This is a genomic window from Pseudoxanthomonas suwonensis J47 (genome assembly GCF_000513955.1).
Taxonomy (GTDB): Bacteria; Pseudomonadota; Gammaproteobacteria; order Xanthomonadales; family Xanthomonadaceae; genus Pseudoxanthomonas; species Pseudoxanthomonas suwonensis_C.
This window is the reverse complement of record NZ_KI911328.1, coordinates 1-112833: the sequence shown is the minus strand read 5'-3', so window position 1 is coordinate 112833 and position 112833 is coordinate 1. Positions and strand designations below refer to the sequence as shown.

The 112833-nt window shown below is 70.9% G+C and carries 97 protein-coding genes, 1 tRNA gene, 1 other RNA gene and 2 pseudogenes (1 of these 101 only partly in view); 53 read left to right on the top strand and 48 right to left on the bottom strand.

Features of this window, described 5'->3' with window-relative positions; translation table 11 throughout:
- Both mtnA and gyrA read left to right on the top strand, forming a co-directional pair.
- Nucleotides 1-56 carry the end of an S-methyl-5-thioribose-1-phosphate isomerase gene (gene mtnA / locus M503_RS0111895; RefSeq protein ID WP_028918857.1) on the top strand. Its footprint begins 1003 nt before the window's first position, so only the last 56 of its 1059 coding nucleotides appear in the window; the start codon falls outside the window, past its left edge; it ends in the stop codon at nt 54-56.
- A gap of 188 nt (nt 57-244) precedes the next feature.
- A complete protein-coding gene (gene gyrA, locus M503_RS0111890; RefSeq protein ID WP_028918856.1) occupies nt 245-2848 on the top strand; it encodes a DNA gyrase subunit A in 2604 nt (867 codons plus the stop codon).
- A gap of 105 nt (nt 2849-2953) precedes the next feature.
- Here the strand turns inward: gyrA and M503_RS0111885 are convergent, their stop codons facing one another.
- From M503_RS0111885 to M503_RS0111875, 3 genes are all read right to left on the bottom strand, one after another.
- The gene (locus M503_RS0111885) at nt 2954-3934 is read right to left on the bottom strand and encodes a restriction endonuclease (protein ID WP_028918855.1); all 981 of its coding nucleotides are present in this window, start codon (nt 3932-3934) and stop codon (nt 2954-2956) included.
- Nucleotides 3935-4135: 201 nt separating this feature from the next.
- Entirely contained in the window at nt 4136-4627 is a 492-nt protein-coding gene (locus M503_RS0111880; RefSeq protein WP_028918854.1) for a phasin family protein, read from the bottom strand.
- 79 nt (nt 4628-4706) lie between these two features.
- Nucleotides 4707-4982, bottom strand: coding sequence for a polyhydroxyalkanoic acid system family protein (locus M503_RS0111875; RefSeq protein WP_028918853.1), 276 nt, complete (start codon nt 4980-4982; stop codon nt 4707-4709).
- Nucleotides 4983-5074: 92 nt separating this feature from the next.
- Between M503_RS0111875 and M503_RS0111870 the strand changes: the two genes are divergently transcribed.
- The gene (locus tag M503_RS0111870; protein ID WP_028918852.1) at nt 5075-5860 is read left to right on the top strand and encodes an FHA domain-containing protein; all 786 of its coding nucleotides are present in this window, start codon (nt 5075-5077) and stop codon (nt 5858-5860) included.
- Here the strand turns inward: M503_RS0111870 and msrQ are convergent.
- Both msrQ and msrP read right to left on the bottom strand, forming a co-directional pair.
- Entirely contained in the window at nt 5829-6479 is a 651-nt protein-coding gene (gene msrQ, locus M503_RS0111865) for a protein-methionine-sulfoxide reductase heme-binding subunit MsrQ (protein WP_051414578.1), read from the bottom strand. The two genes, M503_RS0111870 and msrQ, sit on opposite strands and share 32 nt — an antisense overlap.
- Before the next feature lie 34 nt (nt 6480-6513).
- Entirely contained in the window at nt 6514-7485 is a 972-nt protein-coding gene (gene msrP, locus M503_RS0111860) for a protein-methionine-sulfoxide reductase catalytic subunit MsrP (RefSeq protein WP_028918850.1), read from the bottom strand.
- A gap of 151 nt (nt 7486-7636) precedes the next feature.
- On the opposite strand from msrP, the gene serC reads away from it, so the two are divergent.
- The 3 genes from serC (at nt 7637) to aroA (ending at nt 11383) form a co-directional block, all read left to right on the top strand.
- Nucleotides 7637-8722 (top strand): 3-phosphoserine/phosphohydroxythreonine transaminase, encoded by a 1086-nt coding sequence (serC, locus tag M503_RS0111855; protein ID WP_028918849.1) that lies wholly within the window; start codon nt 7637-7639, stop codon nt 8720-8722.
- A gap of 66 nt (nt 8723-8788) precedes the next feature.
- Nucleotides 8789-9976 carry a prephenate dehydratase gene (pheA, locus tag M503_RS0111850; RefSeq protein ID WP_028918848.1) on the top strand — a complete coding sequence of 396 codons (1188 nt, stop codon included), beginning with the start codon at nt 8789-8791 and terminating at the stop codon, nt 9974-9976.
- Nucleotides 9977-10069: 93 nt separating this feature from the next.
- Nucleotides 10070-11383, top strand: a complete 1314-nt coding sequence (gene aroA / locus M503_RS0111845) for a 3-phosphoshikimate 1-carboxyvinyltransferase (RefSeq protein WP_037061324.1) — start codon at nt 10070-10072, stop codon at nt 11381-11383.
- 18 nt (nt 11384-11401) lie between these two features.
- Here the strand turns inward: aroA and M503_RS0111840 are convergent, their stop codons facing one another.
- On the bottom strand, nt 11402-11977 hold the full coding sequence (locus M503_RS0111840; protein WP_051414576.1) for an energy transducer TonB: 576 nt from the start codon (nt 11975-11977) through the stop codon (nt 11402-11404).
- 147 nt (nt 11978-12124) lie between these two features.
- Nucleotides 12125-12775 carry an energy transducer TonB gene (locus tag M503_RS0111835; RefSeq protein WP_028918845.1) on the bottom strand — a complete coding sequence of 217 codons (651 nt, stop codon included), beginning with the start codon at nt 12773-12775 and terminating at the stop codon, nt 12125-12127.
- Between the two features lie 110 nt (nt 12776-12885).
- Between M503_RS0111835 and serS the strand changes: the two genes are divergently transcribed.
- Nucleotides 12886-14211: a serine--tRNA ligase gene (gene serS / locus M503_RS0111830; RefSeq protein ID WP_028918844.1), complete on the top strand. Its 1326-nt coding sequence runs from the start codon at nt 12886-12888 to the stop codon at nt 14209-14211.
- 81 nt (nt 14212-14292) lie between these two features.
- Here the strand turns inward: serS and M503_RS0111825 are convergent, their stop codons facing one another.
- Complete coding sequence (locus M503_RS0111825) at nt 14293-14880, bottom strand: FMN-dependent NADH-azoreductase (RefSeq protein WP_028918843.1); 588 nt, start codon at nt 14878-14880, stop codon at nt 14293-14295.
- Between the two features lie 128 nt (nt 14881-15008).
- Here M503_RS0111825 and M503_RS0111820 point away from each other — a divergent pair, with 128 nt between their 5' ends.
- The 3 genes from M503_RS0111820 (at nt 15009) to M503_RS0111810 (ending at nt 16932) form a co-directional block, all read left to right on the top strand.
- Complete coding sequence (locus tag M503_RS0111820; protein WP_028918842.1) at nt 15009-15992, top strand: LysR family transcriptional regulator; 984 nt, start codon at nt 15009-15011, stop codon at nt 15990-15992.
- 99 nt (nt 15993-16091) lie between these two features.
- Nucleotides 16092-16181, top strand: a tRNA-Ser gene (locus M503_RS0111815).
- Nucleotides 16182-16284: 103 nt separating this feature from the next.
- Nucleotides 16285-16932, top strand: a complete 648-nt coding sequence (locus tag M503_RS0111810) for a response regulator (protein WP_028918841.1) — start codon at nt 16285-16287, stop codon at nt 16930-16932.
- Nucleotides 16933-17034: 102 nt separating this feature from the next.
- On the opposite strand, the gene M503_RS16430 is transcribed toward M503_RS0111810, so the two are convergent.
- Nucleotides 17035-20184: an Rne/Rng family ribonuclease gene (locus tag M503_RS16430; RefSeq protein WP_051414573.1), complete on the bottom strand. Its 3150-nt coding sequence runs from the start codon at nt 20182-20184 to the stop codon at nt 17035-17037.
- A 420-nt stretch (nt 20185-20604) separates the two neighbouring features.
- Here M503_RS16430 and M503_RS0111800 point away from each other — a divergent pair, with 420 nt between their 5' ends.
- Entirely contained in the window at nt 20605-21570 is a 966-nt protein-coding gene (locus tag M503_RS0111800; protein ID WP_028918840.1) for an RluA family pseudouridine synthase, read from the top strand.
- Between the two features lie 20 nt (nt 21571-21590).
- Here the strand turns inward: M503_RS0111800 and zupT are convergent, their stop codons facing one another.
- The 3 genes from zupT to M503_RS0111785 are packed head-to-tail and all read right to left on the bottom strand — an operon-like array spanning nt 21591 to nt 23192.
- Nucleotides 21591-22397 carry a zinc transporter ZupT gene (zupT, locus tag M503_RS0111795; RefSeq protein WP_028918839.1) on the bottom strand — a complete coding sequence of 269 codons (807 nt, stop codon included), beginning with the start codon at nt 22395-22397 and terminating at the stop codon, nt 21591-21593.
- A 28-nt stretch (nt 22398-22425) separates the two neighbouring features.
- The gene (locus M503_RS0111790) at nt 22426-22845 is read right to left on the bottom strand and encodes an energy transducer TonB (RefSeq protein WP_028918838.1); all 420 of its coding nucleotides are present in this window, start codon (nt 22843-22845) and stop codon (nt 22426-22428) included.
- Nucleotides 22846-22847: 2 nt separating this feature from the next.
- Nucleotides 22848-23192, bottom strand: coding sequence for a 4a-hydroxytetrahydrobiopterin dehydratase (locus M503_RS0111785; RefSeq protein WP_024868823.1), 345 nt, complete (start codon nt 23190-23192; stop codon nt 22848-22850).
- Nucleotides 23193-23270: 78 nt separating this feature from the next.
- Between M503_RS0111785 and M503_RS0111780 the strand changes: the two genes are divergently transcribed.
- From M503_RS0111780 to M503_RS0111755, 6 genes are all read left to right on the top strand, one after another.
- Entirely contained in the window at nt 23271-23867 is a 597-nt protein-coding gene (locus tag M503_RS0111780; RefSeq protein ID WP_024868824.1) for an NfuA family Fe-S biogenesis protein, read from the top strand.
- A 13-nt stretch (nt 23868-23880) separates the two neighbouring features.
- Nucleotides 23881-25674: a hypothetical protein gene (locus M503_RS0111775; RefSeq protein ID WP_051414571.1), complete on the top strand. Its 1794-nt coding sequence runs from the start codon at nt 23881-23883 to the stop codon at nt 25672-25674.
- Between the two features lie 235 nt (nt 25675-25909).
- Nucleotides 25910-27038 (top strand): peptide chain release factor 2 gene (prfB, locus tag M503_RS0111770; RefSeq protein ID WP_155952058.1). Its coding sequence is split into 2 segments (ribosomal slippage): nt 25910-25984 and nt 25986-27038, totalling 1128 coding nucleotides; the frame shifts between segments, so codons are not numbered across the junction.
- Between the two features lie 119 nt (nt 27039-27157).
- Nucleotides 27158-28684: a lysine--tRNA ligase gene (gene lysS, locus M503_RS0111765; protein ID WP_028918835.1), complete on the top strand. Its 1527-nt coding sequence runs from the start codon at nt 27158-27160 to the stop codon at nt 28682-28684.
- Nucleotides 28685-28868: 184 nt separating this feature from the next.
- Nucleotides 28869-30008: an HD-GYP domain-containing protein gene (locus tag M503_RS0111760; protein ID WP_081721035.1), complete on the top strand. Its 1140-nt coding sequence runs from the start codon at nt 28869-28871 to the stop codon at nt 30006-30008.
- Complete coding sequence (locus tag M503_RS0111755; RefSeq protein WP_028918833.1) at nt 30001-32193, top strand: ATP-binding protein; 2193 nt, start codon at nt 30001-30003, stop codon at nt 32191-32193. Before M503_RS0111760 ends, M503_RS0111755 begins: the two co-directional genes overlap by 8 nt.
- Nucleotides 32194-32309: 116 nt before the next feature.
- On the opposite strand, the gene M503_RS0111750 is transcribed toward M503_RS0111755, so the two are convergent.
- Both M503_RS0111750 and M503_RS0111745 read right to left on the bottom strand, forming a co-directional pair.
- Nucleotides 32310-33179, bottom strand: coding sequence for a crotonase/enoyl-CoA hydratase family protein (locus tag M503_RS0111750; RefSeq protein WP_024868830.1), 870 nt, complete (start codon nt 33177-33179; stop codon nt 32310-32312).
- A gap of 242 nt (nt 33180-33421) precedes the next feature.
- Nucleotides 33422-35119 carry a long-chain fatty acid--CoA ligase gene (locus tag M503_RS0111745; protein WP_028918832.1) on the bottom strand — a complete coding sequence of 566 codons (1698 nt, stop codon included), beginning with the start codon at nt 35117-35119 and terminating at the stop codon, nt 33422-33424.
- 88 nt (nt 35120-35207) lie between these two features.
- Between M503_RS0111745 and M503_RS0111740 the strand changes: the two genes are divergently transcribed.
- Nucleotides 35208-35681 carry a nuclear transport factor 2 family protein gene (locus M503_RS0111740; protein ID WP_231472368.1) on the top strand — a complete coding sequence of 158 codons (474 nt, stop codon included), beginning with the start codon at nt 35208-35210 and terminating at the stop codon, nt 35679-35681.
- A 77-nt stretch (nt 35682-35758) separates the two neighbouring features.
- On the opposite strand, the gene acnA is transcribed toward M503_RS0111740, so the two are convergent.
- Nucleotides 35759-38527, bottom strand: coding sequence for an aconitate hydratase AcnA (gene acnA, locus M503_RS0111735; RefSeq protein WP_028918830.1), 2769 nt, complete (start codon nt 38525-38527; stop codon nt 35759-35761).
- 212 nt (nt 38528-38739) lie between these two features.
- Between acnA and M503_RS0111730 the strand changes: the two genes are divergently transcribed.
- The 3 genes from M503_RS0111730 to acnB are packed head-to-tail and all read left to right on the top strand — an operon-like array spanning nt 38740 to nt 41999.
- Nucleotides 38740-38970, top strand: a complete 231-nt coding sequence (locus M503_RS0111730; protein ID WP_024868834.1) for an AbrB/MazE/SpoVT family DNA-binding domain-containing protein — start codon at nt 38740-38742, stop codon at nt 38968-38970.
- Nucleotides 38967-39365 carry a type II toxin-antitoxin system VapC family toxin gene (locus M503_RS0111725; protein ID WP_028918829.1) on the top strand — a complete coding sequence of 133 codons (399 nt, stop codon included), beginning with the start codon at nt 38967-38969 and terminating at the stop codon, nt 39363-39365. The genes M503_RS0111730 and M503_RS0111725 overlap by 4 nt, the downstream gene beginning before the upstream one ends.
- A gap of 42 nt (nt 39366-39407) precedes the next feature.
- Complete coding sequence (acnB, locus tag M503_RS0111720; RefSeq protein ID WP_028918828.1) at nt 39408-41999, top strand: bifunctional aconitate hydratase 2/2-methylisocitrate dehydratase; 2592 nt, start codon at nt 39408-39410, stop codon at nt 41997-41999.
- 60 nt (nt 42000-42059) lie between these two features.
- On the opposite strand, the gene M503_RS0111715 is transcribed toward acnB, so the two are convergent.
- The 13 genes from M503_RS0111715 to asnS all read right to left on the bottom strand — a co-directional run bounded on the left by M503_RS0111715 (nt 42060) and on the right by asnS (nt 57481).
- Nucleotides 42060-44201 (bottom strand): hypothetical protein, encoded by a 2142-nt coding sequence (locus M503_RS0111715; protein WP_155952057.1) that lies wholly within the window; start codon nt 44199-44201, stop codon nt 42060-42062.
- 1088 nt (nt 44202-45289) lie between these two features.
- Nucleotides 45290-47944, bottom strand: coding sequence for an N-acetylmuramidase domain-containing protein (locus M503_RS16425; RefSeq protein ID WP_155952056.1), 2655 nt, complete (start codon nt 47942-47944; stop codon nt 45290-45292).
- 77 nt (nt 47945-48021) lie between these two features.
- Nucleotides 48022-48618: a DUF2939 domain-containing protein gene (locus tag M503_RS0111695; protein WP_051414563.1), complete on the bottom strand. Its 597-nt coding sequence runs from the start codon at nt 48616-48618 to the stop codon at nt 48022-48024.
- Nucleotides 48619-48620: 2 nt separating this feature from the next.
- The gene (locus tag M503_RS0111690; RefSeq protein ID WP_028918824.1) at nt 48621-49307 is read right to left on the bottom strand and encodes a DUF2461 domain-containing protein; all 687 of its coding nucleotides are present in this window, start codon (nt 49305-49307) and stop codon (nt 48621-48623) included.
- Nucleotides 49304-50743: an exodeoxyribonuclease I gene (sbcB, locus tag M503_RS0111685; RefSeq protein ID WP_028918823.1), complete on the bottom strand. Its 1440-nt coding sequence runs from the start codon at nt 50741-50743 to the stop codon at nt 49304-49306. Before sbcB ends, M503_RS0111690 begins: the two co-directional genes overlap by 4 nt.
- 10 nt (nt 50744-50753) lie before the next feature.
- Entirely contained in the window at nt 50754-52151 is a 1398-nt protein-coding gene (locus tag M503_RS0111680; protein ID WP_037061319.1) for an FAD-dependent oxidoreductase, read from the bottom strand.
- Nucleotides 52141-53409: a kynureninase gene (gene kynU, locus M503_RS0111675; RefSeq protein WP_028928269.1), complete on the bottom strand. Its 1269-nt coding sequence runs from the start codon at nt 53407-53409 to the stop codon at nt 52141-52143. Before kynU ends, M503_RS0111680 begins: the two co-directional genes overlap by 11 nt.
- A 19-nt stretch (nt 53410-53428) precedes the next feature.
- Nucleotides 53429-53992, bottom strand: coding sequence for a 3-hydroxyanthranilate 3,4-dioxygenase (locus M503_RS0111670; protein ID WP_028918820.1), 564 nt, complete (start codon nt 53990-53992; stop codon nt 53429-53431).
- Nucleotides 53993-54028: 36 nt separating this feature from the next.
- Nucleotides 54029-54694: a carbonate dehydratase gene (can, locus tag M503_RS0111665; protein WP_028918819.1), complete on the bottom strand. Its 666-nt coding sequence runs from the start codon at nt 54692-54694 to the stop codon at nt 54029-54031.
- A 55-nt stretch (nt 54695-54749) separates the two neighbouring features.
- Entirely contained in the window at nt 54750-55385 is a 636-nt protein-coding gene (locus M503_RS0111660; protein WP_028918818.1) for an FMN-binding negative transcriptional regulator, read from the bottom strand.
- 12 nt (nt 55386-55397) lie between these two features.
- Complete coding sequence (locus tag M503_RS0111655; protein ID WP_024868845.1) at nt 55398-55694, bottom strand: hypothetical protein; 297 nt, start codon at nt 55692-55694, stop codon at nt 55398-55400.
- The gene (locus tag M503_RS0111650; protein WP_028918817.1) at nt 55691-55993 is read right to left on the bottom strand and encodes a membrane protein; all 303 of its coding nucleotides are present in this window, start codon (nt 55991-55993) and stop codon (nt 55691-55693) included. The genes M503_RS0111655 and M503_RS0111650 overlap by 4 nt, the downstream gene beginning before the upstream one ends.
- 87 nt (nt 55994-56080) lie before the next feature.
- On the bottom strand, nt 56081-57481 hold the full coding sequence (asnS, locus tag M503_RS0111645; protein ID WP_028918816.1) for an asparagine--tRNA ligase: 1401 nt from the start codon (nt 57479-57481) through the stop codon (nt 56081-56083).
- A 171-nt stretch (nt 57482-57652) separates the two neighbouring features.
- Here asnS and M503_RS0111640 point away from each other — a divergent pair, with 171 nt between their 5' ends.
- The 7 genes from M503_RS0111640 to M503_RS0111610 all read left to right on the top strand — a co-directional run bounded on the left by M503_RS0111640 (nt 57653) and on the right by M503_RS0111610 (nt 63830).
- Complete coding sequence (locus tag M503_RS0111640; RefSeq protein ID WP_028918815.1) at nt 57653-57985, top strand: HesB/IscA family protein; 333 nt, start codon at nt 57653-57655, stop codon at nt 57983-57985.
- 97 nt (nt 57986-58082) lie between these two features.
- Nucleotides 58083-59876, top strand: coding sequence for a DUF885 domain-containing protein (locus M503_RS16415; RefSeq protein ID WP_081721034.1), 1794 nt, complete (start codon nt 58083-58085; stop codon nt 59874-59876).
- 254 nt (nt 59877-60130) lie between these two features.
- The gene (gene rpsF, locus M503_RS0111630) at nt 60131-60568 is read left to right on the top strand and encodes a 30S ribosomal protein S6 (protein ID WP_024868850.1); all 438 of its coding nucleotides are present in this window, start codon (nt 60131-60133) and stop codon (nt 60566-60568) included.
- A gap of 11 nt (nt 60569-60579) precedes the next feature.
- A complete protein-coding gene (gene rpsR, locus M503_RS0111625) occupies nt 60580-60810 on the top strand; it encodes a 30S ribosomal protein S18 (RefSeq protein ID WP_024868851.1) in 231 nt (76 codons plus the stop codon).
- A gap of 151 nt (nt 60811-60961) precedes the next feature.
- On the top strand, nt 60962-61411 hold the full coding sequence (gene rplI / locus M503_RS0111620) for a 50S ribosomal protein L9 (RefSeq protein WP_028920233.1): 450 nt from the start codon (nt 60962-60964) through the stop codon (nt 61409-61411).
- 206 nt (nt 61412-61617) lie between these two features.
- Complete coding sequence (locus M503_RS0111615) at nt 61618-63030, top strand: replicative DNA helicase (protein WP_028920234.1); 1413 nt, start codon at nt 61618-61620, stop codon at nt 63028-63030.
- 128 nt (nt 63031-63158) lie between these two features.
- A complete protein-coding gene (locus M503_RS0111610; protein WP_028920235.1) occupies nt 63159-63830 on the top strand; it encodes an OmpA family protein in 672 nt (223 codons plus the stop codon).
- Nucleotides 63831-63840: 10 nt separating this feature from the next.
- Here M503_RS0111610 and M503_RS0111605 read toward each other — a convergent pair whose 3' ends face one another.
- Nucleotides 63841-64884, bottom strand: a complete 1044-nt coding sequence (locus M503_RS0111605) for a LysR family transcriptional regulator (protein WP_028920236.1) — start codon at nt 64882-64884, stop codon at nt 63841-63843.
- 132 nt (nt 64885-65016) lie between these two features.
- Here M503_RS0111605 and M503_RS16410 point away from each other — a divergent pair, with 132 nt between their 5' ends.
- The 8 genes and pseudogenes from M503_RS16410 to M503_RS0111560 all read left to right on the top strand — a co-directional run bounded on the left by M503_RS16410 (nt 65017) and on the right by M503_RS0111560 (nt 73520).
- The gene (locus tag M503_RS16410; protein ID WP_037061315.1) at nt 65017-65244 is read left to right on the top strand and encodes a hypothetical protein; all 228 of its coding nucleotides are present in this window, start codon (nt 65017-65019) and stop codon (nt 65242-65244) included.
- On the top strand, nt 65241-66029 hold the full coding sequence (locus M503_RS0111590) for an SDR family NAD(P)-dependent oxidoreductase (protein ID WP_028928268.1): 789 nt from the start codon (nt 65241-65243) through the stop codon (nt 66027-66029). The genes M503_RS16410 and M503_RS0111590 overlap by 4 nt, the downstream gene beginning before the upstream one ends.
- A gap of 131 nt (nt 66030-66160) precedes the next feature.
- Nucleotides 66161-67312: an efflux RND transporter periplasmic adaptor subunit gene (locus tag M503_RS0111585; RefSeq protein WP_428992228.1), complete on the top strand. Its 1152-nt coding sequence runs from the start codon at nt 66161-66163 to the stop codon at nt 67310-67312.
- A 129-nt stretch (nt 67313-67441) separates the two neighbouring features.
- Nucleotides 67442-70612: an efflux RND transporter permease subunit gene (locus M503_RS0111580; protein ID WP_028920238.1), complete on the top strand. Its 3171-nt coding sequence runs from the start codon at nt 67442-67444 to the stop codon at nt 70610-70612.
- 91 nt (nt 70613-70703) lie between these two features.
- Entirely contained in the window at nt 70704-71435 is a 732-nt protein-coding gene (locus M503_RS0111575; protein WP_028920239.1) for an SDR family oxidoreductase, read from the top strand.
- On the top strand, nt 71429-71584 hold the full coding sequence (locus tag M503_RS17500; protein WP_155952055.1) for a hypothetical protein: 156 nt from the start codon (nt 71429-71431) through the stop codon (nt 71582-71584). The genes M503_RS0111575 and M503_RS17500 overlap by 7 nt, the downstream gene beginning before the upstream one ends.
- Nucleotides 71578-73006: pseudogene (locus M503_RS16405) on the top strand (efflux transporter outer membrane subunit). The gene M503_RS17500 and the pseudogene M503_RS16405 overlap by 7 nt, the downstream one beginning before the upstream one ends.
- Nucleotides 73007-73049: 43 nt before the next feature.
- Nucleotides 73050-73520 (top strand): MgtC/SapB family protein, encoded by a 471-nt coding sequence (locus M503_RS0111560; RefSeq protein WP_028920240.1) that lies wholly within the window; start codon nt 73050-73052, stop codon nt 73518-73520.
- Between the two features lie 22 nt (nt 73521-73542).
- Here the strand turns inward: M503_RS0111560 and M503_RS0111555 are convergent, their stop codons facing one another.
- A complete protein-coding gene (locus M503_RS0111555; protein ID WP_028920241.1) occupies nt 73543-73779 on the bottom strand; it encodes a hypothetical protein in 237 nt (78 codons plus the stop codon).
- 52 nt (nt 73780-73831) lie between these two features.
- Nucleotides 73832-74506 carry a UdgX family uracil-DNA binding protein gene (locus M503_RS16400; protein ID WP_051414561.1) on the bottom strand — a complete coding sequence of 225 codons (675 nt, stop codon included), beginning with the start codon at nt 74504-74506 and terminating at the stop codon, nt 73832-73834.
- A 140-nt stretch (nt 74507-74646) separates the two neighbouring features.
- Here M503_RS16400 and ssrA point away from each other — a divergent pair.
- Nucleotides 74647-75001: a transfer-messenger RNA gene (ssrA, locus tag M503_RS17185) on the top strand.
- Nucleotides 75002-75273: 272 nt separating this feature from the next.
- Here ssrA and M503_RS0111545 read toward each other — a convergent pair.
- Both M503_RS0111545 and smpB read right to left on the bottom strand, forming a co-directional pair.
- On the bottom strand, nt 75274-75489 hold the full coding sequence (locus tag M503_RS0111545) for a hypothetical protein (protein ID WP_028920242.1): 216 nt from the start codon (nt 75487-75489) through the stop codon (nt 75274-75276).
- 287 nt (nt 75490-75776) lie between these two features.
- A complete protein-coding gene (gene smpB / locus M503_RS0111540; protein WP_028920243.1) occupies nt 75777-76286 on the bottom strand; it encodes an SsrA-binding protein SmpB in 510 nt (169 codons plus the stop codon).
- Nucleotides 76287-76333: 47 nt separating this feature from the next.
- On the opposite strand from smpB, the gene M503_RS0111535 reads away from it, so the two are divergent.
- Together M503_RS0111535 and M503_RS0111530 are read left to right on the top strand one after the other, a co-directional pair.
- Complete coding sequence (locus M503_RS0111535; protein ID WP_028920244.1) at nt 76334-76762, top strand: type II toxin-antitoxin system RatA family toxin; 429 nt, start codon at nt 76334-76336, stop codon at nt 76760-76762.
- A 5-nt stretch (nt 76763-76767) separates the two neighbouring features.
- Complete coding sequence (locus tag M503_RS0111530; RefSeq protein WP_028920245.1) at nt 76768-77031, top strand: RnfH family protein; 264 nt, start codon at nt 76768-76770, stop codon at nt 77029-77031.
- A gap of 3 nt (nt 77032-77034) precedes the next feature.
- Here M503_RS0111530 and M503_RS0111525 read toward each other — a convergent pair whose 3' ends face one another.
- A complete protein-coding gene (locus tag M503_RS0111525; protein ID WP_028920246.1) occupies nt 77035-77436 on the bottom strand; it encodes an outer membrane protein assembly factor BamE in 402 nt (133 codons plus the stop codon).
- Between the two features lie 105 nt (nt 77437-77541).
- Between M503_RS0111525 and fur the strand changes: the two genes are divergently transcribed.
- Complete coding sequence (gene fur, locus M503_RS0111520) at nt 77542-77949, top strand: ferric iron uptake transcriptional regulator (protein WP_024869911.1); 408 nt, start codon at nt 77542-77544, stop codon at nt 77947-77949.
- Nucleotides 77950-78000: 51 nt separating this feature from the next.
- On the opposite strand, the gene recN is transcribed toward fur, so the two are convergent.
- On the bottom strand, nt 78001-79728 hold the full coding sequence (recN, locus tag M503_RS0111515; protein ID WP_028920247.1) for a DNA repair protein RecN: 1728 nt from the start codon (nt 79726-79728) through the stop codon (nt 78001-78003).
- A 132-nt stretch (nt 79729-79860) separates the two neighbouring features.
- Here recN and hrcA point away from each other — a divergent pair, with 132 nt between their 5' ends.
- The 6 genes and pseudogenes from hrcA (at nt 79861) to M503_RS0111485 (ending at nt 86971) form a co-directional block, all read left to right on the top strand.
- Nucleotides 79861-80937, top strand: coding sequence for a heat-inducible transcriptional repressor HrcA (hrcA, locus tag M503_RS0111510; protein ID WP_037061312.1), 1077 nt, complete (start codon nt 79861-79863; stop codon nt 80935-80937).
- A gap of 68 nt (nt 80938-81005) precedes the next feature.
- The gene (grpE, locus tag M503_RS0111505) at nt 81006-81518 is read left to right on the top strand and encodes a nucleotide exchange factor GrpE (protein WP_024869914.1); all 513 of its coding nucleotides are present in this window, start codon (nt 81006-81008) and stop codon (nt 81516-81518) included.
- A gap of 100 nt (nt 81519-81618) precedes the next feature.
- Nucleotides 81619-83550: pseudogene (dnaK, locus tag M503_RS0111500) on the top strand (molecular chaperone DnaK); the annotation flags it as partial.
- Between the two features lie 120 nt (nt 83551-83670).
- On the top strand, nt 83671-84792 hold the full coding sequence (gene dnaJ / locus M503_RS0111495; RefSeq protein ID WP_028920250.1) for a molecular chaperone DnaJ: 1122 nt from the start codon (nt 83671-83673) through the stop codon (nt 84790-84792).
- 137 nt (nt 84793-84929) lie between these two features.
- Nucleotides 84930-85838 carry a pyridoxal kinase gene (gene pdxY, locus M503_RS0111490; RefSeq protein WP_028920251.1) on the top strand — a complete coding sequence of 303 codons (909 nt, stop codon included), beginning with the start codon at nt 84930-84932 and terminating at the stop codon, nt 85836-85838.
- Nucleotides 85835-86971 carry a prephenate dehydrogenase gene (locus M503_RS0111485; protein WP_231472367.1) on the top strand — a complete coding sequence of 379 codons (1137 nt, stop codon included), beginning with the start codon at nt 85835-85837 and terminating at the stop codon, nt 86969-86971. Before pdxY ends, M503_RS0111485 begins: the two co-directional genes overlap by 4 nt.
- A gap of 4 nt (nt 86972-86975) precedes the next feature.
- Here the strand turns inward: M503_RS0111485 and M503_RS0111480 are convergent, their stop codons facing one another.
- Nucleotides 86976-87167, bottom strand: coding sequence for a hypothetical protein (locus M503_RS0111480; RefSeq protein ID WP_028920253.1), 192 nt, complete (start codon nt 87165-87167; stop codon nt 86976-86978).
- 126 nt (nt 87168-87293) lie between these two features.
- On the opposite strand from M503_RS0111480, the gene M503_RS0111475 reads away from it, so the two are divergent.
- Nucleotides 87294-88493: a PLP-dependent aminotransferase family protein gene (locus tag M503_RS0111475; RefSeq protein ID WP_028920254.1), complete on the top strand. Its 1200-nt coding sequence runs from the start codon at nt 87294-87296 to the stop codon at nt 88491-88493.
- A 63-nt stretch (nt 88494-88556) separates the two neighbouring features.
- A complete protein-coding gene (locus M503_RS0111470) occupies nt 88557-89255 on the top strand; it encodes an MOSC domain-containing protein (RefSeq protein WP_028920255.1) in 699 nt (232 codons plus the stop codon).
- Between the two features lie 250 nt (nt 89256-89505).
- Here the strand turns inward: M503_RS0111470 and M503_RS16895 are convergent, their stop codons facing one another.
- The 4 genes from M503_RS16895 to M503_RS0111450 are packed head-to-tail and all read right to left on the bottom strand — an operon-like array spanning nt 89506 to nt 95754.
- Complete coding sequence (locus tag M503_RS16895) at nt 89506-92061, bottom strand: sensor domain-containing protein (protein ID WP_051414560.1); 2556 nt, start codon at nt 92059-92061, stop codon at nt 89506-89508.
- Nucleotides 92058-92951 (bottom strand): hydroxymethylglutaryl-CoA lyase, encoded by an 894-nt coding sequence (locus M503_RS0111460; RefSeq protein ID WP_028928267.1) that lies wholly within the window; start codon nt 92949-92951, stop codon nt 92058-92060. Before M503_RS0111460 ends, M503_RS16895 begins: the two co-directional genes overlap by 4 nt.
- Nucleotides 92951-94957 carry an acetyl/propionyl/methylcrotonyl-CoA carboxylase subunit alpha gene (locus M503_RS0111455; protein WP_028928266.1) on the bottom strand — a complete coding sequence of 669 codons (2007 nt, stop codon included), beginning with the start codon at nt 94955-94957 and terminating at the stop codon, nt 92951-92953. The genes M503_RS0111460 and M503_RS0111455 overlap by 1 nt, the downstream gene beginning before the upstream one ends.
- 8 nt (nt 94958-94965) lie before the next feature.
- Nucleotides 94966-95754: an enoyl-CoA hydratase-related protein gene (locus M503_RS0111450; RefSeq protein ID WP_028920258.1), complete on the bottom strand. Its 789-nt coding sequence runs from the start codon at nt 95752-95754 to the stop codon at nt 94966-94968.
- Between the two features lie 137 nt (nt 95755-95891).
- Here M503_RS0111450 and M503_RS0111445 point away from each other — a divergent pair, with 137 nt between their 5' ends.
- The 3 genes from M503_RS0111445 to M503_RS0111435 are packed head-to-tail and all read left to right on the top strand — an operon-like array spanning nt 95892 to nt 98279.
- Nucleotides 95892-96143, top strand: coding sequence for a FeoA family protein (locus M503_RS0111445; RefSeq protein WP_028920259.1), 252 nt, complete (start codon nt 95892-95894; stop codon nt 96141-96143).
- The gene (gene feoB, locus M503_RS0111440) at nt 96140-97999 is read left to right on the top strand and encodes a ferrous iron transporter B (protein ID WP_028920260.1); all 1860 of its coding nucleotides are present in this window, start codon (nt 96140-96142) and stop codon (nt 97997-97999) included. The genes M503_RS0111445 and feoB overlap by 4 nt, the downstream gene beginning before the upstream one ends.
- A gap of 7 nt (nt 98000-98006) precedes the next feature.
- Nucleotides 98007-98279 (top strand): DUF6587 family protein, encoded by a 273-nt coding sequence (locus M503_RS0111435; RefSeq protein WP_428992226.1) that lies wholly within the window; start codon nt 98007-98009, stop codon nt 98277-98279.
- Nucleotides 98280-98331: 52 nt separating this feature from the next.
- On the opposite strand, the gene M503_RS0111430 is transcribed toward M503_RS0111435, so the two are convergent.
- The 7 genes from M503_RS0111430 to M503_RS0111400 form a co-directional block, all read right to left on the bottom strand.
- Complete coding sequence (locus M503_RS0111430; protein ID WP_051414559.1) at nt 98332-99660, bottom strand: glycosyl hydrolase family 8; 1329 nt, start codon at nt 99658-99660, stop codon at nt 98332-98334.
- Between the two features lie 73 nt (nt 99661-99733).
- Nucleotides 99734-100183 carry an SRPBCC family protein gene (locus tag M503_RS0111425; protein WP_028920263.1) on the bottom strand — a complete coding sequence of 150 codons (450 nt, stop codon included), beginning with the start codon at nt 100181-100183 and terminating at the stop codon, nt 99734-99736.
- A gap of 79 nt (nt 100184-100262) precedes the next feature.
- Entirely contained in the window at nt 100263-101039 is a 777-nt protein-coding gene (locus M503_RS0111420) for an SDR family NAD(P)-dependent oxidoreductase (RefSeq protein WP_028920264.1), read from the bottom strand.
- 57 nt (nt 101040-101096) lie between these two features.
- A complete protein-coding gene (locus M503_RS0111415; RefSeq protein WP_028917767.1) occupies nt 101097-102704 on the bottom strand; it encodes a carboxyl transferase domain-containing protein in 1608 nt (535 codons plus the stop codon).
- Nucleotides 102705-102812: 108 nt separating this feature from the next.
- Nucleotides 102813-103181 carry a hypothetical protein gene (locus M503_RS0111410; RefSeq protein ID WP_037061308.1) on the bottom strand — a complete coding sequence of 123 codons (369 nt, stop codon included), beginning with the start codon at nt 103179-103181 and terminating at the stop codon, nt 102813-102815.
- A 163-nt stretch (nt 103182-103344) separates the two neighbouring features.
- A complete protein-coding gene (locus M503_RS0111405) occupies nt 103345-103692 on the bottom strand; it encodes a hypothetical protein (RefSeq protein ID WP_028920266.1) in 348 nt (115 codons plus the stop codon).
- Between the two features lie 125 nt (nt 103693-103817).
- The gene (locus M503_RS0111400; RefSeq protein ID WP_028920267.1) at nt 103818-104993 is read right to left on the bottom strand and encodes a thiolase family protein; all 1176 of its coding nucleotides are present in this window, start codon (nt 104991-104993) and stop codon (nt 103818-103820) included.
- Between the two features lie 161 nt (nt 104994-105154).
- Between M503_RS0111400 and M503_RS0111395 the strand changes: the two genes are divergently transcribed.
- Nucleotides 105155-108025 carry a S8 family serine peptidase gene (locus M503_RS0111395; protein WP_428992227.1) on the top strand — a complete coding sequence of 957 codons (2871 nt, stop codon included), beginning with the start codon at nt 105155-105157 and terminating at the stop codon, nt 108023-108025.
- Between the two features lie 260 nt (nt 108026-108285).
- The gene (locus M503_RS0111390; RefSeq protein WP_155952053.1) at nt 108286-111246 is read left to right on the top strand and encodes a S8 family serine peptidase; all 2961 of its coding nucleotides are present in this window, start codon (nt 108286-108288) and stop codon (nt 111244-111246) included.
- 246 nt (nt 111247-111492) lie between these two features.
- Here the strand turns inward: M503_RS0111390 and M503_RS0111385 are convergent, their stop codons facing one another.
- Entirely contained in the window at nt 111493-112650 is a 1158-nt protein-coding gene (locus tag M503_RS0111385; protein ID WP_028920270.1) for an isovaleryl-CoA dehydrogenase, read from the bottom strand.
- Between the last annotated feature and the right edge of the window lie 183 nt (nt 112651-112833).

The following is a 112833-nucleotide window of genomic DNA, read 5'->3' as shown; positions in this document are numbered from 1 at the left end:
AGGGCGTGGTCACCGCTCCCGACGCGGTACGGATGCGGGCCCTGTTCGCGGCCTGAGCGCCGCTGTCCCGGAAAACCGCCGCCCAGGTCGCCTCTTTCGCGACGCAAGTACTTGTTTCTGCGTGGAAATGCGGCTCCGTGCGGGCCCGGTTTGTGGTAGAATCGACAGGTTGCGCGGAGACCTCCGCGCAGCGCCCCGGCGCCTGTCGCCGGCGGCGCCACGAAGAACCTGAAGAAGAGCCCTGATGACCGATCTCGCCAAAGAAATCATTCCGGTCAACCTCGAAGACGAAATGCGGCGCAGCTACCTCGATTACGCCATGAGCGTGATCGTCGGCCGCGCGCTGCCGGACGTGCGCGACGGCCTCAAGCCTGTGCATCGCCGCGTGCTCTTCGCGATGAACGAGCTGGGCGCGCACAGCAACAAGCCGTACTACAAGTCCGCGCGCATCGTCGGCGACGTCATCGGCAAGTACCACCCGCACGGCGACCAGTCGGTGTACGACACCCTGGTGCGCATGGCCCAGCCCTTCTCGCTGCGCTACCTGCTGGTGGACGGCCAGGGCAACTTCGGCTCGGTCGACGGCGACTCCGCCGCGGCGATGCGTTACACCGAGGCGCGCATGTCGCGCATCACGCATGAGCTGATGGCGGACATCGACAAGGAAACCGTCGACTTCCAGCCCAACTACGACGAGAAGGAGCTGGAACCGACGGTCATGCCGACCCGGTTTCCGAACCTGCTGGTCAATGGCTCGGCCGGCATTGCGGTCGGCATGGCCACCAACATCCCGCCGCACAACCTCACCGAGGTGGTGAACGGCCTGCTGGCCCTTATCGACGACCCGGAACTCGACGTCGACGGCCTGATGCAGTACATCCCGGGCCCGGATTTCCCCACCGCCGGCATCATCAACGGCGTCGGCGGCATCCAGCTGGCCTACCGCACCGGCCGCGGCCGCGTGCGCATGCGCGCCAAGGCCGAGATCGAGGTGGCCGACAACGGCCGCGAGTCGATCATCGTCACCGAGATCCCGTACCAGGTGAACAAGGCGCGGCTGATCGAGAAGATCGCCGAGCTGGTCAAGGAAAAGAAGATCGAGGGCATCTCGGAGCTGCGCGACGAGTCCGACAAGGACGGCATGCGCATCTACATCGAGGTCAAGCGCGGCGACTCGGCCGAGGTGGTGCTCAACAACCTGTACCAGCAGACCCAGCTGGAATCGGTGTTCGGCATCAACATGGTCGCGCTGGTCGACGGCCGCCCGCAGCTGGTCAACCTCAAGCAGATCCTCGAGGCCTTCCTGCGCCACCGCCGCGAGGTGGTGACCCGCCGCACCATCTTCGAACTGCGCAAGGCGCGCGCCCGCGCCCACGTGCTGGAAGGCCTGACCGTCGCGCTGGCCAACATCGACGAGATGATCGAGCTGATCAAGACCTCGGAGAACCCGCAGGTGGCCAAGGAGCGCATGCTCGGCCGCACCTGGGAACCGGGCCTGGTCGGCGCGCTGCTGGCCGCCACCGGCGCCGAGGCCTCGCGTCCGGACGACCTGCCGGCCGGCGTCGGCCTGGTCGATGGCCGCTACCAGCTGACCGAGGTCCAGGCGCAGCAGATCCTGGAGATGCGCCTGCACCGCCTGACCGGCCTGGAGCAGGACAAGCTGACCGAGGAATACCGCCAGCTGCTGGAAACCATCCGCGGCCTGATCGAGATCCTCGAGGATCCGGACGTGCTGCGCGAGGTGATCCGCACCGAGCTGGGCGCGCTGAAGGCCGAGTACGGCGACGAGCGTCGCAGCGAGATCCGCGCCAGCGAGGAAGACCTCGACATCCTCGACCTGATCGAGCCGGAAGACGTGGTCGTGACCCTGTCGCACGCCGGCTACGCCAAGCGCCAGCCGGTGTCGGCCTACCGCGCGCAGAAGCGCGGCGGCCGCGGCCGCGCCGCGGCGGCGACCAAGGACGAGGACTTCATCGACCGGCTGTGGCTGGTCAACACGCATGACACGCTGCTGACCTTCACCAGCAGCGGCAAGGTGTTCTGGCTGCCGGTGCACCAGCTGCCGGAGGCCGGCTCCAATGCCCGTGGCCGCCCGATCATCAACTGGATCCCGCTGGAGGAAGGCGAGAAGGTGCAGGCGGTGCTGCCGGTGCGCGAGTACGCCGAAGGCTTCTACGTGTTCTTCGCCACCCGCAACGGCACGGTGAAGAAGACCCCGCTGACCGAGTTCGCGTTCCGCCTGGCGCGCGGCAAGATCGCGATCAACCTCGACGAGGGCGACGCGCTGGTCGACGTCGCGCTCACCGACGGCGGCCGCGACATCATGCTGTTCGCCTCCAACGGCAAGGCCGTGCGCTTCGACGAATCCGAGGTGCGCTCGATGGGCCGCACCGCCACCGGCGTGCGCGGCATCCGCCTGGCCGAGGGCGAGCGCGTGGTCAGCCTGGTCGTGCCGGAGGGCGAGGGCGACATCCTCACCGCGTCCGAGCGCGGCTACGGCAAGCGCACCCCGCTGGCCGAATACCCGAAGAAGGGCCGTGGCACCCAGGGCGTGATCGCGATCCAGACCACCGCCCGCAACGGCCAGCTGGTCGGCGCGATCCAGCTGTCGGAACAGCACGAAGTGCTGCTGATCTCCGACGGCGGCACCCTGGTCCGCACCCGCGCCTCGGAGATCTCGCAGGTCGGTCGCAACACCCAGGGCGTGACCCTGATCCGCCTGGGCGAGGGCGAGTCGCTTCAGGCGGTCGAGCGCGTCGACGCCTCGCTGGACGACGAGGAAGAGGCCGGCACCGCGCGCACCGACGGCGACGAAGCCGTTGCCGGGGACGCCGCGCCGCAGGCCTGATCGCGGCGCAGCGCTGTAAAACGCAGAAGCCGGCCCCAGGGCCGGCTTCTGCTTTATGCGGCCGTGGCGGCCGCGCTCAGGTCGCGCGCGCCGCGCGGGGCACGGTCACATCGTGCGGCACTGCCGCCAGCGCACCGGCTCGTCGGTGCCCGGGCGCGGGTTGAGCTGCACGCGCACGGTGCGCAGCGAGGGATAGCGCTCCAGTTCGCCACAGATGAACGGCCAGATGATCTTGTCGGTGGCCGTGCGCTCCACCACCAGGGTGGCGCGGGTGAGCCAGTAGGCGCGGGTGATGCCCGGCACGTTGTTGAGCGCGCGCGCGATCTCGGCCTGGTAGCGCGCCTCGGTGGCCGCGTCGGGGTTGTCCTCGATGGCCTTGCCGGTCACCGGATCCTGCGCGGGCTGCTCCGGCAGCGCCGGCTGCGTGGGTGTGGCCGTGGCCGCCGGTGGCGGTGCGGCCTGGGTGGCGGTGGCAGGTGCTGGTTCTTCCTGGGCCAACCGCGGCAGCAGCACCGCCACAGCCAGCCCCAGGGCGATCGAGCCGGCCACGGCCACGGTCATCTGCCGCTTGGCTTCGGCGATGGTCCGGGCGGCGATGCCGGCGGTGGTTTCCTGCGGCAGGAACGGCTTGAGCAGTGGCCACAACCGGCGGCCGTCGATGATCTCGATGCCGCGTTCGGCGGCCGCCGACAACGCTTCCCGGCCGGCGCGGCCCTCGGTGAGCAGGATGCCGGCGCGCGCGCCGGTCAGTTCCATGCCCGCGGCCAGCTCGTCGACCGCGGCGACGCCGAGGCGATAGGCCATGCCGTGCTTGCACGACAGCAGCCAGCGGCTGTCGCCGTCGGTCATCAGCAGCTGGCTGCTGGTGGGATCGCTGCCGCTGTCGGCATGCATGGCGACGTCGCGCAGGCCGCGCTGCTGCATGGCCTGGCCGATGATGGTGGCGATCTCGCGCCAGCGCAGGTTGGCCAGTGCGCGCAATCCTGCGTCGAGTTCCTTCTCGGGGCGGCGTACCAGCCACAGGTACGCAGCGGACGCCGTCGCCACGAGCGCGGCGAGCGCAAGTCCTACAGTCCACGACGACATGTCTACCCCTGTTCCGGCCCCTGTGCAGGGCGGATTGTTACACGGCGGCGGGCCGCTATTGCTAAGACGAAAGTGGCCCGCCAGTCCGGGAGCCGAGAGGGGAGGGGAGCAAACGGCAGGTGGACTGGCGGGCCGGTTCCGATTCTGCCGCAGCGCGTTGTGCCCTGCAACAATCCACCGGTCTGGGCGCGGGGAATTCCTTTACAGGCCGGTATTTACCGACGACGGCGGCGGAGGCGGGACGGCGGCCTCGGCCGGGCGCGAGCGCTGCAGCTCGCGGGTCAGCGCATCGATGCGGGCGCCGAGCGCGTCGATGTCCTCGCGGGTCGGCACGTCCAGGTCGCGCAGGGCCTGCTGGACGCGGTGCTCGAACGCGCGGCCGACGCTCTCCCAAGCCTCGCCGGCGCGGGCCTGGGCCTTGCCCACGGCCGCGTCCAGGCTCTGCCGCAGGCTCTCCAGGCGGCTGGCGGCGCTGGCGCCCTGCTGGGACTCGCCGCCTTCGCCGACCTGGCGGCCTTCCTCGGCGAGCTGTTCGAACAGGCGGCTGCCCTCGGACTCCGCGCGGGCCAGCGCGCCGATGCCGGCCAGCCAGACCTGGTGGGCGTTGTCGCCGAGCTCGCGGGCGATGCGCGCGGCCTGCGCCTGCAGCTCGGATACATTGGCGAAAGTGGCGTTGCGGGGTTCAGCGCTCATGTCCGCTCCTCTGCTGTGACGGGGTGCCATGCCAGTGTGGGCACGCCGCCGATAAGAGGGCGTGAGGCGCGCCCGGAGCTCAGTCCAGGCGCTCGGCTAGCACGCGGCGGATCTCCGCCTCGACCTGGCCGCGCAACGCCGACAGCAGGAAGCCGAGCTCGGCGCTCACCTGCACCTGTCCGGGCAGCAGCTTCACCAGGCCCTTGAAGCCGGGGCCGCTCAGGTCGACCGCGTCGCCGCGCCAGTCGGCGGCCACGCCGAAGCGTTCGCGCAGCTGCGCGGCGATGCCGTCGACGATGCGCCGGGCTTCTTCGCTGCTGCGCCGGTGCGGATGCTGGATGTCGATGCGGGCCATGCTCGTTCCGGATGCGAGGGGGCGCCAGCGTAGCCGCGCAGCGCGCATCGGGCCAGCCTGCAGTGCCCGGGATTTGCTAGGCTTTGCCGCCAATGTCCGACCTGCGACTCCATTTCAGCAATCGCCAGCAGGCGGACCATCCGCTGATTCCCGGCGTCCACCGCGTGGTCCGCCAGCCCAATGGCGTGCTGGGGATCGGCGATGGCGTGCCCGGCGTGCTGCTGGCGCAGCTGTGCCTGGACCTGCGCGGCCTGTGGCTGCAGGTGCCGGCCGGCGCGCGCGGCGTGCACGTCAACGGCCGCCCGGTGCAGCGCATGGCCCTGCTGCGCGCCGGCGACGCGATGTACGTCGACGGCGTCGAACTGCTGGTGCAGGCGCCGGTACGGCCGCCGGCGCCGCTGCCCGATCCGGGCGAGCATGCCGGCGATCCGCGCGTGGTCCTGCGCGGCGTCGGTGGCCAGCACCACGGGCGCAGCTTCACCCTCGGCCCGCCACGCCTGGTCGGCGCCTCGCGCGAAGCCGACATCCGCATCGACGATCCGGCGTTCCCGCCGCGCCACGCGCTGCTGGAACGGCACGGCGACGTGGTCCTGCTGCGCAGCCTCGGCGGCGAGGCCAGCGTGGTCAACGGCGTGCCGGTGCGCGACGCCATGCTCGGCCCCGGCGACCAGATCGTGTTCGAGGGCCAGCACCGCTTCGTGGTCGAGTTCCCGGCCGGCGGCGAGCAGCCGAAGCTGGCCCCGTCGCCGCAGCCGGATGCCGAACCGGCGCCGGCCGCACCGCCGCCGCGCCCGGCCAAGCGCCTGCCGTGGCTGCTGCTGGCCGCCGCGCTGCTGGGCCTGGCGCTCAGCGCGCTGCTGTGGTTCGGCGCGCGCTGAGCCGGCGGTACAGGCGCCAGCCCAGCAGCACCGCTGCGATCGCCGCGTACAGCGCCGGTTCGCGCACGTCGGACTTCACCAGCCACCAGAAGTGCAGCACCGCCAGCACGGCGATCGCGTAGACCAGCCGGTGCAACTGGCCCCAGCGCCGGCCCAGCCGGCGCATCCAGCCCAGGGTCGAGGTGGCCGCCAGCGGCACCAGCAACAACCAGGCGAGGAAGCCGACGGTGATGAAGGGTCGCTTGGCGATGTCCTCGAACAGCTGCGCCCAGTAGCCGCCCAGGTCCAGCACCAGGTAGGCGGCCAGGTGCAGGCAGGCGTAGAAGAACGCGTACAGGCCGAGCATGCGGCGGAAGCGCAGCAGCACGGTCTGGCCGCTGAGCTGGCGCAGCGGGGTGATGGCCAGGGTCAGCATCAGCATGCGCAGCGCCCACAGCCCGGTGCGGTGTTCGATCTCGGCCACCGGGTCGGCGCCGAGGGCGTCGCTGCCGTGGCGCCAGACCTCGGCGATCTGCCAGGCCAGCCAGGTGGCCGGCGCCAGCGCCGCGGCGTGGACCAGGGCCTTGGCCGCCAGCAGCCGCGGCGAGGTGGGCGGGCGCGCGACCGGGCGCCGGCTCATGCGGCGCCGGCCCGGGTCCGCGCGGCAGCCGCACTCAGTACCACTTGCGCAGGTCCATGCCGGCGTACATCGACGCCACCTGGTCGGCGTAGCCGTTGAACGGCCGGGTCGGGATCCGCTCGGCGAACAGCTTGCTCTTGGTGCCGGCGATGCGGCGCTCGGTCTTCTGGCTCCAGCGCGGATGGTCGACGTCGGGGTTCACGTTGGAGAAGAAGCCGTATTCCGACGGCTGCAGGTCGTGCCAGGCGGTTTCCGGCATGCGCTCGGTGAAGCGGATCGCCACGATCGACTTGATCGACTTGAAGCCGTACTTCCACGGCACCACCAGGCGCAGCGGCGCGCCGTTCTGCTGCGGGAGCGGCTTGCCGTACAGGCCGGTGGCCAGCAGGGTAAGCGGGTGCATGGCCTCGTCGATGCGCAGGCCTTCGCGGTACGGCCAGCGGATCGAGCGGTAGCGGATGCCGGGCATCTGTTGCGGATCGGCGAGGGTGGTGAAGGCCACGAACTTCGCCTTCGAAGTCGGCTCGAAGCGCTTGAGCACCTCGCCCAGCGGCACGCCCAGCCAGGGGATCACCATCGACCAGCCTTCGACGCAGCGCAGGCGGTAGACGCGCTCCTGCGGGGTGAGTCCGCGCAGCAGGTCCTCCAGCGCGACGGTGCCGGGCCTGGCGCATTCGCCGTCGACGACGACCGACCAGGGCGAGGTGCGCAGGGTCTTCGCCGCGCGCGACGGATCGCCCTTGTCGGTGCCGAACTCGTAGAAGTTGTTGTAGGTGGTGATGTCCTCGTAGCGGGTCAGCGGCTCGGAGGTGCTGAAGCCGGCCTTGAGGTCGGCCGGTCGGGGCGCGGACTTCGGCGGCGGGGGCGGTTCGGCCTCGGCGCAGGCGGACAGCGCGCCGAGCAGGGGCGCGCTGGCGAAGGCGGCGAGCAGGCGGCGGCGGTCGCGGTAGACGGCCTCGTCGGTGATTTCCGACGACGGGATCTTCGGCAGGCGGAGCTTGTGCATTGCGGTGCTCCCGGGGGGATGGGGGTGTGACCGCGGGCGGCGGCGGAGGGTTCCCGGCGACCGCCGGGCGGGCCTTGGTTGCGACCGCAACCGCTGCCACCGGCGCCGCTGCACTGCGGCATACTACGGAACCTTTCGTGACAGGTGGTTCATGGCGCGCGCCTACAACTTCAGTGCCGGCCCTGCGACGTTGCCGGAAGCAGTCCTGCGCCAGGCGCAGGCGGAAATGCTGGACTGGAACGGGGTGGGTGCGTCGATCGTCGAGCTCAGCCACCGCGGCGCCGAGTTCATCGGCGTGGCCGCCCGGGCCGAGGCCGACCTGCGCCGGCTGATGTCGATCCCGGACGAGTACGCGGTGCTGTTCCTGGCCGGTGGCGCGACCACCCACCAGGCCCTGCTGGCGCTGAACTTCGCCGCTCCCGGCCAGACCGTCGACTACGTGGTCACCGGGCACTGGAGCAAAACCGCGATCAGGCAGGTCACGCCGTACGTGAACGTGCACGTGGCCGCCAGCAGCGAGGCTGGCGGTTTCCGCGACATCCCGCCGCGCGACAGCTGGTCGCTCAGCGCCGACGCCGCCTACGTCCACATCACCGCCAACGAGACCATCCACGGCGTCGAGTACCGCGAAACGCCGGACGTGGGCGAGGTGCCGCTGTTCGCGGACTTCAGCTCGTCGATCGCCTCCGAGCCGATGGATGTGTCGAAGTACGGGCTGGTCTACGCCGGCGCGCAGAAGAACCTGGGCCCGGTCGGCATCTCGGTGGTGATCGTGCGCCGCGACCTGCTCGAGCGCGCCGGCCAGCCGCGCGCCGACATCTTCACCTACGCCTCGCACGCGGCGCGCGACTCGATGCTCAACACGCCGCCGACCTGGAACTGGTACCTGCTCGGCCTGACCGTGAAGTGGATGCTGGACGAGGGCGGGGTGGAGGAATTCGCGCGCCGCAACGCGGCCAAGGCCGCGCTGGTCTACGGGGCGATCGACGGCTCCGGCGGCTTCTACCGCAACGAGGTCGCCCCGGCGGTGCGTTCGCGGATGAACATCCCGTTCTTCCTGCCCGACGGGGAACTGACCGCGCGTTTCGTCAGCGAGTCGAAGGCGGCCGGACTGCTGGCGCTGAAGGGCCACAAGGCGGTCGGCGGCATCCGTGCCTCGCTGTACAACGCCATGCCGGTCGCCGGCGCGCAGGCGCTGGTGGACTTCATGCGCGACTTCCAGCAGCGCAACGGCTGAGGACGCCAGGACCCAGGACCGCCGGCCGCGCAGCGTCGCCGGCGCCAGACACACGGAACCCCACACATGGCACCACCGAAGAAATCCGCCCCCGGCAAGCCGGCCAGCGGAAACAAGGCCAGGGCGGCCGAGGGCGCGAAAGTCGCCAGGGTCGCGAAGGCCGCCGCCGCGGCCGCGCCGGCCCTGGCCGACGTGCGCGCACAGATCGACGGCATCGACCGCCAGATCCAGGAGCTGATCGCGCAGCGAGCGCGCTTCGCCCTGCAGGTGGGCAAGGCCAAGGGCAAGCTCGCCCAGGCCGTGGACTACTACCGGCCCGAGCGCGAGGCGCAGGTGCTGCGCATGGTGGTGGACCGCAACGAGGGCCCGCTGTCGGACGAGGTGCTGGTGCACGTGTTCCGCGAGATCATGTCCGCCTGCCTGGCACAGCAGGAGCCGCTGAAGATCGGCTACCTCGGCCCGGAAGGCACGTTCAGCCAGCAGGCGGTGCTCAAGCACTTCGGCCGCTCGGCGCACGGCCTGCCGCTGGGCAGCATCGAGGAGGTGTTCCAGGAGGTCGAGGCCGGCAACGCCGACTTCGGCGTGGTCCCGGTGGAGAACTCGGGGCAGGGCACCATCCAGGTCACCCTCGACATGTTCCTGACCTCGCAGCTGAAGATCTGCGGCGAGGTGGAGCTGCAGGTGCACCAGTACCTGCTCTCGCGCAGCGGGCGGATCGAGGACATCGAGCGGATCTACGCGCATCCGCAGGCCTTCGCCCAGACCGCCGGCTGGCTGCGCGCCAACCTGCCGAAGGCCGAGAAGATCCCGGTGTCGAGCAACGCCGAAGGCGCGCGCCGCGCCCGCAATGCCGACGACGCGGCGGCCATCGCCGGCGAGAGCGCGGCGCACGTGTACGGCCTGAAGAAGGTCATCATGCGCCCGATCCAGGACGACAAGGACAACACCACGCGCTTCCTGGTGCTGGGCCGCCGCCTGTTCCCGCCGTCCGGCCACGACCGCACGTCGGTGCTGGTGTTCATCCACGACAAGCCCGGCGCGCTGTTCGACGTGCTCAGCCCGTTCGCGCGGCACGGCATCAGCATGAACCGGATCGAGTCGCGGCCCTCGCACCAGGCCAAGTGGGAATACGCCTTCTTCATCGACCTGGCCGGCCACGTCGACGACGAGGCGATGAAGCAGGCGCTGGCCGAACTGGAGAAACACGTGGCCCAGGTCAAGGTGCTGGGCTCCTACCCGGTGGCAGTGCCATGACGGCCGTGATTCGGGATTGGTGATTCGGGATTGGGGATTGGTGATCGGTCCGCGGCGCTGGGGCGCGTGCGGCAAGCAGACGATGGAGACGTGATGGCGCAGGCCTCGCAGCAACACTGGATCGCCACGGCCGGGCAGGCGTTGCATGGCGGGTTGGAGATTCCCGGCGACAAGTCGGTTTCGCACCGTTCGGTGATGTTCGCCGCGCTGGCCGACGGCGTGTCCACCATCGACGGCTTCCTCGAAGGCGAGGATACCCGTGCCACCGCGGCGATCTTTTCGCGCCTGGGCGTGCGTATCGAGACGCCTTCGCCGTCGCGACGGATCGTGCATGGCGTGGGCGTGGACGGCCTCAAGCCGGCCGATGGCCCGCTGGACTGCGGCAACGCCGGCACCGGCATGCGCCTGCTCGCCGGCCTGCTGGCCGCGCAGCCGTTCGACAGCGTGCTGGTCGGCGACGCCTCGTTGTCGAAGCGGCCGATGCGCCGCGTGACCGCGCCGCTGGCGCAGATGGGCGCGCGCATCGACACCGAAGCCGACGGCACGCCGCCGCTGCGAATCCACGGCGGCCAGCCGTTGCACGGCATCGACTATGAGCTGCCGGTGGCCAGCGCCCAGGTGAAGTCGGCGGTGCTGCTGGCTGGCCTGTACGCGCAAGGCGAGACCTCGGTGACCGAGCCGCATCCGACCCGGGACTACACCGAGCGCATGCTCTCGGCGTTCGGCGTGGACATCGAATTCTCGCCCGGCTTCGCCCGCCTGCGCGGCGGCCAGCGCCTGCGCGCCACCGACATCGCGGTCCCGGCGGATTTCTCCTCGGCCGCGTTCTTCCTGGTCGCGGCCAGCATCGTGCCGGGCTCGGAGCTGCGCCTGCGCGCGGTCGGCCTCAATCCGCGCCGCACCGGCCTGCTGCAGGCGCTGCGGCTGATGGGCGCCGACATCCGCGAGGAGAATCCCTCGACCCACGGCGGCGAGCCGGTCGCCGACCTGGTGGTGCGGTACGCGCCGCTGCACGGCATCGAGGTGCCGGAGGCACTGGTGCCGGACATGATCGACGAGTTCCCGGCGCTGTTCGTGGCCGCCGCCTGCGCCGATGGACCGACCGTGGTGCGCGGCGCCGCCGAACTGCGGGTCAAGGAATCCGACCGGCTCGCGGCGATGGCCAGCGGCCTGCGCACGCTCGGCCTGCGGGTGGACGAGACGCCGGACGGCGCGACCATCCATCCCGGTCCGCTGGGTGCCGGAACGATCGAAAGCCATGGCGACCACCGGATCGCCATGGCCTTCGCGGTGGCCGCCCAGCTCGCCAGCGGCGAGGTGCGGATCGAGGACGTGGCCAACGTGGCCACCTCGTTCCCGGGCTTCGACACCCTGGCCCGCGGTTGCGGCTTCGGCCTGGTGGCCTGAGCCGCAACCGCTTCCGCGTCAGCTACGGCGGAAATCCACCGGCAGCTGCACCGTCGACGGCACGGCCTTGCCGTCGTGCAGGGCCGGCTCGAAGCGCCACTGGCGCACTGCCTCGATCGCGGCGCGGTCGAAGTCGCGGCTGCGGTCGCCGCGGTCGCCGCTGCGCTGGATGACTTGGACGTCGGTCGGCACGCCGCGCGCGTCGATGCTGATCGACAGCAGCACGCTGCCTTCCCGGCCGGCGCGCAGCGCGGCGCGTGGGTAGTCCGGGACCGGATTGCCGGCCAGCGGCCGGGCAGGGCGCTCGGAGACGATGGGCGCCGGACGCGGTTCGGTACGGGTCGCAGCGCTGCCGTCACGCGTTTGCGTGGCATCCGTTGCCGCCGCCGGCGGCTCGATCAGGATGGGCGTGGTATCGGCGACGGGCCGGGCATCGTAACGCTGCATGGCCCACCAGGCCGCGAGCGCGACCACGGCCAGCACCAGCAGGGCGAGCAGCAGCGGCGAAGTGCGGCGCGCCTGCGCTTCATGCGCTTCGTGATGCACGCCGGCCGGATCGGCGGGGTGCGAAGGGCGGGTGGTATAGGTTGGCATCGGGAAGCTCCTTGGCGTTTGCCTGGCAACGCCCCGAGTCTCCTGATGCCGATGTGTGCGCCCGGTCGATTCGCGCTGAACGTTTCCACGACGACTGCGGGGATTCAGCGAGTTGCAGGCGGGATGAAGGGCGTAGCGCCGATCCGCTTATTCCATCTTGAAATCGATCGGCACCGTGAGCCGGCCGGGCACCGGATTGCCGTCGGCATCCAGCGCCGGCGAGAACCGCCAGCGCGATACGGCTTCCACGGCGGCGCGGTCCAGGTCGCGCGAGCCGCTGCGCGAGGCGACCTCGACCGACAGCGGCGTGCCGCCGGCGTCCACTTCCACTTCCAGCACCACCGTGCCGCTCTCGCCCCGGCGCGCCGCGGCGATCGGGTAGCGGGGCGAGGGCGACTGGTCCGGCAGCGGCGTCGGCGGCTGGGCGGCCACGGCTACAGGCGCCGCGGTTTCCTCCAGGCTCGGCGGCAGCGGCGTGGTCTCCAGCGGTGCGGGCACGGGCTCGACGATGGCCGGTTCTTCCTCCACCAGCTGCGCCGCCTCGCCTTCGTCTTCCGCCGGCACCGGCAGCGGTGTCGCCGCATCGCCGGCGGCCATCGGCCGGGGCAGCGGTTCGAACGTCTCGGCGTTTGCCGCCGGCTTCACCGGGGCCTCGGCCGCATCGTCATCGCCACGGTCCGCCAGCCAGACCAGGCCGAACAGCAGCCAGCCCAGCAGGAAGGCCAGGCCGACCACCAGCCAGCGGCCCCCGGGCAGGTACCTGGAAAAACCGGAAAGGGCGGATGCGTGCGTGGCCATGGGCGTCCGGTGCTGGAAACGCCCCGATTCTGGCACAGCAGCGGTGAACCGCGGGCGCGCCCGGCCGCGATTGGCGATAATGGCGGACCGATCCGGAAACCACCCCCGCCATGCTCGATCCCGCCCTGCTCCGCAACCAGCCTGCCGCCCTGGCCGAACGCCTCGCCACCCGCGGCTACGTGCTCGACACCGCCACGCTGGAAGCGCTGGAGTCCGAACGCAAGGCGATCCAGATCCGCACCCAGGAACTGCAGAACCTGCGCAATACGCACAGCAGGCAGATCGGCGCGCTGATGGGTTCGGCCAACCGCCTGGCGGCCAGCGGCGACCAGGTCCAGGCCGAGGCGCAGAAGGCGCAGGCCGAGCAGCTGAAGGCCGAGGTCGTCGGCTTCGGCGACGAGCTCAAGGCTTCCGAAGCGCGCCTGGAGGAGATCCGCGGCCAGATCGAGGCGATCGCCCAGGGCATCCCGAACCTGCCGGCCGACGACGTGCCCGCCGGTGCCGACGAGAACGACAACCTCGAGGTGCACCGCTGGGGCACCCCGCGCGCGTTCGACTTCGAGGTCCGCGACCACGTCGAGCTGGGTGCGCGCAACGGCTGGCTGGACGCCGACACCGCCGCCAGGCTGTCCGGCGCGCGCTTCACCGTGCTGCGCGGCCAGCTGGCGCGCCTGCACCGCGCGCTGGCGCAGTTCATGCTCGACCTGCACACCGGCGAGCACGGCTACGAGGAAACCAACGTCCCGCTGATCGTCAATGCCGACGCGCTGCGCGGCACCGGCCAGCTGCCGAAGTTCGAGGAAGACCTGTTCGCCACCCGCCTCGGCGAGCACACCCGCTACCTGATCCCGACCTCGGAAGTGCCGCTGACCAATATCGTCCGCGAGGAGATCGTCGAGGCCGAGCGCCTGCCGCTGCGCATGACCGCGCACTCGATGTGCTTCCGTTCCGAGGCCGGCAGCGGCGGCCGCGACACCCGCGGGATGATCCGCCAGCACCAGTTCGAGAAGGTCGAGCTGGTCTCGGTGGTGCGCCCGGAGGAAAGCGACGCCGAGCACGAGCGCATGACCCGCGCCGCGGAAACGGTGCTGGAGCGCCTGGGCCTGCCGTACCGCAAGGTGCTGCTGTGCACCGGCGACATGGGCTTCTCCGCGCGCAAGACCTACGACCTGGAAGTGTGGCTGCCATCGCAGCAGACCTACCGCGAGATCTCCTCGTGCTCCAACTGCGGCGACTTCCAGGCGCGGCGCATGCAGGCGCGCTGGCGCAACCCGGAGACCGGCAAGCCGGAGCTGGTGCACACGCTCAACGGTTCCGGCGTGGCTGTCGGCCGTGCACTGATCGCGGTGATGGAGAACTACCAGCAAGCCGACGGCTCGATCACCGTGCCGGAGGTGCTGCGCAGGTACATGGGCGGTCTCGAGCGGATCGCCTGAGCCGCTGCATCGGCGGGACGCGTTCCCGCCGCGGAGTAGAAGACGCCGCGCCCGCAAGGCGCGGCGTCGCTGTCTGCGGCCTCAGGCCGCCGCGCTGAACGCGACGACTTCGTCCTCGATCGCGGCACGGGCGGCGGCGATGGCTTCGGCGCGGTGCTGCGGGGACAGGCCCACGCCCTCGGCGCGCACGATGCGCACGTCGTCGATGCCGAGGAAGCCGAACAGCATGCGCAGGTACGGCTCCTGGAAGTCCCTCGGCGAACCGGCATGCAGGCCGCCACGGGCGCTGGCGACGATCACCGTCCTGCCGCCGGCCAGGCCCTGCGGGCCTTCGGCGGTGTAGCGGAAGGTGCGGCCGGCCACGGTGACGCGGTCCAGCCAGGCCTTCAGCGTCGAGGGGATGGCGAAGTTGTACATCGGCGCGCCGATCACGACGATATCGGCGTCCAGGAACTGCTGCAGGACCTGTTCGGCGACTTCCGCCTCGGCCGGGTCGGCCTTGGCCAGGCGGGCCCCGGTCAGGTGCGGCAGCGGGTCGCGGTCCAGGTCGCGGTACTGGACCTCGAGGCCCGGCGTGGTCGCCCGGTACTGTGCGACGATGGCGGCGGAAAGCTCGCGGGTGACCGAGCTTTCGCCGGTCGCGCTGGAATCGAGGTGCAGGAGTTTCATGGGTGGATGCTCCGGATCGGTGGGGGAGGAGCGGCCGTGGCCGCTGCTGCCGCCCACTATCGGTCGTTGCGCCGGTGGGATAAAGGTGCTTATATGTCACCATCCGTTCCAAACATGGAATTAGCGCCATGCAGGACCTGAACGACCTCTACTACTTCGCGATGGTGGTGGAGCACGGCGGATTCGCCGCCGCCGAGCGCGCCCTGGGCATCCCCAAGTCGCGCCTGAGCCGCCGCATCAGCCAGCTGGAAACCGACATGGGCGTGCGCCTGCTGCAGCGCTCGACCCGGCGCTTCGCCGTCACCGACGTGGGCATGAGCGTGTACCGCCACGCCCAGACCATGCTCACCGAGGCCCAGGCCGCGCGCGAGGTGGTCGACCGCCTCAGCGCCGAGCCGCGCGGCGTGGTGCGGGTCAGCGTGCCGGTGGCGATCGCCCAGCAGCAGCTGCCGAAGCTGCTGCCGAAGTTCCTCGACCAGTACCCGAAGGTGCGGCTGCAGCTGCACGTCAGCAACCGCCGCGTCGACCTGATCAATGAAGGCTTCGACGTGGCCTTGCGCGTGCGCACGCGGCTGGACGACGACGGCAGCCTGGTGATGCGCAGCTTCGGCCAGATCCAGGAGCTGATGGTCGCCAGCCCGAAGTACCTGGACCGCGCCGGCCGTCCGAAGGATCCGGCCGACCTGGCTTCGCACCTGACCCTGAGCATGCACGAGGACGAGGCGCACCAGCGCTGGGAACTGCACGGTCGCAACGGCGAGGTGCGCCGCGTCGACAACCTGCAGCCGCGCGTGGCCGGCTTCGACTTCCCGCTGCTGCTGGCGATGGTCAAGGACGGCTTCGGCATCACCATGCTGCCGGAGACCGTGTGCGCCGAGGCCGTGCGCAAGGGCGAGCTGGAAGTGGTGCTGCCGGACTGGTCGCTGCCGCAGGGCATCTGCCACGCCGTGTTCGCCTCGCGCCGCGGCCTGCTGCCGGCGGTGCGGGTGTTCATCGACTTCTTGGCCGAGCACCTGCCGCAGCAGATCGAGTCCTCGCGCCTGGACTGCGGCAACTGCGGCAACAAGGGCAAGCAGCCGGCTGTGGCGGTGGAAGCGGCCGAAGCCGGCTGAAAAGCGCGCCGGCCCGCCGCTTGGCGGCTGCCCCGGCGGCGCGTCGCATGCGACAATCGCGCGCCGCCGCCCGCAGGGCCGGCGGGGCGACATCCGAACGGAAGGGTGGCCGAGTGGTTTAAGGCAGCGGTCTTGAAAACCGCCGATGGGTCAAACCATCCGTGGGTTCGAATCCCACCCCTTCCGCCAGCTCCCGGCCTTCCCGGACGCCCGTCACATTATCCGTGTGAGCGGCTTGCCGCTCCGGCGGGGCAGGGGCTAGGCTCGGGCGGGGCATACCGAGGGAAGCGGCATGGCCATCCGGATCTACATCGTTGACGACCACGCGCTGGTCAGGGCCGGCCTGCGCATGATCCTGTCCGCGGAAACGGACATCGAGATCGTGGGCGAGGCGCCGAGCGGCGAGGAAGCCCTGCCGCAGATCCGCAAGCTCAAACCCGACGTAGTCCTCTGCGACCTGCATCTGCCGGGGATCAGCGGCCTGGAAGTCACCGAACGCATCGTCCGCGGCAAGCTCGGCAGCCGCGTGGTCATCGTGTCCGTGCTCGAGGAAGGCCCGCTGCCGAAGCGGCTGCTCGACGTCGGCGCCTACGCCTACGTGGGCAAGGGCGGCAACGCGCAGGAGCTGCTCCACGCCGTGCGCGACGCCGCGCGCGGGCGCCGCTACCTCGGCAGCAGCGTGGCCCAGAACATGGCGCTGGCGACGATGGGCGGCGACAGCTCGCCGTTCGAGCAGCTGTCCTCGCGCGAACTGGAAGTGGCGATGCTGCTGGTGCAGGGCATGCGCCAGGACGCGATCGCCAAGCGCCTGAGCCTGAGCGCCAAGACCATCAACACCCACAAGTCGCGCCTGTTCCAGAAGGTCGGGGTGCAGGACAGCATCGCCCTGGCGCGGCTGGCGGCGCGCTACGGCCTGATGGATCCGGGCACCTCGCTCTGAGCGCGGCCGCGGGCCGCCATCCTTGCAAATGAAAAGGCACCGGACGCGCCGCGTCCGGTGCCTTGCTGCGCTCCCGCCAGCAGGGGGGAGCGTTGTCACGGCTCAGCCCTCGCGGGATTTCGCTTCGCCGTCTTCGTTCGCGGCGTCCGCGGCCGGCGCGGCCTCGTCGGCCTTGTCGGCTTCCGCCGCGGCAGGCTGCTGCTGCTCTTCCACGGCCGGGGTCTCCGGCTGGGGGGCGGCGGGCAGTTCGTCGAACAGGCCCGGGTTGGCGACCGCAGCGGGCGCCGGTTCCGGCTCCACTTCGGCAGCCGGGGCATCGGCGACCCGCTCGGCAGCGGCGGGAGCCGCTTCGACTTCCGGTGCCGGTTCGGCGGCCGGGGCTTCGGCAACCGGAGCGGCCGGTTCGGCCGGCGTTTCGGTCACGACCTCGGCCACGGCTTCCGCGGCGGCATCGACCGGCGAAACCTCGGCGACGGCCAGCGGCTCGCCGCTGTCGGCCTGCGCCGCGGCGGCGGCCGGGGCCAGCGTGGTGGCGGCATCGCCCGACTGCAGGGAGGGCTCCACCTCGGCGGACGCCTGCGCCGGCTCGGACGGGGCCGGGTCGACCGGTGCCAGCGGCGCCTGCGGCGCGGCCACTTCGACGGCGGCTGCCGCCGCCGGCTGCGGGGCGGGCACCGGCCCTGCGGCCGGCTGCGGCTGCGGCTGCGCGGGCGCGGCGTCGGTCACGGCGACCGGCGCGGCCGGCACGATGTCGTCGAAATCGAACTCCGGCTGGTCGCCGCGGACGATCGTCGCCGGCATGGCCTCGCCGGGCTCGTCGGCACCGCCGTCATCCAGTTCGCCTTCCAGGCCTTCGGCGTTCTCGCTGGCCCCTTCGGCACCGGCCAGCGCACCACCGCCCTCGCCACCGCGACGGCGGCGACGGCCACCGCGACGGCCGCGACGGCGGCGGCTGCCGCCCTCGGCGTTGGCGGCGCCTTCCTCGCCGGCGGGCACGGATGCGCCTTCAGCGGCCACGTCCTGTACCGCGACCTCGACGGCCTCGGTGGCCTCGACCGGGGCGGCGGCGGGCAGGGTGGTCGCGGCGGCGACCACCGCGGCGGCGGCGGCCGGAACCGCGGCCTGGGTTTCGGTGGCGGCGGCCGGCTCCTGTTCGGCGACGCGCGGCTTCGGCGCGTTCGCCGGCGCCGCTGGCCTCACCGTTTCGGTGGCCTCGGTCGCGGGCCTGGGCTGCTTCGGCTGCTGCTTCGGCTGGCGTTCCTGCTTCGGCTGCTGCTGGCCGCCCTGGCCCTTCTGCTGCTGCGGCTGGCGCTCCTGCTTCGGCTGCTGCTGGGCCTGGCCGTTGCCCTTGTCCTTGTCCTTGCCCTGCTGCTGGCCGCGCTGCTTCTGCTGCGTGCCGCGGTTGCCGCTCTGGCCGCCGCGCTCTTCGTTACGGCTGTCGCGACGGTTGCGGTCGCCGCGCTCGTTGCGGTTGCCGCGGCCTTCGCCCTGCGCGGGACGCGCCGGTTCCGGGGCCGGCGCGGGGCCCGGCTCGGCGCCGAACAGGCGCTTGAGGAAGCCGACGACGCCGCCGCTGGCGGGGGCCGGACGCGGCGCCGGAGCCGGGGCGACCGGCGCCGGGGCTTCCTCGCGCTCCTCGCGGACCGGGGCCGGGCGCGGCGGGGCCACGCGGGTCACCGCCGGCGGCGGCGGGATGTTGAGCTGGGCCTTGGTCAGGGCGTGCACCGGCAGCTTGCGCGGGGTGCCGCGCTGGTACGACGGCTTGTTGCTCTCCTCGCCCAGCTCGTTCTCGCGCAGGCGGGTGACTTCGTAGTGCGGGGTCTGCAGCTGCTCGTCGGCGACGATGATGATCGGCGCGTCGTGGCGCTGCTCGATCTCGCGCAGCGCGCCGCGCTTCTCGTTGAGCAGGAAGTTGGCGATCTCCACCGGGGCCTGGACCAGCACCTGCCCGGTGTTCTCCTTCATCGCGTGCTCCTCGGCGACGCGGATGATCGACAGCGACAGCGACTCGACGCTGCGCATGCGGCCGTGGCCGTCGCAGCGCGGGCAGACGATCTGGCTGGATTCGCCCAGCGAGGCGCGCAGCCGCTGGCGGCTCATCTCCAGCAGGCCGAAGCGGCTGATGCGGCCGATCTGGACGCGGGCGCGGTCGTACTTCAGCGCGGCCTGCAGGCGGTCCTCGACCGCGCGCTGGTGCTTGGACGAGGCCATGTCGATGAAGTCGATCACCACCAGGCCGCCCAGGTCGCGCAGGCGCAGCTGGCGGGCGACCTCGTCGGCCGCCTCCAGGTTGGTGTGGAACGCGGTCTCCTCGATGTCGCCGCCCTTGGTCGCGCGCGCCGAGTTGACGTCGATCGCGGTCAGGGCCTCGGTCTGGTCGATCACCAGGGCGCCGCCGGAGGGCAGGCGCACGGTGCGCTCGTAGGCGTTCTCGATCTGCGACTCGATCTGGAAGCGGTTGAAGAGCGGGATGTCGTCCTTGTAGTGCTTGAGCTTGCGCAGCGTCTGCGGCATCACCTGTTCCATGAACTGCCGCGCGTCGTTGTACATCTCCTCGGTGTCCACCAGGATCTCGCCGATGTCGGCGCGCAGGTAGTCACGCAGGGCACGGATGATCAGCCGCGATTCCTGGTAGATCAGGAACGGCGCCGGCTTGCTCAGCGCGGCCTCGGCGATCGCGCGCCAGGCGGCCAGCAGGTAGTCCAGGTCCCACTGCAACTCTTCCGCGTCGCGGCCCACGCCGGCGGTGCGGATGATCACGCCCATGTCGTCGGGGATGGTCAGCGCGTCCATGGCGCGCTTGAGCTCGGCGCGGTCCTCGCCCTCGATCCGGCGCGAGACGCCGCCGGCGGTCGGGGAGTTGGGCATCAGCACCATGTAGCGGCCGGCCAGCGAGATGAACGTGGTCAGGGCCGCGCCCTTGTTGCCGCGCTCGTCCTTGTCGACCTGCACCACCACTTCCTGGCCTTCGCGCAGCAGCTCGCGGATGCCGGCCTTGTTCGGGTCGACGCCGGCCTGGAAGTAGTCGCGGGAGATTTCCTTCAGCGGCAGGAAGCCGTGGCGTTCGGCGCCGTAGTCGACGAAGGCCGCTTCCAGGGAGGGTTCGAGCCGGGTGATGCGGCCCTTGTAGATGTTGGACTTCTTCTGTTCCTTCGACGGCTGTTCGATGTCGATGTCGTACAGGGTCTGGCCGTCGACGATGGCCACGCGCAGTTCTTCGGCCTGCGTGGCGTTGATCAGCATTCGCTTCATTGTGGCGTTCCTTGCGCGCTCTCACGCGCGGAACGACGGGCGTTCGCACTCTGGAATCCCGGGCCCCGGCGTGGTCGGCAGGGGCGGCGGGCTTCGCCATCCGTTCGCGCAGGCGCGGCGGGACGGATCCTGGTTTCCAGCGCTGCAACACCACGGCGGACCGCGGGAGCGCTTTGCTGTCTTGCTAATGGTGGTGCGGGGCCGGCGGCCGGTGGGCCGCACGGGACGTGTTCAGCTACCGGTGCTCTGACCCACCGGGCCATGGCCGGGTCTGCCTGCAAGCCGCTAACATGGCCGCCCCGTGGGCGGTGGTCGCGCACTGTGCCGGGATCGCGGGAAGCCCGGGCTTCTGGCCCTGCAGCTTCTTCCAGCGGAATCAAACCCTTACATCGCCGCCCGAGTCTAACAGAAATCGCCCCCATGACCGAACCCGCCCCCGGCCGGGCCGTCGCACGCACCGTACGGGTGCCCGACGACCGCGATGGCCAGCGCCTGGACAACTTCCTCCTTGGCCAGCTCAAGGGTGCGCCGCGCAGCCTGGTCTACAAGCTGGTCCGCAGCGGCCAGGTCCGCGTGAACGGCGGCCGTGCCAAGGCCGAGCGCAAGCTGGCGACCGGCGACGAGGTCCGGATCCCGCCCGTGCGGCTGGAGACCGAGGCCGGGCGGGGCACCCCGGCGCCGGGCCTGCTGCAGCGGATCGAGGCCTCGATCGTGTTCGAGGACGCCCGCCTGCTGGCCCTGGACAAGCCGTCCGGGGTGGCCAGCCATGGCGGCAGCGGCATCTCCTTCGGCGCGATCGAGACCCTGCGTGCCCTGCGCCCGGGCCAGACCCTGGAGCTGGCCCACCGCCTGGACCGGGACACCTCCGGGGTCCTGGTCGTGGCCAAGAAGCGCTCGGCCCTGGCCGAGCTGCAGGCGCTGATGCGCGAGCGCGAGGGCGGGGCCGGCGGCGGCATCCGCAAGCGCTACCTGACCCTGCTGACCGGGCGCATGCCCGACGGCACCATGAGCGTGGACGCCCCGTTGCACGTAGGACTGAGACAGGGTGGCGAGCGCCACGTCCAGGTCAACCCGGACGGCAAGCCCTCGCTGAGCCACTTCCACCTGCTGGAGCGCCGCGGCGGGCAGTCCTACTGCGAGGTGCGGATCGACACCGGCCGCACCCACCAGATCCGCGTCCATGCCCAGCACATCGGCCACCCGGTCGCCGGCGACGACAAGTACGGCGACCCGGAGGCCAACCGCCGGCTGCGCGACAAGGCCGGCCTGCGCCGGCTGTTCCTGCACGCGGCCTCGCTGGAGTTCGCCCTGGACGACGGCCGCACGCCGTACACGATCAACGCGCCGCTGGCGCCGGAACTGGCCGAGGTCCTCGACCGTCTGTAAGAAGCGTCAGCCGCCTGGGCCTACCACTTGAACAGGACCAGGCTCAGGGCCAGCACGCCCATGCCGCTGACCAGGCCGTAGACGGTCTCGTGGCCCTTGGCGTAGCGCTTGGCCGCCGGCAGCAGTTCGTCCAGCGCCAGGAACACCATGATCCCGGCGATCACCCCGAACACCGCGCCGAACACGCCTTCGGACAGCACGCTCGACAGCAGCCCGTAGCCGATCAGCGCGCCCACCGGTTCGGCCAGGCCCGACAGCAGGCTGGCGACGAAGGCATAGCCCTTGTTGCCGGTGGCGAAGTACACCGGCACCGCGATGGCGATGCCTTCGGGGATGTTGTGGATGGCGATGGCGAAGGCCAGCGGCAGGCCCACCGCCGGGTTCTCGAGGGTGGCGAAGAACGTGGCCAGTCCCTCGGGGAAGTTGTGCGCCGTGATCGCCACCGCGGTCATCAGGCCGACCCGGCGGATGTATTCGCGGTTGTGCTCGCGCAGCGACGGATCGTCGGCGGTGAGGGTGTCGTGCGGGTTGGGCACCAGCATGTCGATGCCCATGATCAGCAGCACGCCGGCGAGGAAGGCGAAGGTCGCGTAGGTGAAGCCCAGCCGCGGGTCGAAGGCGAGGGTGAACGAGGCGATCGACTTGTTGAGGATCTCCGACAGCGACACGAACACCATCGCGCCGCCGGCGAAGGCCAGGCCGAAGGCGAGCAGGCGCGGGTTCGGCCCCTTGGCGAAGATCACCAGCAGGCTGCCCAGGCCGGTGGCCAGGCCCGCGGCCAGGGTCACGCCGAGGGCGATCAGGACCGCGGAGGCGGAGGGTTCCATCGGCGGGCTCTTCCCTGAGTGGCCCCGCTCAGGAGGTGGGCGAGCGGCCGGCGTCGAGGGCGAAGCATGCGTCAGGGCGTACCGCAGGCGGCGTGAAGTTCACCGGCACCTGGATCTTCTGCGCCACCGGCTGGCCGCCGCGGGTAGCCGGGCGGAACTTCCAGGTGCGCACCGTCTCCTGGGCCAGCTGGTCCAGCTCCGCGTTGCCGCTGCTGCGGACCAGGTCGACCCGGGTCGGCGCGCCTTCGACGCCGATCTCCAGGCCCAGCACGGTCTGCCCGCCGACGCCGGCGCAGGCCAGCTGGATCGGGTACTGCGGCGGCGGGGTGTCCAGCGCGGCGACCTCGGTCGGTGCCGGCACCGGTTCGGCCGGTGGCTGCGAACCGCCGCAGGCGGCGAGGGTGGCGGTCGCCACGGCGCAGAACAGGGCAGGGAAGCGCCGGTTCATGGTCATTCCTCCAGCAGGGCCGCGGCACGCGCCGCGCAGATGAAGTCGTTCTCGCTCAGGCCGCCCACGTCGTGGGTGGAGAAGCGCACCACCACGCGGTCGTAGTGCACGCCCAGGTCGGGATGGTGGTCCTCGCGGTGGGCGATCCAGGCCAGCGCGTTCACGAAGGCCATGGTGTGGTGGTAGTCCTTGAAGGTGAAGGTCCGGACCAGGGCACGGCCTTCCTCGGCCAGTTCCCAGCCCGGGACCTCCGGCAGCAGCTCGGCGATGCGGGCCTGGCCCAGCCGGTGCTCCACGCCGCGGCGCGGGATGCAATGGGCCTGCGCCAGCGGGATGAGGTCGGTCATCGGGGGCCTCCGTCGATGTTGCTGAACATTTGCGCGGCGTGCTGCGGGCCGGCGCCGGTACGGGGCTAGAATACCCGCATGATCAACATCTCCGACAGCGCGCAGGCGCACTTCCGCAAGCTGGTCGAACGCGAGGCCATCCCCGGCCTCGGCGTGCGGCTGAGCGCGGTCAATCCCGGCACGCCGCGCGCGGACGCGCGCCTGGAATTCGCCGAGCCCTCCGAACTGGCCGGCGACGAGTGGGCGGTGGACTGCGAGGGCTTCACCCTGTACGTGGCCGCCGACAGCGTGGCCTGGCTGGACGGCGCCGAGATCGACTACGTCTACCAGGGCGCCAGCACGCAGCTGACCATCCGCGCGCCGAAGATCAAGGGCGAGGCCCCGGCCGAGTCGGCCTCGCTGGTCGAACGCGTGCGCTGGGTGATGGAGAACGAGATCAACCCGCAGCTGGCCTCGCACGGCGGCCGCGCCACCGTGCAGGAAGTGTCGGCCGACGGCGTGGTCCTGCTGCGCTTCGGCGGCGGCTGCCACGGCTGCGGCATGGCCGACGTCACCCTCAAGCAGGGCATCGAGAAGACGTTGATGGCGCGCGTCCCCGGCGTGACCGCGGTGCGCGATGCCACCGACCACGCCAGCGGCGAGGCGCCGTACATGCCGCGCGGGAACGCGGCCTGAAACCGTGGCGCCTGTGACCCGGGCGTCCGACATCATCCAGGCGCTGATCGAGCGCGCGCCACCCCGTCCTCCCGTCGAACGCAGCACGCGCCTGCCCTATGGCTGGGCGCTGTGGCTGCGCGCGCTGCCGCCGCTGCCGGCGGTGGCCCGGGCGCGGCCGGGCGAAGTGGCCGGCCTGCTGGCGCAGCGTCCACCCGCGCCGCGGGCGCGCGGCGAGGAACTGCCGACCTGGCACGCCTTCGTCGCGCTGTTCCGCCAGGGCTGGCTGCCGGCGCCGCGCGACGAGCGCCCGCTGCGCGTGGTCTCCGGCGCGGGCAGCCTGCTGGTGCACCTGCTGTTCGTCGCCTTCCTCGCCTGGATCGCGTGGATGCAGCTGCTGCACGTGCAGATGCCGCCGGAGGCCGGTGGCGGCGGCGAACGCATCCAGGTCGGCTTCACCGGGGCGGGCGATCCGGGTACTCCGCAGGAGGAGGCGTCCGAAGCCCCGGGCGACGTGGCGGGCGAGGCGGGTGGCGAGCCTTCGCCCCCGGCCGCCGCGGCGCGCGCGGTCGAGGCCACCGAAGCCGCCGATGCGGGGCCTGCGGCTCCCGCCGTGCCGCCGCTGCCGCAGGTGGCGGTCGAGGTCGTGCCCGCCGCGCCGCTGCCGCCGCCGCTGCCGGAAGCGGTCGAGCGCGAGGTCCCCGAGCCGGCGCCGCCGCAACCGGTGCCCGAGCAGCCGGTGCAGGTGACCGAGGTCGAGCAGCCGACGATCGACTACGTCCTGCCGCCGACCACGCCGCGCCAGGTCGTCGTCCCGGTGCCGGCCGAGCCGCAGCTTCGCGAGCGCGAAGTTGTCGTCGTCCAGGCGCCGGTTGTCGTAGCGCCGCAGGCGCGGCCGGTGGACGTACCGCTGCGCCAGCCGCGCGAACTGGAGCTGCGCACGCGCGAGGTCGAGGAACCGCTGCCGCTGCCGGAGGTCGCGGTGCGCCCGGCCACGGTGCGCGCGCCGCAGGTCGAGGCGCGCGTGCCGACACCCGCCGAGCCCAGCCTGCGCGAGCGCGAACTGCCCACGCCGTCGGTGCCGGATGCCACCGCGACCGCCGCCGCGACGGAAGCGCCTGCGGCCGCCGCCGACTCCGCCGCGGATGCACCCGTGCCCGCCACCGCGCCTGGTGCCGCGGTCGCCGCCGATTCCAGACCCGCGCCGGCGCCCGCGCCCGGGCCGGGAACGGGGCAGGCCAACCAGCCCACGCCGGGCGGCAGCGCCGGAACCGCCACCGCCCCGGCCCCCGGCCCGCGCTCGCCGCAGGCCGGCGACGACTGGGGCCTGGCCCGCAGCGGCCCGCAGCGGCCCGGCGGCGCGCCGGGCCTGTTCGACGCCCAGGGCCGCATCCGCCTGCCGGGAGAAGGCGAGGGCAGCGGCAGCGCGAGCGGCCCCGGGTCGCGTGACGGTGCGCCGGGCCAGGGGCTGGCCGAGCGCGGCGCGCCCGGCGGCGACAACGACACCTGGACGCGCGAGCGCATCGCCGAGTCCGGCACCTGGCTCAAGCGCCCGCCGTACGACTACGAACCCACCAGCTTCGACCGCTACTGGGTGCCGAACGAGTCGCTGCTGGCCGAATGGGTGCGCAAGGGCATCAAGTCGGTGGCGATCCCGATCCCCGGCACCAGCAAGCGGATCAACTGCGTCGTCTCGCTGCTGCAGCTGGGCGGCGGCTGCGGCATCACCGACCCCAACCTCAACGAGCAGCCGGCCGACGGCAGGCTGCCGCCGGACATCCCGTTCAAGCCCGAGCTGCAGGAAGACAACGGCAGCGTGCGCCCCTGACCCCGTAGAGTCGGGCTTGCCCGACTCCCCCGCCCGGCAGCGCAACGCCAGCACCGGCGCAGCGGGGCAAGCCCCGCCCCACGAAAAGCCCGCCCCCCTTCATAGAGTCGGGCTTGCCCGACTCCCCCGTTCGGCGATGCAGCGCCGCCACAGGCGCAGCGGGGCAAGCCCCGCTCTACAGCAACGGGCGGCCTGCTAGAATCTGCGGCTGTTTTCCCTTCATGCAGCCCCCGCCATGATCGAGCTCAATCCCGTCCGCCAGCGCATCGCCGACCTGACCGGTCGCGTGGTCTCGCTAAGGGGGTATCTTTGACTACGACGCCAAGAAAGAGCGTCTGGAAGAAGTAAACCGCGAGCTCGAGCTGCCCAACGTCTGGGATGACCCGGAGCGGGCGCAGGCCCTCGGCCGCGAGCGCGCCATGCTGGAGAAGACCGTCGGCGGCATCGCCGCGGTGCTGGAAGGCCTCGAGGGCTCGACCGAGCTGCTGGACCTGGCCGAGAGCGAGCAGGACGAGGACACCGCCCTGGCGGTGGCGGCCGACGTCGACCGCTTCGAGAAGGACATCGAGAAGCTGGAGTTCCAGCGCATGTTCTCCGGGCAGATGGACCCGGCCAACGCCTTCGTCGACATCCAGGCCGGCGCCGGCGGCACCGAGGCCCAGGACTGGGCCGAGATGCTGCTGCGCATGTACCTGCGCTGGTGCGAATCGCGCGGCTGGAAGACCGAGCTGCTGGAGGTGTCCGGCGGCGAAGTGGCCGGCATCAAGTCCGCCACCTTCCGCGTGGAAGGCGACTTCGCCTACGGCTGGCTGAAGACCGAGACCGGCGTGCACCGCCTGGTGCGCAAGAGCCCGTTCGACTCGGACAACCGCCGCCACACCAGCTTCACCTCGGTGTTCGTCAGTCCCGAGGTCGACGACAAGATCGACATCGAGATCAACCCGGCGGACCTGAAGACCGACGTGTACCGTTCCTCGGGCGCCGGCGGCCAGCACGTCAACAAGACCGAGTCGGCGGTGCGCATCACCCATGTGCCCACCGGCATCGTGGTCGCCTGCCAGACCGAGCGCAGCCAGCATGCCAACCGCGACCGCGCGATGAAGATGCTGGCCGCGCGCCTGTACGAACTGGAGATGCAGAAGCGCAACGCCGAGAAGGACGCGGTCGAGGCCACCAAGTCCGACATCGGCTGGGGCAGCCAGATCCGCAACTACGTGCTCGACCAGAGCCGGATCAAGGACCTGCGCACCGGCATCGAGCGCAGCGACACGCAGAAGGTGCTCGACGGCGACCTGGACGAGTTCGTCGAGGCCAGCCTCAAGGCGGGCCTGGAGGCCGGCTCCAAACGGAGCGACGCGGCGTAAGGAGGATGGCCGCCAGGCCATCCCGACCGGCACCGCGTCCGCATCCTCCCCTCGAGATGCCCGGTGCCGCCGATGCGGGCGCCGGGTGACCCCAAACCCGCGTCTCCCCATCGAACCCCATGACCCAGCCCACCGAAACCGCCGCCGTCCCGTCCACCGACGAGAACCACCTGATCGCCGAGCGCCGCGCCAAGCTCGCTGCGCTGCGCGAGAAGGGCGTGGCCTTCCCCAACGACTTCAAGCGCGCCGACTACGCCGGCGACCTGCAGGCCGAGTTCGCCGACGCGGAGCAGTGGACCGGCGAGGCGCTGGAAGCGCTGCCGCGCACCGTCGCGCTGGCCGGCCGGCTGATGGCCAAGCGGGTGATGGGCAAGGCCAGCTTCGCCCAGGTCATGGACGAGTCCGGCCGCATCCAGCTGTTCCTGCAGGCCAACACCCTCGGCGAGGCCTACGAGGCGTTCAAGTCGTTCGACGTCGGCGACATCGTCGCGGTCGAGGGCGGGCTGACCCGCACCCGCACCGGCGAACTCTCGGTCAAGGCCAGCTCGCTGCGCCTGCTGGTCAAGTCGCTGCGCCCGCTGCCGGACAAGTGGCACGGCCTGAGCGACGTCGAGCAGCGCTACCGCCAGCGCTACGTCGACCTGATCGTGACGCCGGAGGCGCGCGAGGTCTTCGTCAAGCGCAGCAGGATCATCCGCGCGATCCGCTCCTGGCTCGACGACCGCCGCTTCCTGGAAGTGGAAACGCCGATGATGCACTACATCCCCGGCGGCGCTACGGCCAAGCCGTTCGTGACCCACCACAACGCGCTGGACCTGCAGCTGTACCTGCGCGTGGCGCCGGAGCTGTACCTCAAGCGCCTGGTCGTCGGCGGCCTGGAACGCGTCTACGAGATCAACCGCAACTTCCGCAACGAGGGCGTGTCCACCCGGCACAACCCCGAGTTCACGATGCTGGAGCTGTACGAGGCCTACGCCACCTACCACGAGGTCATGGACCTGACCGAGAACGTGATCCGCGATACCGCGCGCAGCGTGCTCGGCACCACCGAGGTGGAGTGGGAAGGGCAGAAGATCGACCTGGGCCCGGCGTTCCGCCGCTGGCGCATGGACGAGGCAGTGCGCCACCACAACCCGGAGATCAGCGCGGCCGACTGCACCGACCGCGAGGCGCTGCTGCGCCACTGCGAGCGGCTGAAGATCAAGGTCAAGCCGTCGTGGGGCTGGGGCAAGCTGCTGCTGGAGATCTTCGAGGCCACGGTCGAGCACACCCTGGTCCAGCCGACCTTCATCACCGACCACCCGGTGGAGGTCTCGCCGCTGGCGCGCGCCTCCGACACCGAGCCGGGCTACACCGACCGCTTCGAGCTGTTCATCAACGGCAAGGAGATCGCCAACGGCTTCTCCGAGCTCAATGATCCGGAAGACCAGGCGGCGCGCTTCCAGGCCCAGGTGGCGGCGAAGGAGGGCGGCGACGACGAGGCCATGCACTTCGATGCCGACTATATCCGTGCGCTCGAGTACGGAATGGCCCCGACCGGCGGCCTGGGCATCGGCATCGACCGCCTGGTGATGCTGCTGACCGGCAGCACCTCGATCCGCGACGTGCTGCTGTTCCCGTACATGCGCCCCGAGCACGCCGGCTGAGCCGGCGGCCCGGGGACGGCAGGCCAGGGGGCGAGGCGCCTTCCGGCGGGCTTGAACCGTTCATGCGGTAACCGTGCCTGGGGAGCTTCCCGGGCACTTCTGGCACGCTTCCTGCGTCCTTTTCCGTGACGGCCGCACCGGCCGGCGCCCCCGCGCCGGCGGTCGCTGCCCGGGAGAGGCCGGAATGGCTGTGAGATCGGGCGCCAACGCGGTAATCTGCGATCCCGACAAGGGGTTCAACGGGGCGGAGCGGGCATTGGATATCGTCATCGTCGACGATCAGGCATCGGCGCGCACGATGCTGCGGCACATCATCGAGGACATCACGTCGGAGCTCGCCGTGCATGATTTCGGCGATGCCCGCCAGGCGCTTGCCTGGTGCGACGACAACCCGATCGACCTGCTGCTGCTCGACTACCGCATGCCGGGGATGGACGGCCTGGAGTTCGCCCGCCGCTTCCGCCGCCTGCCCAAGCACCGCGACATCCCGATCATCCTGATCACCGTGGTCGGCGACGAGCCCGTCCGCCAGGCCGCGCTGGAATCGGGCGTGATCGATTTCCTGGTCAAGCCGGTGCGACCGCGCGAACTGCGCGCGCGCTGCCACAACCTGCTGCAGCTGCGCCAGCAGTCGGAAACCGTCAAGCAGCGCGCGCTGTCGCTGGAGCAGCGCCTGCTGTCGAGCATGCACGAGGTCGAGGAACGCGAGCGCGAGACGCTGTCGCGCCTGGCCCGCGCGATCGAGTTCCGCGATTCGGGCACCAGCGCCTACCTGGAACGCATGTCGCGCGTGGCCGGCCTGGTCGCCGAGGGCATGGGCCTGCCGGAGGACGACGTCCGCACCATCGAGATGGCCGCGCCCCTGCACGACATGGGCAAGATCGCCATCCCCGACGCGGTGCTGATGAAGCCTGGCAAGCTCGACGAGGAAGAAATGGCGATCATGCGCCGCCATCCGCGCATCGGCCACGAGCTGCTGTCCGGCAGCCAGAACCGCTTCATCCAGGTCGGCGCGATGATCGCCCTGCGCCACCACGAGCGCTACGACGGCAGCGGCTATCCGGACGGCCTGGCCGGCGAGGCGATCCCGCTGGAGGCGCGCATCGTCGCGGTGGCCGACGTGTTCGACGCGCTGATCTCGCCGCGCCCGTACAAGGAGGCGTGGACCATCGACGCCGCGCTGGCCTACCTCTACGCCCAGCGCGGGCGCCTGTTCGACCCCGAATGCGTGGATGCGCTGCTGCGCGGCCGCGACCGCCTGCAGCAGATCTGCGAGCAGTACTCCACCGCCTCGGCGCGGCCGGGGGGACTGGCCAATGTCTGAGATCCTGGCCTGGTTCCGCGGGCGGCTGTCCAACCGGCCCGACAGCGAACACGGCCAGGCGCTGGTCCGCATCGTGCTGATCAGCCTCATCTTCTCCTACGTGCTGCTGCCGTCCTCGCGCAGCGGCCTGGGCCCGGAGCAGTTCCGCGACGTGGTCCTGATCGTCGGCTCCGGCCTGGTGCTGAGCCTGGTGATCTTCAGCGCGCTGCTGGCGCGGCCGGGCCGCTCGGACCTGCGCCGCGTGGCCGGCATGTTCGCCGACTACGGGCTGATGGCCGCGTGCATGATCCGCATGGGCGAGCCGATCGCCTGGATGTACGTGGTGATCATGTGGGTCACCGTCGGCAACGGCCTGCGCTACGGCAACCGCTACCTGGTCGGGGCGGTGGGCATGGCCCTGGCCTGCTTCGGCAGCGTGCTGGTGTTCAACGAGTTCTGGCACCGCATCCTCGGCCTGGGCATCGGCCTGCTGTGCGGCCTGGCGGCGGTGCCGCTGTACCTGTCCAGCCTGCTGCGGCAGCTGACCCGCGCCACCGAGGAGGCGCGCCGCGCCAGCGAGGCCAAGAGCCGCTTCCTGGCCAACATGAGCCACGAGTTCCGCACCCCGCTCAACGGCCTGGCCGGCATGTCCGAGGTGCTGGCCACCACCCGCCTGGACGACGAGCAGCGCGAATGCGTGCGCACCATCCAGGCCTCGACCCGCACGCTGATGGCGCTGGTCGAGGACGTGCTCGACATCTCCGCGATCGAGGCCGGCAAGCTCAAGCTCAATCCCGAGGATTTCTCGCCGCGCGAGCTGCTGGCCAGCATCGGCCTGATCCTGCATCCGCAGGCCCGCGCCAAGAAGCTCGACTACCTGGTGGTGATCGCCGACGCGGTGCCGCAGCGGGTGCGCGGCGACGCCGGCCACCTGCGCCAGGTGCTGCTGAACCTGGTCGGCAACGCGGTGAAATTCACCGACCAGGGCCGGGTGCGCGTGGACGTCACCGTGGTGCCGTCGCCGCCGGGCGACAGCCGCACGCGCCTGCGCTTCTCGGTCACCGACACCGGCATCGGCGTGCCGGCGGCGATGCGCAACCGCCTGTTCAAGGCCTTCGAGCAGGCCGACGCCAGCCTGGCGCGCCGCTACGGCGGCACCGGCCTGGGCACCACCATCGCCAAGGGCCTGGCCGAGGCGATGGGCGGGCGCATCGGCTTCGAGAGCCTGGAGGAGCGCGGCAGCCTGTTCTGGGTCGAGATCCCGTTCGAGCCGCCGGCCGAGCGCCCGGCGCAGCCGGCCGCGCCGATGGTCGCCGAGGTCGAGGGCGAGACCGCGTTGCGCGATGCCGGCGGGAATGTCATCGCCTTCGCCGATCCGTTCCTGCGCCACCGCGCCCGCGTGCGCAGCATGCACCTGCTGATCGCGGACGACTACGAGGCCAACCGCATGGTCCTGCAGCGCCTGCTGCAGAAGGCCGGCCACCGGGTGACCTCGGTGGAGGGCGGCGAGGAGGTGCTCGACGCGATGGCCGCCGGCGAGTTCGACGCGGCGATCGTCGACCTGCACATGCCCGGCGTCAGCGGCCTGGACCTGCTCAAGCAGTTGCGGGTGATGCAGGCCGGCGGCGGCCCGCGCACGCCGGTGATCGTGCTCAGCGCCGACGTCACCCCCGAATCGATCCAGCGCTGCGAACAGGCCGGCGCCTACGCCTTCCTGGCCAAGCCGGTCGCCGCCACGCGGCTGCTGGAAATCCTGTCCGACGTCGCCGCCCAGCGCGGCCGCCGCAGCGCCGTGCCGGTGCCGCGGCCGGCGGGGGAGGCGGCCGACGGCGTGCTCGACACCTCGGTGCTCGACGAGCTGGCGCAGATGGGCATGGGCGAGGCCTTCGAGCGCGAGTTCATCGCCCACTGCCTGGCCGACGCTGATGGCTGCATCGGCGCGATGACCCACGCCGCCGAGGCGGCGGACTGGGCGCGCCTGCGCGACCATGCCCATGCGATCAAGGGCGTGGCGGCCAACCTCGGCCTGGTGCGGGTGGCGGCGCAGGGCAGCGAACTGATGCGCCTGGCCGACTGGCAGATCCGCAACGAATGGCGGCAGCGCATCGCCATGCTCAACGCCGCGCTGACCCAGGGCCGCGACGCGCTGGCCGCGCGCGAACGTGCGCGCGGGACGGTCCGCGACGGCGGCGGCGAACCGGGCTGAGCGCCAGGCGGCGTTTCCGCCGCTTCGAATCCTTCCGCACGCGCAAAACAAAGGCCCGGCATCCAGCCGGGCCCGATCCCCCTACGGGCGGGGCGGCTACGGGGCCGCCGGTCCGATCAGGCGGCTTCCGAAGCGGACCTCCGGGTCTGCGCACGCACGATGCGCTCCATGGTCTTCAGCGACTTGTCGCCCAGCGCCAGGGCGGTATCCACCCACACCTCGGTGATGCCCATCAGCTCGTCGTAGCTGACCGGCTGGCCGATGCGGCGGACCTGGTTCATGGCCAGGTAGGAGTGCGGGATGCGCTGCTGCTGGCGGATCATCTCCTGCACGGCCGACTCGCCCTGGCCCTTTGGCACCAGCACGTCGACCACGCCCATCCGGTACATCTCCTCGCTGCTGTAGACCTCGCCGCCGAGGATCATCTTCTCGGCCTGGCGCGGGCTGACGCGCTTGCAAAGGAAGGAGTAGGCGCCCATGCCCGGGAACAGCCCGAACAGCACCTCCGGCAGGCCCATGCCGACGCCTTCCTCGGCGACGATGGTGTGGCAGGCCAGGGCCATTTCCAGGCCGCCGCCGAGCGCGTCGCCCTGGACCAGGGCGATGGTGTGCACGTCGCCGCCCAGGCCGGTGTGCAGGTGGTGGACGCCGTCGATGCAGCGGCGCGCGTAGCCGAGCAGGCGCTCGCGGTCGCCGGCGCGGATCAGCTGGGCGAACAGGTCCAGGTCGCCGCCGAGGTTGAACGCCGAAGCGTCGGAGGCGAGCACCAGGTGGCGCAGGCGGCCCTGGTTGCGCTGCGCCTCGCGCAGGGTGATGGAGGCCATGTAGCCCCAGATGTCGTCGATGACCTCGGAGCGGCAACAGGGGCGCGTACCCGGGCCTGCGTCGGCGTGCATGTACAGCCAGTGCGCGCTGCCGTCCGCGGGGACCTGCACGCGGATGGTCGGGAAGGTGTGGGTGCGCTGCAGTTTCTCGATATTGCTCATGGCGTCTTCTCCGGGGGCTTCGGGCCTGCCGAGGGAATCGCGGCAGGCGTGATTGCTGCCGGGCCATGCTACACCTGAACCGAAAGTTAAACCGTTCTGGCCGCCGGGGGCGGGATCCTGCGTGGCAGGAGGGGAAAGACGGGCCTCCAGACGCCCGCGGAAGACGCACGCGGGGCGTGGGTTTGGGGGTGCGGGGGACTGGAGGGCAGGGCGGCGGCGCGTGGCCGCCGCCCGCCGGGACGTCAGTGCGCGGCGGCCTGGGTGGCCGGCGCCGGGTCGCGCAGTTCCTTGCGCAGGATCTTGCCGACGTTGCTCTTCGGCAGCTCGGTGCGGAACTCGATGTGGCGCGGCTGCTTGTAGCCGGTCAGCGCCTCGCGGCAGTAGGCCTTGATCTGTTCGGCGGTGAGCGACGGGTCCTTCTTCACCACGAACAGCTTCACCGCCTCGCCCGAACGCTCGTCCGGCACGCCGACCGCGGCCACTTCCAGCACGCCCGGCATCGCCGCGACCACGTCCTCGATCTCGTTCGGGTACACGTTGAAGCCCGAGACCAGGATCATGTCCTTCTTGCGGTCGACGATGTAGACGAAGCCCTTCTCGTCGATGCGCGCCATGTCGCCGGTGTGGAGCCAGCCGTCGGCGTCGATCACCTTGGCCGTCTCTTCCGGACGCTGCCAGTAGCCCTTCATCACCTGCGGGCCCTTGACGCACAGCTCGCCGACCTCGCCCTGCGGCACTTCCTTGCCGTCGTCGTCCTTGATGCACACGTCGGTGGACGGGATCGGCAGGCCGATCGAGCCGTTGAATTCCTTCAGGTCCAGCGGATTGATGCACACCGCCGGCGAAGTCTCGGTCAGGCCGTAGGCCTCGACCAGGGTCACGCCGGTGACCTTCTTCCAGCGCTCGGCCACCGCGCGCTGCACGGCCATGCCGCCGCCCAGGGTGATCTTGAGCTTCGAGAAATCCACCTCGTCGAAGCCCGGCGTGTTGAGCAGGCCATTGAACAGGGTGTTGACGCCGGTGATCGCGGTGAAGCCGGAGGTCTTCAGCTCCTTGACGAAGTTCGGCATGTCGCGCGGGTTGGTGATCAGGTGGTTGAGGCCACCGAGCTCCATGAACACCAGGCCGTTCGCCGTCAGCGCGAAGATGTGGTACAGCGGCAGCGCGGTGATGATCACTTCCTTGCCGCGCTCGAGCTTGTTGGCGCCCAGCCAGGCCGAAGCCTGCTGCATGTTCGCCACCAGGTTGCGGTGGGTCAGCATCGCGCCCTTGGCCACGCCGGTGGTGCCGCCGGTGTACTGCAGGAAGGCGATGTCGCCCGGGTCGATGTCGACCTGCGGCAGCGGGTGGCGCTTGCCGGCCGCCAGCGCGTCCTTGAAGCGCACGGCGCCGGGGATGTCGTACTCCGGCACCATCTTCTTCACGTACTTCAGCACGAAGTTGACGATGGGGCCCTTCGGGAAGCCGAGCATGTCGCCCAGGCCGGTGGTGATGACCTGCTTGAGCGGGGTCTCGGCCAGCACTTCCTGCACGGTGTGGCCGAAGTTGTCGACCACCACGATCGCCGCGGCGCCGGCGTCGACCAGCTGGTGCTTGAGCTCGCGCGCGGTGTACAGCGGGTTGACGTTGACCACGGTCAGGCCGGCGCGCAGGACGCCGAAGGTCGCGATCGGGTACTGCAGGCAGTTGGGCATCATGATCGCGACGCGATCGCCCTTCTTCAGCCCGAGCTCGCCCAGCAGGTAGGCGGCGAACTGCCTGCTCAGTTCGTCGACCTCGGCGTAGGTCATGGTCTTGCCGAGGTTGCGGTACGCGGGGCGTTCGCCGTAGCGCTTCACCGAGGACGCGAACACCGCCGGGATCGAGCGGTATTCGTCCGGATCGATCTCCGCGGGCACGCCCTGCGGATAACTCTGCAACCAAGGACGATCCGGATTCATTGCGCCTCCCTCCCGAGGTGGTGTGGCCATTTGTCAAATATAGTCAAGGCACGCTCTGGCGTGCCGGAGTGGGAGCATACCGTTCCGGATGGAAAAGGCGAAGCACATGCGGCGAAGGGGTGGGATGGCAAAGGCGGCGGTCGTGGCGGGGATGCTGGCGGTCCTGGTGGTGCTGGCGGGGTGTTCGCGCGAACCTCCGGAACAGCGTCTGCGCGAGCGGATTTCGACGATGCAGGCCGCGCTGGAGGAGCGCAACGCGTCCGCCTTCATGGACGGCGTGGCCGAGGATTTCGCCGGTCCCGGTGGCATGGATCGTGCTGCGTTGCAGCAGATAGTGCGCGCGCAAGTGCTGGCCAATGCAAGCATCGGGGTGACTCTCGGCCCGGCCGAGGTGGAACTGCAGGGCCAGCGCGCGACCGTGCGCTTCAGTGCCCTGGCCACCGGCGGCAACCGCTTCCTGCCCGAGCGCGCGCAGGCCTGGGAGGTCACCTCGGCCTGGCGCGACGGGGACGACGGGTGGCGCCTGTACTACGCCGATTGGAAGCCGAGGGGCGGCCAATAAAGAGCCCAGGCGCGGCGCGCGCCGGGGCAGTCGGGGAACGCGGTGCCTCCCTGCCGGGCCGTCCCGGCAGGGGGCGGTCAGGCCGCCTCGCGCGAGGCCAGCTGGCGCAGCACGTACTGCAGCAGGCCGCCGTGGCGGAAGTACTCCACTTCCTTCGGGGTCAGCAGCAGCACGTGGACCTCGAACTCCACCGTGCGGCCATCGGCCTTGCGCGCGGTGACCTTCGCGGTCTTGCTGGCGCCGTCCTGCAGGCCGGCGATGTCGAAGGTCTCGGTGCCGTCCAGGCCCAGCGACTGCGCGTTCTGGCCGGCCTGGAACTGCAGCGGCAGCACGCCCATGCCGACCAGGTTGGAGCGGTGGATGCGCTCGAAGCTCTCGGCGATCACCGCCTTGACGCCCAGCAGGTTGGTGCCCTTGGCCGCCCAGTCGCGCGAGGAGCCGGTGCCGTATTCCTTGCCGGCGATCACCAGCAGCGGGGTGCCGCTGGCCTTGTACTTCATCGCCGCGTCGTAGATCGACATCTTCTCCGGCGGGTTGGAACCGAAGTACAGGGTGTTCCCGCCTTCCTCGCCGCCGAAGAACAGGTTCTTGATGCGGATGTTGGCGAAGGTGCCGCGGACCATCACGTCGTCGTTGCCGCGGCGGCTGCCGTAGCTGTTGAAGTCCGCCGGCTGCACGCCGCGCGACTGCAGGAAGCGCCCGGCCGGCGAGTCCTCCTTGATGTTGCCGGCCGGCGAGATGTGGTCGGTGGTGATCGAGTCGCCGAACAGGCCGAGCACGCGCGCGCCGTGGATGTCGCCGATCGAGCCGACCTCCATGGTCATGCCTTCGAAGTAGGGCGGGTTCTTGATGTAGGTGGAGGCGTCGTCCCAGGCGTACAGGTCGCCATCGGGCGAGTCGATCGTGTTCCAGCGGTTGTCGCCCTTGAACACGTCGGCGTAGTTCTGCTTGAACATCTCCGGGCCGATGGTCGAGGCGATGACGTCGCCGATCTCCCTGCTCGAAGGCCAGATGTCGCGCAGGTAGACCGGCTGGCCGTCGCTGCCGGTGCCCAGCGGCTCGGTGGTCAGGTCGATGTCGGTGGTGCCGGCCAGGGCATAGGCCACCACCAGCGGCGGGCTGGCCAGGTAGTTCATCTTGACCTCGGGGTGCACGCGACCCTCGAAGTTGCGGTTGCCCGACAGCACCGAGGTCACGACGAGGTCGCCGGCGGCGATGCCGGCGCTGACTTCCTGCGGCAGCGGACCGGAGTTGCCGATGCAGGTGGTGCAGCCATAGCCGACGATGTAGAAGCCGACCTTCTCCAGTTCCTTCAGCAGGCCGGCCTTTTCCAGGTAGTCGGTGACCACGCGCGAACCCGGGGCCAGCGAGGTCTTCACCCAGGGCTGGCGGTTGAGCCCGCGCGCGGCGGCGTTGCGCGCGAGCAGGCCGGCGGCGACCATCACCGCCGGGTTGGAAGTGTTGGTGCAGGAGGTGATCGCGGCGATCACCACCGCGCCGTCGCGCAGCTTGACCTGCTGGCCGTCGATCTCGACATGGGCCACGCCCTTGTGCAGGGCCTCGTTGCCGACCGCGGCGGTGCCGCCCTCGGCGATGAAGTCGGCCACTTCCGGGCTGCGCTTGTCGCGGGTGGCGGTCAGCAGGGCCACGTTCTCGCGGTAGTTCCGCTTCATCTCGCCGAGCAGGACGCGGTCCTGCGGGCGCTTGGGGCCGGCCAGCGACGGCTTCACGTCGCCCATGTCCAGGTGCAGGGTGGAGCTGTACTGGGCGTGCGGGCTGTTGGGCTCGTGCCACAGGCCCTGGGCGCGGGCGTAGGCCTCGACCAGGGCGATCTGTTCCTCGCTGCGGCCGGACAGGCGCAGGTAGTTCAGCGACTCCGCGTCGATCGGGAAGATGCCGCAGGTGGCGCCGTACTCCGGGGCCATGTTGCCGATGGTGGCGCGGTCGGCCAGCGGCAGGTGCTGCAGGCCGTCGCCGTAGAACTCGACGAACTTGCCGACCACCCCGTGCTTGCGCAGCATCTGGGTCACGGTCAGCACCAGGTCGGTGGCGGTGGAGCCTTCCGGCAGCCTGCCGGTGAGCTCGAAGCCGACCACCTGCGGGATCAGCATCGACGAGGGCTGGCCGAGCATCGCCGCCTCCGCCTCGATGCCGCCCACGCCCCAGCCGAGCACGCCGATGCCGTTGATCATCGTGGTGTGCGAGTCGGTGCCGAACACGGTGTCCGGGTAGGCCCAGGTCTCGCCGTCCCCGCTCCCGTCGGAAGCGGGGGAGGTCATCACCACCCGCGCCAGGTGCTCCAGGTTCACCTGGTGGACGATGCCGGTGTTCGGCGGCACCACGCGGAAGCCGTCGAAGGCCTTCTGGCCCCAGCGCAGGAACGCGTAGCGCTCGCGGTTGCGCTCGAACTCGATGCGCCCGTTGAGGTCCAGCGCGTCGGCCTTGCCGAACACGTCGACCTGGATGGAGTGGTCGATGACCAGCTCCGAGGGAATCAGCGGGTTGATCTGGCTGGCCTTGCCGCCGAGCTTGACCACGGCGTCGCGCATCGCGGCCAGGTCGACCACGCAGGGCACGCCGGTGAAGTCCTGCAGGACCACGCGCGCCGGCATGAAGGCGATCTCGGTATCGGGCTCGGCCTTGGGATCCCACTTGGCGACCGCCTCGATGTGCGCGGGCAGGACGGTCACCCCGTCCTCGTGCCGGAGCAGGTTCTCCAGCAGGATCTTCATTGAATAGGGCAGACGGGACAGGTCGAACCGCTTCCCGAGGGTGGGCAGGCTGGCGTAGGTGAACGACCTGCCGCCGACGTCCAGGCGGCTGCGGGTGGCGAAGGAATCGCGCATGGCGGGCTCCTCTGGCTGGCGCCGCCAGTCCCGGCGGCGGAAAGGGCAATCGTCGATTGTCGCTGCCATTCAATAACAGGACCGTCACGGCCGGCAATGGCGCCGGTGGTCGCGGGGCAGGGCCATTCTGGCCCGGAATGCCCCATGCAGGTTTGAGTATGCATGGAAAAGTATGTATTATTTCGCCATACCATCTACCCGGGAGGCGCCCCATGGAAGCCACCGTTGCCGAGCGCGGCCAGATCACCCTGCCCAAGGCGGTGCGTGACGCGCTGGGCCTGACCAAGGGCACCCTGCTCAAGGTCGAGCTGGAGGGCAGCCGGATCGTCCTGCGCAAGAGCGTGGACGACGCCATTTCCCGCGCCCGCGGCAAGTTCGCCCTCGACGGCTTCGAGTCCGCCGAGGATGCCGTACGCAGCCTTCGTAACGAAGGCGAGGCATGATCGCGGTCGATTCCCCGGTCCTGATCGAGCTGCTCAGCGATGGCCCCCGCGCCGACGCGGTCGAGGCCTGCCTGCGCCAGGCGCTGGTCGGCGGCCGCGTGGTCGTGAGCGGCACCACCCTTGCCGAGCTGTGCGCCGCGCTGCGCGGCGGCGCCGAAGTCCAGGAAGCGCTGGAGGAGATGGGCATCCATTTCAGCCCGCTCGAGGCCAAGTCCGCCCTGCGCGCCGGCGAGATGCTGCGCCGGCACCGCCAGCGCGGCGGTGCCGGCCACCGCATCGGCGAGTTCATGGTCGGCGCCCACGCCATGCTCCAGTGCGACGGCCTGGTCACCTGGAACGACGCCTTTTACCGCGACTACTTCAAGGGCCTGAAGCTGATCGTGCCGCAAGCCTGAGCCCGAAGAATCCTTTACCTGTTCCGTTCCCCGGAGTTGTCCATGTTGGAAGCCTACCGCCACCACGTCGCCGAGCGCGCCGCCCTCGGCATCCCGCCGCTGCCGCTGAGCGCGCAGCAGACCGCCGAGGTCATCGAGCTGCTGAAGAACCCGCCGGCCGGCGAAGAGCAGTTCCTGGTCGACCTGCTCACCCACCGCGTTCCCGCCGGCGTCGACGACGCCGCCAAGGTCAAGGCCTCCTACCTGGCCGCGCTGGCCTTCGGCAGCGAGAAGAACCCGCTGATCAGCCGCGCCCGCGCCACCGAGCTGCTGGGCACCATGCTCGGCGGCTACAACGTCTCGCCGCTGATCGAGCTGCTGGACGACGCCGAGGTCGGCGCCATCGCCGCCGAAGGCCTGAAGCACACCCTGCTGGTGTTCGACCAGTTCCACGACGTGGAAGAGAAGGCCAAGGCCGGCAATCCCAACGCCAAGGCCGTGCTGCAGAGCTGGGCCGACGCCGAGTGGTTCACCAGCAAGCCGGAAGTGCCGGAGAGCCTGACCATCACCGTGTTCAAGGTGCCGGGCGAGACCAACACCGACGACCTGTCGCCGGCCCCGGACGCCACCACCCGCCCGGACATCCCGATGCACGCCCTGGCGATGCTGAAGAACAAGCGCGGCGACGCGCCGTTCGTGCCGGAGGAAGACGGCAAGCGCGGCCCGATCGGCGAGATCCTCAAGCTCAAGGAGAAGGGCCACCTGGTCGCCTACGTCGGCGACGTGGTCGGCACCGGCTCCTCGCGCAAGTCGGCGACCAACTCGGTGCTGTGGTGGACCGGCGACGACATCCCGTACATCCCGAACAAGCGCGCCGGCGGCGTCTGCCTGGGCGGCAAGATCGCCCCGATCTTCTACAACACCATGGAAGACGCCGGCGCCCTGCCGATCGAGCTGGACGTGTCGAAGATGGAGCACGGCGACGTCGTCGAGCTGCAGCCGTACGCGGGCAAGGCGATCAAGAACGGCGAAGTCATCGCCGAGTTCAAGGTCAAGTCCGACGTGCTGTTCGACGAGGTGCGCGCCGGCGGCCGCATCCCGCTGATCATCGGCCGCGGCCTGACCGCCAAGGCGCGCGAGTCGCTGGGCCTGCCGGCCTCGACCCTGTTCCGCCTGCCGCAGCAGCCGGCCGACACCGGCAAGGGCTATTCGCTGGCGCAGAAGATGGTCGGTCGCGCCTGCGGCCTGCCGGAAGGCAAGGGCGTGCGCCCGGGCACCTACTGCGAGCCGAAGATGACCTCGGTCGGTTCCCAGGACACCACCGGCCCGATGACCCGCGACGAGCTGAAGGACCTGGCCTGCCTGGGCTTCTCGGCCGACCTGGTGATGCAGTCGTTCTGCCACACCGCGGCCTATCCGAAGCCGGTCGACGTCAAGACCCACCACACACTGCCGGAGTTCATCTCCACCCGCGGCGGCGTCTCGCTGCGCCCGGGCGACGGCGTGATCCACAGCTGGCTCAACCGCATGCTGCTGCCCGACACCGTCGGCACCGGCGGTGACTCGCACACCCGTTTCCCGGTGGGCATCTCGTTCCCGGCCGGTTCGGGCCTGGTCGCCTTCGCCGCCGCCACCGGCGTGATGCCGCTGGACATGCCGGAGTCGGTGCTGGTGCGCTTCAAGGGCCAGATGCAGCCGGGCGTGACCCTGCGTGACCTGGTCAATGCGATCCCGTACTACGCCATCAAGCAGGGCCTGCTGACCGTCGCCAAGCAGGGCAAGAAGAACATCTTCTCCGGCCGCATCCTCGAGATCGAAGGCCTGCCGGACCTGAAGGTGGAGCAGGCGTTCGAGCTGTCCGACGCCTCGGCCGAGCGTTCGGCCGCCGGCTGCACCGTGCGCCTGAACAAGGAGCCGATCATCGAGTACCTCAACAGCAACATTACGCTGCTGAAGTGGATGATCGCCGAGGGCTACCAGGACGCCCGTTCGCTGGCCCGCCGGATCAAGAAGATGGAAGAGTGGCTGGCCAACCCGCAGCTGCTCGAGCCCGATGCCGACGCCGAGTACGCCGCGGTCATCGAGATCGACCTGGCCGAGGTGCACGAGCCGCTGCTGGCCTGCCCGAACGACCCGGACGACGTGAAGACCCTGTCCGACGTGGCCGGTACGAAGATCGACGAGGTCTTCATCGGTTCGTGCATGACCAACATCGGCCACTTCCGTGCCGCGGCCAAGCTGCTGGAAGGCAAGCGCGACATCCCGACCCGCCTGTGGGTCGCGCCGCCGACCAAGATGGACGCCTCGGAGCTGACCAAGGAAGGCCACTACGGCACCTTCGGCACCGCCGGCGCGCGCATGGAAATGCCGGGCTGCTCGCTGTGCATGGGCAACCAGGCCCAGGTCCGCGAAGGCGCCACGGTGTTCTCCACCTCGACCCGCAACTTCCCGAACCGCCTGGGCCGCAACTCCAACGTGTTCCTGGGTTCGGCCGAGCTGGCGGCGATCTGCTCGCGCCTGGGCAAGATCCCGACCAAGGAGGAGTACATGGCGGACATCGGCGTGATCAACGAGAAGGGCGCGGAGATCTACCGCTACATGAACTTCGACCAGATCGAGGAATACCGCGAGACGGCGGCGAGCGTGGCGGCCTGACCGTCCCGTCCGAAGCAGCAGGCGAAGCCCGGCGCCGTGCCGGGCTTCGTCTTTCCGGGCTCAGATCCGCAGCATCCCGACCAGGTTTTGCAGCCACTCGCCCAGGTTCGGGGTGAGGGTGGCGGCGAGCATCAGCAGCAGGAGCAGGAGCTTGGTGCCGAGGATCCGCAGCACGTCCAGCAGCGAGACGTGGTGCGCGTCCTTCGTGAACATCTGGCCGATGAGCGGGGCGCGCTCCAGCGAGATCGACAGCCAGGCGCTGACCGCGAAGGCCAGCGTCATCAGCCCCAGCGCCACCGCGCTCTGCTCCCATTCCAGCGCGAACGGGAACACCTCCTGCATCGCCAGCAGCACTACCGGTGCGGCGAACGCGGCCCACAGGCAGCTGCGCACGCAGGTCAGGCCGAACTTCAGCTCGGCCACGGTCTGCGCGCGCCAGCGCGGCAGGCGCGCGCGCGGATCGGGCAGGGCGGTAGTGGCCTGCAGTTCGGTCGGATCGACCCCCGGCCAGCGGTCGTCGCAGCGGTCCAGCACCAGCCAGTCCTTGTCCTGGAACACCGCCGCCAGCGGCGAACGCGGCGAGGTGCCCAGCCAGTGCGGGTTCGGCCATTCCGGCGGCAGCGCGCCGTCGGGCAGCGCCTCGACCACGTGGTCGCGCAGGTCGCGGCCCAGCCGCACCAGCCGTCCGTTCTGCAGCAGCGCCTGCGACAGGAAGAACACGCCCATGCCCAGCATCGCCAGCGCCAGCAGGCCGGGCATGCGCGCGCCGTCGACCGCGTCGGGCAGGCGGCTGCCCCAGTAGGCCAGCGGCGGGATCACCGCGGCGACGGCCAGCAGCAGCGAGCTGAGCGCGTAGCGTCGTCCCAGGTAACGGCCGGCATCGAACCCGGCCGGCGCGCGGCGCAGGTGGATCGCGCAGCGCCGGTTCCAGGCGCGCAGGCGGGTCGCCACCAGCACCGCGAACCACAGGTACAGGGCGAGCATCGCCCACAGGGTGGCGCGGTCGCGGCCGTGGATCAGGTCCAGCGCGCCACGCATCGCGCCACGGAACTGTTCGATCAGCAGCAGGTGGCCCCAGCGCAACGCGAACAGCAGCAGCGCGGCCATCGCCAGCACGCCCAGCAGGGCGCAGGCCAGCGCCGGGGCGCGGTGCGGCTGGTTCGCCGGCGCCTCGTCGCGTGCATGCACGTCGCCATAGGCGTGCGGACGCAGCATGCGGTCCAGGCTCCAGCCGGTCTCGCGCAGCGCATAGCGCAGCGGCGGCAGGATGCTGCGCCCGGGGCGCGAGGACAGCAGCAGCCAGAGGCTGGAAAACAGCGCCAGCGCCGCGGCGGCGACCAGGGCGGGCAGGACCAGGTTCAGCGCCAGCACGCGGAAGTCGGCGGCGATCAGGGTGCTGCGCGGCGATGCGCGCGGAACGGTGCCCGCGTCAGCGCCGGGCCCGGCGCCGTCCGCCATGCCCCGCACATAGCTCTCCGGATCGATACCCTGCAGGCCGGCGAGGGTGACCACGCTCAGGGGCGAACGCGGTCGGCGTGGATCCGGCGGGGCCACCGCATCGGCGGCGACGCGTTCTCCTGGTGGCGCCAGCAGCAGCTCCTGGCTGGCGCGGAACAGGTTGGCGGCGTAGTCGGTGGGGAAGGCGAAGATGCGGCGGCTGCCGGGCACGGCCTCCCGGCCGTCGCGGTCGCGCAGGCGGCATTCGCTGCGCTGGCGGCGGCCGCCTTCGACCACGTCCAGGTAGCAGGCCTGCATGCGCCCGTTGGCGACCATCAGCGTGCCGCGGTTGGCGCGCCGGTATTCGGGATGGGTGAGCAGGTGGTCGCCTTCCAGCGCGACCGGGATCGTGCCCGGGATCGCGCGCCGCACCACCGCCAGCATGAACAGCCGGTCGCGCACGTCGGTGGCCACCACCATCACCGCGCGCGGGCGCACGTACACGCCCAGCGCGTCCATCAGCTGCTGCAGGCTCAGTTCGTCCGAGCGCGTGCTCAGCTGTGGCTGGTACACCGGCGGCAGGTCCAGGCTGGTGCCGGCGTCGCGCATGTCCAGCTCCAGGAAGCGGCGCGGTACCAGTTCGGGATTGCGCGCGTTCTCGCGATCCAGGCTGGCGTGCTCGGCGCGGATCGTGGAGATGTTCTGCGGGAACTGCAGGTAGGTCGGCTGCGGCCGTTCCGCGCAGGCCGGCACCGGCGCGCCCATCGCCTCCGCGGCGGCGCGTTCGCCGGCCAGCTGCGTCTCTCGCTGCCCTGGCCGAAGGCCGATTCCTCCGAGAGCACGACCACATCGCCGGGGCAGATGCCGTGCACCGCCTCCAGGTAGGCGAACAGGTGCGCCATCTGCTGCACCTGGTCCCACTGGGCGAAGGTGCGGTAGCGCAACGAATGGCGGCCTTCCTTGTCGTCCCAGGCGATGTGGCGGTTGCTGGCCACCGTGGCCGAGGGGCTCATCAGGTCCAGGTGCAGGCCGGCTTGGCGGGCGGTCGCGGCGATCGACGACAGCGAACCGGAGAAGCTGGGGCCGAGCACGGCGATGCGGGTGGTTGCCGCGAGCGTCGCTGGCGGCCGCGGCGCCAGGCAGTCGCGCCCACCGTCGTCGCGGCCGGGACGGTCGCCGCCGGCCTCCAGCGCCAGCGCCTGGCGCATTGCGCGGCAGAACGCCAGCGCCTGCACGCCGAAGGTCGGCGATTCGCCGACCAGGTAGAGCACGAAGTACTGCGTGTGCGGGCCGAGGTTGCCCGGCGTGCGCCAGGCATCGCGGCGGAACACCAGCACCCCGGGGGTGGAGCGGTATGGGCGCCCGGCGTCCTCGCCTGCCTTCGTGCCCGGCACCGGCCACGGCATGGCATGGCATGGCCCTGCAGCACGTATCCGCCGAACTGGAAGCTGCGCACCAGGGTCGCCACCTCGATGTCGAAGGAGCGTCCCATCCGCGATTCGACCGGATCGGGCAGGGTGGCCACGGCCGCGCGCCATGTCGCTCCTGGAGTGGCGACGCCGGACAGCGGGTCGAACACGTCGCGCACCGACGCCGAATCGACCAGAACACCCTTGCCCGGGACTGCGGGATCGACGATGACGGTTTCCGCCGCTGCCTCGTCCTCGACGGTTGCAGGTGCAGTGTCCGGTTGCGCACGCGCGCCGGCGCCCGCCACCGCCAGCACGAGCGCCAGCAGGACCGCGAGGGCGGTCGTCGTTTCCAGGCCGGCACCGCCGCCGTGCCGGCGGACCGGCGCGTTGCTGCCTTCCACGTTGCCACCTCCTCCGGGAGGGGCCGGGCGGGGCCTCCGCTCAGGCCTTGTGGATCAGGTCGAACACCAGCCGCTGCAGCGCCCTGTCGTCGTCGAGGCTGCCATGGGTGGTGGCCTCGGTGCGGCGGGTGGCGCTGCCGTCCAGCGTGGTCGCGCTGGGCAGGCGGGCGATGTCCGAATGCGGGCTGGGCACGGCGATTGTCTGCGCGCCCCAGGGCAGGGTGGCGCGCGCCGGCACCAGGTCGCGCTCCAGGCCGAGGATCGGGGTTTCCTTCTTGTCCTCGAACGAGCGCGAGACCAGGTACAGCAGCGAGTGGCCGTAGGGCTTGCAGGTGGGATCGGCGCGCTCGGCCGCGTCGGTCAGGTGCGCGACCAGCAGCTTGGTGCCGGTCTTGAGGATGGCCCTGCCGAGGGTGCGGTCGAACTCGTCCACCCGCACCGCCGGCGCGATCAGGCTCACTGAGCGCAGGTCGAAGCCGGCGGCGATCGCGGCTGTGCCCAGGTGCGAATGCAGGATGCCGCCGGCCGAATGCCCGACCAGGTGCAGGCGGATCTTCGGCAGGCCGTACTCCTTGCCCCTGGCCTTGTACAGGTCGAACAGCATGCGCACGCCGGAGGCCGGGTTGCTGCTGATCTTCGCCGCGTTCTCCTTCATCTCGTTCCACAGCGGGCGGCCAAGCGGGCGGGCGATGGCTTCCACACGCTGGTTCCACCATTCCTTCCACGCGTCCTTGACCCGGTCCCAGCCGCCGGCCGCGCGCGCCTGCTCCGGCGCGATGCGGTCCTCGATCAGGTTGCCGATGGTCTTGATCGCGCCGGTCTCCCACATCAGGAACACCGGGAAGATCCTCTCGTCGTACAGCCGCGGCACCCACAGGCGCGCCGAGACCGCGGCCGCTTCCTCGTCGTTGAGGCCGCCGTGCGCGTAGATCGCCACGTCCACCGCCTGGTTGGCGCGCACGCCCCACTTGCGGCAGGCCTCCTTGAGATGGATCCGCAGCAGCGCGTCGACGTCCGATTCCTGGGTGCGGAACTGGCCGCGCTGGCTCAGCCGGCCGTTGTTCTCCATGTTGATGATGAACGGGCTCAGCTCGTGCGCGGCGAGGATCGGGTTGCTCGACACCACGCCCTTGCCGGAGGCATCGGTGCGCAGCGAGGTCGCGTCGGCGATGGCCTCGTGCTCGGCGGTGACCACGCCCAGCTGCGCGACCCAGCAGTCCATCGCGTTCTCCAGCCAGTCGTTGTAGCGCAGCACGGCCAGGCCGCCCTTGCCCCAGGCGGGTCCCCAGGAGTTGTGCACGATGAAGCCGTCGCGGGTGTAGCCGACGATGGCGAAGGCGTGGCCGGCGTCGGGATTGCCGGTCATGCGCCGGATCACCGGCAGGTCGTCGGGATCTTCCGGGCGCGGCACCGCCTCGTCGCCCAGCAGTTCCTCCCAGCCGCCGTGGGTGAAGGCACTGGCGAAGAGCGCGCCGACCTGGTCGATGGCCACGTGCATGTCGCGCAGGGAGCGCGGGTCGATGCGGTAGTAGGCGCCGAGCGGACGCTTGATCGCATCGGTCCACCAGTCCTCGCCGGCCTGCGCCTTCGGCTTGGGCATGTCGCTCTTCGGCCACAGCCGGGCGCTGCTGGCGCCGTGCCGCAGCCAGCCCTTGAGCGCGCCGCGCAGCGACGAACCGGTGTCGGCTTCGGGGCCGCCGTCGTCGTTCTCGGCCCACTCGTCGTAGCGGCGCGCCATGCTGTAGAGCATGTGCGGGGAGATCGGTTCGACGTGGCGGCCGGCGCGCACCAGCAGGTATTCGATCACCACGGCCAGCGCATAGCCGGTGCAGGCGCTGGTCATGCCCTGGTCGAGCACGGGACGCACGTCGTGCGGATAGCGCACGTCGGCCGGGGCCGAGGCGACGCTGGGCTGGAACTCCCAGTCGCGCAGGTCGACCGCGTCGGGACGGACGTTGAAGACGCGGCTGGTGCGCTTGCGCGGCGTGCCGGTGGCGGTGAGCTCCAGCATCTCCAGCGGCGCCAGCTCCGGGCGACCCGGCGCGACCAGCGCGCGCGGCGAGGGCGCGCCGGCGGCCCGGCGACGGCCGCGCGCGGGCGCGGTCGCGGCGTGGCGCGCGTACGCCGCGGCCATCTTCTCGTCGTAGCGGTTCTGGCGGTAGCCGGGGCCGTTGTAGAGGCTGGCGAACTTCGCCCAGTCCCTGCGGCGCAACGGCTGGATCAGCGGCGAACCCGGGCGTGCGAGCAGGTTGGCGAAGGCCTCCAGCTGGCAGTCCGCGCCGGAGGCGTTGGCCTCGACGAAGCGGCCGACGCTGTCGAAGCCGCACAGCGCGTAGTTGAAGCCCATGATCTGGAACGCGCCCCAGCTGGCCGACTGCATCGCCGCTTCCGGGTCCAGCGCGGCGGCCCGGTCCAGTCGCTTCCACTCGCCGGCCAGCGAACCGGAGTACTGCTTCCGGTCCCACTTCGGATAGCTGATGTTCGGATGCGTGGCGCTGTAGCGACCCGCGGTGAGGCGGTGGAAGACGTGGCCCTCGAACAGGATCTTCGGGCGCCGGTCGGGTGCGGCGAGGAAACCTGAACCGCTGGACTCGACCTCGGCGATCGCCTTCAGCGCGGCCAGCTCCACCTGCAGCCTGGCCGCCAGCTGCTTCCACATCGCCTCGCTGACCGTACGCGTGAGATCGGTGTCCATGCGGCGCTCCACTCCCTTGGGTGACAACGGGGACAACGCAGGCGGGCCATGGCGCAGGCCATGGCCGCGGGATCAGGTCAGTGCATGTAGGCGGACAGTTCGCGCGGCAGGCGGATGTCGACCAGGCGCCAGCGCAGGCCCTGGCGCTCGAGCACGAACACGGTTTCGCCGCCGTCGGCGTGGTGGACGGTGGCGCTGAACCGCGAAAGCGATTCGTAGCGGTGGCTGGCCTCGCGCAGCGGGCGCGCCGGTTCCGGCGTGGCCTGCAGGCCGCTGCCGCGGGTGTCGCCGCTGGCGCGCTTCCACACCGCATGCCCCTGCAGCAGCGCGCCGATGCCGGCGGGGGTGACCAGGGTTTCGACCGCGGCGCGGCTCACGCCACCGGCGGCCGCCAGCGCCAGCATGCCCAGCGGATGGCTGGCCACGTCCTCGCCGGCTTCGCGGACCAGCCGGTCCTCGAGCTGCGCCTGCAGGCTGGCGCGCAGCCGCGGGAAGTCGACGTGGCGCTCCAGCGCGGCGGTGTCGCGCGCGGCGATGGCCTGTTCGATGCCGCGCACCGCCAGCCAAGGGCCGGCGGCCAGCCAGCCGGCCAGGAGCAGCAGCACCAGCGCCGCCAGGCCGACGATCCAGCGCCACGGGGAAGGGCGTGAAGCGGCGGCGGGGCGCGGTTCCATGGTCAGAACTCCAGGTCCAGTGCGGCGCAGAGATAATCGACGAACGGGCCCAGCGCGGCCAGGTCGGCCTCGATGGTCCTGCGCAGCCGCGGCCCGGTCATCAGCGCATCGTCCAGCGGCCGCCAGAATACCCAGTTGCGGTGCTTGAGGTCGTCGATGAACTCGAAGTCGGCCGGGAAGCCGCGCGGTGCCCGCGCCAGCACCTCGCTGTCGTCCAGGTCGAAGCCGCGGCGCAGCTTCGGGTCGTGGGCGACGCGCTTCCAGGTGGACGGGTTGTCGAGAATGAACTGGCGCACCTTGCGCTGGGTGTCCGGCTCCGGATGCCACAGCCCGGCGCCGACGAAACTCTCGCCCGGCTGCAGGTGGATGTAGAACGACGGCGCCGGGACTTCGCGGCGGCGTTCGTGGAACAGGCGCGCCCCCTGCCAGCTCTTGTACGGCGACTTGTCGTTGGAGAAGCGGGCGTCGCGGTAGATGCGGAACAGCGAGCCGCCGACGGTGCGCGGGTCGGCGCGGAAGTGCGGGCTGACCGTCGCCAGCGCCGGCTGCAGGTCGGTGATCAGGCGCAGGAACGGCTGGCGCACGTGCACCTCGTAGTCGGCGCGGTGGGCCTCGAACCAGGCCTTTTCGTTGTGGCGGGCGAGCCCGCGCAGGAACCTGAAACTGGCGTCGCTGAAATAGCTGGTCATAGCGTGTCTTGCAGTTCGCGGCCCCATTGCTCGAGCTGGTCCAGCAGGACCAGGCGGCCGCCGTTGCCGGCGTGCACGCCGCGCAGGGTGGCGATTTCCTCGAAGAAGCTGACGAAGGTGTATTCGGACAGGCCGCTGTCCTGCTGCAGGCGGTAGCGCCGGTAGTCGTCCCAGCGCTCGCGTTCGGCGGGGGCGAGGGTCTGCGGCCAGTTGCGCGCGCGGTAGCGGAACAGCAGCTCCGGCAGGCGCGGGTCGCGGAAGTCGAACGTGCGCGTGCCCAGCTCGGCCGGGGCAGTGGCACGCACCTGGCTGCACAGGCGCCTGTCGCCGTCGCCGCAGAAGCCGGCGTACAGCGAACCGTCGACGTCGCCGCTGTCGCGCTCGCGGCTGGCGGCGAACACCTGGCGGGCCTTCTCGGCCAGTTCCGCAGCATGCGCGCGCAGGCGTCCGGCGCGGGCGAGCAGGATGTCCGGGTCCAGTCCCAGCCGCTGGAAATCGGCGGCGCGCAGGTGCGCCCACGGCACCAGCATCGGCGAGCGGTTGAGGTGCACTTCCTTCAGCGGCACGCGGGCCACGCCTTCGGGCAGGTCGGCGGCCGGGGTGTAGAGACGGTCGGCGATACCGGCCGCGTCCTGCTCCAGCAGCGCGTCGACGTCGCCATCCAGGTCGAACACGATCACCCGGTTGGAGATCGAGGGGTGCACCGCCAGCGGCAGCACCACCGCCGCGCACATGCGCGCGGCCGGATAGCGCTGCGACACGTGCAGCACCGGCTGCATCGAGAACGGGTCCAGCAGGCCGGCGGCGTGGCGCTTGTCGCGCAGGCGCAGCGCGTAGTCCCACAGCCGCGGCTGCGCCTGGCGCAGCTTCCGCGCCAGGCCGATGGTGGCGTACACGTCCGACAGCGCCTCGTGGGCGTCGCCCTCGCGCACGTCGTTGGCCAGGGCCAGGTGCTCGAGCTTGAACGAGGTGGCGTCATCCTCGCGCTTCGGCCACTCGATCCCTTCCGGTCGCAGGGCATGGGCCAGGCGCAGCACGTCGAGCAGGTCCCAGCGCGAGTTGCCGTTGCGCCACTCGCGCTCGTACGGATCGAAGAAGTTGCGGAACAGGGTGTGGCGGACGAACTCGTCGTCGAAGCGCAGCGAGTTGTAGCCCAGCGTGCAGGTGCCCGGGCGCGCCATCTCCTCGACGATGCGCGCGGCCGCCTCGGCCTCCGGCAGGCCTTCGCGCAGCGCCTGCTGCGGGCTGATGCCGGTGATCATGGTCGCGGCGGGGGAGGGCAGCAGGTCCCCGGCCGGCTGCACGAAGAGACTGACCGGCTCCTCGACCTGGCGCAGGTCCGCATCGGTGCGCACCGCCGCGAACTGGGCGATGCGGCTGCGCCGCGGGTCGGCGCCGAAGGTTTCCAGGTCGTAGAACAGGAAGCTGTTGCTCATCCGCGCATCCTCATGCCGCATCCTGCAGCACCGGCAGGGCCTCGTGCACCTGCCGGTCCAGCGCCGCCCAGTCCAGTCCGGACAGATCGCTGCGACCGGCGGTGGCCTGCTCGAGGATGCGACGCTGGACCGTGCTGCGTTCCAGCGCCACCGCGTACGGGATGCGCATGAAGGTGACCATGGTGTAGTGGGGCACGAAGCGCGCCGGGTGGCGTTCCTGCAGCGCCCGCTCGAGTTCGCGCTGGAGCAGGAAGTCCGGGTCGTCGACGCGGTCGCGCATCTCGATGTAGTTCTCCAGGGCCATGGCCTGGATGGCGCGGGCGTTGGGCTTGCGCTCGGCCTCGAAGGCGGCGAACGCGGTGGCCAGGTCGCCGGCGTCGCGCTCCATGGCCTCGGCCAGGGCGACGCAGTCCTCGAAGGCGCAGTTCATGCCCTGGCCGTGGAACGGCACCATCGCGTGGGCGGCATCGCCCAGCAGCACCGCGCGGTTGCCCAGGTGCCAGCGGTCCAGGTACAGCGTGCCGAGCAGGCCGGGCGGATGGTGCTCCCAGTCGCGTTCCAGGTCGGGGATCAGAGGCAGCGCGTCGGGGAAGTCGCGCTCGAACAGGGCGCGCACCTCCGCGCCGCCGCGCACGCTGGCGAAGCTGGGTTCGTCGCTGCCGGGCTCGCCGTGGTTGGGCAGGAACAGGGTGACGGTGAAGGTGCGCTCGTCGTTGGGCAGGGCGATGCACATGTAGCGCCCGCGCGGCCAGATGTGCAGCGCGTGCGGCTCGATCATGAAGCCGCCATCCGGCGCCGGCGGGATGGTCAGTTCCTTGTAGGAATGGTCGAGGAACTCGGTGCGCTCGCCGAAGCCGGCCTTGCGCACCATCTCCGCGCGCAGCGCCGAACCGGCGCCATCGCTGCCGACCAGGGTCTCGAAGCGGATGTCGTGCGGCTGGTCGTCGCGGTCGTCGATCAGGCGCGCGTAGCCGGCGTCGAAATCCACCGTATGCAGGCGGCGGTGGAAATGGATCCGCGCGCCGGCGCGCTCGGCCGCCTCCAGCAGGGTGATGTTGAGGTCGGCGCGGTGCACCGACCAGATCACTTCGGAGTCGTCGCGGCCGTAACGCTGCAGCTGCAGCGAACCGTCCAGGCCGTGGATCATGCGCCCGCGCATCATCACCGCCTGGCGTATCACCTCGTCCTCGACGCCGGCGGCGCGCAGGGCGTGGCGGCCGCGTTCGGCCAGGGCCAGGTTGATCGAGCGTCCGGACTCGTAGCCCTTGATCCGCGGGTCGCCGCGGCGTTCGTACACGTCCACTTCCCAGCCGCGCCGCGACAGCAGGATCGCCAGCAGCGAGCCGGCCAGGCCGGCACCGACCAGGGTCAGGTGCCGGCGGCCGCCGGTATCGGGTTCAGAAGCCACGCCAGTGCTCCACTTCCTCGACGAAGCGCAGCACGTCGGAATAGCGGTTGTAGAGCGGCACCGGGCTGATCCGGATCACGTCCGGTTCGCGCCAGTCGCCGAGGATGCCGGTGTCGCGCAGGTATTCGAACAGCTCGCGCCCACGCTCGCGCCCGCCGGCCACGCGCAGCGACAGCTGGCAGCCGCGGCGTTCCTTTTCGGCCGGGGTGACGATTTCCAGCACGTCGCCCAGACGCTGGCGCACGAGGCTGTCGAGGAAGCCGGTCAGCTTCTCCGACTTGGCGCGCAGCGCGGCCATGCCGCCGGCGCGGTCGAACAGCTCCAGCGAGGCGCGCAGCGGCGCCATCGCCAGCACCGGCGGGTTGGACATCTGCCAGCCTTCGGCGCCGGCGGCCGGCACGAACTGCGGCGCCATGCGGAAGCGGGTCTCCGGATCGTGGCCCCACCAGCCGGCCAGCCGCGGCGTGCCGGCGTGGCCGTGGCGTTCGTGCACGAAGCAGCCGGCCACCGCGCCAGGCCCGGCGTTGACGTACTTGTAGTGGCACCACACCGCGAAGTCGGCGCCGCTGTCGTGCAGCGCCAGCGGCAGGTTGCCCACCGCGTGGGCCAGGTCGAAGCCGGCGACCGCGCCCTGCGCGTGCGCCAGGCGCGCGATCTCCACCAGGTCGAAGGCCTGGCCGGTGCGGTACTGGATGCCGGGCCACAGCACCAGCGCCAGGCGCGGGCCGTGTTCGGCGATGGCCCGTTCGATGGCCTGCATCGAGATGGTGCCGGCCGGTTCGTCCGCCTCGACCTCGACCAGCGCCTCCGCCGGATCGAAGCCGTGCAGGCGGATCTGCGATTCCACCGCGTGGCGGTCCGACGGGAACGCGCCGGCTTCGACCAGGATCACCCGCCGCTCGCGCGTGGGCCGGTAGAAGCTGGCCATCATCAGGTGCAGGTTCACCGTCAGCGTGTTCATCGCCACCACTTCGCCGGGCAGTGCGCCGACCAGCCGCGCCAGCGGCTCGCGCACCAGGCGGTGGTAGTGCATCCACGCGGTGTCGCCGCTGAAGTGGCCTTCGACCGCCTCGTTGGCCCACTTGTCCAGGACTTCCAGCACCTGCGCGCGCGCGCCGCGCGGCTGCAGGCCCAGCGAGTTGCCGACGAAGTAGGTCTGTTCGCGGTCGCGGTGTTTCGGGATCAGGAACTCGTTGCGCAATGCGCGCAGCGGATCGGCGGCGTCCAGGGCCAGGGCGTGGGTGCGGGTCTGCGGCATCGGGTCTTCGTGGAAGGTGTCAGGTGATGTCGGCAAGCGAATCGGGTTGCGGCGCGGGCCGGGCCGGACGCGGGTTGAGGTGGCCGCAATGGCGGCAGGTGCGGCGCTCCTCCGAACCGTGGAAGCGCTCGAACACCGGCGGGAAGTCCTGCTCGATGTCCCGCAGCTGGAAGTACTCCTCGTACAGCTTGTGGTTGCAGCGTTCGCAGTACCACAGCAGGCCGTCGAGCTCGCCGGGCAGGCGCCGGCGCTCGATCACCAGGCCGACGCCGCCGGCCATGCGCTGCGGCGAATGCGGAACGCGCGGCGGCAGCAGGAAGACCTCGCCGGCGCCGATCGGGATGTCGCGCACCGAGCCGGGGCCGCCCTCGGGGTTCTCCTGCACGCGCAGCACCATCTCGCCCTCGAGCTGGTAGAACCACTCCGGGCCTTCGTCCCAGTGGAAGTCGTTGCGCGCGTTGGGACCGCCGACCACCATCACGATGAAGTCGCCATCGTGGATGCACTTGTTGCCGACCGGTGGCTTCAGCAGGTGGCGGTGCTCGTCGATCCAGGCCTGCAGGTTGAGGGGGGCGGGCAGCATGGGGGTTCCTGCGGGAGGGCGCCGGCCGGCGCGGGGTCAGCGGATCTCGCGGTCCTGGCAGATGCGCGCCAGCGCGGCCTCGTACTTCGGTTCCAGGTCCTCGATGCGGTCCACGTCCATGCCCAGGTGGTGGACGCGGCCGTCGCGCAGGCTGTAGACCCAGCCGTGCACGGTCAGGTCCTGGCCGCGGTCCCAGGCGTCGCGGATCACGTGGGTCTTGCACACGTTGACCACCTGCTCGAGCACGTTGAGCTCGCACAGGCGCGCGTGCTGGACCTCGGTGTCGCCTGCGTCGTGCAGGCAGCCTTCGTGGTGCTCGGCCACGTCGGTGACGTGTCGGATCCAGTTGTCGACCAGGCCCAGGCGCTGGCGGGTGAGGGCGGCATACACGCCGCCGCAGCCGTAGTGGCCCACCACCAGGATGTGCTTGACCTTCAGCACGTCGACCGAGAACTGGATCACCGACAGGCAGTTGAGGTCGGTGTGGACCACGACGTTGGCGACGTTGCGGTGGACGAAGACTTCGCCCGGCGCCATGTCGATGATCTGGTTGGCCGGCACGCGCGAGTCGGAGCAGCCGATCCACAGGTATTCGGGGGCCTGCTGTTCGGACAGTCGCGAGAAGAAGCCGGGGTCCTCGGCGCGCACGCGCTCGGACCAGGCATGGTTGCGTCGGATCAGTTCGTGGAGGTCGTCGGCCATGCCGGCATTATCACAGACCTGCGCGCGCCTGCCGCGTGCCTTCGCGGCCGTCCGTTCACGTTCGATCGCGGCGGGCGAGGCGGTCGGCCATCAATGCCGCGACTTCCATCGCGTTTTCGCCCGGCAGCGCACGCAGGCCGTCGATCGCGCCCTGCACATTCGCCGGCGGATGGTTCTGGTTGAGCTTGAACTTCAGCTCGATCCGGCTGGCCTCGAAGCGGAAGCCGACGATGCCGCGCAGCTGGCGGCGCTCGCGCGGGTCGTCGTGGTCGTAACGCCACCGGCCGCCGACGCCGGGTTCGAAGCGTTCGCCGAGGCGGGCGACGATCGAGGCCAGCGCGGCCTCGTCGTGCAGCGGCTGCAGCGTGCCGTACAGGTGCGCGGCGGCGTAGTTCCAGGTCGGCACGCGCGCCATCTCCGCCTTGTCCGGATACCAGTCCGGCGAGACGTAGTGGTGCGGGCCGTGCACGACGAGCAGGGCGCCGCCGGCATGGCCTGCCTGCGGGTTGGGCCTGGCCCAGTGGCCTTCCAGCAGCACGCGATCGCCGTCGCGGGCGTAGAGCACCGGCAGGTGGGTGGCCAGTGGCAGCCCGTCGGCGCCGGTGGTCACCAGGGTGGCGAAGGGATCGCGCGCCAGCAGCCAGTCCAGGCCGGCCAGGTCGGTTTCGGCGAAGGACGGTGGCGTGTACACCGTCGTCCCGGCTCAGGCGCGGCGGCCGAGGCTGACGTTCATCAGCGGCAGCAGGGCCTCGTCGCTGTCGGCGCGCGGCGGGGCGACCTCGTCCAGCGAGAAGCCCCGTTCCAGCGCGTCGTCCTCGTCCAGGCCGTCGAACTCGACGTAGCCGGCGTCCAGCAGCATCGAGCGGGCGGTGTCCTCGCTGTCGTAGGCGTGCAGGTTGCCTTCGTGGTCGAGGACCTCGGCGGTGCCGGCCTCACGTTCGCGCAGGCGCGCCCAGAGCAGTTGGCGGCCGAGGGTGGCGATCCACCAGGTGTCGTTCATGCAACCTCCGCTAGCAGCCAGAGCAGGGCCGCCATCGACAGGCCGGCAATGACCGTGAAAAGGGAAATGCGCGCCGGCGTGGCCAGCCCGCTGAGCGAGCCGTCGCGCACGGAGCGGTAGCCGCCGCTGAGCAGCCAGCGCAGCGCCGCCGGGTCGATGAAGGCGCCAGGGCCGAAATCGGCCTCGGTGCCGGCGTGGCGGTCGCGGATGTGGACCAGGGTCAGAGGCCAGAAGATCACGAAGGCGCTGGCGCCGGCGATGGCCACTCCCACGAAGCACAGGGCGAAGAACAGGAGCATTGAGGGCCGGGATTCGTGATTCGGGATCCGTGATTCGAAAAGGCAGCGCCTCCGCGTTCCCGCCGGGGAACGCGGAGGTGGGGCGCCTTAGAACTCGGCGCTGCCGGGGGCGCGGGGGTAGGCGATCGCGTCGCGGATGTTGGCCAGGCCGCAGACGTAGACCACCAGGCGCTCGAAGCCCAGGCCGAAGCCGGCGTGCGGCACGCCGCCGTAGCGGCGCAGGTCGCGGTACCACTGGTAGTGTTCGGGCTCCAGGCCGAACTGGGCCATGCGCGCGTCGAGCACGTCCAGGCGTTCCTCGCGCTGCGAGCCGCCGATGATCTCGCCGATGCCCGGGGCCAGCACGTCCATCGCCGCGACGGTCTTGCCGTCGTCGTTCAGGCGCATGTAGAAGGCCTTGATGTGCTCGGGGTAGTTTATCACCACCACCGGGCGGCCGACGTGCTCCTCGGTCAACCAGCGCTCGTGCTCGGTCTGCAGGTCCAGGCCCCATTCGACCGGGAACTCGAACTTTTTGCCCGAAGCCTGCAGCAGGCGGATCGCCTCGCTGTAGTCGATGCGCTCGAACGGCGCGTTGATGAACGACTCCAGGCGGGTGATCGCGTCCTTCTGCACGCGCTCGGCGATGAAGGCCATGTCGTCGGCGCGCTCGGCCAGCACCGTGCGGAACAGGTACTTGAGGAAGTCCTCGGCCAGGTCGGCGTCGGCGGCCAGGTCGGCGAAGGCGACCTCCGGCTCGATCATCCAGAACTCGGCCAGGTGGCGGGTGGTGTTGGAGTTCTCGGCGCGGAAGGTCGGGCCGAAGGTGTAGACCTTGCTCAGGGCCAGGGCATAAGCCTCGACGTTGAGCTGGCCGGACACGGTCAGGAAGGTTTCCTTGCCGAAGAAGTCGCGCGAGAAGTCGATCTCGCCATCCTTCGTGCGCGGCAGGTTGGCCAGGTCCAGGGTCGAGACCCGGAACATCTGGCCGGCGCCCTCGGCGTCGGAGGTGGTGATGATCGGCGTGCTGATCCAGTAGAAGCCGCGCTCGTGGAAGAACCGGTGCACGGCCTGGGCCAGGCAGTGGCGGATGCGGGTCACCGCGCCGAACAGGTTGGTGCGCGGGCGCAGGTGGGCGTACTCGCGCAGGTATTCCAGCGAGTGCTGCTTGGGCTGCATCGGGTAGGTCAGCGGGTCCTCGACCCAGCCGACGACCTCGATCTTCGAGGCCTGGATCTCGAAGCTCTGGCCCTGGCCCTGCGACGGCACCAGGGTGCCGGTGGCGACCACCGAGCAGCCGGTGGTCAGGTGCTTGACCTCGGACTCGTAGTTGTCGAGCGTGGCCGGGGCCACTACCTGGATCGGGGCGAAGCAGGATCCGTCGCTGACGTTGACGAAGCTCAGCCCGGCCTTGGAGTCCCGGCGGGTGCGCACCCAGCCGCGGACCGTGACCTCGCCGCCCGCGGCGACCTTGCCCGCGAGCGCATGTTCGACGCTGACCACCGTCATGGCTTGAATCCTTGTGTCCTGGAGCCCATCTGGGAAGGGCGGAAGTGTAGCGGCTGCGCCCCCGCGGGCGCGAGCCGCCGCGCCGCTGCGTTCCATCCCGAACGGCAATGCCGACAGGGGCGGGACAGCCTCGACGCCTATAATCGCCGGGCCACCACGGAGATGCACCCCATGCCAGTCACCCTCACCCCCATCGCCCTGGAACGCGTCCAGCGCTTCCTGCAGCGCGACCCGGCCGCCCTGGGCCTGCGCTTCGGCGTGGAGCGCACCGGCTGCTCGGGCTGGGGCCACGTGGCCGACCTGGCCCGCGAGCAGCGCGAGGGCGACGCCGTGTTCGAGCAGGACGGCGTGCGGATCTACGTCGACGCGCAGAGCCTGCCGCTGGTCGACGGCACCGAGATCGATTTCGCCCGCCAGGGCCTGGGCGAGGGCTTCGTGTTCCGCAACCCGAATGCCACCGCCGAATGCGGCTGCGGCGAAAGCTTCACCACCGGGCCGGCCTGAGCTGATCCGCGCTGGCCGGAGGCCCTGTCCTCCGGCATGGCCGCCGCGCGGCCGTACGCGCTAGGCTTGGGCGCTTCCAGATCCGCCCGGAGTCCCGATGCGTCGTACCGTCCTGGCCGTTGCCCTGGCCGCCTGCTGCTTCCCCGTGTTTTCCGCCGAGCCGGCGACGTCCGCGGCCGCGACCGCGTCGCGCAACGAGGCCTCCGCCGCGCTGCACCGCCTGTTCGACAGCGAATGGGAGCGCAACCTGCGCGAGTCGCCGGAGAACGCCGCCTACCTGGGTGACCACCGCTACGACGACCGCTGGACCGACATGAGCCTGGAGGCGATCCAGCGCCGCGAGGCCGCCGACCGCGAGGCGCTGGCCGCGCTGCGCCGGATCGACCGCGCCGCGCTGTCGGCGGAGGACCAGCTCAACTACGACACCTTCCTGTGGCTGCAGGAGCGGGCGGTGGAGCGCCAGCGCTTCCGCGAATACCTGCAGCCGATCGGCCACCAGGGCGGGGTGCAGACCGCCGATGGCATCGCCGAGATCCTGCCGTTCGCCAGCGCCGCCGACTACCGCAACTGGATCGCCCGCCTGCAGGCGCTGCCGCAGGTGCTGGAGCAGACCGCCGCGCTGATGCGCGCCGGCATCGAGGCCGGCAGCCTGCCGCCGAAGGTGCTGATGCAGCGCGTTCCCGGGCAGATCGCCGCGCAGGTGGTGGAGGATCCGGAGGCCAGTCCGTTCTACCGCCCGTTCCGGAAGATGCCCGACGCGATCCCGGCGGCCGAGCAGGCGGCGCTGCGCGCGCAGGCCAGGGCCGCCATCAGCGGCAAGGTGGTGCCGGCCTACCGCGAGTTCGGCCGCTTCTTCGAGGCCGAGTACCTGCCGCGCACCCGCGACAGCATCGCCGCCACCGACCTGCCGGATGGCAAGGCGTACTACGACTTCCTGGCCGGCTGGTACACGACCACCCGCCTGACCGCCGACGAGATCCACCAGATCGGCCTCGAGGAAGTGGCGCGGATCCGCGCCGGGATGGAGAAGATCCGCGAGGAAGTCGGCTTCAAGGGCGACCTCAAGGCCTTCTTCCAGCACCTGCGCACCGATCCGCAGTTCTTCTACAAGGACCCGGCCGACCTGCTGGAGGCCTACCAGGCCCTGGCCAAGCGCATCGACCCGGAGCTGGTGAAGGTGTTCCGCACCATCCCGCGCCAGCCCTACGGCGTGCGCGCGATCCCCGACAACATCGCCCCGGACACCACCACCGCCTACTACCAGCCCGGCGCGGTGGACGGCAGCCGCGCCGGCTTCTACTACGTCAACCTGTACAAGCCCGAGGCGCGGCCGAAGTGGGAGATGCTGGCGCTGTCGCTGCACGAGGCGGTGCCGGGCCACCACTTCCAGTTCGCCCGCGGCGCCGAGCTGCCGGGGCTGCCGCTGTTCCGCCGCTCGGCCTACTTCGTCGCCTACGGCGAGGGCTGGGGCCTGTACGCCGAGCGCCTGGGCTACGACATGGGCCTGTACGACGACCCGTACGACCGCATGGGCCAGCTGGCCTACGACATGTGGCGCGCGGTGCGCCTGGTGGTCGACACCGGCATGCACGCCAAGGGCTGGAGCCGGCAGCAGGCGATCGACTTCTTCATGGACAACTCGCCCAAGACCGAGCAGGACGTGGTCAACGAGATCGACCGCTACATCGCCTGGCCGGGCCAGGCCCTGGCCTACAAGATCGGCCAGCTGAAGATCTCGGCCCTGCGCGAGGAGGCCGCGCGCGAGCTGGGTCCGGCCTTCGACGTGCGCGACTTCAACGATGCGGTGCTGGAGGCCGGATCGGTACCGCTGGAGACGCTGGAGGCGCATGTCCGCGGCTGGATTGCCGGGCGCAAGAAAAAATCAGATTGAACTTCATTCAGTTGCGAGACATTCTTCCAGTGATTAGTCACGTCACGATCCTGCCCCGCGCATTACCGCGGGGCAGGGGGAAATCCGCCCGGAGCCGGGCGCGAACCCGCGGGTTTGCGCCCAAGTGACTGAGCCGGCATAATTTCCGGCTTCCTGCGGCACGCTGCCGGCAGGAACCCTTGCCCCACCGCTTCCGTTCCGGTCGACGGGGGGCTGCCAGGCCCGCAAGGGCCGCATCCACGAGGAAACCAACGATGCGTCATTACGAAATCGTGTTCCTGGTCCATCCGGACCAGAGCGAGCAGGTCCCGGCGATGATCGAGCGCTACAAGACGATCATCGAGGGCGGCAACGGCACCGTGCACCGCCTGGAAGACTGGGGCCGCCGCCAGCTGGCCTACCCGATCCAGAACCTGGTCAAGGCCCACTACGTCCTGTTCAACATCGAGGCCTCGCAGGCCGTCCTGGACGAGCTGGTCGAGACCTTCCGCTTCAACGACGCGATCCTGCGCCACCTGGTCATCCGCCGCGACGGCCCGGAGACCGAGCAGTCGCTGATCATGAAGAGCAAGGACGAGAAGGGCGACAAGCCCGAGCGTGGCGAGCGCCGCCGCCGTGACGAGGAAGGCGAGGGCAGCGCCCCCGCCGCCGCCGCCGAAACCGACGGCGACAACGCCGAAGCCGCCGCCTAAGGAGCACAGCCATGTCCAAGTTCTTCCGCCGCCGCAAGTTCTGCAAGTTCACTGCCGAGGGCGTCAAGGAGATCGATTACAAGGATCTCAACACCCTGCGCCAGTACCTGACCGAGAACGGCAAGATCGTCCCGAGCCGCGTGACCGGCACCAAGTCGCGTTACCAGCGCCAGCTGTCGACCGCGATCAAGCGCGCCCGTTACCTGGCCCTGATCCCGTACACCGACAACCACGACATCTGATCCTGCGGGTCCCTGGCGACAGCCCGCACGTCCCCGTGCAGGCTGTCGGCTAAAGGCACTCCAGAGCTGGTTGTCAACACAAACGTCCGATCCGGACAGCAATCGTTGCCGCGCCCGCCATGGCGCGGCTAACGGATAGAGGAGCAATACGATGGAACTGATCCTTCTGCAGAAGGTCACCAACCTGGGCAACCTCGGCGACAAGGTCACCGTGAAGCCGGGTTACGGCCGCAACTTCCTGGTCCCGCAGGGCAAGGCCGTGCCGGCCACCGCCGCCAACCTGGCCGAGTTCGAGGCCAAGCGCGCCGAGTACGAAGCCAAGGCCAAGGCCCTGCTCGACGACGCCCAGGGCCGCCTGGCCAAGCTGGAAGGCGCCAGCGTGACCGTCAAGGCCAACGCTTCGACCGAAGGCAAGCTGTACGGCTCGGTCGGCCCGCGCGACATCGCCGAGGCCTTCACCGCCGCCGGCCTGCCGCTGGAGAAGAGCGAAGTGGTGATGGGCGAAGGCCCGATCCGCCACACCGGCGAGTTCGACGTGACCGTGCACCTGCACGCCGACGTCGAGACCACCGTCAAGGTCGTGGTCGAGCCGGAAGCCTGATCGGCCCCTGGTCCGCAGTACCCGACGGAGGGCGCCGCAAGGCGCCCTTCGTTTTTCCGGCCCGTCGCAGCCGCTGAGATGTCCACGGGTTATGCACAGGGTTGTGCATGGCGTTGGCACTGGCCGGCGCATACGATGGGCCGCTGCTCCACTGGTCCATTCCGGCCGCGCGCCCACGCGCCCGGCCGTATAGAGGAACGTCCCGAATGTCCGCACGCCCCGGTTTCCGCAAAGACCGCGAACGCGACAGCAGCAGCGATGGCCGTATCGAACACCTGCGCGTCCCGCCGCATTCGGTCGAGGCCGAACAGGCGGTGCTCGGCGGCCTGATGCTGGCGCCGGAGTCGTACGACAGCGTCGGCGACATCCTGGTCGAGAAGGACTTCTACCGCCGCGACCACCAGCTGATCTACCGCGCCATCCGCGAGCTGGCCGAGAAGAACCAGCCGTTCGACGCGGTGACCCTGGGCGAGTGGTTCGACTCGCAGGGCTTCTCCGAGCAGATCGGCGGCGGCGCCTACCTGGTGGAGCTGGTCACCACCACGCCCTCGGCGGCCAACATCCGCGCCTACGCGGAGATCGTCCGCGACAAGGCGGTGCTGCGCCAGCTGATCGAGGTCGGCACCGACATCGTCAACAACGGCTTCCAGCCCGAGGGCCGCGACAGCGCCGAACTGCTGGCCAAGGCCGAGCAGGAAGTGTTCGCGATCGCCGAGGCCGGCGCACGCGGCCGTACCGACTTCACCGGCCTCAACACCGCGCTGCGCGACGCCTTCGAGGTGCTGCAGAAGCGCTTCGAGAGCGGCGGCAACATCACTGGCCTGCCGACCGGCTACACCGAGTTCGACAACATCACCGCCGGCCTGCAGCCGACCGACCTGATCATCCTCGCGGCGCGCCCGGCGATGGGCAAGACCACCTTCGCGCTGAACATCGCCGAGTACGCGGCGATCAAGTCGAAGAAGGCCGTGGCCGTGTTCTCGATGGAAATGTCGGCCGCGCAGCTGGCGCTGCGCCTGATCTCCTCCAACGGCCGGGTCAATGCCCAGCGCCTGCGCACCGGCCAGCTCGAGGACGAGGACTGGAGCCGGGTGACCGCGGCCATCCGCATGCTCAAGGAAACCAAGATCTTCATCGACGACACCCCGGCGCTGTCGCCGGACGTGCTGCGCTCAAAGTGCCGCCGCCTCAAGCGCGAGCACGGCCTGGGCCTGGTGGTGATCGACTACCTGCAGCTGATGCAGGTGCCGGGCAACAACGAGAACCGCGCCACCGAGATCTCGGAAATCAGCCGGTCGCTCAAGGCCCTGGCCAAGGAGCTCAACGTGCCGGTGATGGCCCTGTCCCAGCTCAACCGTTCGCTGGAAACGCGTACCGACAAGCGCCCGGTGATGGCCGACCTGCGCGAATCGGGCGCCATCGAGCAGGACGCGGACATCATCCTGTTCATCTACCGCGACGAGTACTACAACAAGGAAAACTCGCCGGACAAGGGCCTGGCCGAGGTCATCATCGGCAAGCACCGCAGCGGTCCGACCGGCTCGGTGAAGCTGAAGTTCTTCGGCGAGTACACCCGCTTCGACAACCTCAGCCACGACTCGGTGGGCAGCTTCGAGTAGGCCGGCGCCCGTGCCGCGGGCCGCCTGCCGGATCCGTGGCGCCAGACACAATCCGCTCATGGTGGGGCCCGTATGCTCCCGTGCACCCGGCCGGACGGCCGTGATTCCCCTGCACAGGAGCGTGTCCCATGACCAAGAACAACATCCTCGCCGGCACCGCCATGCTCGTGGCCGTGCTCGTCGCCGGCTGCCAGACCACCGACCCGTACAGCGGGCAGCGCCAGCAGAACCGCACCGGCACCGGCGCGCTGATCGGCGCGGGCATCGGCATCGCCGCCGGCCTGCTGACCGGCGACAGCGCGGTCGAGCGCCGCCAGCACGCCCTGGTCGGCGCCGGCCTGGGCGGCCTGGCCGGCGCGGCCGTCGGCAACTACCAGGACCGCCAGCAGGCGGCGCTGCGCGAGAAGCTGCAGGGCACCGGCGTGGACGTGGCGCGCAAGGGCGACAACATCACCCTCAACATGCCCGGCAACGTCACCTTCGCCTTCAACAGCGCCAACATCGACCCGCAGTTCTACACCGTGCTCAACGACGTGGCCGGCGTGCTGCGCGAGTACAACCAGACCGTGGTCGAGGTCGCCGGCCACACCGACAGCGTCGGCAGCGACGAGGTCAACCAGCGGCTGTCCGAGCAGCGCGCCGAAGCGGTGGCCTCGTACCTGGCCGCGCAGGGCGTGCAGCGCGAGCGCCTGATCACCGTCGGCGGCGGCAAGCGCTACCCGATCGCCAGCAACGACACCGAGGCCGGTCGCGCCGCCAACCGCCGCGTGGAAATCACCCTGGTCCCGATCCAGTCCTGACCCGGCCGGCTCAGCCGGCCACTTCGGCCAGCACGCGCTCGCCCTCGCGGCGGGCGCTTTCCGCGGCCTCGGCCGCGGCGGCATCTTCCGTCGCGGCTGCCGCGTTCGCAGCCGCGGTGCACTGCGACGGGCAGTGCACCATCATGTAGTCGGCGTTCGAGCTCAGCCGCTCGACCAGGAAGTCGACGAAGGCGCGCACCTTCGGCGACATCATCCGGCCACCGGGGAACACCGCGTTGAATTCCACCTCCGGGCCGGTCCAGCCGGCCAGGACGCGACGCAGCGCGCCGCCCTCGACATAGGGCTTGACGCCGACGTCGGTGGCCAGGGTCAGGCCTTCGCCGCTCAGCAGCGGGCCCAGCAGTGCCGACGGATCGTTGGCCACCATCAGTGCGTTGACCGGGTATTCCACCGTGCGCGTGCCGTCGGTGAGCGGCCAGGTGATGCGGTTGGGATGGGCGTGGTAGTGCTTACGCACCGCGATGATGCGGTGGTGCTGCAGCTCGTCCGGATGCAGCGGTTCGCCGTGGCGCTCGATGTATAGCGGGCTGGCGAACACCTGGGTGCGGAACGCGGCCAGGCGCCGGGCGACCAGGGTCGAGTCGGGCAGGGCGCCCGCGCGCAGCGCCACGTCGATGTCGCTGCCGATCACGTCGACCGGTTCGTTGCTCATGTGCATGTCCAGGCGCACTTCCGGGTACTGCGCGTGGAAGGCGCCCAGCAGCGGCGAGATCCAGGCGATGCCGATCGAGTAGGGCACGCTGAAGCGCAGCCACCCGCGCGGTCCGCCCTGCAGCTGGCCGACCGCGCCTTCGGCTTCCTCCAGTTCGCGGGCGATGCGCTGGCAGTGTTCGTAGTACACGCTGCCCGCTTCGGTGAGGCCGAGGCGGCGCGTGGTCCGGTGCAGCAGCTGCGCGCCGAGGCGCGTTTCCAGTTCCTGCACCTTGCGGCTGACGGTGGTCTTGGGAAGTCCGAGCGAACGGGCGGCGGCGATGAAGCTGCCCTGGTCGACAACCTTGACGAAGACCAGGGTGTCGTTGAGGTCGAATGCCATGCGGGGGAGGGCTCCGGGGTGGGGGAAGGGATTGGCCCTGCGGCGGGATGATTATTCCCTCAAATCCAGACTAATCAAGTCCGGATTTGAGGCGTAACTTCGCAATCCGTTCCCCCACCCTGGATTGCCGACATGCGTCTGGCCCGGCTGCTCTCCCGCCTTTTCGGCGCCGCGTCCCCCAGTGCCGACAACGATTTCCGCCTGCCGACCCTCGGGGAAAGCAGGCCGCACGGGCATTTCCGCGAATTCACCGCCCCGCGGCGGCTGCAGCGCGGCGGCGTGGCGGTGGGGCGCAAGTCGTCGAAGTGCGCCGACATGCCGGATGGGATTATCCCGTGCGTGGGAGGAAATATCCCGTGAGCGGGACGCTGGCTCCCGAAGTGCTGGTGCTCGGCGCCAGCGGCCGCGTCGGCGCCGGCATCGTCGCCGCGCTGCTCGAGGCGGGCAGCCCGGTGCTGGCCGTCGGCCGCGATCCGCAACGCCTGCAGGCCCTGGCCGAAGCGCATGCCGACGAGCCGGCGCTGCAGGTGCTCGCCGGTTCGGTGGCCGGCGACCGCCAGGCTTCGGCGCTGGCGCGCCGCATCGCCGGACGCGAGCGCCCGCTGCGCGCGGTGGTGGATGCGGTGGCCGCGCCGCGGCGCAGCGCGCGCCTGCTGGACCGTCCGGTCGCGGCGCTGCGCCGCAGCCTCGACGAGGACCTGCTGCCGCACCTGGCCGCAGCCCGGCACCTGCTGCCGCTGCTGCGCAGCCAGTCGATCGACACGCGCTACGTACTGGTCGGCGGGCCGCATACCCGCAACGGCTGGGCCGGCTACGGGCATGCCTCGGTAAGCATCGCCGCCTCGCGGATGCTGGCCCAGGTGCTGCACGAGGAAGCGCAGGCGCTGGGCGTGCGCCTGCAGATGCTGGCGGTCGATGCACCGGTCTGGGCCGCCGACAACGCCGCGCGCGCCTGCGCCGGCTGGCACAGCGCACTGGGCGTCGGTCGCGGCGTGGTGTCGCTGCTGTCCTCGAGCTCCGGTGCCGCGCGCGGCGTCGTCGAGTTCACGCCCACCTCCACTTCCGGCCCGGCATCGCTGCTGGCCTGCGATTACGCCCCGGTATTGCGCGCCGCGACCGGCACTTCCGGCAGCCGGTGCGGGTAACCGGCGCCCCTCCTTCCCCCAGAGGAACCACCCCCATGACCCTCCATACCGACAACCACGAAACGGGCAACACCCTGCGTTCCGCACCGCGGCTGGCGCCGCGCCTGCTGGTGCTGGCCACCGGCGTCGCCATGGCCGTGGCCGTGCTGGCCGGCTGCAGCGGCGGCCAGGCCAGCGAACAGCACGCACCACCGCCGCAGGTCGGCGTCGCCGAGGTACCGGTGCAGCCGGTGCAGCAGTGGGACGAGTTCAGCGGCCGCATCGAGGCGATCGAAAGCGTCGACCTGCGTCCGCGCGTCTCCGGCTACATCGAGCAGGTGAACTACCGCGAAGGCCAGGAAGTGAAGAAGGGCGACGTGCTGTTCACCATCGACGCGCGCAGCTACCGCGCCGAACTGGACCGCGCCGAGGCCGCGCTGGCCCGCGCCCAGGCCCAGGCCGGGCTGGCGCGCAGCGAGGCCGAGCGTGCCCGCCGGCTGTCCGAGGAACAGGCGATCTCGCAGGAGACCTACGAGCAGCGTCGCGCCGCCGCCGCCCAGGCGCAGTCGGACCTGGCCGCCGCACGCGCCGCGGTCGAGACCGCACGGCTCAACCTGGAATGGACGAAGGTGCGTTCGCCGATCGACGGCCGCGCCGGTCGCGCCCTGGTCACCGCCGGCAACCTGGTGGTCGCCGGCGACGCCTCCAGCGTGCTGACCACGGTGGTGTCGCTGGACCGCGTGCACGTGCACTTCGACGCCGACGAGCGCAGCTTCCTGCGCTACGCCGAGCTGGCCCGCAGCGGCAAGCGCGCCAGCGAACGCGACGGCACCCTGCCGGTGCAGGTGGCGCTGGCGGACGAGCAGGGCTTCCCGCACGCGGGCACCATCGACTTCCTCGACAACCAGGTCGACCGCAGTACCGGCACCATCCGTGCCCGCGCCGTGCTCGACAACGCCGACCGCCGCTTCACCCCGGGCCTGTACGCGCGCGTGCGCCTGCCGGGCAGCGGCCGCTTCGAGGCGGCGCTGGTCGACGACAAGGCCGTGCTCACCGACCAGGACCGCAAGTACGTCTATGTGGTCGACGGCGAGGGCAAGGCGCAGCGCCGCGACATCGTGCTGGGCCGGCTCACCGAGGTCGATGGCGAGCCCTTGCGCATCGTGCAGAGCGGCCTCGAGGCCGGCGACAAGGTGATCGTCAGCGGCGTGCAGAAGGTGTTCTTCCCGGGCATGCCGGTGCAGCCGCAGGCCGTGGCGATGACCGCGAAGGCCCGTACCGCCGACGCCGTGGCCAGGCGATGACCTGAGTTTTTCCGGTTGCGCACGGACGCGCGCCGGACCCCTTTGCCCGTCCCCTGCCAGACCCCTCCCCCGGTTGCTCCCCCGGGTGGGGGACGGGCCCTTTCTTTCCCGGATCCAAGGACCACCCCCATGGACTTCTCACGTTTCTTCATCGACCGGCCGATCTTCGCCGCGGTGCTGTCGATCGTGATCTTCGCCGCCGGCCTGATCTCGATCCCGCTGCTGCCCATCGGCGAGTACCCCGACGTGGTGCCGCCTTCGGTGGTGGTGCGCACGGTGTACCCCGGCGCCAACCCGAAGGTGATTTCCGAGACGGTGGCCACGCCGCTGGAGGAAGCGATCAACGGCGTCGAGGACATGATGTACCTCAAGTCCGTCGCCGGTTCCGACGGCGTGCTGCAGCTGACCGTGACCTTCCGTCCGGGCACCGACCCGGACGAGGCCGCGGTGCGCGTGCAGAACCGCGTCGCCCAGGCGCAGGCGCGCCTGCCGGAGGACGTGCGCCGGCAGGGCGTGACCACGCAGAAGCAGTCGCCGGTGTTCCTGATGGTCGTGCACCTGACCTCCAGCGACGGCCAGTACGACTCGCTGTACCTGCGCAACTACATGCGCCTGCACGTCAAGGACGAGCTGGTGCGGATCCCGGGCGTGGGCGACGCGCAGCTGTTCGGCGGCGGCGACTACGCCATGCGCCTGTGGCTGGACCCGGACAAGATCGCCGCCCGCGGCATGACCGCCGGCGACGTGCTGCGCGCGGTGCGCGAGCAGAACGTGCAGGTCTCCGCCGGCCAGCTCGGCGCCGAGCCGATGCCCAACGGCAGCGACTTCCTGCTGCCGATCAACGCCAAGGGCCGCTTGGAAAGCGTCGAGGAGTTCGGCGGCATCGTCCTCAAGAGCGGCGCCGACGGCCAGGTCGTGCGCCTGGCCGACGTGGCCCGGATCGAGCTGGCCGCCGGCGACTACACCCTGCGCGCGCGCCTGGACGGCAAGAACGCCGCGGCCATCGGCATCTTCCAGGCCCCCGGCGCCAACGCGCTGGAGATCCGCGACGCGGTGGTCGAGAAGATGGCGGAGATCCGCCGGACCCTGCCGCCGGGCGTGGAGATCCAGTCGATCTACGACACCACGATCTTCGTCCGCGACTCGATCAAGTCTGTGATCAGCACGCTGCTGGAGGCCACCCTGCTGGTGGTGCTGGTGGTGATCCTGTTCCTGCAGACCTGGCGCGCCTCGATCATCCCGCTGCTGGCGGTGCCGGTGTCGGTGGTGGGTACCTTCGCGGTGCTGTACCTGCTGGGCTACTCGATCAACACGTTGACCCTGTTCGGCCTGGTGCTGGCGATCGGCATCGTGGTCGACGACGCCATCGTGGTGGTGGAGAACGTCGAGCGCCACATCGAGGACGGCCACTCGCCGCTGCAGGCTGCGCACCTGGCCATGCGCGAGGTGTCCGGGCCGATCATCGCCATCGCCCTGGTGCTGTGCGCGGTGTTCGTGCCGATGGCCTTCCTGACCGGCGTGACCGGCCAGTTCTACCAGCAGTTCGCGGTGACCATCGCCATCTCCACGGTGATCTCGGCGGTCAACTCGCTGACCCTGTCGCCGGCGCTGGCGGCCAAGCTGCTGCGTCCGCACGGCGCGGAGAAGGACCGCCCGACCCGGATCATCGAGCGCCTGTTCGGCTGGGCCTTCCGTCCGTTCAACCGCTTCTTCAAGCGCAGCTCCGAGCGCTACGAGCAGGCGGTGTCGCGCACCCTCAACCGGCGTGGCGCGGTGTTCGCGGTCTATGCGCTGCTGCTGGTCGGTGCGGGCGTGATGTTCAACGCGGTGCCGGCCGGGTTCATCCCGGTGCAGGACAAGTTGTACCTGATCGCCGGCGTGAAGATGCCGGAAGGCGCCTCGATCGAGCGCACCGACGCGGTGCTCAAGCGCATGGCGGCGATGGCCGCGGAAGTGGAGGGCGTGCAGAACGAGGTCGCGTTCCCGGGCCTGAACCCTCTGCAGTTCACCAATACCCCGAACAACGGCGTGGTGTTCTTCACCCTCAAGCCCTTCGGCGAGCGCAAGGCCAGCGCCGAGCAGATCACCGCCGAGCTCAACCAGCGCTTCTCCACCATCCAGGAGGGCTTCACCTTCGCCTTCATGCCGCCGGCCATCCAGGGCCTGGGCAACGGTTCGGGCTGGTCGCTGTTCGTCGAGGACCGCACCCGCCTGGGCTATGGCGAGCTGCAGAACGCGGTGCAGGCATTCCAGGGCGCGGCGGCGCAGGCACCGGGGCTGGGCTTCCCGATCTCCAGCTACCAGGCCAACGTGCCGCAGCTGGACGCCGTGGTCGACCGCGTCCAGGCCAAGGCCCAGGGCGTGCCGCTGACCGAGCTGTTCGAGACCCTGCAGACCTACCTGGGTTCGGCCTACGTCAACGACTTCAACATGTTCGGCCGCACCTGGCAGGTCATCGCCCAGGCCGACGCGCCGTTCCGTGACGACGTCACCGACATCGCCAACCTGCGCACGCGCAACGCCGCCGGCGAGATGGTGCCGATCGGCTCGATGGTCGACATCCGCCAGACCTACGGTCCGGACCCGGTGATCCGCTTCAACGGCTATCCGGCCGCCGACCTGATGGGCGACGCCGACCCGCGCGTGCTGTCCTCGGGCGAGGCGATGGCCAAGGTCGAGGAGCTGGCCGCGCAGGTCCTGCCGCCGGGCATGGACATCGACTGGAGCGACCTGAGCTACCAGCAGGCGACCCAGGGCAAGGCGGCGCTGGTGGTGTTCCCGCTGGCGGTGCTGTTGGCCTTCCTGGTGCTGGCCGCGCTGTACGAGAGCTGGACCCTGCCGCTGGCGGTGATCCTGATCGTGCCGATGACCATGCTGTCCGCGCTGCTGGGCGTGTGGCTGACCGGCGGCGACAACAACGTGTTCGTCCAGGTCGGCCTGGTGGTGCTGATGGGCCTGGCCTGCAAGAACGCGATCCTGATCGTCGAGTTCGCCCGCGAGCTGGAGCTGCAGGGCCGCGGCATCGTCGAAGCGGCGCTGGAAGCCTGCCGCCTGCGACTGCGCCCGATCGTGATGACCTCGGTGGCCTTCATCGCCGGCACCGTGCCGCTGGTGCTGTCCAGCGGCGCCGGCGCCGAGGTCCGCTCGGCCACCGGCATCACCGTGTTCGCCGGAATGATCGGCGTCACCGCATTCGGCCTGTTCCTCACCCCGGTGTTCTACGTCGCGCTGCGCAAGCTGGCCAACCGCCCGCTGGTGTCGCACGCGGCGCCGGCCGACGGCGAGGCGGTACACGCCTGAGCTCCGCTGCTGTCCGGGCGTGGCCGTTGATCCCGGCCACGCCCGAGGCGCCCCAGGGCGCCCCCCATCCCCCACACAGGAATCCCGAACCATGAACACTTCTTCCCGCATCGCCCTGGTCACAGGTGCCACCCGCGGCATCGGCCTGGAGACCGTGCGCCAGCTGGCCCGGGCCGGCGTGCACACGCTGCTGGCCGGACGCGACCGCGCCCGCGCGGTCGAGGCCAGCCTCGATCTGCAGTCGCAGGGGTTTCCGGTCGAGGCGATCGCGCTCGACGTCAACGACGGCGCCAGCATCCGCGAGGCCGCGGCCGAGGTGCAGCGCCGCCATGGCCGCCTCGACATCCTGGTCAACAACGCCGGCATCCTCATCGACGACGCGGCCCTCAAGCCCTCGCAACAGTCGCTGGAGACCTGGCGCGCCACCTTCGAGACCAACCTGTTCGCCGTGGTCGAGGTGACCCGCGCGTTCCTGCCGCTGCTGCAGGCCTCGCCGTCCGGCCGCATCGTCAACGTCTCCAGCATCCTTGCCTCGCTCGCGCTGCACGTCGATCCGTCCTCGCCGATCTACGGGATCAAGCTCCCGGCGTACAACGCATCCAAGAGCGCGCTGAACGCCTTCACCGTGCACCTGGCCTGGGAACTGCGCGAGACCGCGATCAAGGTCAACGCCATCCATCCGGGCGCGGTGAAGACCGACATGAACCCGAGCGCGCAGATGGACGTCGTCGATGGCGCCCGCAGCAGCGTGGCCATGGCCCTGCTGGACGACGACGGCCCGACCGGCACCTTCACCCACCTGGGAGAACCGCTGCCATGGTGACCCGGATGATTTCGGCCATCCTCGCGATGGCCGTGCTGTCGGCCGGCGCGCTCGGCCCCGACTACCGCACCGCCGTGCGCCTGGTCCTGACGGACGAGCACGCACCCGACGGTGGCTTCAACGAGTTCGACGAGGTGCTGCCATGGTGATCCGCATGATTCCGGCCATCCTTGCGATGGCCGTGCTCTCCGCCTGCGCGGTTGGTCCCGACTACCGCGCGCCCGCGCCGCAGGCGGTGGAACTGCACAACGCCACGGTCGAGGGCGTGCAGGCCGGCCAGTCGCCGGTGGTCGAGTGGTGGCGGCAGTTCGAGGATCCGGTGCTCGAGCGCCTGGTGTCCGATGCGCTGGTCGCCAACCCTGACCTGCGCCTGGCCGCCACGCGCGTGCAGGCCGCGCGCGCGGTGTTCACCGAACGCCGCCTGGATCCGTGGCCGCACGTGGGCGCGGGCGCCGAGGGCGAACGCGTCCGCCAGCCCGACGCGGTGGGTGGCGGGATCGAGGAAACCTACAGCCTCGGATTCGACGCGGCCTGGGAGCTGGACCTGTTCGGCCGCCTGCGCCGCGGCGCCGAGGCCGCGCGCCGACCTGGAGGCCGAGCAGGCCACCTTGCAGGATGTGCAGGTCAGCGTCGCCGCCGAGGTCGCGCGCAACTATTTCCTGTTGCGCGGCGTGCAGAAGCGCATCGCCGTGTCCGAGCAGACCCTGGCCAACCTGGCCCAGACCCAGCAGCTCACCGAGACCCGCTACGAGCTGGGCGCCGGCAGCGCGCTTGACGTCAACAGCAGCCGCGCGCGACTGAAGGCGATCGAGGCCGACATCCCGCTGCTGCGTTCGGCCGAGACCGCCGCGCGCTACCGCCTGGCGGTGCTGCTGGGCCTGCAGCCGGGCAGGCTCGACGCCTGGCTGGCGCCGCAGGAAGTGCCGCCGATCGCGCGGCCGTTGCCGCTGGGCGATACCCGCGAACTGCTGCGCAACCGTCCCGATGTGCGCGCTGCCGAGCGGCGCCTGGCCTCGGCCACCGCGCGCGTTGGCGTGGCCACGGCGGACCTGTTCCCGCGGATCAGCATCCGTGGTTTCGCCGGCTTCCTCGCCGGCGACTTCTCCGGACTGGTGTCGGGCAACAACGAGGCCTGGTCGGTGGCTCCGTCCATCAGCTGGGCGGCGTTCGACATGGGCAGCGTGCGCGCGCGCCTGCACGCGGCCGAGGCCGGCGCGGACGGGGCGGCGGTGCAGTACGAGAAGGCCGTGCTCGCCGCGCTGGAAGACGCGGAGAACGCGCTGCACGACTACGCGCGCCGCCAGGAACGGCTGCGCATCGTGGTCGAACAGGCGGCCGCCGCACGCGAGGCCGAACGCCTCGCCCAGGCCGGCTACCGCGAGGGTGCGCAGGACTTCCTGACCCTGCTCGACGCCCAGCGCACCCAGCTGGCCGCCGACGACGCCCTGGCCGATGCCGAGGCGGCGGTGAACATCGCCGCGGTGGCCGTGTACAAGGCGCTGGGCGGGGCAGGGGTTACGCAGGCGCCTGGACTCGCCGCAGCGGAGCTAGGCCAGGCGACGCGCCGCTGACGGCTTCGCGGCGGCTTGACGGCGCGCCGGCGATGGTGCGCCGATGGAATGGTTCGACCAGTTGCGGGCACTGCCGGGCGTCCTCTATGCGATGGCGCTCGGCGGTGCGATCGGTTACGAGCGCGAGCTCCGCAACCGCCCGGCCGGCTTCCGCACGCACATGCTGGTGGCCGGCACCGCCGCGCTGCTGCTCGGCCTGAGCCGGATGGTGCTCGAGGACGGGCAGTATGGCGGTGCCGGCCTGCAGATCGATCCATTGCGCCTGGTCGAGGCGGTGGTCGCCGGCGTCTCCTTCATCGGTGCCGGCACCATCTTCGCCAGCCGCGGCGGCGAGAGCGTGCAGGGCATCACCACCGCCGCCTCGCTGCTGGCGGTGGCTGCGATCGGCATCACCGTCGGCTTCCGTTACCACGTGCTGGCGCTGGCCATCACCGTGCTGACGCTGCTGGTGCTCACCGTGCTGAGCTGGGTCGAGCGGCGGGCCAGGGACCGCGCGACCACGCCCGGAGACTAGGCAGTGCTGTCCGCGTCGCCGGTCAGACGCGGTCCTCGATGCCGTCGACCCTGGCGTGCGAGGCGCAGTGCGCGCAGCAGAAGAAGCGGCCGTCGTGTTCGGCGCCGTGGCCGATGATCCGGCAGCCGCAGTGCTCGCAGGTGGGGGCGACGGCGTGGATCGCGCACTCGAACGAGTCGTAGGTGCCGCGGGTGCCATCGGCCTGGATGATCTCGAAGGCCTTGTCGTAGTCGTTACCGCAGACGTCGCAGCGTGCCATGGGGTTCTCCGTGAACGTCGGGACGTGCCATTGCAGCGCGCTCGCCGTGAAATCAGGGCGACGGTCGCGCGAAGCCGCGGTCGAGCCCGGCCGCAGCGGTGCGCAGGTCTTCGAGCAGTTGCGCGCGGGCGGCATCGCGGTCGGGTCCGCGCATGCGCAGGATCGCGGACGGATGCCAGGTCGCCAGGGCATGTGTTTCCGGTCCCAGCACCTGCCATCGTCCGCGTTCGCGCAGCAGGCCGAAGCCGTTGCCGAACAGCGTGTGCGCGGCCATCGCGCCAAGCGCGACCACCACTGCCGGCCGCAGGCGGTCCAGCTCGGCGGCCAGCCATGGCCTGCACGCGGCCTGCTCGGCGGCATTGGCGCGACTGTGCAGGCGGCGCTTGCCGCGCATGCGGAACTTGAAGTGCTTGACGGTGTTGGTCAGGTAGACCTGCAGCGGGTCGATCCCGGCCTCGGCCAGCAGCTCGCGCAGCAGGCGTCCCGCCGGCCCGACGAAGGGCTTGCCCTCCAGGTCCTCCTCGTTCCCCGGCTGCTCGCCGACCAGCATAAGCCGCGCGCGGCCCGGGCCGGCGCCGAACACGGTCCGGGTGGCATCGCGCCAGAGCGGGCAGCGGCGACATCCGGCCGCCGCGCGGCGCAGTGCCGCCAGCGAGCCGCCGGGCACTTCGTCGACCGGCTTGGCCAGACGGGGCGGCTCGGGTCTGCGGGCACGGGGCGGGACCATGGCGGCAGGCTGGCGCCGGTGCCGTGGCGCGGCGGTGAACGGATGAACCCCCGCCCAGCAGCATGCAGGCCGAGCTTGAAGCGGGGCAGGGGCGTCCCTACACTGCATGGTGTCTGGCGATACGCTCGCCCGAAGTTTCCGGGGGTGTCCTGGTTTCGACGGGGGTCGCGAAATCGACCGGCGCATGCCGAGGGGGCAGCTTTCCTCGTTAATCCAGCGGCAAAACTCATAGTTGCCAACGACGACAACTACGCTCTGGCCGCTTAAGGCCTAGCCCCGAACCCACTTGTGCCCGTGCTCGTGGATGTAGGGTCACTATCACGGGATCGCCAGCGGTGGCTGCCTGTCAGCCGTCGGTTAGAACAAAGCAGGCTGGTTCCGCGGCGCGCTTCGCACACCGTGCTGCAACGGAACGAGACCCAACGGTGAGCTAAGCATGTAGTGCCGGAGATGGAGTGCCTTCGGACGGCGGTTCGACTCCGCCCACCTCCACCAACAGGAAACCCCGGCCTTCACCGGCTGGGGTTTTTTCTTTCCGGCCCAGGATTCCCGGCGCCGTCCAGACCAACCTGTACGCGGTCTAGGCGTCGCGCGCGCGCGCGCCGCAGCGGATGCGGCTGTTCCCGGATTTCACCGCGGAGAAGCTGCAGGGGTGAGGGCTTCTGTCGTGGGGCGCGAAGACTGGCGTGTGGATCCTGCCTGCTGGATCGCCTGATGGGTTTGGCGGGTGATTGCGAGGCTTCCCGACAGGGTGCTTCGAAGGGCGATCAAGGGAACGAGGCGACCAGCTCCAGTTCGCCGGCTTCGTTCTCGGCTTCGATCCGGGTGGGGATGTAGCGCAGGCCGGCGCGGGAGTCGGCGATGACGCGGGCGATGGCCATGGCCTGCTCCCGTTCCAGGAACCAGAACGACGGCTTGCCGTTGTCGATCAGGCGCCAGCCGCCGTGGGATCCGACCAGTTGCAGGGTACTGCTGCTGTGCATCGCTTCCGACCTCCCTGAAAGGTTCCCCGGCCCGGCATCCTGCCGGCGACCTTGTCCGTTGCAGAGCGGTTCCATGTCAATCGTGCAAGCCGTTCTGCCGGGGCACCGATAGCTTGCTCGGCGGGCAGGCCAGGGGACAGTCGGCCAACGGCTCGGGCTGGTGTAGGAAAAGTCCTACCCGGGCCTGGATGGCCTGGGCCGTGCGTCGAGCGCGTTCGTGGACGTGGCGGGGCCGCGCGGCATGGCGCAGGCACACAAGGGGAAATCCACCGCGCGGAAGAGGGCGCTCAGGCGTCCTTGTTGTGCCGGCGCATGGCGCGCTGCTTCTCGCGCTGCCAGTCGCGTTCCTTGGCCGTATCGCGCTTGTCGTGTTCCTTCTTGCCCTTGGCCAGGGCGATCTCGACCTTCACCTTGTTGCCGCTCCAGTACATCGCGGTCGGCACCAGGGTGTAGCCGTCGCGCTGCACGCGGCCGATCAGCTTGTCGATCTCGTGCCGGTGCAGCAGCAGCTTGCGCGTGCGCCGGTCGTTGGCAATGACGTGCGTGGAAGCCTGGATCAGCGGGGTGATCTGCGCGCCGACCAGGTAGATCTCGCCGTCCTCGACATAGGCGTAGCCGTCGGTGAGGTTGGCGCGGCCGGCGCGGATCGCCTTCACTTCCCAGCCCTGCAGCGCCAGGCCGGCCTCGACCCGTTCGATCAGGTGGTATTCGTGGCGCGCGCGCTTGTTCAGGGCGATGGTGCGGTTGGCCGGCTCGCGCTTGGCCTTTGCCTTATCATTGGGCGGCTTCTTGCTCATCCCGCCATTGTCGCCCAATCCGGGCCTCTCCGGACACGCTCCACCCCATGCCGACCATCCACCGCAGCGCCCTCGTCGCGCACCCGTCATCGCGCATGTTCGACCTGGTGAACGACGTGGCGGCCTATCCGCGGCGCTTTTCCTGGTGCGAGCAGGCGCAGATCCTGGAGCAGTCCGAGGACCGCATGGTCGCGCGGCTGGACCTGGGCCTGGGTTCGCTGCGCACCTGGTTCACCACCGAAAACCGGCTGGTGCGGCCGACCCGGATCGACATGCAGCTGCGCGACGGGCCGTTCCGCCGCCTGCACGGGGTGTGGGAGTTCCATGCGCTGGACGAGGCGGCGTGCAAGGTCACCCTGACCCTCGACTTCGAACCGAATTCGCGCCTGCTCGGCCCGGTGTTCGCGCTGGGCTTCCAGGGCCTGGCCGACCGCATGGTCGACGACTTCGTGCGCGTGGCCGACCGCGAGGCCTGAGCCGCATGCGCGTGCAGGTCGTGATCGCCTGGCCGCACCGGTTCCTGCAGCGCGAGGTGCTGCTGGAGGAGGGCGCCTGCGTGGCCGATGCGGTGCGCGCGGCGGCGCTGGGCCACGACGACGAGGTGGCCGGCTACGCGGTGTTCGGGGCGGCGGCGGCGCCTGCGACGCCGCTGCGGGATGGCGACCGGGTGGAGCTGCTCAGGCCGCTGCAGCTGGACCCGAAGGAAGCGCGGCGCCGGCGCGCGCAGCGCCAGCGCGGCGGCTGAGGATCAGCGCCGGCGCTTGTCCTTGTCCTTGGCCAGGTTCGGGCCGAACTGCCTGTAGGCCTTGCGCGACAGTTCCAGGTCCTGTTCCGGGAAGTAGTCGCCTTCCCAGCGCACCAGGGTGTCGTTCTCGAAGTACAGGGTGAAGGTCTTGCCTTCCACCGTGCCGCGGCGGTTGGTGCGCTCGGTGGCGGCGTAGTCCCAGCGCTGGGCGTGGAACGGATCCTGGATCGAAGGCGTGCCGAGCAGGCCGGCGACCTGCTGCTTGCTCAGGCCCGGACGCAGCTGGTCCACGGCTTCCTTCTCCATCAGGTTGCCCTGGTAGATCGGCTGCTTGTAGAGGATGCCGCAACCGGTCACGGCGAGGGTCAGGGGAGCGATCAGCAGCAGGCGTCGGAAGCTTGGCATTGCAGGCACGCAGGACGGAAAGTCGCCCGATGATACACTCCCGGCGCACCCTGGGGCCGGCTGCGGGGGATCGGTGGTAAACCGGCAGTGAACGAGGAGAAGAAGATGGAATCGAACGACCTGCGCCGCGTCGGGCTGAAGGTGACCCACCCGCGCATGCGCATCCTCGAACTGCTGGAAGAGAAACAGCCGCAGCACCACCTGACCGCCGAGGACATCTACCGCCGCCTGCTGGAGAACGGCGACGAGATCGGCCTGGCCACGGTCTACCGGGTCCTGACCCAGTTCGAGGCCGCCGGCCTGGTGATCAAGCACAACTTCGAGGGCGGCCAGGCGATGTACGAGCTGGACCGCGGCGGCCACCACGACCACATGGTCGACGTGGACACCGGCAAGATCATCGAGTTCGAGAGCCCGGAAATCGAGAAGCTGCAGCGCGAGATCGCCGCCCGCCACGGCTACGAGCTGGAAGAGCACTCGCTGGTGCTCTACGTGCGCAAGAAGCGGCGCTGAGCCGCGCGCCCGCGGCCGTGGGGCGGCCGCTCCCCCTGGAGAATTGACCGTTTAACGGGTGCCGGTACGGCGCTGGCGCCTGCCGGCGGCCGTCCCGGCAGCCTCGTCCGCGGCCACCGCCGCGTCCAGCAGCCGCCGGGCCGCCGCATGGGCCTCGGCACCGATCTCCACGCCGCCGAGCATCCGCGCCAGCTCCAGCTCGCGGCCGGCGTCGTCCAGCAGTTCCACCGCGCTGCGGGTGATGCCTTCCACCGGGGCCTTGCTGACCCGGTAGTGGGCGTGGCCCTGCGCGGCCACCTGCGGCAGGTGGGTCACGCACAGCACCTGGCGGGCGCGGCCGAGCGCACGCAGCTTGCGGCCGACGATCTCGGCCACGGCGCCGCCGATGCCCGAATCGACCTCGTCGAAGACCATGGTCGGGACCGCGTCCGAACCCAGCGCCGCGACCTCGATCGCCAGCGAGATGCGCGACAGCTCGCCGCCGGAGGCGACCTTGCGCAGCGGCCGCGGCGGCTGGCCGGCGTTGGCCGCGACCAGGAACTCGACCCGCTCGGCGCCGTTGGGATCGGGGCGGCGGGCCTCGACCGGCTCCAACTCGACCAGGAAGCGGCCGCCGCCCATGCCCAGCTCGTCGATGATCGCGGTGGTGGCGGCGGCCAGCGCCGCGCCGGCGGCGCGGCGGGTAGCGCTGAGCGTGTCGGCGGCGGCCTGCCAGGCGGCCGCAGCAGCGGCGATCTCGCCATCGAGCTGGTCCAGGCGCTCGCCGGCGCCGCGCAGCTTCTGCAGCTCGGCGGCGATGCCGTCGCGGTGCGCGGCCAGGCCGGTGACCGGCAGGCGGTGCTTGCGGGCCAGGTCGTGGATCCGGCCCAGGCGGCGCTCCAGTTCCTCGAAGCGGGCCGGGTCCAGCTCCAGGTCGTCGCGGATCCGGCCGACCACGGCCAGGGCTTCCTCCAGCTGCACCGCGGCGCCCTCGAGCAGGGCGTCGGCCTCGCCGAGGCGCGGCTCGTGTTCGGCGGCACGGGCCAGGCCGGCGCGGGCCTGCTGCAGCTGCCGTGACAGCGAAGGGCCGTCGTCGCCGCCGAGGCGGGCGAGGGCGTCGTCGCAGGCGGCGATCAGGCCGGCGGCGTTGGCCTGGCGGCGGTGGGCGGCGTCCAGCGCCTCCAGCGCAGCCGGGTCCAGGTCCTCGCGCTCCAGCTCAGCCAGCTGGTGCTCCAGCCAGCCGATCCGGTCGGAGACGTCGCCCTGTGCCTGCAGCGCCTCGCGCTCGTCCAGCAGCGACTGCCAGGTGGCGGCGGCGGCGCGAACGCGGGCGCGCTCGGCGTCGTTGCGGGCATGGGCGTCGAGCAGGGCCAGCTGGCTGGCACGGGAGAGCAGGGACTGGTGTTCGTGCTGGCCGTGGATCTCGACCAGCAGCCCGGCCAGCTCGGTGAGCTGGGCGAGGGTGACCGGGCGGCCGTTGATCCAGGCGCGGGAACCGCCGTCGGCGCGGATCACCCGGCGCAGCTGGCACTGGCCGTCCTCGTCCAGTTCGTTGCCGCGCAGCCAGTCGCGCGCGGCCGGGTTGCCGGCCAGGTCGAAGTCGGCGGACAGCTCGGCGCGTTCGCAGCCGTGGCGGACCACGCCGCTGTCGGCGCGCAGGCCGGAGAGGAAACCGAGGGCGTCCACCAGCAGCGACTTGCCGGCGCCGGTTTCGCCGGAGATCACGGTCATGCCTGGCCCGAACTCCAGTTCGGTGGCGCGGACGACGGCAAAGTCCTTCAGGGCGAGATGGGTCAGCATGGCGGCATTGTAGGGGCGGCTGGGGTGGGCGCGAATCCGTCGCGCGGGAGCATCGCCGGGCGCCGTCGCGCAGGCTGAGATGCGACCCCGGGCCGGCTTGCAAAGGTGCCGGGCGGCCGCTATCTAACGGCCATGATCGCCCAGCCGTCCCCGCCGATACCCCCGCTGGACCCGCGTGCGCGCCAGCTGCTGCGGACCCTGATCGGCCGCTACATCCGCGACGGCGAACCGGTCGGCTCGCAGACCCTGGCCCGGCTGTCCGGGCTGGACGTGAGCCCGGCCACGATCCGCAACATCCTCGCCGACCTGGAGGACAGCGGCCTGCTCAGTTCGCCGCACGCCTCCGCTGGGCGGGTGCCCACCGCGCAGGGCTACCGGGTCTTCGTCGACAGCCTGCTGCAGGTCAAGTCGCTGGGCGAGCGCGAACTGGCCCGGCTGCGCGCGGAGCTGACCGCTGGCGCGCCCGGCACCCAGACGCTGCTGGACAACACCTCCGAGCTGCTGTCGGCGATGACCCACTTCGTCGGCGTGGTCAGCGCGCCGCAGCGCGGGCAGTTCGCCTTCCGCCAGATCGACTTCGTGCCGCTGGGCGGACGCCGGGTGCTGGCGATCGTGGTGTTCGCCGATGGCGAGGTGCAGAACCGGGTGATCGAGCCGCAGCGGGTGTTCGAACCGGCCGAGCTGGAGCGGGTCGCCAACTACCTCAACGCCCACTGCAGCGGCCGCCCGCTGGCGCAGATCCGGGCGATCCTGCTGGACGAGCTGCGCCAGGCCCGCGACGAGATGGAGCAGCTGCTGTCGCAGTCGGTGGAACTGGCCGCGCAGGCGCTGGAGCCGCCAGGCGAGGACATGGTCGTGGCCGGCCAGACCCGGCTGATGGGCCTGCAGGACCTGTCCGACGTGGAGCGGCTGCGCGAGCTGTTCGAGGCCTTCGCCCGCAAGCGCGAGATCCTGCAGCTGCTCGAACGCACCCAGCGCGCTCCCGGGGTGCGCATCTTCATCGGCGAGGAAACCGGCCTGGCGCCGCTGGAGGGTATCTCGGTGGTCGCCGCCCCGTACGCGGCCGGCGGCCAGGTGCTGGGCGTGCTGGGCGTGATCGGCCCGACCCGGATGGCCTACGACAAGGTGATCCCGGTGGTCCAGGCCACCGCCGACCTGCTCGGCTCGGCGCTGCAGGTTCCCGGCGAGGATCCCGCCGCCCTGCCTTGAATCGCTCCTGTACGGCCCCCATAGGTTCGGGATAGGCGGCCGGGAGCGCCGCCAGGGAGCCAATTTGCATGACCGAAGACCAGAACACGCCCCCCGCCGACAACGCCGAGGCCAGCCTGGAAGCCCAGCTGCGCGATGAGATCGAGGCGCTGCGCGGGGAGCTGGAGCAACTGCGGGCCGATTCCCTGCGCGAGCGCGCCGACCTGGAGAACCAGCGCAAGCGCGTGGCCCGCGACATCGAGATGGCCCGCCGCTTCGCCAACGAGAAGCTGCTGGCGGAGCTGCTGCCGGTGTTCGACAGCCTCGATGCCGGCCTGGCCGCCGCCGGCGACCAGCCCAGTCCGCTGCGCGACGGCCTCGAGCTGACCCTGCGCCAGCTGCTGAAGGTGGCCAACGACAACGGCCTGGCCGTGGTCGATCCGCTGGGCCAGCCGTTCAATCCCGAACACCACCAGGCCATCAGCCAGGCCGATCCGGGCGATGCCGCGCCGGGCAGCGTGCTGCAGGTGTTCCAGAAGGGCTACCTGCTGAACGAGCGCCTGCTGCGCCCGGCCCTGGTCGTGGTCGCGCGCCACGACTGAACGGTCGCCGCCGCGGCGACGCCTACTTGAACGGCGCCGGCGGGACCCTATCTAGCGAACAGGGCCGACGCAGACCGGCCGGAAAAATTCTCCGAGGGAGCAAAGACACATGAGCAAGATCATCGGCATCGACCTGGGCACCACGAATTCGTGCGTGGCGATCATGGAGGGCGGCAAGGCCCGCGTGATCGAGAACGCCGAGGGCGACCGCACCACCCCGTCGATCGTTGCCTACACCAAGGACGGCGAGGTCCTGGTCGGCGCCCCGGCCAAGCGCCAGGCGGTCACCAACCCGAAGAACACCTTCTACGCGGTGAAGCGCCTGATCGGCCGCAAGTTCACCGACGCCGAGGTGCAGAAGGACCTGGACCTGGTCCCGTACGCGATCAGCCAGCACGACAATGGCGACGCCTGGGTGGCCACCTCCGACGGCCGCAAGATGGCCCCGCAGGAGATCTCGGCCAAGGTCCTGGAGAAGATGAAGAAGACCGCCGAGGCCTTCCTGGGCGAGACGGTCACCGAGGCGGTGATCACCGTCCCGGCGTACTTCAACGACAGCCAGCGCCAGGCGACCAAGGACGCCGGCCGCATCGCCGGCCTGGACGTCAAGCGCATCATCAACGAGCCGACCGCGGCGGCCCTGGCCTACGGCCTGGACAAGGCCGGCGGCGACCGCAAGATCGTCGTCTACGACCTGGGCGGCGGCACTTTCGACGTGTCGATCATCGAGATCGCCGAGGTCGACGGCGAGAAGCAGTTCGAGGTGCTGGCCACCAACGGCGACACCTTCCTCGGCGGCGAGGACTTCGACAAGCGCGTCATCGACTACCTGGTCGAGGAGTTCCAGAAGGACCAGGGCATCGACCTGCGCAAGGACCCGCTGGCCCTGCAGCGCCTGAAGGACGCGGCCGAGCGCGCCAAGATCGAGCTGTCGAGCGCGCAGCAGACCGAGGTCAACCTGCCGTACATCACCGCCGACGCGAGCGGCCCGAAGCACCTGACCATCAAGCTGACCCGGGCCAAGCTCGAGGCGCTGGTCGACGACCTGGTCCGCAAGACCATCGAGCCGTGCCGCACCGCGCTGAAGGACGCCGGCCTGCGCGCCAGCGACATCGGCGAGGTGATCCTGGTCGGCGGCCAGACCCGCATGCCGAAGGTGCAGCAGGCCGTGGCCGAGTTCTTCGGCAAGGAGCCGCGCAAGGACGTCAACCCCGACGAGGCCGTGGCGCTGGGCGCCGCGATCCAGGGCGGCGTGCTGGCCGGTGACGTCAAGGACGTGCTGCTGCTGGACGTGACCCCGCTGTCCCTGGGCATCGAGACCCTGGGCGGGGTGATGACCAAGATCATCGAGAAGAACACCACGATCCCGACCAAGGCCTCGCAGGTGTTCTCCACCGCCGACGACAACCAGTCGGCCGTGACCGTGCACGTGCTGCAGGGCGAGCGCGAGCAGGCCCGCTTCAACAAGTCGCTGGCCAAGTTCGACCTGACCGGCATCGAGCCGGCGCCGCGCGGCATGCCGCAGATCGAGGTGTCGTTCGACATCGACGCCAACGGCATCCTGCACGTGTCGGCCAAGGACAAGAAGACCGGCAAGGAGCAGAAGGTCGAGATCAAGGCCGGTTCGGGCCTGTCCGAGGAAGAGATCCAGCGGATGGTCCAGGACGCCGAGGCGCACCGCGAGGAGGACCGCAAGTTCCACGAGCTGGTGCAGGCGCGCAACCAGGCCGACGGCCTGGTCCACGCCACCCGCAGCGCTATTACGGAACACGGCAGCAAGGTGCCGGGCGACGTGATCGGCCGGGTCGAGGCGGCCATCGCCGAGCTGGAGACCGCGCTCAAGGGCGACGACAAGGCCCAGATCGAGGCCAAGTCGAAGGCGCTGGAGGAGGCCGGCCAGTCGCTGTACGCCGCGGCTGCCGCCGCCGCGCAGGGCGGCGATGCCGGTGCCGCGGGCGCCAGCACCGGCGCTGCCCAGGACGACGTGGTCGATGCCGAGTTCACCGAGGTCAAGGACGACAAGAAGCCGTGATTGGTGACTGGTGATTCGTGATTAGGAAAGAGCGGGGCCCCCGGGCTCCGCTCTTTTCCGGCGAGTCGCCGTGGATGTGTACCCTCGAATCACCAATAACGAATCACGAATCACTGCCTCCTGATGAAACGCGACTACTACGAAGTCCTCGGTGTATCCCGCACCGCCAGCGACGAGGAACTGAAGAAGGCCTACCGCCGCTGTGCGATGAAGCACCACCCGGACCGCAATCCGGGCGATGCCCAGGCCGAGGCCCTGTTCAAGGAGTGCAAGGAGGCCTACGAGGTCCTGTCCGATCCGGCGCGGCGCCGCGCCTACGACGCGCACGGCCATGCCGCCTTCGAGCATGGCATGGGCGGCGGTGGCGGCCCGGCCCCGGACATGGGCGACATCTTCGGCGACATCTTCGGGACCATCTTCGGTGGCGCCGGCCAGCGCGCCGCGCGCCGTGGCGCCGACATCGGCTACGTGATGGAGCTGGACCTGGAGGAAGCGGTCGCCGGCATCGAGAAGCGCATCGAGATCCCGACGCTCGCCGAATGCCACCACTGCCGCGGCAGCGGTTCGGAGGACGGCAAGGTCGACACCTGCGGCACCTGCCTGGGGCGCGGCCAGGTCCGCTTCCAGCGCGGCATCTTCACCATGCAGCAGACCTGCCCGGACTGCGGCGGCCGCGGCCAGTCGATCAGCAACCCGTGCAAGCACTGCCACGGCGCCGGCCGCATCGAGGACGAGAAGGTCCTGTCGGTGAAGATCCCCGCCGGCGTGGACAGCGGCGACCGCATCCGCCTGCAGGGCGAGGGCGAGGCCGGCCCGCCGGGCACCCCGCCGGGCGACCTGTACGTGGAAGTGCGCGTGCGCGAGCACGAGATCTTCCGCCGCGACGGCGACGACCTGCATTGCGAGGTGCCGATCCGCATCTCCCAGGCGGCGCTCGGCGACGTGGTCAACGTGCCCACGCTCGACGGCGAGGCGGAGATCCGCATTCCGGCCGAGACCCAGACCGGCAAGGTGTTCCGCCTGCGCGGCAAGGGCGTGCGTTCGGTGCGCAGCCGCGCGCCGGGCGACCTGTACTGCCGCGTCGTGGTCGAGACCCCGGTCAACCTCACCGCCGAGCAGCGCGAGCTGCTGGAGAAGTTCGAGGCGACCTTCACCGGCGAGGAGGGCCGCCGGCATTCGCCGCGTTCGGCCACCTTCCTCGACGGGGTCAAGTCGTTCTGGGACCGGATGACCTCGTCCTGACATCGACGCCGCGCGTTTCCTGCGGGATCCCGCGGGAAACGCGCCGGAACCGGCATGGTTCCGTTGCACCTGAAACGCTGCGCGCCGCCCCCCGGGGCGGCGCGTTAGCATGTGGCGTCTCCAATGACGAACCACGCATGAGCGACGCACTGGAAAGCCACCTGGTCCACGAACGGCGCAACCGGCCGCAGGGACCGTTGCCGGTGGACCTGGTCTCGGTGCAGTCGCAGCTGGCCTACGGCCATGCCGGCAACAGCTCGGCAGTGCCGGTGCTGCGCATGCTCGGCGTGCGCGTGGTCGAGGTGCCGACCACGCTGTTCAGCAATACGCCTTTCTACGCGACCCTGCGCGGCCGCGTGCTGCCTTCGGACTGGGTCGCCGACCTGCTGCGCGGCCTGGACGAACGCGGCGTCACCGCGCGCGCGCCGATGCTGCTGTCGGGTTATTTCGGCAGCGTCGCCAACGGCGAGGCCTTCGCCGAATGGCTCGAGCGCCACCATGCCGCCGGCGCCGCGCCGCGCTACCTGCTCGATCCGGTGATCGGCGATACCCACACCGGTCCCTACGTCGAACCGGGCCTGGAGCAGGTGTTCGTCGAACGCCTGCTGCCGCTGGCGTGGATGGTCACGCCCAATGCCTTCGAACTCGGCCGCCTGGCCGGCATGCCGGCGCTGCACGAGCCGGATGCACTGCGCGCGGCCCGCGCGCTGCTCGAGCGTGGCCCCGAATGGGTGCTGGCGCACAGCGTCGCCGGCGAGGGCGATGGCCTGGTGACCCTGCTGGTCGGCCGCGAGGGCGCGTGGCGCCTGCATTCGCCGCGTCTGGACGTGGACGTGGCAGGCACCGGCGACGTGCTCTCGGCGCTGATGGCGACCTTCCTGCTGCGCGGCGAGACTCCGCTGCGGGCCGCCGAACGCGCGCTCGCCGGCTGCCACGCCACCCTGGAATCGACCCTGGCCCATGGCTGGGAAGAGCTCGACGTGCTGGCCGCGCCGGCCGCCGCGCTCGAGGACGGGGCGCCGCGCTTCCCGGCGGAGGCGCTGTGAGCGAAACCCCGGTGTCGTCGCAGGTCGCGCCGGTGATCGGCGTGGTCGGCAGCGCCGGCGCCTACGGCGTCTGGCTGCGCGGGTTCTTCGAACAGCGCATGGGCCTGCAGGTGCTCGGCCACGATCCGGCCGATCCGCAGAGCGATCCGCCGGAGCGGTTGCTTGACCAGGCCGACGTGCTGGTGTTCGCCGCGCCGATCCGGCACACCCCGGCGCTGATCGCCGACTACGCCGCGCGCTCGGCCGGGCGCGAACTCGGACGCCTGTGGCTGGACATCACCTCGCTCAAGCAGGCGCCGGTGGAGGCGATGCTGGCTTCGCAGGCGGAGGTCGTCGGCCTGCACCCGATGACCGCGCCGCTGAAGACGCCGACCCTGAAGGGCAGGGTGGTGGTGGTCTGCGAGGCGCGCCTGGACGCGTGGCGGCCGTGGCTGCAGCGCCTGCTGGACGCGCTGCAGGGCGAGTACGTGCGCACCACGCCGGCCCACCACGACCGGGTCATGGCTGCGGTGCAGGCGATGGTGCATGCCGCGCACCTGGGCCAGGCCGGCGCCCTGCGCGGCCTGGCCGCGGAGCTGGGCGGGCCGGCGGCGCTGATGCCGTTCCGGTCGGTGGCCTTCGAGATGGACGCGGCAGTGATCGCGCGGATCCTGTCGCTGAATCCGGAAATCTACGAGGACATCCAGTTTGGCAACCCGCATGCCGGCGAGGCGCTGGCGCGGCTGGGCGAGGAGATCGAACGCCTGCGCGCGCTGGTGGCGCGCGGCGACGAGGCCGCCCGCGCCGAGTTCCGCCGCCACTTCCTCGATGCCAGCCGCGAGGCCTGGGGCGAAACGGCGACCGCCGAGGGCAGCTATACCTTCGAGCGCGTCGGCTACCTGCTGGCCGACCTCACCGAGACCCGGCGCCTGAGCGTGCACCTGCCCGAGGACCGGGCCGGCTCGTTGCGCGCCCTGCTCAACGTGTTCGAGGCGCGCGGGATCAGCCTGTCCTCGATCCACTCCTCGCGCACCCCGGCCGGCGAGGTGCATTTCCGCATCGGCTTCGACGCCGGCGCGGACGTGGCGACCCTGCGCGCGGCCGCCGAGGAGATCGACAGCAGCGGGGTGGGGCGGGTACTGGAACGGCCCTGAGGCCTCAGTCGGCGGTCAGCACCAGGGTGCCGTCGGCGACGGCGAAGCGGTTGTCCTTGCGCACCAGGCGCTGGCCGTCGGACAGCTCGTAGCGCAGCGCCGGCTTGCCGTCGGGACCGCCCTGTTCGTCATGGAATTCCAGGATGATGTAGGCGTTGCCGTCGTTGCCGGTGGCGGGAAACTGGCGGAATGACATGGTGCCTCCTGTGACGGAGCGCCCCCTGCGGGCGCATGCCTCCATTATTCGGGCCATTCCTTAAGCAGCGGTTGCCGCGCCGTGAAGGTTCCATGCAGGGCGGCGCGGCCGGCTACAATGGGACCCATGACTACCCAATACACCCTGTCCCGTCGCGCCCAGGCGCTCACCAGCTCGGCCATCCGCGAGATCCTGAAGGTCACCGAGCGTCCCGAGGTCATCTCCTTCGCCGGCGGGCTGCCGTCCCCGGCCACCTTCCCGGTCGAGCGCATGCGCGAGGCGACGGAGAAGGTGCTGCGCGAGGCCCCGCAGGCGGCGCTGCAGTACGGCCCGACCGAGGGTTTCACCCCCCTGCGCGAGTGGATCGCCGAACGCCTCAGCCGCGGCGGCGCGAAGATCGCGGCCTCGCGGGTGCTGATCACCACCGGTTCGCAGCAGGGCCTGGACCTGCTGGGCAAGGTGCTGATCGACGAAGGCAGCAAGGTGCTGGTGGAAACCCCGAGCTACCTCGGCGCGCTGCAGGCGTTCTCGCTGTTCGCGCCGCAGTTCGCCTCGCTGCCGAGCGACGAACACGGCATCGTCACCGACGCGATCTCGCCGGAGCAGCTGGCCGGCGCGCGCTTCCTGTACTGCCTGCCGAACTTCCAGAACCCGACCGGCCGGCGCATGCCGCTGGAGCGCCGCAAGGCGCTGGTCGAGCTGGCTGCCAAGGCCGGCGTGCCGCTGGTCGAGGACGACCCGTACGGCGAGCTGTCCTACGGCGGCGAGGCGCTGCCGAGCCTGCTGTCGATGAACCCGGACGGCGTGATCTACATGGGCTCGTTCTCCAAGGTGCTGGCCCCGGGCCTGCGCCTGGGCTACGTGGTCGCCCCGGAAGAGGTGCACGCGAAGATGGTCCAGGCCAAGCAGGCCGCCGACCTGCACACCCCGTCGTTCTCGCAGCGCATCGTCTACGAGGCGGTGCAGGACGGCTTCATCGACCAGCACATCCCGCAGATCCGCACCCTGTACGCGGCGCAGTGCCAGCGCATGCTGGACGCGCTGCAGTGCGAGTTCCCGGCCGAGGTGACCTGGAACCGCCCCGAAGGCGGCATGTTCATCTGGGTCAACCTGCCCAAGGGCCTGGACAGCGGCAAGCTGCTGGCCAAGGCGATCGAGCGCAACGTGGCCTTCGTGCCGGGCGCGCCGTTCTACGCGGTCGATCCGCAGACCCACACCCTGCGCCTGTCCTTCGTGACCGTGCCGGGCGAGAAGATCGACACCGGCGTCAAGATCCTCGGCGAGCTGCTCAAGACCGAGATCGCGGCCCTGCCGGCCGCGGCCTGACCAATCGATGACCGCGGCGCGACGCCAGGCAACCGGCGAAGCGCCGCATGCACGGGAGGCGCGGTGACCCCGCGCCTGCTGGCCCGCATCGACGCGGTCCTGACCGGCCGGGCGGTGGACTACACCCGGCCCGGCAGCCGCAGCGCGATCGCCAAGCAGCCCGTGGCCGGGCCGGTGCTTGCCGGCCCCGAGGGCCTGGTCGGCGACGAGCAGGGTGACCGCCGCGTGCACGGCGGCCCCGACAAGGCCATCCATCATTACCCGCGCGACCACTACGCGACCTGGCGTGGCGAGATCGGCGCGCATCCGCTGCTCGAGGCGCCCGGCGCCTTCGGCGAGAACATCAGTACGACCGGCGTCACCGAGGCCGACCTGTGCCTCGGCGACCGCCTGCGCCTTGGGGCGGCCATGGTCGAGGTCTCGCAGGGCCGGCAGCCATGCTGGAAGCTGTCCGACCGCTTCGGCGTGGCGGACATGGCCCGCCGCGTCCAGGACAGCGGCCGCAGCGGCTGGTACTACCGCGTGCTCGAACCGGGCGAAGTGGGCGCCGGCGACGAGCTGGTGCTCGTCGAACGTCCGTATCCGGATTGGACGCTGCCGCGGCTGGCGGCGCTGTTGTACCGGCGCACGCTGGATCGCGGTGAACTGGAAGCCGCGCTGGCGCTGCCGCTGGTGCCGTCGTGGCGGACCGTGTTCGAGCGGCGCCTGCTGCGCGGAGAAACCGAGAGCTGGGATTCGCGACTGGGCGGACCCGGACCCTGAGCCCCCGTAGAGTCGGGCTTGCCCGACTCCCACGCCTGGATGCCGGCGCGCAAAAAGCAGCGGACCCGGACCCCTGTAGAGTCGGGCCTGCCCGACTCCCACGCCTGGTGATGCCGGCGCGCAAGAGCAGCGGGGCAGAGCCCCGCTCTACGAAGGGGTTGCAGGCGCGGGAGGGGCAGCGGGGCAGGCCCCGTACAGGCGCTGGCGGCGCAGCGCAAGGCGGCGGGGCGAATCCCGCCAGCGGATGATCTCACCGCCGCTGCGCCATCCGCCGGGCCAGCTCGTCCGGCGGCAGGCCCGGCGCGAACAGGAAACCCTGGCCGACCGGCACGCCCAGCTCGAGCAGGAAGCGCCGCTGCGCCTCGCGCTCCACGCCTTCGGCGACCAGGCCCAGGCCGAGGCTGCGCGCGATCGCGCTGACCGCCTCGCACACCGCCACGTCCGAGCGGTTCTCCGGTACGCCCTCGACGAACAGCTGGCTCAGCTTGAGCCCGTGGATCGGCAGCCGGCGCAGGTAGTTCAGCGCGCTGTAGCCTTCGCCGAAGTCGTCGATGGTCAGGACCACGCCCATCCGCCGCAGCTCGGCGAAGATCCGCAGCGTGGCCGGCGCGTCCTCGATCAGCACCCGCTCGGTGAACTCCAGCTCCAGCGCCGAGCCGGGCAGGTCGAACTCCTGCAGGGTCTCGCCGACCTTCACCGCCAGGTCCTCGCCGACGAACTGGCGGTAGGAGACGTTGATCGCCACGCGGACCACGCCCAGGCCCTGTTCCTGCCACTCGCGCGCCTGCCGGCAGGCCTCGCGCAGCACCCAGTCGCCGATGCGGACGATGTCGCCGGTGGTCTCGGCATGGCCGATGAACAGGTCCGGGCGCAGTTCGCCCAGCTGGTGGCTCTGCCAGCGGATCAGCGCCTCGGTGGCGACGATCTGGCCGTCGCGCAGGTTCACCTGCGGCTGGTAGACCAGGCGGAACTCGCTGTTGTCCAGCGCCCGGCGCAGCTGGGTCTCGATCTGGAGGCGGTCCTGCTGCTTCTGCGCCAGGTCCGGGGTGAACACCTGCCAGCCGTTGCGCGCGCGCCGCTTGCAGTCGTACATCGCGGTGTCGGCGTTCTGGATCAGCTGCTGCGGCCGGCTGCCATGCTCGGGCGCGTAGGCAATGCCGATGCTGGCGCTGATCGTGAACTCGTCCTCGCCGAACAGGAACGGCACCGACAGCGCGTGCAGGATCGCCTCGGCCAGGCGCGGCGCCTGCTCGCGCTCCCTGCCGTCGCACAGCACCAGGAACTCGTCGCCGCCGAAGCGCGCCAGCAGGCCCTCGGTGCCGATGGCGTGGGCGATGCGCTGGCCGGTGCGCACCAGCAGGTCGTCGCCGGCGCCGTGGCCGAGCACGTCGTTGACCGTCTTGAAGCGGTCCAGGTCGATGTACAGCACCGCCACCTCGGACTCGGACGGCTCGCGCAGGCGCGCGTCCAGTTCGCCGAGGATGGCGTCGCGGTTGAGGATGCCGGTGAGCGGATCGGTGCGCGCCTGGATGCGCAGGGTTTCCTCGGCCTGCTTGCGCTCGGTGATGTCTTGCACGGTGCCGGCGATGCGCGGGGAGGCGTGGTTGCCCGGTTCGACCTCGCCGATCATGCGGATCCAGAAAGCGTGGCCGTCGCCGCGCACGCCCTGCAGCTCCAGGTCGAAGCCGTCGCGGGTCAGGAACACGCGCTCCAGCGCCGCTTCCACCCGGTGCCGGTCGCCGCCGCGCAGGCGCGCGAGCAGGTCGTCCATCGTGTGGCGTCCCGGTTCCAGGCCGACGATGCGCAGCGCCTCGTCGGTCAGGTACAGGCGCTGGCGGCCGCGGTCCCATTCCCAGCCGCCGATGTGGGCCAGCGACTGGGCGCGGTCGAACAGGGTGTTGTCGCGCTTGAGGTCGGTGATGTCGCTGAACAGCACGAAGACGTGGTCGGCCTCGGCGCGCCCGGAGGAGAACACCGGGACCGTGGTTGCCGAGATCCAGACCATGCGGTCGCTGGGCAGGTGGTGCAGGCCGATGGTGGTGGAGGGCACGATCTGGCCGCTGCGCAGCGCGCGCTGCGCCGGCCACTCCGACTCCGGCAGAACGCGGCCATGCTCGTCGAGGATGGTCCACTGCCGCAAGGACGATGGCGCGTTGATATCGCTCTCGAGGTTGGAGCCGAGGATGCGGTGCGCGGCCGGGTTGGCCGACAGCAGGCGGAAGTTGCGGTCCAGCAGCAGCACGCCCTTGTCGATCGATTCCACCAGCAGGCGGTAGCGCGACTCGGCCTGCCAGCGCCCGGACAGGTCACGCGCCACCGCGATGATGCAGCGCCGGCCGCCATGCATGAAGCCGGCCGAGTGCACCTCCACCGGGAAGCGGCTGCCGTCGCCGCGCATGTTGGTCACTTCGATGACGTAGGTCTCGCCGCGGTTGAGCGATTCCCACACCGGCTTGAGGTGGTCTGGTGGCAGGTCGGGGTTGAGGACCTCGATCGGCTGGCCGACGATCTCGTTGCGCGGCCGGCCGTAGGCGCGCACGCCGGCGCGGTTGAGGTCCAGGACGATGCCGGTTTCGCTGAGGATGCTGACCGGGTCGGGGACCGCGTCGAACAGGGCGTGGTAGCGCAGGCGCGCCGTTTCGCCTTCGGCGAGGGCGTCATGCAGGGCGTCGCGGGTCTGCTGCAGCAGCTCGCGGATGTCCGCCGGCAGGGTGCGGCCGGCGAGGGCGGCCTCGAGCGCGGCCAAAACCGCCTCCGGCTCCGCGCGCTGCGCGGCCTCGGGGGCGGCCTGGCCGGCGGCGTTCATGCGCCTTCCAGGGCCCGCCCGACCTTGCTGCCGGTCTGCCGCCCCAGCCGCATGGCCAGCCAGCGGCCGGTGTCGGCCAGCGCATCCAGGTCGATGCCGGTGTCGATGCCCATGCCGTGCAGCATATACACCAGGTCCTCGCTGGCAACATTGCCGCTGGCGCCCCGGGCGTAGGGGCAGCCGCCGGTCCCGGCCACCGCCGAATCGGCCACGCGCACGCCTTCCTCGATGCAGGCGGCGACGTTGGCCAGGGCCTGGCCGTAGGTGTCGTGGAAATGCACGGCCAGCGCCTGCATCGGCACTTCCGCGGCCACCGCCTGCAGCATCGCACGCGCCTTGCGCGGGGTGCCGACGCCGATCGTGTCGCCGAGCGAGATCTCGTAGCAGCCGAGCTCGTGCAGGCGGCGCGCAACGCGCACCACGTCGTCCAGCGGCACCTCGCGTTGGTAGGGGCAGCCGAGCACGGTGGAGACGTAGCCGCGCACGCGCACGCCGTCGGCGCGGGCGCGGGCCAGCACCGGCTCGAAGCGCGCGATCGACTCGTCGATCGAGGCATTGGTGTTGCGGCGGTTGAACGCCTCCGAGGCGGCGGTGAACACTGCGACCTCGTCGGCGCCGGCGGCGCGCGCGCGTTCGTAGCCCTGTTCGTTCGGCACCAGCACCGGGTAGGACACGCCGGGACGGCGCTGGATGCCGGCCATGACCTCGGCGGCGTCGGCCAGCTGCGGCACCCATTTCGGGCTGACGAAACTGGTCGCCTCGATGCTGCGCAGGCCGGTGGCGGAAAGACGGTCGACCAGCTCGATCTTGTCGGCGGTGGCGACCATCGCCGGCTCGTTCTGCAGCCCGTCGCGCGGGCCGACCTCGACGATGCGGACGAAGTCGGCCATCACGCCTCCGCCGCGGCCACGACCGCGAGCACCGCGTCGGCCTCGACGAAGTCGCCGGCGGCCGCACGCAGCTCGGACACCACGCCGTCGCGCGGGGCACGCACCGTCAGCTCCATCTTCATCGCCTCCATCACCAGCAGCTCGGCTCCGGCCTGCACCGCCTGGTCAGGCTGCACCTTCACCAGCACCACCCGGCCGGGCATCGGCGCCAGCACGCGGCCGTCGCCGCCGCTGCCGCCGGCATCCTGCCCGCGCTCGGCCGGCAGCCAGCGCAGCGACAGGCGGCGCTGGCCGTCGTGCAGTTCCACCGTGTCCCCGTCGAAGTGGCATCCCCACTGGCGACCCTGTCCGTCCATACGCAATTGCAGGCGGTCGCCGGCCAGGCGGGCACCGGCCACCTCGTGGACGGTCTCCCCGGCTTGGACCTGCCAGTCGCCGCCATGCCCCGTGGCCGCCAGCGCGTGCACCGCCGTGCCGGCCTGCAGGCGCAGGCGGCGCGGCGCACGGCCGTGCAGGCGCCAGCCGTCGGACAGGTGCCAGGGCGAGGTCGGGTCGCCGCTGGCGGCCGCGCGTGCGGCCTCCCGGGCCTGCTCGCGCAGGAGCAGGGCGACCGCGCCGGCGGTGAGTACTTCGGCGGGGACGGCCTGGTCGCCGGCGAGGAATTCGTCCAGGTGGCGGTCCAGGTAGCCGGTGTCGATCCGACCCTCGACCACCGCCGGATGCCGCGCCAGCGCCTCGAGGAAGGCGAGGTTGGTCTTCGGCCCGGCGACGTGGCACTGGGCCAGCGCTTCGCGCAGCCGCGCCAGCGCGCGCGGCCGGTCGGCGTCGTGGACGATCAGCTTGGCGATCATCGGGTCGTAGTGCACGGTCACCGTGTCGCCGGCTTCCACGCCGGCATCCAGGCGCACCTGCGGCGAGGCTTCCGGCAGCGCCAGCGCGCGCAGGGTGCCCGACGCCGGCAGGAAGCCGGCGTCCGGATCCTCGGCGTACAGCCGCACCTCGATGGCGTGGCCATTGCGCGGGATTCCGTCCTGCTCCAGCGGAAGCGGTTCGCCGGCGGCCACGCGCAGCTGCCATTCGACCAGGTCCAGCCCGGTGACCATCTCGGTGACCGGATGCTCGACCTGCAGGCGGCTGTTGATCTCCATGAAATAGAACTGGCCGTCGCCGTCGACGATGAACTCGACGGTGCCGGCGTTGACGTAGCCGATCGCGCGCGCCGCGGCGACCGCGGCCTCGCCCATGGCCGCGCGCAGCTGCGGGGTGACGAAGGGCGAGGGCGATTCCTCCAGCACCTTCTGGTAGCGGCGCTGCGCCGAGCACTCGCGCTCGTTGAGGTGGATCACGTTGCCATGGCTGTCGCCAAACACCTGCACCTCGATGTGGCGCGGCGAGGTGACGTAGCGCTCCAGCAGCACGCGGTCGTTGCCGAAGGCGTTGCGCGCCTCGCGCTGGCAGCTCTCCAGCGCGGCCATGAAGTCGTCCAGGCGATGGACCACGCGCATGCCCTTGCCGCCGCCGCCATGGGCGGCCTTGACCATCAGGGGGAAGCCGGTGCGCGCCGCCTCGGTGGCCAGCGTGTTCGGCGACTGGTCCTCGCCGGTGTAGCCGGGCACCACCGGCACGCCGGCGGCGGCCATCAGCTGTTTGGCGCCGGCCTTGCTGCCGAGCTTGCGCATGGCCGTGGCTGGCGGGCCGATGAACACCAGACCGGCCGCGGCCACTGCCTCGGCGAAGCCGGCGTTCTCGGACAGGAAGCCATAGCCCGGGTGGATGGCCTGGGCGCCGCTGCGCAGCGCCGCCTCGATGACCCGGTCGCCGCGCAGGTAGCTGTCGCCCGTCGCGGCGCCGCCGATGCAATGTGCCTCGTCGGCCAGGCGCACGTGCAGGGCGCCGGCGTCGGCCTCGGAGTACACGGCCACGGTGGCGATGCCCAGCCGGCGGCAGGTGCGGATCACGCGGCAGGCGATCTCGCCGCGGTTTGCAATCAGGATGCGTTCGAACATGGAGTGGATCAGTCCTGTGCCCAGCGCGGTTCGCGCTTGTCGAGGAAGGCGCCGAGGCCTTCCTGGCCTTCCGGCGAGACGCGCAGGCGCGCGATCAGCGCGGCGTTGGCCTCGTCGAGGGATGCGGTGTCGCCGGCGTGGTGCGCGGCGCGGCGGACCAGCTCCTTGGCGCTGGCGGCGGCCAGCGGGCCGGCCCGGCACAGCAGGGAGACCTGCATGGCCACGGCTTCGTCCAGCGCCTCCGGCTCCACGACGTCGTGCAGCAGGCCCAGGCGCAGCGCGGTCTGCGCGTCGAAGGCCTCGGCGGTGGCGAACCAGCGCCGCGCCTGGCGCGCGCCGATCGCCGCGATCACGTACGGCGAGATCACCGCCGGCAGCAGGCCCAGCCGGCTTTCGGTGAGGCCGAAGCGCGCCTGCGGGGTGCCGATGGCGATGTCGCAGCAGGCCACCAGGCCGACGCCGCCGCCGAAGGCCGGGCCGTGGACGCGGGCCAGGGTGGGCCGGGGCAGCTCGTCCAGGGTGCGCATCAGCCGGGCCAGGGCGAGCGCGTCCTCGCGGTTCTCCTGCTCGCTGGCGGCGGCCATGCCGCGCATCCACTGCAGGTCGGCACCGGCGGAGAACGAGGCGCCTTCGCCTTCCAGCACCACCACGCGCACCGTCTGGTCGCCGGCGGCCGCCTCCAGGGCCCGGGTGAGGCTGGCGATCAGGCCGGCGTCGAAGGCGTTGTGCAGTTTCGGGCGGTTCATGCGCAGGCGCAGCACGGGGCCGGCGCGTTCGACCAGTAGCGGTTCCGCCATGGGTATTCCTGTGCGATTCCAGCGCCGGATGATAGCCGTGGCGCCGGTGGCGGCCATGACGCAGCGCGGCGCAGGAGGCGGCCACGGCGCGCGGCCCGGATGCTAGAATGAGAACAGTTCTTGATACCGGATCCATCGTGACGCTGTCCGAGCTGCCGCCACGCACCCCCGTCATCGTCGAGTCCGTGGAGGACCGCCAGCCCAACGATCCCGTCGCACGACGCCTGCGCGAGCTGGGCTTCGTCGCCGGCGAACCGGTCCAGGTCGTGGCCCGCGGGCCGTTCGGCGGCGAGCCGCTGCTGGTCCAGGTCGGCTATACCCGCTTCGCGCTGCGCCGGATCGAGGCCGCGCGCGTGCGCGTGGCGGCGGCCGGGGAGGCGGCGGCATGAGCGCCCAGGCCGAACCGCTGCGCCTGGCCCTGCTGGGCAACCCGAACTGCGGCAAGACCGCGCTGTTCAACCAGCTCACCGGCAGCCGGCAGAAGGTCGCCAACTACGCCGGCGTCACCGTCGAGCGCAAGGAAGGCCGCCTGGTCTCGCCGTCCGGCCGCAGTTACGCGCTGCTGGACCTGCCCGGCGCCTACAGCCTCAATCCGGCCAGCCTGGACGAGGCGGTCACCCGCGACCTGTGCCGCGGCTTCTACCCGGGCGAGGCGGCGCCGGACGTGCTGGTCTGCGTGGTCGACGCCACCAACCTGCGCCTGCACCTGCGCTTCGTGCTCGAGGTGCGGCAGATGGGCAAGCCGATGATCGTCGCCCTGAACATGAGCGACGCGGCGGCGCGACGCGGCATCGCCATCGACCGCGCCGGGCTGGAGCGCGAACTGGGCGTGGCCGTGGTCGAGACCGTGGCGGTGCGCCGCAACGGCGCCCGCGCCCTGCTCGAACTGATCGACCGGGTCGCGGCCAATCCGCACCCGCCGGCCGTGCAGTTGCCCGCCGACGCCGACCTGCATGCCGAAACCCGCCGCCTGCTGGGTGCGACCGTGTCCATGCCGGCGCGCACCGCGAAGATCGACGACGCGCTGGACCGCTGGCTGCTGCATCCGTTCTTCGGCCTGGCGACCCTGGCCGTGGTGATGTTCCTGATCTTCCAGGCGGTCTATGCCTGGGCCACGCCGGTGATGGACCTGATCGACGCCGGCACCGCCGCGCTGGGCGAGTGGGTCGGCAACCGCATGGCCGAAGGCCCGCTGGCCAGCCTGCTGGTGGACGGCATCATCGCCGGCCTCGGCGGGGTGATCGTGTTCCTGCCGCAGATCCTGGTGCTGTTCGCCTTCATCCTCGCGCTGGAGGAGTCCGGCTACCTGCCGCGCGCCGCGTTCCTGCTGGACCGGATGATGGCCGGCGCCGGCCTGTCCGGGCGCTCGTTCATTCCGCTGCTGTCGTCCTTCGCCTGCGCCATCCCCGGGATCATGGCCACGCGCAGCATCCAGGACCCGCGCGACCGCCTGGCCACGATCCTGGTGGCGCCGCTGATGACCTGCTCGGCGCGCCTGCCGGTGTATGCGCTGCTGATCGGCGCGTTCATTCCCTCGCGCGAGGTGTGGGGCGGCTTCAACCTGCAGGGCCTGGTGCTGTTCGGCCTGTACATGGCCGGCATCCTCAGCGCGCTGGCGGTGTCGTGGGTGATGAAGAAGTGGCGCCGCGACAAGGGCGAGCACCCGCTGATGCTGGAACTGCCCTCGTACCGCCTGCCGAACCCGCGCGACCTGCTGATCGGCCTGTGGGAACGCGCGCTGATCTTCCTCAAGCGCGTCGGCGGCATCATCTTCGCCCTGACCGTGCTGCTGTGGGTGCTGCTGACCTTCCCGGCGGCGCCGCCGGACGCGACCCTGCCGGCGATCGACTACAGCCTGGCCGGCCGCATCGGCCATGCGCTGACCGCGGTGTTCGCGCCGCTGGGCTTCAACTGGCAGATCTGCATCGCGCTGATCCCCGGCCTGGCCGCGCGCGAGGTGGCGGTGTCCTCGCTGGCCACGGTGTACGCGCTGTCGGCGGCCGACGACGAAGCCGCCGCGCAGGCGCTGAGTCCGGTGATCTCCGACGGCTGGTCGCTGGCGACCGGCCTGGCGCTGCTGGTCTGGTTCATCTACGCGCCGCAGTGCATCGCCACCTGGGCGGCGATCAAGCGCGAGACCGGTTCGTGGAAGACCATGGCGATGGCGGCGGGCTACCTGTTCGCGCTGGCCTACCTGGCCTCGATGCTGACCTACCAGGTCGCCGTGCGCCTGGGGGCGGGTTGAGGTCGCCATGACCCTGGACCTGCCCATCGGCCTGCAGTACGCGATCGTCGCGGCGGTGGTGCTGGTGGCGCTGTGGATCTTCGTCAGGAAGCAGCTGCCCGGGCCGTTGCGCAAGGCGCGCATCGCGCTGGCCACGCCGCTGGTGCGCGACGGCCGCCCGGCGTGGATGCGCGCGCTGGCGCGGCGCATCGCGCCGCCCTCGAACGGCGGCGCCGGCAGTTCCGCCTGCGGTGGCTGCGACAACAGCAGCCAGTGCGGGCCGGAGCCGAAGAAGCACTGATACGCCGGCCGTCGGCCGGCGCCAGATGTGGGCCCGTCGAGCGGGCCCGGTCCTACGGAGACGCGGCGCCGTCTTCCGGCAGCCAGGCGCGGAAATCGCCGCTGCAGTGGAGCAAGGCCATCAGGTACAGCATGCCGTCGTAGTAGCGGTGCTGGCCGCTGGGAATCGGCCGCTCCCACAGGGCCCGCACGAAATCCAGCCGCTGCGGGTGCCGGGAGGCCAGCGCGGCAACCGCATTGGTCGCGACCAGGCCGGTGGTCTGGCCGCCGCCAAGCGGCTTGCCGTCCAGCGTGTACAGGCTCTGGTAGGCGTCCAGGCCCTGGCTGGCGAAGAACCCGTGCAGGCGCGTGCCCAGCTCGACCTGGCGCGGATCGGCGGCCCACCACGACCAGTCCACCGACCAGTTCATCGCGCTGCGCCAGGCGTCGTAGCGGAAGTCCGCCGATTCCGGCCGCCACGACGCCGCCCACGGCGTGCCGTCGAAGTTGCCGTAGTCCGGGGTCAGTGCGGTCTGCGGATGGGCGGCTTTGGCGAAGTAGTCGCGGCTGACCTGCGCGGCCTCCTGCCAGAAACCGCGGTCGCCCTCCGGCCCCAGTCGCGCCCAGACCTCGTAGAACGCCGGCAGGTGGTAGGACGCGTCGGTATGCGCGGCGTTGCGCACGTCCGGGGTGAACCGGACCATCTTCGCCTCGTGGTCGAACAGGTTGGTCGCGGTCATTTCGCCGCGCCGGGTGGGCCCGGTGATCTCCTGCCGGTGCAGCACGTCGGTCAGCAGGCGCCGGGCCTGGCCGCGGTAGTCATAGCGGCCCTCGCCATTGCCCCAGCGCTCGGCGGCGAAGAGCAGGGCGGTGATGAAGTACTCCTCGCCGTCGGGCGCGGGCATCTCGTCGTTGGGCTCGCCACCGGTGGTCACCGACCAGGCGAAATAACCATGCGACGGATGCGTCGGGTCGTCCTGGTACATGTGGGTCAGGGCCCAGTTCCAGATCGCGTCGAACTCGCGCTTCCGGTCCAGCTGCACCGCGATCATCATCCCGTACGACATGCCTTCCGAACGCACGTCGTCGCTGTTGACGTCGTGGATGTAGGCCAGCGGGCCGTGCTCGTTGCTGCCGGTCTCGTAGTAGACCGCCTGCTCCTTCGCATCGCCATGGAACAGCTGCTCGAACGCGGCCTGGATCTTCGCCTCGGTCTCGGCACGCGGATAACCGGCCTCGGCAAACAGGTCCGGATAGCGGCCGCTGGCGACCGCGCCGGCGGGGGCGGGGGAGGCGGCAGGTTCCGGCGCCGAAGCGGAGGCGGGCGCCTCCGCCGGGCGGGAACAGGCGCTCGCCAGCACCAGCAGGGCGGCGGCGAAGACGGGCAGGCGGAAGGCGGTCATGCGGTTCCCGGGTGCGTACCAAGGACGCCGACGCTAGCAGAGCCGCGCGTACCGTGCCCACCGGCATGGTCGATCAGGCGTCCGCGATCTCCGGTTCGACCAGGCTGGCCAGCTGGCGCAGCGATTCCTGCCAGCCCAGGTAGCACATCGATTCCGGGATCGCCTCGGGGATGCCTTCCTGGACGATACGCAGGTCGGTGCCGGCGGGCACCGAAGCCAGCTGCACGGTGACGTGCATCTCGCCGGGCAGGCCGGGATCGTCGAAGCGGTCGACGTAACGGATCGTGCGGTTCTCGACCAGCTCCAGGTACTCGCCGCCGAAGGAGTGGCTGTGGCCGGTGCCGAAGTTGGTGAACGCCATGCGGAAGCGGCCGCCGACGCGGGCGTCGTACTCGTCGACGCGGGCGGTGAAGCCGCAGGGCGGCAGCCACTTGGCCATCGCTGCCGGCTCGAGGAAGGCGCGGTAGACGCGGCCGGGCGGACAACGCAGGACGCGGTGCAGGCGGACGGTGCCGGTAGGCATGGCGGTTTCCTCTAGGCGGTGGATGCATGCAGGCGACGCGCGAGCCGCTTGCGGATCGACATCGCCGGTCGCGCGCGGTTCAGCGCATGCCCTTGTGCTGGCCGCCGTCGATCGGCACGCAGGCGCCGGTCACCCACTGCGCGCGCGGCGAGGCGAGGAACACCGCCACGTCGGCCACTTCCTGCACCGTGCCCATCCGGCCCCAGGGAATGGTCGAACGCACCGCCTCGTAGCGCGCCGGATCCTGGCGGTGCACCTGGTCCCACAGGCCGCCTTCGAATTCGATCGAACCCGGCGCGATGGCGTTGGCGCGGATCCCGTCGGGACCATGGAACACCGACAGCTTCTTCGCGTAGGCGATCAGCGCCGCCTTGGCCGCGGCATAGCCGAAGTCCGGCCCGGGGCTGGCCTCCAGGCCCGAGATCGAGGCCACCAGCACGATGCTGCCGCCGCCGGCCGCCTTCATCCACGGGATCACCTGTTCGCAGGCGCGCGCGGCGGCCAGCACGTCCAGCCGCAGGCTGGCCTCGAAGTCGGCGACCGATGGCCCCAGCGCCAGCGCCGAGGCGTTGTGGACCAGCACGTCGACGCCGCCGAAGGCCTGGCGCACTCCATCGAGGAAATCCGCCAGCGCCGCCGGATCGCCCAGGTCGCAGGGGCGCGCCAGCACGCGATTGCCATGGCCGCGCAGCGCCGCTTCGGTATCGTTGAGCGCGTTGCGACCGCGCGGATCGGCCGCGCGCGAGCACACCGCCACGTCGGCGCCCTCGGCGGCCAGTGCCAGGGCGATCCCCCGACCGATGCCGCGGCTGCCGCCGAGCACCACGCAACGCTTGCCTTGCAGTTGCAGGTCCATCGCTTCCTCCCCGTGCCGCGGCCGCATCCGGCAGGCGTGCCGGACACGGGGCTGCGGTTACATGCGGAACACGCCGAACCGCGCCGGCTCGATCGGCGCATTGAGCGCGGCCGACAGGCCCAGGCCCAGCACCCGGCGCGTGTCGGCCGGGTCGATGATGCCGTCGTCCCACAGCCGCGCGGTGGCGTACCACGGACTGCCCTGATGCTCGTACTGCTCGCGCACCGGCGCCTTGAACGCTTCCTCCTCCGCGGCGCTCCAGCTGCCGCCGCCGGCCTCGATCGCATCGCGGCGCACGGTGGCCAGCACGCTGGCGGCCTGCTCGCCACCCATCACGCTGATCCGCGCGTTCGGCCACATCCACAGGAAGCGGGCGCCGTAGGCGCGGCCGCACATGGCGTAGTTGCCGGCGCCGAAGCTGCCGCCGATCACCACGGTGAACTTGGGCACGGACGAGCAGGCCACGGCGGTGACCATCTTGGCCCCGTCCTTGGCGATGCCGGCGTTCTCGTACTTGCGGCCGACCATGAAGCCGGTGATGTTCTGCAGGAACACCAGCGGGATGCCGCGCTGGTTGCACAGCTCGATGAAGTGCGCGCCCTTGAGCGCGCTCTCGGAGAACAGGATGCCGTTGTTGGCGACGATGCCGACCGGGTAGCCGTGCAGGTGGGCGAAGCCGGTGACCAGGGTCTTGCCGTAGCGCGCCTTGAACTCCTCGAACTCGCTGCCGTCCACCAGGCGCGCGATGACCTCGCGGATGTCGAACGGGCGCCGGGTGTCGGCGGGAACGATGCCGTAAAGCTCCTCGGCGGGATACAGCGGCTCGCGCGGCTCGCGGGTGGCGAGGGCGATGTGCTTGCGCCGGTTGAAGTGGGAGACGATGCCGCGGGCGATCTGCAGCGCGTGCGCGTCGTCCTCGGCGTAATGGTCGGCCACGCCCGACACCGAGGTATGCACGTCGGCACCGCCGAGCGATTCGGCGTCGACGACTTCGCCGGTGGCCGCCTTCACCAGCGGCGGGCCGCCGAGGAAGATCGTGCCCTGCTCGCGCACGATCACCGACTCGTCGCACATGGCCGGCACGTAGGCGCCGCCGGCGGTGCAGCTGCCCATCACCACCGCCACCTGGGGGATGTTCTCCGCGCTCAGCCGCGCCTGGTTGTAGAAGATCCGGCCGAAGTGCTCCCGGTCGGGGAATACCTCGTCCTGCAGCGGAAGGAAGGCGCCGCCGGAATCGACCAGGTAGATGCACGGCAGGCGGTTCTCGCGCGCGATCTCCTGCGCGCGCAGGTGCTTCTTCACCGTCATCGGGAAATAGGTGCCGCCCTTGACCGTGGCGTCGTTGGCGACGATCACCACTTCCTGCCCGCAGACGGTGCCGATGCCGCAGACGATGCCGGCCGCCGGCGCGGCGCCGTCGTACATGTCCTCGGCGGCGAGCGGGGCGATCTCGAGGAAGGGCGAGCCGGGGTCGAGCAGGGCGTCGATGCGGTCGCGGGCCAGCAGCTTGCCGCGTTCGGTATGGCGCTGCCGGGCCTTCTCGCCGCCACCTTCGGCGGCACGCTGCAGGCGCCGCTTCAGTTCGGCGGCGAGCTGGCGATGATGGGCGGAGTGGGCGGCGAACTCGGGGGAGCGTGTATCGATCTGGCTGCGGATGGCGGGCATGGGCGTGGCGAAGACGGGATGCCCGAAGGATACGTCACGCCTCCGCATACGCCTTCTGGCGGCGCAGCACGCAGGCGCCCGCGGCGTGGGCCGCGGGCGCTGCCGGGGTCAGTCCTGGTTGGCCTTGCGCTCGGCCGCTTCGGCGGCGTCGCGTGCCTTGGCGGCGGCGGTTTCGGCCACGTCGGCGGTGGCATCGGCGGCGCGTGCGGTGGCGTCACGGGCGGCATCGCCGGCACGGTCGGCGGCTTCGCGGGCTTCGGCCGCGGCCTGCTCGGCGCGGACCTCGGCCGTGGCACTGGCTTCGCGCGCGGCATCGACGGCGTCGGCGGCGGCGTGTTCGGTGGCGGCGGCCGCATGATCGGCCGCGGCGGCGGCATGGTCGCCAGCCCGGTTGGCCTCGTCGCGGGCCGGCTGGTTGCACGCCGCCAGCACCACGGTCACGGCGGTGGCGGTCAACAGCGAAAGGGTGCGCTTCATTGGAAACTCCATCGTCGGGTGGGTCGGCGCGAGCATCGCCAAACCCGCCTCAGCATCCCGTGAATCCGGAATATCCCCGATGGATGGCGCATAAACGGAAAGGCCGCCGGTTACCCGGCGGCCTTCCAGTACAACTGAAGTGTTCGGCAGGTTACTGCGCGAATTACTTCTTGGCCTCTTCGGCGGCGTCCTTGGCCTGGTCGGCCACGTCGGCAGCAGCCTCGGCGGTGTCGGCAGCGGCGTCGGCAGCAGCGTCGGTGGCGGCGCCGGCGGTGGCGGCAGCAGCGTCGGCAGCGGTGTCGGCGGCAGCAGCAGCGGCGTCAGCAGCGCCCTGGGCAGCGTCGGCAGTCTCGGCGCCGGCAGCGGCGGCCTGGTCGGCGGCAGCCTGGGCCTCGGCGGCAGCCTGGTCGGCGGCAGCGGCGGCGTCCTGAGCCTGCTCCTGCTTCGAGCACGCGGCCAGGGCCAGACCCAGGGCCAGGGCCAGGGCGATCAGCAGCTTGTTGATGCTCATGATTGGATGTTCCTCGTCGTTAAGTTGGGCAACGCGCTAGGTTGCGCGCCGGCAACATGATGACAAGCCGGAATCCGCTGTCAAGCGGAATCCGGTCATATTCATAAAAGACCCGTGAAAAACGATTACACCATTTCGAGCGCGATAGCGGTAGCCTCGCCGCCGCCGATGCACAGCGTCGCCAACCCACGCTTGAGGCCGCGCGTGCGCAGTGCATTTGCCAGGGTCACGACCAGGCGCGCACCCGAGGCGCCGATGGGGTGGCCGAGGGCGCAGGCGCCACCATTGACGTTTACCTTGGAGTGGGGAATCCCCAGCTCCTTGATCGGCGCCATGGCCACCACCGCGAAGGCCTCGTTGATTTCGAAAAGGTCGACGTCGGCGATTTTCCAGCCGACTTTGTCCAGCAGGGTGGAAATCGCACCGACCGGCGCGGTGGTAAACCATTCCGGCTGCTGCGAGAAAGTCGCGTGGCCGACGATCCGGGCCAGCGGCTGCACGCCGCGCTTCGCCGCCTCCTCGGCCGACATCAGCACGGTGGCCGCGGCGCCGTCGGAGATCGACGAGGAGCTGGCGGCGGTCACGGTGCCGTCCTTCTTGAACGCCGGCTTGAGGGTCGGGATCTTGTTGATGTCCGACTTGCCCGGCTGTTCGTCGGAGGCGTACTCGACCTCGCCCTTGCGGGTGGCGACCTTGACCGGGACGATCTCGTCCGCGAACGCGCCGGAGGCCTGCGCGGCCTGCGAGCGCTTCACCGACTCGATCGCGAACGCATCCTGCTCCTCGCGGGAGAAACCGTACTTTTCAACCGTCTTCTCGGCGAACACGCCCATCGCCTGGCCGTCGTAGGGATTGGTCAGGCCGTCCCAGGCCATGTGGTCGACGGCCTGGAAGCCGCCGTAGCGGTTGCCGGTGCGCGAGTTGGGGATCATGTGCGGCGCATTGGTCATCGACTCCATGCCGCCGGCGACCACGATCGAGGCCGAGCCGGCCTTGATCAGGTCGTGGCCCAGCATGATCGCCTTCATGCCCGAACCGCAGACCTTGTTGATGGTGGTGCAGCCGGTGCTGGCCGGCAGGCCGGCCGCCAGTGCCGCCTGGCGCGCGGGCGCCTGGCCGAGGTTGGCCGGCAGCACGCAGCCCATGATCACTTCGGACACGTCGGCGGCCGGTACGCCGGACTGCTCCAGCGCGGCGGAGATGGCGGCGGCGCCCAGGGTCGGGGTCGGCACGCCGGTGAACTGGCCGAGGAAGGAACCGATGGCGGTGCGCTTGGCGGCAGCAATGACGATGTCGGACATGGGGGAGTCAACCTCTCGCGGATGAGTCCTGATTATCGCGGTGGCCGCCGGCGCCCGCTACCGTCCCCCCGGACAGGCGACAGCGGCCCCCGGTTGCGGTATAGACGGGGCGGGGGGCTGGCGGGCGACCCGCCGGCGAGAACATCGCGAGAGGTGGACTGATGCAGGTCTTCGGCAGTGCGGGCACGGGCAACGGGATGGCCAGGTCGCTGCTCGCGATCGCGATCGTGGCCTCGCTTGCCTCCGGCCTGGCCGCATGCGGCGGCGGAGGTGGCAGCAACGTCCGGCCCACCGCGCCGGCGACGTCGCCGCCACCGCCACCACCACCGCCGCCGCCACCGCCCACATCCCCGCCACCGCCGCTGGTGCAGCCGCCGGTCGACGCGCACCTCACCCTGACCCACGCCACGGCGGCTGAACGGCAGGGCTATACCGGTGCCGGCTACCGGATCGGCGTGATCGACACCGGCGTCAACCGCAACCATCCGGCGCTGGCCGGGCGGGTGGCCGCCAACCTCACCTATGTCAGCGCCAGCCGCAACGACCTCAGCGTCGACGACAAGGTCGGCCATGGCACCACGGTTGCGCAGCTGGCCGCCGGCCAGGCGTTCGGGCGCTGGCCCGGCGGCGTCGCGCCCGGCGCGACCATCCTGTCGGCGCGCATCATCAATGACGAGCGTCCGACCGACGATGGCTCCGGCCAGGGCAACGAGGTCACCGGCGCGATCGGGGTCAAGGCGATCCACCAGGACCTGGTCGCGCGCGGCATGCGCATCATGAACAACTCCTGGGGCGGGCTTTACTGGACGCGCAATACGGCCACGGCCGCGATCGCCGACGAGTACCGTTTCTTCATCCGCGACCATGACGGACTGGTGGTGTTCGCCACCGGCAACGAGGGACGGTCCGATCCGACCGACATGGCGGCGCTGCCCAGCCAGCCCGGCCCGAACAACACCTTGCCGGCCGCCGACCTGGAGCGCGGCTGGCTCGCGGTCGCGGCGCTGGACACCTCCCAGCCCGACCGGCTCATGTACTACTCCAACGCCTGCGGCCTGGCGAAGAACTACTGCCTGGTCGCGCCGGGCACGGCGATGTTCACCGGCACCAACGACACCGCCGGCAACCCTTCCTACTACTACGGCAGCGGCACGTCCTACGCCGCGCCGCTGGTATCCGGCGCCGCGGCGGTGGTCTGGCAGAAGTTCCCGTACTTCAACAACGACCTGGTCCGGCAGACCCTGCTGGGCACCGCCACCGACCTGGGCGACCCGGGCGTGGACGCGGTGTTCGGTTACGGCCTGCTCAACCTCGCCAAGGCCCTGGGCGGCCCGGCGAAGTTCGACTGGGGCAATGTCACCGTCGGTTTCAGTGGCGAGTCGACCTGGAGCAATCCGATCAGCGGCGACGGTGGCCTGGTCAAGCAGGGCAGCGGCACCCTGGTGCTCGGCGAGGGCGGGACGGAGCTGTCCTACCGTGGCGACACCCGGGTGCAGGGCGGCACCCTCAAGCTGCCGGGGTTGCTGGGCAACTCCAATGTGTACGTGGAGGCGGGCGGTCGGCTGGCCGGTGCCGGCTGGCTGGGCGCGAACCTGCAGAACGCCGGCATCGTCGCCATCGACGGCGACCTGCCGTCCGGCAGCATGGAGGTGGTCGGCAACTACGTGCAGAAGGCCGGCGGCGTGCTGTCGCTGGTGGTCGGCTACGGGCCGCTGCAGGTGGGCGGCACGGCGACCCTGGAAGGCGGCGATGTCCACGTCGCGGGGCTGCGCAGCGGCTACACCTGGCAGGCGCGCGAATACGTGCTCACCGCCGATGGCGGCCTGACCGGCCGGTTCGACCGCCTGACCGCATCGTCCAGCCTGTTCCTCGATGCCACGCTCGGCTACGACGCCAACCGCGCCTGGATGGACATCAGCCGCCTGGACGTGCAGGCCACTGCGGCCAGCCTGGCCGACATCACCCCCGCGGCGCTCTCGGCGGCGACGCGGGTGGAGGCGGCGTTCGACAACATCGATTCGCAGCAGGGTGGCGAGGGGGCGGTGGCCGACGGCTTCATCCGCATCGCCGGGCAGTTCCAGAACATCGCCAGCGCCGGCGACGCGGTGTCCACGTTGCGAAGCATGTCCGGCGAGGTGCATGCCGCCGCGGCGGCGGCGACCTTCGACGCCCTGGACCTGGGCCGGCGCACGCTGGCCTCGCGGTTTGACGAGGTCGCCAACGGCTACGCCCGCGCCGGCGGCTGGATGCAGGCGCTGGATGCGGTCGGCACTCCGGCGGCGGGCGCGGATGCGCGCGTCGGCGGCTGGATGGCGGGCCACGACGCGCGCCTGTCGGGCTCGCTGCTGGCCGGCATCGCAGTCAGCGAGAGTCGCGGTGACAGCCTGGTCCGGGGCGTGGCCGACCGCAGCCGTGAACGCCAGGCCGGCGCGCAGGCGTGGCTCGGCCGCCAGTGGGACCAGGCCTATGTGATGGGCCAGTTCGGTGCCGGCCAGTGGCAGCGCCAGGTCGACCGCCAGCTGCTGCTCGGCGGCAGCGCCTACGGCCTGCATGCCGACTACGGCGGCAGCTACACGATGGCGGGCGTGGAGGCGGGTTACCGCTTCGAGGGCGCCGGCTGGGCGCTGGCGCCTTACCTGGGCGCCGAGCATGTGCGCGTGGCCAGCGACGGCTTCGAGGAGCAGGGCGCCGAAGGCTTCGGCTTGCGCAGTGCGGGCCACACGGCCTCGCGCACCCAGGCCATCGCCGGCCTGCGCGCGGGCCGCGACTGGCGCCGCTTCGGCATCGACGGCTATGCCGAGTGGCAACAGGCAGTCGCCAGTGACGGACTGGAGCGGCCGGCAAGCTTCGTCGGCGTGGAAGCCTGGTCGCCGCTGGCGGCCACCGATCCGGCGCTGTCCGGCGGCATGTTCGGAGTCTCGGCACGGGCCTGGCTGTCGCCGCGCTCGGTGTTGTCGCTGGGTTACGACCAGCGGTTCGGCCCACGCGGCGACGCCAGCCTGGTCTCGCTGCGCTACGCGGTCGGGTTCTGATCCCGACCACATCCGGGGTGGGGGGCGTCCGGCCGCCGCCTCGGGCGCCATGCGTCCGTCTGCACCCCGGTGTTTCCCCGGTTCGCTGATTGCGTGACGTGCGCCGCAGGATGGAACCGCCCGCGTCCGGTGGAGTGCACGGAACTGGACCTGCGCCACAGGGCAACGGTGGAAGTCGTTGTTTCTGGATGGGATACGGGTTACAAATTGCCCCACTGCCTGGCGCGAGCGTCGCGCCACTGCCATGGGGGAAAACACGGATGAAGAACACGCAAGGGCGCAATGCCCTGGCTTTGGCTGTCGTCGCGGTGCTGAGCCTGGGCCTGTCGGCCTGTGGCGGTGGCAACTCCAAGAGCGATGCCCCGCCGTTGGTCATCGGTGGTGGTGGTGGCGGGGGCGGCGGCTCCGGCGGCGGCGGTGGTGGCGGTGGTGGCGGTGGCAATGACGGCGGCGGCGGCGGTACTCCGCCCCCTCCGGCCAATGTGCAGCCGCCGCATGACGCGCACCTGACCCTGACCCATGCGACCGAAGCCGAGCGCGCCGGTTACACCGGCAAGGGCGTGGTCATCGGCCTGCTCGACACGGGCGTCAACAGCAACCATCCCGCGCTGGCGGGCCGGGTGATCGAAAGCTTCGTGCACGTGGATCCGGCCGAGAACGACCTGAGCGTCGGCGACAAGGTCGGCCATGGCACCACGGTGGCGCAGCTGGCCGCCGGCAAGGCCGTCGGCAACTGGCCGGGCGGCGTCGCGCCGGGCGCGAGCATCGTGTCCTCGCGCATCATCTACGACGAATCGCCGGATGACGACGGTTCGGGCCAGGGCAACGAGGTCCGCGCCGGGCAGGGCTACGGCGACTACTTCCGTGCCCTCAACCTGGAGATCGCCGACGCGGCCGAAAGGGCTGGCGCCACGGGCGTGATCATCAACAACTCCTGGGGCGGCCTGTACTGGAGCGACGACCGGGTCACCAACGAGTTTGTCAACGCGTACAGCGACCTGATCCTCAATCGCGACGGCCTGGTCGTCTTCGCGAACGGCAACGCCGGCCGCGACGAGCGTTACCGCGCCAATCCGACCGACAACGCCGCGCTGCCCAGCAAGTCGCCGGCGGCGGCGTTCCTGGAGCGCGGCTGGCTGGCCGTAGGCGCGCTTAACCCGACCGAGTCCGAGCCGACCCTGACCGACTATTCGCAGGCCTGCGGCGTCGCAAAGAACTACTGCCTGGTCGCACCGGGCAATGCGGTGTTCACCGGCCATACCGACAGCGCCGGCAGCACCTCCTACAAGTGGGGCGGCGGTACCTCCTACGCGGCGCCGCTGGTGTCCGGCGCGGCTGCGCTGGTGTGGGAGGCCTTCCCGTACTTCAACAACGACCTGGTCCGCCAGACGATCCTCGGTACCGCGACCGACATCGGCGCCGAGGGCGTGGACGACATCTTCGGCTACGGCCTGCTCAACGTGGGCGCGGCGGTGAGGGGTCCGGGCAAGTTCGACTGGGGCGACGTGCTGGTCGAGTTCGACAACAAGCGCGTGGATCCGGCGCGTGGCATCGACGTCAGCTATTTCCGCAACCCGATCAGCGGCAGCGGCGGCCTGATCAAGGACGGCACCGGCACCCTGGTGCTGACCGAGCGCAGCTCGTACACCGGCGACACCGTGCTGCGGAAGGGCGGCCTCGAAGTGCTGCAGGGCCTCACCAGCTCCAACGTGAGCACGGAAGCGGGCAGCCGCTTCAAGGGCGTGGGCAGCTTCGGTGGCGACTTCTCCAATGCCGGCGACCTGATCGCCGGTGACGGCGTCAACGCGATGAACATCGCCGGCGACTTCCAGAACACCGGCACGCTGCACATCTGGCTGGGCAACCCGCTCGGCGTGGATGGCGCGGCCTCGATCGACGGCAGCACGCTGTACATCGAAGGCGTCCGCAACGGCTACGTCTTCGACCAGCGCGCCATGGTGCTGTACACCAAGGAAGGCCTGGACGGCGAGTTCGCCTTCGTCACCAGCGCGCCCAACGTGACCCTGGTGAACTACAGCCTCGAGTACGACCTGCTCAATGCCTACCTGCGCGCCACCCGCGTGGACGTGGCCGCGGCGTCGTCGATGTGGGGCCTGTCGGCGCTGTCGCAGGGCTCGGCCACCCGCGTGGAGAACATGCTCGGCGGCATCGACAACGGCATCAAGCTGGGTGGCGGCGTCGGCATCGACGCGCGCCTGCTCGATGCGGCTGCCGCGTTCCAGCAGGCCCAGGGCATCGCCGGCTTCGACATGTCGCTGCGCAGCCTGTCGGGCCAGCTGCACGGCGCGTCCTCGGCGATGACCTACGACAGCATCGACGCCAACCGTCGCGCGGCCAACGCTCGTGTCGACCGCTTCCGCGACAGCATCCGCGGCACCGGCGCCTGGGCTTCGAGCCTGTCGCGCGATGGCGCCATGTCGCTGACCGGGTTCGACGCGGTGGACTTCGCCACCAGCGGCGACATGGTCGGCCACGACATCGCGCTGGGCGCCAATGCACTGGCCGGCGTGGCCTTCAGCCGCCAGCAGCAGCAGGGCTGGCTGCCGGCCATGGGCGACCGCGTGCGCGGCTACCAGTACGAGAGCCAACTCTACGCGGCCTGGCTGGATGACGGCTGGTACGCGCAGGGCCGCGTCGGCATGGGCCAGTTCGACCGGCAGATGCAGCGCAACGTGCTGCTGGGCATGAGCCTGGACGGCGTGTCCTCGCGGGTGTCGGGCAACTACTTCACCGCCAACGTGGAATCCGGTCATGGCTTCCGCCTGGCGGGCGCCACCCTGACCCCGTACGTCGGCGTGGATTACACCCGCCTGGAGAACGACGGCTTCAGCGAAGCCGGCGCCAGCGGCCTGGGCCTGCGTGCGGAGGCCTGGGACAGCACCCGCACCCAGGGCTACGTGGGCCTGCGCGGCGAGCGCAGCTGGCGGATGGGCAACGGCCTGTCGCTGTCGCTGGACGCGCGTGGCGAGTACCAGGAGCGCCTGCAGTCCAGCGGCGAACTGTTCAATGCCAGCTTCGTCGGCTACGAGCAGTGGGAGCCGCTGTACGGCATCGGCCTGGCCGAGCACAGCAGCCTGTACCAGCTGGGCCTGAACGCCGCGTTCTCGCCTCGCAACCTGTTCCGCGTCGACCTGAGCCGTCGCCAGAGCGACCGTTACAGCGACCAGCAGGTGAACCTGCAGTACCGCCACGCGTTCTGAGCGCGGCGGTCGGTGGAAACAGGAACGCGCCCCTCGCGGGCGCGTTCTTTTTTGGGAGGGCTGGAAGGCCATCGGGAGGGCGAGGTTTGCGTCGCGCCGCTCCCGACGCGGCGGGCATCGGGCGTGGATGTAGAGCGGGGCTTGCCCCGCTGCTCTTCGCGTGCGCCGGCACATCCGGCGGGGGAGTCGGGCAAGCCCGACTCTACGGAGCAACGATGACGTCGCGGCCAGGTGCGGTGGTGCGGCTCAGCCGCGGCCTTCGAACAGCTCGCGGCCGATCAGCATGCGGCGGATCTCGTTGGTGCCGGCGCCGATCGCGTAGAGCTTGGCGTCGCGCAGGATGCGGCCGGTCGGGAACTCGTTGATGTAGCCGTTGCCGCCCAGCGACTGGATCGCTTCCAGCGCCACCTGCACCGCGGCTTCGGAGGCGTGCAGCAGGCACGAGGCGGCCAGCGCGCGCGAGGTATGGCCGGCGTCGAAATCGCGCGCGACCTGGTAGGCGAAGGCGCGGGCGGACTGCAGCGCGGTGTACATGTCGGCCAGCTTGCCCTGCATCAGGCCGAAGGTGCCGATCGCCGCGTCGAACTGTTTGCGCTCGCGCACGTAGGGCAGGGTGATGTCCAGCGCCGCCTGCATCAGGCCCAGCGGGCCGCCGGTCAGCACCAGGCGTTCGGTGTCGAGGCCGCGCATCAGCACGCGCACGCCCTGGTTGACCTCGCCGAGCACGTTTTCCTGCGGGATCGCGCAGTTCTCGAACACCAGTTCGCAGGTGTTGGAACCGCGCATGCCCAGCTTGTCCAGCTTCTGCGCGGTGGAGAAGCCGGGCATGCCGCGCTCGACGATGAAGGCGGTCATGCAACGACTGCCCGCGTCCTTGCCGGCGGTGCGCATGTAGACCACCAGCACGTCAGCCTCCGGGCCGTTGGTGATCCACATCTTGTTGCCGTTGGCGATCCACACGCCGTCGCGCAGTTCGGCGCTGCAGCGCATCGAGCCGACCACGTCCGAGCCGGCGCCCGGCTCGCTCATCGCCAGCGCGCCCTTCCATTCGCCGCTGCACAGCTTCGGCAGGTACTTCTGGCGCTGCGCCTCGTTGCCATTGAGGTAGAGGTTGGACACGCACAGGTTGGAGTGCGCGCCGTAGCTCAGGCCGACCGAGCCGGAAGCGCGGGAGATCTCCTCCATCGCCACCAGGTGGGCGAGGTAGCCCATGCCGCTGCCGCCGTATTCGGCCGGCACGGTCATGCCCAGCAGGCCCATCTCGCCCAGCTTGGGCCACAGGCCCTGGGGAAAGGCGTTGGCCTCGTCGATCTCCGCCGCGCGCGGCGCGATTTCCGATTCCGCGAACCGGCGCGCCGCCTCGCGCAGCGCGTCGATCTCCTCTCCCAGCTGGAACAGCCGCATTGCCTACCTCAATGGTTTCATCTGCGACCAGTGTAGTGCGGGCCCCGGGAGACCACACGTGCAGGTGCAGCATGAGCGCGCTGGACGGACGGCGCGCGTGTCCGGTGCGGGCCCCTTGTAGAGTCGGGCCTGACCGACTCCCACGCCGGGTGCGCCGGCGCCCGTGAAGAGCAGCGGGGCAAG

What these genes read in the sequence shown, in the direction of transcription:
- smpB (WP_028920243.1), bottom strand. Translation starts at nt 76,286, where the DNA reads ATGAGCAAGAAGCCGCCCAATGATAAGGCAAAGGCCAAGCGCGAGCCG.
- M503_RS0111810 (WP_028918841.1), top strand. Translation starts at nt 16,285, where the DNA reads ATGGCCATCCGGATCTACATCGTTGACGACCACGCGCTGGTCAGGGCC.
- M503_RS16415 (WP_081721034.1), top strand. Translation starts at nt 58,083, where the DNA reads ATGCGTCGTACCGTCCTGGCCGTTGCCCTGGCCGCCTGCTGCTTCCCC.
- M503_RS0111885 (WP_028918855.1), bottom strand. Translation starts at nt 3,934, where the DNA reads ATGTCGTCGTGGACTGTAGGACTTGCGCTCGCCGCGCTCGTGGCGACG.
- M503_RS0111670 (WP_028918820.1), bottom strand. Translation starts at nt 53,992, where the DNA reads ATGCTGCCCGCCCCCCTCAACCTGCAGGCCTGGATCGACGAGCACCGC.
- M503_RS0111750 (WP_024868830.1), bottom strand. Translation starts at nt 33,179, where the DNA reads ATGAGCAATATCGAGAAACTGCAGCGCACCCACACCTTCCCGACCATC.
- fur (WP_024869911.1), top strand. Translation starts at nt 77,542, where the DNA reads ATGGAATCGAACGACCTGCGCCGCGTCGGGCTGAAGGTGACCCACCCG.
- M503_RS0111875 (WP_028918853.1), bottom strand. Translation starts at nt 4,982, where the DNA reads ATGGCCCGCATCGACATCCAGCATCCGCACCGGCGCAGCAGCGAAGAA.
- M503_RS0111415 (WP_028917767.1), bottom strand. Translation starts at nt 102,704, where the DNA reads ATGCCCGCCATCCGCAGCCAGATCGATACACGCTCCCCCGAGTTCGCC.
- M503_RS0111530 (WP_028920245.1), top strand. Translation starts at nt 76,768, where the DNA reads ATGCGCGTGCAGGTCGTGATCGCCTGGCCGCACCGGTTCCTGCAGCGC.
- M503_RS0111690 (WP_028918824.1), bottom strand. Translation starts at nt 49,307, where the DNA reads ATGACCAGCTATTTCAGCGACGCCAGTTTCAGGTTCCTGCGCGGGCTC.
- M503_RS0111715 (WP_155952057.1), bottom strand. Translation starts at nt 44,201, where the DNA reads ATGGGCGCGCCGGTGCCGGCCTGCGCGGAACGGCCGCAGCCGACCTAC.
- M503_RS0111755 (WP_028918833.1), top strand. Translation starts at nt 30,001, where the DNA reads ATGTCTGAGATCCTGGCCTGGTTCCGCGGGCGGCTGTCCAACCGGCCC.
- M503_RS0111820 (WP_028918842.1), top strand. Translation starts at nt 15,009, where the DNA reads ATGCAGGACCTGAACGACCTCTACTACTTCGCGATGGTGGTGGAGCAC.
- M503_RS0111475 (WP_028920254.1), top strand. Translation starts at nt 87,294, where the DNA reads ATGACTACCCAATACACCCTGTCCCGTCGCGCCCAGGCGCTCACCAGC.
- M503_RS0111760 (WP_081721035.1), top strand. Translation starts at nt 28,869, where the DNA reads ATGGCTGTGAGATCGGGCGCCAACGCGGTAATCTGCGATCCCGACAAG.
- M503_RS0111395 (WP_428992227.1), top strand. Translation starts at nt 105,155, where the DNA reads ATGCAGGTCTTCGGCAGTGCGGGCACGGGCAACGGGATGGCCAGGTCG.
- aroA (WP_037061324.1), top strand. Translation starts at nt 10,070, where the DNA reads ATGGCGCAGGCCTCGCAGCAACACTGGATCGCCACGGCCGGGCAGGCG.
- M503_RS0111435 (WP_428992226.1), top strand. Translation starts at nt 98,007, where the DNA reads ATGACCCTGGACCTGCCCATCGGCCTGCAGTACGCGATCGTCGCGGCG.
- gyrA (WP_028918856.1), top strand. Translation starts at nt 245, where the DNA reads ATGACCGATCTCGCCAAAGAAATCATTCCGGTCAACCTCGAAGACGAA.
- M503_RS0111870 (WP_028918852.1), top strand. Translation starts at nt 5,075, where the DNA reads ATGTCCGACCTGCGACTCCATTTCAGCAATCGCCAGCAGGCGGACCAT.
- M503_RS0111745 (WP_028918832.1), bottom strand. Translation starts at nt 35,119, where the DNA reads ATGAATCCGGATCGTCCTTGGTTGCAGAGTTATCCGCAGGGCGTGCCC.
- can (WP_028918819.1), bottom strand. Translation starts at nt 54,694, where the DNA reads ATGGCCGACGACCTCCACGAACTGATCCGACGCAACCATGCCTGGTCC.
- asnS (WP_028918816.1), bottom strand. Translation starts at nt 57,481, where the DNA reads ATGACGGTGGTCAGCGTCGAACATGCGCTCGCGGGCAAGGTCGCCGCG.
- M503_RS0111840 (WP_051414576.1), bottom strand. Translation starts at nt 11,977, where the DNA reads ATGCCAACCTATACCACCCGCCCTTCGCACCCCGCCGATCCGGCCGGC.
- M503_RS0111400 (WP_028920267.1), bottom strand. Translation starts at nt 104,993, where the DNA reads ATGTCCGACATCGTCATTGCTGCCGCCAAGCGCACCGCCATCGGTTCC.
- lysS (WP_028918835.1), top strand. Translation starts at nt 27,158, where the DNA reads ATGACCCAGCCCACCGAAACCGCCGCCGTCCCGTCCACCGACGAGAAC.
- pdxY (WP_028920251.1), top strand. Translation starts at nt 84,930, where the DNA reads ATGAGCGACGCACTGGAAAGCCACCTGGTCCACGAACGGCGCAACCGG.
- M503_RS0111455 (WP_028928266.1), bottom strand. Translation starts at nt 94,957, where the DNA reads ATGTTCGAACGCATCCTGATTGCAAACCGCGGCGAGATCGCCTGCCGC.
- M503_RS0111575 (WP_028920239.1), top strand. Translation starts at nt 70,704, where the DNA reads ATGAACACTTCTTCCCGCATCGCCCTGGTCACAGGTGCCACCCGCGGC.
- recN (WP_028920247.1), bottom strand. Translation starts at nt 79,728, where the DNA reads ATGCTGACCCATCTCGCCCTGAAGGACTTTGCCGTCGTCCGCGCCACC.
- M503_RS0111480 (WP_028920253.1), bottom strand. Translation starts at nt 87,167, where the DNA reads ATGTCATTCCGCCAGTTTCCCGCCACCGGCAACGACGGCAACGCCTAC.
- M503_RS17500 (WP_155952055.1), top strand. Translation starts at nt 71,429, where the DNA reads ATGGTGACCCGGATGATTTCGGCCATCCTCGCGATGGCCGTGCTGTCG.
- M503_RS0111615 (WP_028920234.1), top strand. Translation starts at nt 61,618, where the DNA reads ATGTCCGCACGCCCCGGTTTCCGCAAAGACCGCGAACGCGACAGCAGC.
- pheA (WP_028918848.1), top strand. Translation starts at nt 8,789, where the DNA reads ATGGCACCACCGAAGAAATCCGCCCCCGGCAAGCCGGCCAGCGGAAAC.
- M503_RS0111610 (WP_028920235.1), top strand. Translation starts at nt 63,159, where the DNA reads ATGACCAAGAACAACATCCTCGCCGGCACCGCCATGCTCGTGGCCGTG.
- M503_RS0111580 (WP_028920238.1), top strand. Translation starts at nt 67,442, where the DNA reads ATGGACTTCTCACGTTTCTTCATCGACCGGCCGATCTTCGCCGCGGTG.
- serS (WP_028918844.1), top strand. Translation starts at nt 12,886, where the DNA reads ATGCTCGATCCCGCCCTGCTCCGCAACCAGCCTGCCGCCCTGGCCGAA.
- M503_RS0111725 (WP_028918829.1), top strand. Translation starts at nt 38,967, where the DNA reads ATGATCGCGGTCGATTCCCCGGTCCTGATCGAGCTGCTCAGCGATGGC.
- M503_RS16410 (WP_037061315.1), top strand. Translation starts at nt 65,017, where the DNA reads ATGCGTCTGGCCCGGCTGCTCTCCCGCCTTTTCGGCGCCGCGTCCCCC.
- rpsR (WP_024868851.1), top strand. Translation starts at nt 60,580, where the DNA reads ATGTCCAAGTTCTTCCGCCGCCGCAAGTTCTGCAAGTTCACTGCCGAG.
- acnB (WP_028918828.1), top strand. Translation starts at nt 39,408, where the DNA reads ATGTTGGAAGCCTACCGCCACCACGTCGCCGAGCGCGCCGCCCTCGGC.
- M503_RS0111420 (WP_028920264.1), bottom strand. Translation starts at nt 101,039, where the DNA reads ATGGACCTGCAACTGCAAGGCAAGCGTTGCGTGGTGCTCGGCGGCAGC.
- M503_RS0111825 (WP_028918843.1), bottom strand. Translation starts at nt 14,880, where the DNA reads ATGAAACTCCTGCACCTCGATTCCAGCGCGACCGGCGAAAGCTCGGTC.
- zupT (WP_028918839.1), bottom strand. Translation starts at nt 22,397, where the DNA reads ATGGAACCCTCCGCCTCCGCGGTCCTGATCGCCCTCGGCGTGACCCTG.
- M503_RS0111410 (WP_037061308.1), bottom strand. Translation starts at nt 103,181, where the DNA reads ATGAAGCGCACCCTTTCGCTGTTGACCGCCACCGCCGTGACCGTGGTG.
- hrcA (WP_037061312.1), top strand. Translation starts at nt 79,861, where the DNA reads ATGATCGCCCAGCCGTCCCCGCCGATACCCCCGCTGGACCCGCGTGCG.
- M503_RS0111650 (WP_028918817.1), bottom strand. Translation starts at nt 55,993, where the DNA reads ATGCTCCTGTTCTTCGCCCTGTGCTTCGTGGGAGTGGCCATCGCCGGC.
- M503_RS0111800 (WP_028918840.1), top strand. Translation starts at nt 20,605, where the DNA reads ATGACCGAACCCGCCCCCGGCCGGGCCGTCGCACGCACCGTACGGGTG.
- M503_RS0111450 (WP_028920258.1), bottom strand. Translation starts at nt 95,754, where the DNA reads ATGGCGGAACCGCTACTGGTCGAACGCGCCGGCCCCGTGCTGCGCCTG.
- M503_RS0111640 (WP_028918815.1), top strand. Translation starts at nt 57,653, where the DNA reads ATGCCAGTCACCCTCACCCCCATCGCCCTGGAACGCGTCCAGCGCTTC.
- M503_RS0111835 (WP_028918845.1), bottom strand. Translation starts at nt 12,775, where the DNA reads ATGGCCACGCACGCATCCGCCCTTTCCGGTTTTTCCAGGTACCTGCCC.
- M503_RS0111385 (WP_028920270.1), bottom strand. Translation starts at nt 112,650, where the DNA reads ATGCGGCTGTTCCAGCTGGGAGAGGAGATCGACGCGCTGCGCGAGGCG.
- M503_RS0111460 (WP_028928267.1), bottom strand. Translation starts at nt 92,951, where the DNA reads ATGGCCGACTTCGTCCGCATCGTCGAGGTCGGCCCGCGCGACGGGCTG.
- M503_RS0111390 (WP_155952053.1), top strand. Translation starts at nt 108,286, where the DNA reads ATGAAGAACACGCAAGGGCGCAATGCCCTGGCTTTGGCTGTCGTCGCG.
- msrQ (WP_051414578.1), bottom strand. Translation starts at nt 6,479, where the DNA reads ATGAGCCGGCGCCCGGTCGCGCGCCCGCCCACCTCGCCGCGGCTGCTG.
- kynU (WP_028928269.1), bottom strand. Translation starts at nt 53,409, where the DNA reads ATGCCGCAGACCCGCACCCACGCCCTGGCCCTGGACGCCGCCGATCCG.
- M503_RS0111605 (WP_028920236.1), bottom strand. Translation starts at nt 64,884, where the DNA reads ATGGCATTCGACCTCAACGACACCCTGGTCTTCGTCAAGGTTGTCGAC.
- feoB (WP_028920260.1), top strand. Translation starts at nt 96,140, where the DNA reads ATGAGCGCCCAGGCCGAACCGCTGCGCCTGGCCCTGCTGGGCAACCCG.
- M503_RS0111525 (WP_028920246.1), bottom strand. Translation starts at nt 77,436, where the DNA reads ATGCCAAGCTTCCGACGCCTGCTGCTGATCGCTCCCCTGACCCTCGCC.
- M503_RS0111585 (WP_428992228.1), top strand. Translation starts at nt 66,161, where the DNA reads ATGGCCGTGGCCGTGCTGGCCGGCTGCAGCGGCGGCCAGGCCAGCGAA.
- rpsF (WP_024868850.1), top strand. Translation starts at nt 60,131, where the DNA reads ATGCGTCATTACGAAATCGTGTTCCTGGTCCATCCGGACCAGAGCGAG.
- serC (WP_028918849.1), top strand. Translation starts at nt 7,637, where the DNA reads ATGGCGCGCGCCTACAACTTCAGTGCCGGCCCTGCGACGTTGCCGGAA.
- M503_RS0111780 (WP_024868824.1), top strand. Translation starts at nt 23,271, where the DNA reads ATGATCAACATCTCCGACAGCGCGCAGGCGCACTTCCGCAAGCTGGTC.
- M503_RS0111535 (WP_028920244.1), top strand. Translation starts at nt 76,334, where the DNA reads ATGCCGACCATCCACCGCAGCGCCCTCGTCGCGCACCCGTCATCGCGC.
- M503_RS0111785 (WP_024868823.1), bottom strand. Translation starts at nt 23,192, where the DNA reads ATGACCGACCTCATCCCGCTGGCGCAGGCCCATTGCATCCCGCGCCGC.
- M503_RS16425 (WP_155952056.1), bottom strand. Translation starts at nt 47,944, where the DNA reads ATGGACACCGATCTCACGCGTACGGTCAGCGAGGCGATGTGGAAGCAG.
- M503_RS0111790 (WP_028918838.1), bottom strand. Translation starts at nt 22,845, where the DNA reads ATGAACCGGCGCTTCCCTGCCCTGTTCTGCGCCGTGGCGACCGCCACC.
- M503_RS0111405 (WP_028920266.1), bottom strand. Translation starts at nt 103,692, where the DNA reads ATGAGCATCAACAAGCTGCTGATCGCCCTGGCCCTGGCCCTGGGTCTG.
- M503_RS16895 (WP_051414560.1), bottom strand. Translation starts at nt 92,061, where the DNA reads ATGAACGCCGCCGGCCAGGCCGCCCCCGAGGCCGCGCAGCGCGCGGAG.
- M503_RS0111545 (WP_028920242.1), bottom strand. Translation starts at nt 75,489, where the DNA reads ATGCACAGCAGCAGTACCCTGCAACTGGTCGGATCCCACGGCGGCTGG.
- M503_RS0111880 (WP_028918854.1), bottom strand. Translation starts at nt 4,627, where the DNA reads ATGAGCGCTGAACCCCGCAACGCCACTTTCGCCAATGTATCCGAGCTG.
- M503_RS0111740 (WP_231472368.1), top strand. Translation starts at nt 35,208, where the DNA reads ATGGAAAAGGCGAAGCACATGCGGCGAAGGGGTGGGATGGCAAAGGCG.
- rplI (WP_028920233.1), top strand. Translation starts at nt 60,962, where the DNA reads ATGGAACTGATCCTTCTGCAGAAGGTCACCAACCTGGGCAACCTCGGC.
- msrP (WP_028918850.1), bottom strand. Translation starts at nt 7,485, where the DNA reads ATGCACAAGCTCCGCCTGCCGAAGATCCCGTCGTCGGAAATCACCGAC.
- M503_RS0111730 (WP_024868834.1), top strand. Translation starts at nt 38,740, where the DNA reads ATGGAAGCCACCGTTGCCGAGCGCGGCCAGATCACCCTGCCCAAGGCG.
- sbcB (WP_028918823.1), bottom strand. Translation starts at nt 50,743, where the DNA reads ATGAGCAACAGCTTCCTGTTCTACGACCTGGAAACCTTCGGCGCCGAC.
- M503_RS0111655 (WP_024868845.1), bottom strand. Translation starts at nt 55,694, where the DNA reads ATGAACGACACCTGGTGGATCGCCACCCTCGGCCGCCAACTGCTCTGG.
- M503_RS0111430 (WP_051414559.1), bottom strand. Translation starts at nt 99,660, where the DNA reads ATGACCGCCTTCCGCCTGCCCGTCTTCGCCGCCGCCCTGCTGGTGCTG.
- M503_RS0111555 (WP_028920241.1), bottom strand. Translation starts at nt 73,779, where the DNA reads ATGGCACGCTGCGACGTCTGCGGTAACGACTACGACAAGGCCTTCGAG.
- M503_RS16430 (WP_051414573.1), bottom strand. Translation starts at nt 20,184, where the DNA reads ATGAAGCGAATGCTGATCAACGCCACGCAGGCCGAAGAACTGCGCGTG.
- M503_RS16400 (WP_051414561.1), bottom strand. Translation starts at nt 74,506, where the DNA reads ATGGTCCCGCCCCGTGCCCGCAGACCCGAGCCGCCCCGTCTGGCCAAG.
- M503_RS0111425 (WP_028920263.1), bottom strand. Translation starts at nt 100,183, where the DNA reads ATGCCTACCGGCACCGTCCGCCTGCACCGCGTCCTGCGTTGTCCGCCC.
- M503_RS0111560 (WP_028920240.1), top strand. Translation starts at nt 73,050, where the DNA reads ATGGAATGGTTCGACCAGTTGCGGGCACTGCCGGGCGTCCTCTATGCG.
- acnA (WP_028918830.1), bottom strand. Translation starts at nt 38,527, where the DNA reads ATGCGCGATTCCTTCGCCACCCGCAGCCGCCTGGACGTCGGCGGCAGG.
- grpE (WP_024869914.1), top strand. Translation starts at nt 81,006, where the DNA reads ATGACCGAAGACCAGAACACGCCCCCCGCCGACAACGCCGAGGCCAGC.
- M503_RS0111695 (WP_051414563.1), bottom strand. Translation starts at nt 48,618, where the DNA reads ATGGAACCGCGCCCCGCCGCCGCTTCACGCCCTTCCCCGTGGCGCTGG.